The organism is Brevibacterium sp. H602, from assembly GCF_051172395.1.
Lineage (GTDB): Bacteria > Actinomycetota > Actinomycetes > Actinomycetales > Brevibacteriaceae > Brevibacterium.
This window is the reverse complement of the sequence record NZ_JBPIZD010000011.1, coordinates 1-113,928: the sequence shown is the minus strand read 5'-3', so window position 1 is coordinate 113,928 and position 113,928 is coordinate 1. Positions and strand designations below refer to the sequence as shown.

The window sequence follows — 113,928 nt, the reverse complement described above, 5'->3', positions numbered from 1 at the left end:
GACCGCGGAGATCCGCAACGATCCCTCCTGGCAGGTCGCACCCCCGGCTCCCGGTCTCGAAGACCGCCGCGTCGAGGTCACCGGCCCCACCTACAAGAAGATGACGATCAACGCGCTCAACTCCGGAGCGAAGGTGTGGCTGGCCGACCAGGAAGACGCGAACACCCCGCAGTGGGACTCGGTCATCCAGGGCCAGATCAACCTCCTCGACTCGCTCAACCGCGAAATCGACTTCACCTCGCCCGAGGGCAAGGAATACAAGCTCGCCCCCGACGAGGAGCTGCCGACCATCGTCGTGCGTCCTCGCGGCTGGCACATGCCGGAGAAGCACATCCTCATCGACGGTGAGGAGACCTCCGGTTCGCTCGTCGACTTCGCCCTCTACTTCTCGACCGCCGGTCAGATCCAGATCGAGAAGGGCCGCGGCCCCTACTTCTACCTCGCGAAGATGGAATCCCACCTCGAGGCCCGCCTGTGGAACCAGGTCTTCGAGCACGCCGAGGACGCCTTCGGCCTGGCCCGCGGCACCATCCGCGCCACCGTGCTCATCGAGACTTACACCGCGGCCTTCGAGATGGAGGAGATCCTCTACGAGCTGCGCGAGCACTCCGCCGGTCTCAACGCCGGTCGCTGGGACTACATCTTCTCCGTGATCAAGAACTTCCGCTCCCGCGGCTCCGACTATCTGCTGCCGGACCGTTCGGATGTGACGATGACGGTGCCGTTCATGCGCGCCTACACCGAACTGCTCGTGCGCACCTGCCACAAGCGCGGGGCACATGCCATCGGCGGAATGTCCGCCTTCGTCCCCTCGAAGGACGAAGCCGCGAACAAGGCCGCTTTCGACAAGGTCCGCGAGGACAAGTCGCGTGAGGCCTCCAACGGCTTCGACGGCTCCTGGGTCGCACACCCCGGAATGGTCGCACTCTGCAAGGAGGTCTTCACCGAGACCCTCGGCGAGAAGCCCAACCAGATCGACAACAAGCGCGAAGACGTCAACGTCACCGCTGCCGATCTGCTCGACGTGAAGTCGACTCCGGGTGCGATGACCGAGGCGGGCCTGCGCACCAACGTGTCCGTCGGCATCCAGTACCTGCGCGCCTGGCTCGAAGGCAACGGCGCTGTCGCCATCAACGGACTCATGGAGGACGCCGCGACCGCCGAGATCTCCCGTTCCCAGGTGTGGCAGTGGCTGGACGCCGGAATCACCCTCGACTCCGGTGAGACGGTGACGAAGGAGCTCGTCGAGCGCATCGTCGCCGAGGAGGTCGCCAAGCTGCCCGGTGACGACGCAGGCTGGAAGGACGCCACCGACACCTTCGTCTCGGTCGCACTCGACCCCGAGTACGTCGACTTCCTCACCCTGCCGGCTTACGCCCGCATGCCGTGATCGGCACTCGCTGACGACGCCGAACGCCCCCGAAATCTGTGCCATGAGCACCGATTTCGGGGGCGTTCTTCGCTAAGCTCGACATACACACTCCCACGTGACGGTCCCCGACCGACCTGCAGGTGGGAGGCGCCGACGACGGACGGATACACGGAGGTGGGGATGAGCCTGACCACAGACGAACTGCCCCGACTGGCCAGCCCCTCAAGCATTGCCGAACTCTCCGAACTCATGGCCCGTGCCCATGCCGAGCGCCGCACCGTGGCCGTGTTCGGCGGCGGCACCGCCTTTGACGATCATCCACCCGCGTCCACTCCGGGACTCCTCATCGACCTGACGTCCATCGCCGAGGCGGCCGATCCTCGCGACGGGACCATCCGTGCCGGAGCCGGCACCCGGATCAGCGCCCTGAACAGGTTTGCCGCACAGTCTGGTCTGGAGATCATCAGTGACCTTCCCGCCGACCGCATCGAAGCCGGCGCCACCCTGGGCGGAATGATCTCCACCGCGGCCACCGGTCCCCGCTGCCTGCGCCGCCCTCGCCTGGCCGAGACCGTGGAATCCGTGACCGTCGTCGGTGCCGACGGGACCATCGCCCGCACCTCTCACGGGCTCCACCGTGACCTGGGCGGCCGCGATCTGCCCGGACTCGTCACCGGATCCTGGGGAGGCCGAGCGATCATCGTCGAGGCCGAGATCCGTCTGACGAGGCGACCCGCAACGCAGGGATTCATATGGATCCCCGGCACCGAGGCGGCCGCCGACCTCCTCATCGCCCGCAGAGTCCCGGACGCGGTCGTCATCGAACGACCACCCGGTTCACCGGCGGCGACAGTGATCCTCGTGGAAGGGGAGGCCGACGAGGTGGAGGCCGAAGTGGGCCACCTCGTCGATCGGATCCCCGGTGCGACCCCGTGCGGGCAGCCGGAATGGTGGGGGCACAGAGCGCGGCTGGCTGCGACCATCGGAATGTCCGTGGCGCCGAGTTTCATTCCGACGCTCATCGACGCCGTCGCCCGACTGGAGACGACGATCGGCTATCCGCTGCAGCTGCGCGGCAGTGCCACGGGCACGTTCGAACTGGGCATCGGCGCACCGGAGTCCGAACCGGGAGTGGCCACCCGTGTGGTCCTCGAACATCTGCGCAGCTTCGGCCTGCATGTCATCGCCGCTCGACTCATCCACGCACCCGCACCGGTCTGGGACGAGGTCGACGCCTGGGGACCGCAGCCGGGACGGTCGGGTCTGCGCGAGATCAAGAAACTGGTCGACCCGCGAGGAATCCTGGCTCCGGGCCGCGGAATCGCCGGAATCTAGCCCTACTTGACCAACAGCACCGGGCACTCGGCCTCGAGGATGACCTGCTGTGCACTCGACCCGAGCAGCAGCTTCACCACGGGCGAGCGTCGCTTCGTGCTCATGACGATCAACGCGGCATCGTGATCGTCGGCGAGACCGAGGATCTGCTCGGCCGGGTCGGGACCGGAACGGTGGACGGCATACTCGAGTCCCGCCTCGGCGAGGGCGGCACCCAACTTGGTGCACTCGGCCAGGGGAGACGTGGACGGTGCCGTCGTCGTATCCGTGCCGAACACAACCGCCTGCACCGCTGCGTTCTCACGGCGGGCCGCGGCGATCGCCTGTTCGAGCACCTCGTCCGAGGAATCCGGACGCAGCGCCAGGACCACGGTCGCTGAGACCGAACCGATGCCCGATGAGGCGGTGACCTGCAGGGACGGGGCAGGGAATCGGGGGTGCGAGGTCGAATAGAGATCAGTCATCGCAGTCCTCCGCTCAGCCGATTCCGATGACGCCGACGGCGACACCCACGGCGAGCATGACGAGGGCGACGATGAGCGCACGCCACAGCACCTTCTTGTGGTGATCGCCGAGCTCGACGCCCGACAGGGATACGAGCAGCAGGATCGCGGGTACGAGCGGCGACTGCATGTGCACGGGCTGGCCGGTGATCGATGCGCGGGCCATATCTGCCGCGGAGATGCCGAAGTGGGAGGCGGTCTCGGCGAGGACGGGCAGGATGCCGAAGTAGAAGGCATCGTTGCTCATGAAGAACGTCATCGGGATCGACAGCAAGCCGGTGATGACGGCCATGTAGGGTCCCATCGAGTTCGGGATGACCTCGACGAGCCATTCGGCCATCGCATCGACCATTCCGGTGCCGGACATGATGCCGGTGAGCACGCCCGCAGCCATGACCATGGCCACGACGGAGATGATCGCCGTCGCATGGGAGGCGAGCTCCTCCTGCTGATCCTTCATCTTCGGGAAGTTGACCATGAGCGCGATGACGGTGCCGATCATGAACAGGTACGGCAGCGGCAGGATATCGATGATGAGCAGCACCATCACGGCCACGGTCAGGGCCAGGTTGAACCAGAACAGCTTCGGACGCAGGGTCGCGCGGTTGGGATCAAGCGCGGTGTTCGACAGGCCCGAACCAGTTCCGGCGGATCCGTCTGCGTCGCCCGCGGAGGCGGGGATCGCCTCGGTGGCGATGTCATCATTCGCCGAGGCGGCCGAGCCGGATCCGTGTCCGTGCCTGCCCGCGGTGGTGCCCGCGGACGAACCCACGGTCGTGCTGGCTCCGGCCACGGCGCCGACGAGGTCCATACGACGATTCGAACCGCGGTCCTCGACCCAGGCGACGCCGTTCTTGGCCAGGCGGCGGCGTTCGGAGATGCCGAGCACGTAAGCGAAGATGAGGCACACGAGCAGGCCGGCCACCAAGGACGGGACCATGGGGACGAAGATCTCGTTGGCGTCGATCTGCAGCGCCGAGGAGGCTCGTGCCGTCGGTCCGCCCCACGGGACGATGTTGAGGGTGCCGTTGATGAGACCGGCGACGCAGGTGAGAACCACCGGAGACATCTCGAGGCGCTGGTAGATCGGCAGCATGGCCGCGGTGACGACGATGAACGTCGTCGATCCGTCACCGTCGAGAGACACGGCGCCGGTGAGCAGTGCGGTGCCGAGGACGACCTTGACGGGGTCGTTGCCGGCGACCTTGAGGATGAACTCGACGAGCTTGTCGAAGAGACCGACGTCGATCATGATGCCGAAGTAGATGATGGCGAAGAGCAGCAGCGCTGCCGTCGACGACATCGAGGCGATCGCGTCCATGACCATGTCCCCGATGCCCAGTCCGGCCCCGGCGAAGAGGCCGAAGATCGTGGGCACGAGGATGAGCGCGAGGATCGGCGAGAGTCGTTTGGTCATAATCAGCGTCATGAAGACGAGGATCATGGCAAAACCGAGAATGACAAGCACGAGCTTCTCCTTCGAAGGCGAATGTGAGGCTCGAAACACCGTAGGGCCCAGATCACGGGCCGCGCGCGCTTGTGTGCACTGATGGCGTTTAGATCGTTGCGCGCCTTTTGCGCATTGCGCTCAAACGCGGCTACGCTGAGCGCGTGCCCCGGCCCCATCGTTCGTTCTCCCGACGTGTGCTGATCTCTCAGCTCGCGCTCGTCATCGTGATCCTCGCCCTGGTCACCGGAGTGTTCGCGTGGATGGGGGCGCGCACCGTCACCGAGGTGACCGAGACGAAGGCGCTGGCCACTGCCCGCACGCTGGCGATCGATCCGGACGTCCGCGCCGCCGCCACCCAGGCTTCGGCCGAGCACGCTGAGAAGCCCGATGAGCAGCTCGTGACTTCGATGCTGGGGATCACCGATGATCTGCGCGACCGGTCGGGCATCACCTTCGCCGTCATCACCGACGATCGCGGCATCCGACTCACCCACCCCGATCGGTCGAAGATCGGGCACAAGGTCTCGACGTCGCCGGATGAGGCACTCGCCGGACGCGAGAACGTCTCCCACGAATCCGGGACCCTGGGCGAGACGGTGCGGGCGAAGGTGCCGATCTATTCGAGTGAGGACGGCAAGACCGTCGTCGGCGAGGTCTCGGTGGGCATCTTCGCCTCCGTGCTCGATGCCGATGTGCGTCGGGAGATGCTGCTGCTCGGAACCGTGGCAGTGCTTGCGCTGGCACTCGGGGTCGGAGTCTCGTATTGGCTCGGACGCCGGCTGCGGCGGGAGACGCTCGGCGTCGGACCCGAAGAGCTCGCCGAAATGGCTCGCGACCAAGGTGCCGTGCTCCACGGCCTCGACGACGGAGTGCTCGGCTTCGACACGAACGGGAAGCTCACGCTGAGCAACTCGAACGCGAAGGAGCTGCTCCGTGCCGCCTCGGCGGGGGACGTCGACCATGCGAACGGCACGGCCGACGCGAACGGGGCAGCCGCCTCGGCGGGGGATTCCGACCGCGAACTTGTCGACCTCTCCGACGACGAACTCGTCAATGTGCCCGGGGAGGTCACCGCGCTCATGGCTGACGCCCCGGCGGACGGAGCCCTGCGGCGCCGGATCACGATCGGCGACCGGATTCTGCTGGCCACAGCCGTCCGGGTCCAACGCGACGGGGTGTCCGTCGGCGGGGTTGTGACACTGCGGGACGAGACCCAGATGCTCACGATGGCTCGCCAGCTCGAATCCGTCACCGCCATGGCCCGGGCCCTGCGCACTCAGCGGCACGAGTTCGCCAACCGGCTGCACACCGTGCTCGGTCTCGTCGACACGGGCGCGACGGACGAAGCCCACACCTATCTGTCCTCACTGCTGGGAACCGGGCCGATCACGACCCCCGTCGAGGACATCGACCTCGTGGCCGACCCGTACCTGCGCGCCGTTCTGGAAGCGAAGGGAACGACCGCCGCCGAGGCCGGAGTGGCCCTGGCCGTCACCCCCGATTCCCTGGCCGTCGGTGCGGTCCGTGACCCGGAGGCGGTCACGCTCATCCTCGGCAACCTCATCGACAATGCCGTCCGTGCGGCCGTCGCGGGTCGTCGGTATGCCGAGGACGGCGGTCGGGTCGAGGTGCAGGTCCTCAGCTCCGGACCGGAACTCCACGCGGTCGTCACGGACACCGGCGACGGGATCGACGACGAGGTGGCGGGGAAGATCTTCGACGAGGGATTCTCGACCTCGACGGCCGCCTCGGCGCCGGATTTCGGGATCGGACTCACCTCGGGAACCGGCACCGGAGACGGTCACGGACTCGGCATCGGACTCGCGCTCAGCCGCCGGGTCGCGGAGAAGGGCGGGGGAGCGGTGTGGCTCATCGACGGCCACGATCCGGACCTCGGCGGGGCGAGCTTCGGCATGCGCCTGCCCGATGCCCTCGACGATCCTGCCGACGTGGGCGACGCGGCCGACGCGGGCGACGTGGGTGACATGGGCGAAGACGGCGATGCTGATGCGATTGACGGCGACGGTGATGTCGACGCGATACCCGGCGACGACGAATTCCGAACAGATGAGGAGAGATGATGGTCAACGTTCTCGTGCTCGATGACGATTTTTTCGTCGGGCAGATCCATGCCCGGTACGTCGACGAGGTGCCCGGCTTCACGGCTCTCGAACCCGTCCGCGACCTGAAGACGGCCCGCGAGGTCATCGCCGAGAACGAGGTCGATCTGCTTCTCGTCGACTACGTCCTGCCCGAAGGCACTGGGGTCGAACTCATCCGCGAGACCGATATCGAGGCGATCGTGCTCTCGGCGGTCACGGATCCGCAGGTGGTCCGCTCGGCGCTGCGCGCGGGGGCGATGACGTACATCGTCAAGCCCTTCGCCGCCGAGGTGCTGCAGAACTTCCTGCGCCGCTACGCTCGATTCCTCCGCTATTGGGAGCGGGATAAGGTCGGGCAGACCGATCTCGAGCGGCAGCTGCGCAACCTCCACGATGCCGCGGCCGTCGGCGGGACCGGAGCGAGCCCGGCGGGATCGTCGACGACGACCCGGATTCTCGCAGCACTCGAGGAGGCGAGCGGCCCGATGACGGCTCTCGAGGTCGCCGAGGCGGTCGGCGCCTCCCGTGCGACCGCGCAGCGGCATCTGGCGAAACTCGCCGAGGCCCGCACGATCACGGTGTCCCTGCAGTACGGCAACACCGGCCGTCCCGAGCACCTCTACGCCACCCGTTGAGGCGGGGCGGGCTTGTCGTTCTCAATCGCGATCAGCCGTTTCCCCGCTGCCGAGCAGATCGAGTTCGCGGGGGAGTTCACGCATTCCCAGCAGGCGGGAGGCGAGCACCGGCAGTGAGCCGAACAGTGCGCAGGCTGCCAGGATCCACATCGTCGTTGTCAACCCGAGCCGGTCGCCGAGGATGCCGGCAAGGAAGGCACCCAAGGGCATCGGTCCCCACACGAGGAAGCGGATGGAGGCGTTCATCCGGCCCAGCAGCGGCTTCGGGCACAGGCGCTGGCGGAAGCTCACCTGCGCAATGTTGTAGACAACGACTGCCCAGGTCACAAAGAACCAGCTGATCAGCAGGGTCGGCAGCGCCGGCAGGACGGAAGCGAGCGGAACACCGAGGAAGCAGAGGCCGCCGATCAGCGCGGACACAGCGATGCTCGTTCCTTCGCCGAGGATCTTCTGCACCCATGCCGCCGTGAGTGCGCCGAGGATGCCGCCGGCCGAGGCGACGGACATGATGATTCCGAGTTCGACCTGGTGGAGACCGAGTGTGGTGAGGGCGTACAGCACGAGGAGCGCGAAGATGCCCGACGACGCGAAGTTCGTCAGACCTGTGCAGGCAGTGATCCGGCGCAGCAGCGGATGGCCGAGGACGAAGCCGAGTCCCTCGCGGATCTCGGCGACGAATCCGGCCCGGTCCTCGGCTGGTCGTGGGGTTTCGCGGTGTCGGATGAGTCCGACGAGGATGCTCGACAGTCCCATGCAGATGCTGGTCAGTCCGATGGTCAGCGGGGCACCGATCGCGGTGACCAGCCCGGAGGCGAGCGTGGGGCCGGCGACTCCGGCAGTCTGCTGGCTGGCTTGGAGCTTGCCGTTGCCGTCGGAGATCGCGTCGCCGTCGACGAGTTCGGGCAGGTAGGACTGGTTGGCGATGTCGAAGAAGACGCTGACGATTCCGACCCCGGCCGCTGCGAGATAGAGCTGGACCATGCTCAGTGCGTCGAACGCCCAGGTCAGCGGGATGGTCAGGAGGATGGCGGCGCGGATGATGTCGCCGGAGACGATGACGAGTATCTTCGGCAGTCGGTCGACCCAGGCCCCGGCGGGCAGGCTGATGAGCAGGAACGCCGCAGATTCCAGGGTTGCGAGCACTCCCATTTCGAAGGCGTCGGCGTGGAGGAGCTGCACGGCGATGAGGGGGAGGGCGAAGAGGACGAGCTGGGAGCCGAACACGGAGACCGTGTCGCCTGCCCATAACTTCATGAAATCGCGGTGTCTCCACAGAGAGACGTGTTTCGGCCGCTGCGATGAGGCGGAACCCTGCTGCGGCTGTGGTTTGCTCGACGGCGGTTGGTCGGCTGCTGCCATGGCTCTTCCTCGAGACGGCGGGCGGAGGATCAGTGGGTTGAGAGTCAGTGATTGAGGGTTGTCAATCAGTAATGCTCCACGAGTGATTGGGGAAAGTCAATCGCTTTGTGGGGATTGATTGACTTCTCCCGATCACTCGCTAGCGTTGAGGCATGAACGATGACACACCTGCCGCGGCCGCCCTCGCCCGAGCCGTCGAGCGCCGGGATGCCACCGACGCCGAGGCCAAAGCATTGGCGTCGAGCATTCGGATTCGGATCCTGCGGCTGTGTCTGGATGAGGCAATGAGCAATCGGGAGATCGCCGAGGCGACCGGCCTCAATCCCGCGACCTCGCTCCACCATGTGCGGATGCTCGCCGACACCGGATTCCTCGAACCTCAGGAGGCGCGGCGAGGCAAGCGCGGGTCCAGGGAGATCCCGTACCTCGCCACGGGCAAGAGCTGGTTCCTCAACACCGGCGATATGACGACCGAGATGATCGAGGCCTTCACCGCCGAGTTCACCGCCGCACCGTATGAGGAGCGGACGATGGGTCGGATGGCGGCGATGCTCACCGAGGATGAGGTCGAGGAGTTCCGGGCTCGCATCGATGAGCTGTTCGAAGAGTTCCGGAGCCGGCGCAACAAGGACGGTGCCACCCAATGGGGTCTGTTCATCGCCATGCACCCGAGCGACCCGCATGACCGTTGACAGCGCCGGGATTCCTGCTGACGACGCCGGGGACAGCTATGTCGGTATGGTCCAGCCGCACTGACTCAATAGTCTCTTGAAACGGAGCGCAGCCGAGCGACTTCGCTGAGAAACGGGCGCAGCGTCGAGAAACGCACGTGCACACCCGTTTCTCGACACGCAGCCCGTTTCTCGGCGATACGGGGTGCCTGACGTGCGAATCCGTGCTTCACAGCTGCCCCCGCGGGCCGCCGCACCACACGCCGAAACCTGCGGATTTGCTGGGCAGGAGCGCAATATCGTCCTAAGATGAGAGACATGGCGACCAGAACGACTTCCCCCGCTTCTGGTTCCGGGAAACGCACAGCGCGCAAAAACGCTGGTCGGTCCGGTCAAGCGGGGACCGAAGAACCCGGGACAAACGTTGTCACCGGTGCATGGAGGGGAGTGGCCCACATGGCCGGAAACCGTGCGCGAAAGACTCTCAGCGACGAACCGACCGATCAATCACCGACGAAGCGGGACGGCACAGCCTTCTTCCTCATCGGACTCTCGATCATCATCGCCGCCTTCGAATGGTGGAACATCCCCGGCGCGATCAGCGACGGCGTCCGCGGAGTCGTCGAAGGCACCTTCGGCCGGGTGGCACTCGCCCTGCCGGTGGTCTTCACCTGCTACGCGATCCGCCTGTTCCTGCGCGGCGACGACAACCGCGGCAACAACCGCATCCTCATCGGGATGATCTTCGGCCTGCTGGCTGCCTCGGGCCTGGCCCATATCGCCGCCGGCAACCCGACCTTCACGAACTCCCGTGAGGCCATGGCCAACGGAGGAGGCGCGCTCGGATTCGTCGTGTCCTCGCCGCTGGTCGTCGCGACCACCGTGTACGTGGCGGTGCCGCTTCTCGTCCTCCTCGGGCTGTTCTCCCTGCTCGTGGTCACCGCGACCCCGGTGCGCGCGATTCCCCGTCGCCTCACCGACCTGTACTACCGCCTGACCGGCGGAGCCCGCCCCGAAACCGACGCCGAGGCGGCCGAGACCAAACAGTCCGACCTCGTTGCCGAGAACGGTCGGACCTCCGACCTCAAACCCGTGATGGGCGCCAAGCGCCGCAGCCGGAAGAAGAAGACCGAGATCCCCGATCTCGACGCCGAATCCGCCGACGACGACACCGCGACGAAGGCCTACGACAAGGCCTACATCCACGAAGACGACGTCAGCGACGAAGAAGCCGATACCACGCGGATCGAAACCGATCCGGAGCCCAAGCTCAAGCCCGGCCAGCGCCGGCCCACCAAGGCCGAACGCGAGATGGCCGAGCTGAAGAAGACCATCGGGATGGACGACGACGCCGCGAACCAGGCGAAGAAGTCCGAGCCTGCTGCCGCCTCGGCGCCGGTGCCGACGACGAACGCACCCGCACCCCCGCCCACGGAGCAGCTTCCCGAACGCGTCGAACAGCTCACCCTGGCCGGGGACGTCACCTACACCCTGCCCGCCTCCGACAACCTCCAGCCCGGACCTCCCGCGAAGGAGCGCTCCGAGGCCAACGATCGTGTCGTCGAAGCCCTGCGCGATGTGCTCGAGCAGTTCAAGATCGACGCCGAGGTCACCGGATTCTCCCGTGGCCCCACAGTCACCCGCTACGAGGTGGAGCTCGGCGCCGGCACGAAGGTCGAGAAGGTCACGGCGCTGTCGAAGAACATCGCCTACGCTGTGGCCAGCGCCGATGTCCGCATCCTCTCGCCGATCCCCGGCAAGAAGGCCATCGGCATCGAGATCCCGAACACTGACCGCGAGAACGTGGCGCTCGGTGACGTGCTGCGCTCGAAGGCCGCCCGCAAGACCGACCACCCCATGGTCATGGGCGTGGGCAAGGACGTCGAAGGCGGATTCGTCGTCGCCGACCTCTCGAAGATGCCCCACCTCCTCGTCGCCGGTGCCACCGGTGCCGGTAAGTCGAGCTTCGTGAACTCCATGATCACCTCGATCATGATGCGCGCGACCCCCGATGAGGTCCGCATGATCCTCGTCGACCCCAAGCGCGTCGAGCTGACGATCTACGAAGGCATCCCGCACCTGATCACCCCGATCATCACGAACCCGAAGAAGGCCGCCGAGGCGCTCGAATGGGTCGTGCGCGAAATGGACGCCCGCTACGACGACCTCGCGAACTACGGGTTCAAGCACGTCAAGGAGTTCAACAAGGCCGTCCGCGAGGGCCGCATCCAGCCGCCCGCCGGATCCGAACGAGTCCTCCAGCCCTACCCGTACCTGCTGGTCGTCGTCGACGAGCTCGCCGACCTCATGATGGTCGCCCCGCGCGACGTCGAAGCCTCGATCCAGCGCATCACTCAGCTGGCCCGTGCCGCCGGCATCCACCTGGTGCTCGCCACCCAGCGACCCAGCGTCGACGTCGTCACCGGCCTCATCAAGGCCAACGTGCCCTCCCGGCTGGCATTCGCGACCTCGTCGCTGGCCGACTCCCGAGTCGTGCTCGACCAGCCCGGCGCAGAGAAGCTCATCGGTCAGGGCGACGCCCTGTTCCTGCCGATGGGCGCGGCCAAGCCGATGCGTGTCCAGGGCGCCTGGGTCAACGAGTCCGAGATCGAGAAGGTCGTCGAACACGTCAAGAGCCAGCTCACCCCGAACTACCGCGAAGACGTGGCCGTCGAAGCGCCGAAGAAGCAGATCGACGAGGACATCGGAGACGACCTCGAACTGCTGCTCCAGGCGATCGAGCAGGTCGTCACCACGCAGTTCGGCTCGACCTCGATGCTGCAGCGCAAACTGCGCGTCGGCTTCGCCAAGGCCGGTCGCCTCATGGACCTCATGGAGTCCCGCGGCATCGTCGGACCCTCCGAGGGATCGAAGGCCCGCGACGTGCTCGTGCGCCCCGACGACCTGCCGGGCACCCTGGCCATCATCAAGGGCGAGACCCCGCCCGAGGATTCCGGCGGCGCCGCTGCCGACGCCCCGACCGACGGAGTCCACGGCCAGTCCGAACAGACCGGATCCGGGCACGCCTCGGCAGCCGGGGACTATGACGAGGAGTTCGACGACGACTACGGCGAGACCTCCCACGGCTCGGCGTCGGCGTACAGATCGGCATCGCCCGACCGCTACGCGAACGGCGTCGGTCATGCCGGCGACCTCACCGTCGGCGACGTCGATCCGGAGACCGGACTCGAGGTCGTCGAGGCCAGCGGAGAGGACGCCTGGCAGCTCACCGGCCGCTGATCCGATAAGAACCCCACCCCTCGCCGAGGGCGGCGCACCGTACCGACGGTGCGCCGCCTCGGCGATTGTGGTTGAGATGGCCCTGGTTGGAATGATCTGCTCAGCTCACTCCGATAGGCTGGATGCGTGAACGATCGAGTCGAGGCCGGAGCCTCTCAGCAGCCCTCCGCAGAACCGAGTCCGTGGAATGTCCCGAACGCACTCACGGTGCTGCGCATCCTCATGGTGCCCCTGTTCCTCGTGCTTCTGCTGGCAGACGGCGGCAACGATGTGACACTGCGCTGGTGGGCACTCATCGTATTCCTGCTGGCCATGTTCACCGACTTCGTCGACGGCTACCTGGCCAGGCGAAACGACCTCATCACGAACTTCGGCAAGATCGCCGACCCGATCGCTGACAAGTCGCTCATGGCCGCGGCACTCATCGGTCTGGCGATCATCGTCGAGCTGCCGTGGTGGGTGCCCGTGATCATCCTCGTCCGCGAATTCGGGATCACCGTGCTGCGGTTCTTCATGATCCGCATCGCCGTCATGCCCGCCTCGCGCGGGGGCAAGGTCAAGACCGTTCTGCAGACCGCGGCGATCGGACTCTTCCTGTTGGTCTTCCCGCTCTCGGCCGTGCTGCCGTCCGTTGTCTACGTCATTCTGCTCATACTTGCCTGGGTCATCATGACCGCGGCCATCGTCTCCACCATCGTCACCGGCGTCGACTATTGCGTCCAGGCGGCCAAGCTGTACAAAGACGCGAAGAACGGCGGGAACGCGCAGTCCGATGGGGACGCGCAGCGTGGCTGAGTCCGAGCTGTTGGCGACCGCGCGTCGCATCATCTCCACCTGTTCTCAGCTGGGGATCTCGCTGGCGTCGGCGGAGTCGCTGACCGGGGGACGCTTCGTCGCCTCGCTCGTGGATGTGCCGGGCGCCTCAGTAGTGGTGCGCGGGGGACTGGTCACCTACGCCACCGACCTCAAAGCGAGCCTGGCCGGAGTCGATGCCGACCACCTCGAGGAGACCGGACCGATCGACCCGGTCGTCGCCGCGCAGATGGCCGTCGGCACGGCCGTGCAGTGCGTCGCCGACATCGGGATCTCCTGCACCGGAGTCGCCGGACCAGACCCGCAGGACGACAAGCCCGTCGGACTCGTCTACACGGCGATCGCCTTCGGCGGGAAAGCGAAGGTCTTCGAACACGAGTTCACCGGCGACCGTGATGCCATCCGCAGTCAGACGGTGCAGGCGATGGCCGTCAACCTCGACGAATTCGTCGGCGAACTCGCCTTCGGACCCGAGGCCGGGCAGGCGTCGAATGCTCGTGAGGACGCCACGGAATAAGTTCGTCTGCTGTGGGGTTGACCGGGTGATGACCATCGGACGAAAATTCTCCAAAATCTTCGAATGGACTGGCAATACCATCCGCTCGGGGCACCAGGTTGGTGCTGTGTCACGGCCAGGTTGTAAGGTTATTGGAACTACATTGACGGGACGCGCTGACAAAGGGAGGGCCGCGTTATGTTACTGAGAGTCGAAATCGGCGACGCACTTCGTTCCGCCCGCCGTCGTCAAGGACGCACCCTTCGCGATGTCTCGACCGGTGCCAGCGTGTCGCTCGGCTACCTCAGCGAAATCGAGCGCGGACAGAAGGAAGCCTCCTCGGAGCTGCTGTCGGCGATCTGTGAAGCACTCGACCTGCCGCTGTCGGCACTGCTGTCGTCTGTGTCCGATCGCTTCGCTCTCGAAGAAGGCGTGCAGATCCCCGACACCATTCCGCAGGAGCTCTCGGACAAGATCCTCGGTCATCCCGAGGGATACTCTGCTTCGCGGCTGGCCGCCAAACCCTGATGCGGCACACGCTCTACTGGATCCTCATGAACGAGGAGTTCGGTGAGGCCCGCGCCGCCTCCCTGCACACCGACCTCACTCTGAGCTCCTTGGGTTCGCGGACCGCAGCCCAGGCGTTCGAAGCCGGAGTCGAACCCCGCGACATCTGGACCGCCGTCTGCGATTCCATGGGCGTTCCCGAATCTCGGCGCCTCGGCAAGGAGAAGCCGCGCGCGACGCCGTTCTGACCGAGGCTCGATGCCGTTCTGCTGGATCGGAGCAGTTTTGATCGATCGGGGGCGCTCGGCATTGTCTGTGACTCTGTCTGGTCGGAGCAGTGATGGTCTTTACTGTCGGCGCCGTGCCGCCCGCGTGTAGACTGACCGCATGAATCAGGCCGTCCCGTTCATCACATTCCAGCCCAGTCGTGGACAGAACGCCGCCGAGGCCATGGAGACCTACCTCGAGGTCTTCGCCGACGGACGAGTGATCCTCGACAATCGCTACGGTCCCGACGGTCCGGGCGCCGAAGGCACGGTCATCATGTCCGAGATCGAGATCGCCGGCCAGAGACTGCGCTTCAGCGACAGCTTCGTCGCACACGAGTGGGACATCACTCCCGGTGTGTCACTTATGGTCGACTGCGAATCGGCTGAGGAGCTCGAACGCATCTTCACCGCACTGAGCACAGACGGAACTGTGTTCATGCCGCTCGACGACTACGGATTCGGCCCATTCGGGTGGCTGGGTGACCGCTTCGGCCTCACCTGGCAGCTGGGCCTGGCCCAGGGCTGAATCTCGCGGAGACACGCGACACACCCGAATATATAGAACACCTGTTCCCATGTGGGTTATCCTGGTGGGGAATCACGGGACCTGTGACCACGAGTGGCTGGTTATCCACGGGGGAATCGCTTCCTCTGTCGTTATGTCAGTGCCATCTTCTAGCCTTGGTCTCAACGGAAAAGCAACGAAGAGGAGACGTCATGGCACGTACACCCAAGAACCTTCAGGTTCCCACCGGCGGAGACAAGTCGAAGGCACTCGAAGCCGCAATGGGCCAGATCGATCGCAACTACGGCAAGGGCGCGATCATGCGCCTCGGCGACGGTGTGCGTGAGCCCATCGCCTCCATCCCGACCGGTTCGGTCGCACTCGACATCGCTCTGGGCATCGGCGGTCTGCCGCGCGGTCGCGTCGTCGAGATCTACGGTCCGGAATCCTCCGGTAAGACGACCGTGGCCCTCCATGCCGTGGCGAATGCTCAGAAGGCCGGCGGAATCGCCGGGTTCATCGATGCCGAGCACGCACTCGACCCCGAGTATGCGAAGAAGCTCGGCGTCGACACCGATCAGCTCCTCGTCTCCCAGCCGGACACCGGTGAGCAGGCTCTCGAGATCGCCGATATGCTCATCCGCTCCGGGGCCCTCGACGTCATCGTCATCGACTCCGTCGCGGCCCTTGTGCCCAAGGCCGAAATCGAAGGCGAGATGGGCGACAGCCACGTCGGTCTGCAGGCTCGCCTGATGTCGCAGGCTCTGCGTAAGATCACCGGCGCCCTGGCCCAGTCGAAGACCACCGCGATCTTCATCAACCAGCTGCGTGAGAAGGTCGGCGTCTTCTTCGGTTCCCCGGAGACCACCTCGGGCGGTAAGGCGCTGAAGTTCTACGCCTCCGTGCGCATCGACGTCCGTCGCATCGAGACCCTCAAGGAAGGTCAGGACGCGGTCGGCAACCGGACGCGTGCGAAGATCGTGAAGAACAAGGTCGCTCCGCCGTTCAAGCAGGCCGAGTTCGACATCCTCTACGGCCACGGCATCTCCCGCGAAGGCAGCCTCATCGATATGGGCGTCGACAACGGCATCGTGCGCAAGTCCGGATCCTGGTTCACCTACGACGGTGATCAGCTGGGGCAGGGCAAGGAGAACGTCCGCAACTTCCTCCGCGACAATCCGGGCCTCGCCGAAGAGATCGAGCTGAAGATCAAGCACAAGCTGGGTCTCATCCAGGTCGACGAACCCGAGGAAGGCGCCGAGTTGGCCGGAGAAGCACAGACGGATGACGTCGAAGTCTCCTGACGCTTCGTCGACTGACGACGAATTCGCCGGCCACGAGCCCGCCGCATCGACCGACACGGTCGGTGCGGGGGACTCGGGTCGGACCGATTCGCCTCAGACCGAGACACTCTCGCAGCTGCGCAGTGCGATCTCGGAGATCGACCAACGTCATGCCGAAGGGGAGGCCGGTTTCTTCGCCGGTCTCTCCGGACTCAATGACGATGATGTCACCGGTGGCAATGGTCGAACTGCCAAACGAAAGAGCTCGGGGTCGAAGCGCAAGAAGAACTCCAGCGGCTGGAAGCGACAGCAGCAGGAACCGGACAACGGGTGGGTCGAAGGCGGTACCGACTCGACTCCGGATTTCATCGACGTCCCTGATTTCCTTGCGGCCGAGAATGATGGTCCAGATTTCCTGGCGAGCGGTGGCGATGTCGCGCCTGACTTCGCTGCCGGTCCCGGGCTGAGCTTCGACGACGACGAAGACGACGCTCCCGACTTCGACGCGGATTACGCGCAGGCGAAGAAGACGGCGATGAACATGCTCGCGATGCGCGACCACTCCAGCGACGAACTGCGCAAGAAACTCCTCAAACGCGACCTCATGCCCGAAGCGATCGATGTCCTCATCGAGAAGCTGCAGAATTCGCGTCTGCTCAACGACGAAGAATTCGCCCACCGCTTCGCACGGGCACAGCGCGAGAACCGGAAACTCTCCCGGTCCGTGCTCAAACGCGAACTGAGCAAGAAGGGCATCAGCCCCGAACTCGCCTCCGACGCCGTGGCCGATATCGACGGCGAGGAAGAGCTCGCCCGCGAAGTCGCCGAGAAGAAAGCCGCCTCTACCAGGCGCCTCGACTATGCGGTGCGGGAGCGCCGAATCCTCGGCATGCTCGCCCGCCGCGGCTTCCCCTCGGCGATCTGCATCAAGGTCACACGGGAAGTGCTCGCAGAAGACTGAAACGCCTTCCGGGGAACGGCTAGAATGGGTGCGCCATGACTGAACTGATTGAATCCCCGACGACATCCGGAACCACCCCTCGCAGCTACGAGGTCAAGACCTACGGATGCCAGATGAACGTGCACGACTCCGAGCGTCTGTCCGGACTGCTCGACGATGCCGGCTACGTTCAGGCGAACACCGACGACCAGGCAGACGTCGTCGTCTTCAACACCTGCGCCGTCCGCGAGAACGCGGACAACCGCCTCTACGGCAACCTCGGCCAGCTCGCGAAGGTCAAAGAGAACCACCCCGGCCTCCAGATCGCCGTCGGCGGATGCATGGCACAGAAGGACCGCGACACCATCGTGAAGAAGGCGCCCTGGGTCGACGTGGTCTTCGGCACCCACAACATGGGATCCCTGCCGGCGCTGCTCGAACGCGCCCGCCACAACGAGGAAGCCCAGGTCGAGATCCTCGAAAGCCTCGACGTCTTCCCCTCCACCCTGCCCAGCCGCCGCGAATCCCAGCACTCCGGCTGGGTATCGATCTCGGTCGGCTGCAACAACACGTGCACCTTCTGCATCGTGCCCAGCCTGCGGGGCAAAGAGAAGGACCGCCGTCCCGGCGACATCCTCGCCGAAGTCGAAGCACTCGTCTCCGACGGAGTCGTCGAAGTCACCCTGCTCGGGCAGAACGTCAACTCCTACGGCGCCGAATTCCGTGACAAGGGCGCATTCGCAAAACTGCTGCGCGCCGTCGGCAACGTCGATGGAATCGAGCGGGTCCGCTTCACCAGCCCGCACCCGGCCGCATTCTCCGACGACGTCATCGACGCGATGGCAGAGACCCCGACCGTCATGCCGCAGCTGCACATGCCGCTGCAGTCCGGTTCGGACACGATCCTCAAATCCATGCGCCGCTCATACCGCACCAAGCGGTTCATGAACATCCTCGACTCCGTGCGCGAACGCATCCCGCACGCAGCCATCACCACCGACATCATCGTCGGCTTCCCCGGAGAGACCGAAGAGGACTTCCAAGGCACGATGGACATCGTCCGCCGTGCCCGCTTCTCACAGGCCTTCACCTTCCAGTACTCCATCCGCCCCGGCACACCGGCGGCCACGATGGACAACCAGGTGCCGAAGGACGTCGTGCAGGAGCGGTTCGAACGCCTCACCGCGCTCCAGGATGAGATCGCCTGGGACGAGAACAAAGCCCAGGTCGGTCGTGAGGTCGAAGTGCTCGTGACCAAGCTGCCCCACGACGAGTGCCCACGACTGAGCGGTCGCGCCGAAGACAACCGCCTCGTCCACGTCGGAATCCCCGAAGGCTCCCAGATGCCGCGACCCGGTGATTTCGTCACCGCCACCGTCACCGAGGCGAAGCCCTACTTCCTCCTCGCCGACTCCGGATTCTCCGTACGCCCGTCCCGAGCAGGTGACGCCTACGACCGGGCACAGGCCGACAGCTGCGGCGCACCGAGCCCCGGACAAGGTGCAGCCGGCGCGACGAATCTCGGTATGCCGACCATCCGCCCTCGCGGCTGAGATGGGCGCCTTCGCCATCACCCCGGCAGCCCCGGTGCTGCTCGAGAACATCGACCGCAGCGAGACGGCGCGAATGGTCGAACTGCGGACCGTTATCCGCGACACTCTGAGGACGCAGACCGATTGGGCCCTGCCCATCGAGACCCTGCCACCCGTGGCTGGGCTCGGCGGGTGGGGAATCGACCGCGGCGTCGATACTCGCACCGGTCAGTATCTGTCCGGGACCGAGTGGGTCGACACCGTTGAAGGTCTGACGACGGACGAACGCAGACTCGCCGAGGCGGCCGACCCCGCCATCGTCGTCGTGATCCTTCACGCTCACGCCGTCGGAATCGACATCGGCCCGCTCGGATCGAGCGAGAACCTCCTCCTCCCCATCGACCTGTCCGGAGCCGCAGCAGAGGATGCACCCTTGGCCCCGATCGACGGTGCCGCGGAATTTGATCGTGCTGTCGTCGAAGCAATCACCTCCGGGACGTCAATCGACAACGAAAGACTGCTCGACCTCTGCGACCAAGCAGGGGCCATGGCCGCCAACCTCAGTGTGCTGGCTGCCGGCATCCGCCACGCCGTCGACCAGGGTGCTCGTGTATCGACTCTGGAGCTGGTCGTCGACGAACGTGTCCACGAGGTGCGTTCTGTCTGCGGCACCGGACTCTGGGAGTGATCGTCGATGACTGAGGACACTGCGCCGATCATCACCGTCGTCGGAGCCACTGCCACCGGGAAATCCGACCTGGCGCTGGATCTGGCAGGCCGCCTCGGCGGGGAGATCATCAACACGGATTCGATGCAGTTCTACAGAGGGATGGACATCGGCACGGCGAAGCTGCCGGTCGATGAGCGCCGGGGGATTCCGCATCACCTCATCGATATCCTCGACGTCACCGAAGAGGCGAACGTTCAGGACTTCCAAGCGCGTGCACGCGCAGCGATTGCGGACATCCGGGAGCGCGGACTGCGTCCGATCCTCGTCGGCGGGTCCGGACTCTACGTGCGCGCCGCGGTCGACCATATGGAGTTCCCGGGCACGGATCCCGAGGTGCGAGCCCGCCTCGAGGCCGAGGTCGCAACAGACCGGTGGGCGCTGCACCAGAAACTGCGCAAGCTCGACCCGAAAGCGGCCGAGAAGATCACCGTCAACGACCAACGACGTATCGCCCGAGCCCTCGAAGTCATCGAACTCACAGGACGACCCTTCAGCGCCCAACTGCCGGACTACCAGGAGATCGAACCGACCATCCATCTGGGATTGAGCATGGACCGGGCGATTCTGCATGAGCGCATCGCCGCCCGAGTCGAACTCATGTGGGACCACGGGTGGGTCGACGAAGTGTTGCGACTCCTCGACGTCGGATTGGCCGAAGGCAAGACGGCATCGCGCGCCATCGGATACGCACAGATCCAACGCCACCTGGCCGGAGAACTCACCGTCGCCGAGGCGAAGGAAGAGACGACGATCCGCACAAGGCAGTTCGCACGCCGACAGGACACCTGGTTCCGCCGCGACCCGCGCATCCGCTGGATCGACGGCAGCGCCGCCGACGCCGAACAGAATCTGGCGGCGGCACTCGACGTCCTGAACGGGCACTGAAGACCTGACTGGACGCTCACCGATAAGATGGAGCCATGAGCACTCCGAATACCCCGTTCGCCGCCTGGACCGATGTCAGCTTCCTCAAGGGGCACGGCACCCAGAACGACTTCGTTCTGCTCTCCGACGACGACAGCACACTGGAGATGCATCCCGAAACCGTCGCCACGCTCGCCGACCGACGTGCAGGACTCGGCGCCGACGGCATCATCCGCATCGTCCGCTCCGCAGCCAGCGGCATCCCGGGAGCCGCCGAACAGGCCGACGCCGGTGCCGAATGGTTCATGGACTACTACAACAACGACGGCAGCCTCTCCGAGATGTGCGGCAACGGCGTTCGCGTATTCGCCCACGCACTCGTGACCAGCGGTCGCGTCCCCGCCGATGCCCGCGAGATCCTCGTCGGCACCCGTGACGGCATCAAAGCCGTGCGCACCACCCTCAATCCCGCCCTCGGCGTTCAGACCGGAGACGACGTCGTCGACACCGGCACAGCGGGACCCGGATCGGCCAGCGACGCCTGGTACACGATCGACATGGGCGAATGGTCACTCGACCCCGCGAGCAGCGTGCTCGTGACCACCGGCGGAATCGACGTCGCCCGTCCCGGACTGCGCGTGTCCACCGGCAACCCGCACACCGTCGTCGCCCTGGCCGAGAACTCCGAACTCGCAGCAGCCGAACTGCGCGATGCCCCCGTCCTCGACCCCGTCCCGGCACAGGGATCCAATGTCGAATACATCGTCATGGAACCCGCCCGATCCGATGTGGCCGGGGGAGAAGGCGCCCTGCGCATGCGCGTGTTCGAACGCGGCGTCGGTGAGACCCGCTCCTGCGGAACCGGCGCCTGCGCGGCAGCGATCGCAGCCCACCACTGGGCAGGCGAGAAGTCACCTCTGCAGTGGAGAGTCGACGTGCCCGGCGGTCAGCTGCGCATCGAAATCGAACCCAACGCCGAAGGCACGAGCGGACGCGTCAGCCTTGCCGGCCCCGCGGTCCTCGTCGCCAGCGGCACGATCGGCTGAGCTCAGTCGCGTTCGACCGTGAGCACGCGGAAGCCCTTCGACGATCCCGTGCGCACGACCTCGAATCCGTCGCCGAGCATCCCGGCGATCCACTTCTGCAGGGAATCGGCGCCGAGGTTCTTCGACACGACGAGATCGGCGCGGCCGCCCGGCGCCAGACGCGGCAGCCAGGTCTCCAAGAGTTCGTGCAGCGCTTCCTTGCCGATGCGGATCGGCGGATTCGACCGGATCGCGGCGAACTGCAGGTCGGCGGGAACATCAGCGGCGGTGACGGTGTTGATCGTATCGAGACCCAGCCTGCGCGCATTCGCCGCGGTGGTCTCCAGGGACCGGGAGTTGACGTCGAGTGCCCACACTCGAACATCCACCTCGGCGTCCTGGGCATCCAAGGCCGTGTGCAGGGCGATCGGCCCCCAACCGCAGCCGAGATCGAGGATATCGCCGGCCGGCGGCTCAGCCAGATGCCGCAGCAGCACAGCGGTGCCGAGGTCGAGGCGAGTGGGCGAGAACGTGCCGGATACGGTTTCGACGGTGACGGCGCGGCCGGCCAGATCGAGGTTGAGTACCCGCGACTTGGCCTCGCTGCTCGGCGATTCGGTGAAATAGTGCTCTGACACCGTTTCAGTCTAGACGGCTGTGGGAGAATTGATGGACACCACCGTCGGTGCGAATCGCCTGGACCGGTGGCAAGCATGACGACGTCCGCACGAGAAGTTCCGTGCGGGCGGCAGAGAACAAAGGAATGAATGACGTCTGAAGACAAGGAGCGTCGCAACGCGATGCTCGATCGTGTGCTCTCCCGAGGCGCCCAAGCCCTCGATGATCACGACACCACCCAGGGCGATGACCAGTTCGACCTCGCCGAGCGCGCCGCCCTCACCCGCGTCGCCGGACTCTCCACCGAGCTCGAAGACATCACCGAGGTCGAATACCGTCAGGTCCGCCTCGAACGCGTCGTCCTCGCCGGCATCTGGAACACCACCCAGGCCGAAGCCGAGAACTCGATCCGCGAACTCGCCGCACTCGCCGAAACCGCCGGTTCCGAGGTCCTCGACGCGCTCATCCAGCGTCGCGACAAGCCGGACCCGGGCACCTACCTCGGCAAAGGCAAGGCTGCCGAACTCGCCGAGGTCGTCGCCTCCGTCGGCGCCGACACCGTGATCATCGACTCCGAACTCGCCCCCAGCCAGAGGCGCGGACTCGAGGACGTCATCAAGGTCAAGGTCGTCGACCGCGTCGCGCTCATCCTCGACATCTTCGCCCAGCACGCGAAATCCCGCGAAGGCAAGGCCCAGGTCGAACTCGCCCAACTCGAATACCTCCTGCCGCGACTGCGCGGTTGGGGTGAGTCCCTGTCCCGTCAGGCCGGCGGCCGTGTCGCCGGCGGTGCCGGAATCGGCTCCCGCGGACCCGGTGAGACGAAGATCGAACTCGACCGTCGTCGTATCCGTACGCGCATGTCGAAGCTGCGCCGCGAGATCAACGCCATGGCGCCCTCCCGCGAGACCAAGCGGAAGAACCGCGCCCGCCACCACGTACCCTCCGTCGCGATCGTCGGCTACACGAACGCGGGCAAGTCCTCCCTGCTCAACCTGCTCACCGACGCCGAGGTGATGGTGCAGAACGCCCTGTTCGCCACCCTCGATCCGACCGTCCGGCAGGCGAAGACCGCCGACGGCCTCGTCTTCACCTACACCGACACCGTCGGGTTCGTCCGCAACCTGCCCCACCAGCTCGTCGAGGCCTTCCGCTCGACCCTGGAGGAAGCCGCCGGCTCGGATCTGCTCCTCCACGTCGTCGATGCCTCCCACCCGGATCCGCACGGACAGATCCAGGCCGTGCGCGACGTCCTCAAAGACGTCGAGACCGGGGATATCCCCGAACTCCTCGTGTTCAACAAGGCAGATATCGCCGAGGAGGCCGTGATCACCGGCCTGCGCGCGGAGTATCCCGACGCCCAGTTCGTCTCCGCAGTCTCGAAGGAAGGGATCGATGACCTCATCGAGGCCATCGAGAACCGCCTTCCCGTCCCGGACATCGACATGACCGTGCTCATTCCCTATGAACGCGGTGACCTCGTGTCGAAGATCTACGCCCTCGGCACGGTCGAACACGAGTCGCACGGCACGGAGGGCACCAGCCTGCAGGCCAAGGTGCCGACCGAGCTCGTCGACGAACTGCGCGAATTCCAACGTCCGGACCTGGTCATCGACGAGTGAAGGCAGTCGACACCCTCCTCGAATCCGCTGTCGGCGCCATCGGCGGATCGCCACGCGAGGGTCAGCAGGAGATGGCGCAGGCGGTCGCCTCGTCGCTGGACAAGGGAATCCATCTGCTCGTGCAGGCGGGAACCGGCACCGGCAAATCTTTGGCCTACCTGGTGCCGGCGGCCGAGTACGTCACCCGCACCGGCGGGAAGGTCGTCGTTTCAACGGCGACCCTGGCCCTGCAGACGCAGATCATCCACCGCGACCTGCCCCGGCTGTTCAAGGCCGTGAAGAAGGACCTCGATCCGCTGCCCCGGGCGGCACTGCTCAAGGGGCGCCGGAACTATGTGTGCAAGCACAAGCTCGCCGGCGGGTACCCCGACGAGGGCGAGGGCATGCTCTTCGACCTCGGTGCCGACGCCGAGGCGGGACGCAAACCCACCGAACGCTCCGGGCTGGGGGAGGAGATCCAGCGGATCCGCACCTGGGAGAAGACCACTGACACCGGCGACCGCGACGATCTCCTACCCGGCGTCAGCGATCGTGCCTGGTCACAGGTGTCCGTCAACGCCTTCGACTGCCTCGGTTCGAACTGTCCGCTGTTCACCGAATGCTTCGCCGAAATCGCCCGGAACAATGCCGCCGAAGCCGATATCGTCGTGACGAACCATGCCCTGCTGGCCATCGACGCCTTCGGGGAATCGAACGTGCTGCCCGAACACGATGTCATCATCATCGACGAGGCCCACGAGCTCAAGGACCGGGTCACCAGCGCCCTGTCCGGGCAGATCAACACGAGCATGCTCTCGGCCGCGACGAGTTCCGTACGCAAACACACCACCGTCCAGGACGGCGTCGTGTCTCTGCTCGACTCCGCCGCGGCGGCACTCGAACGTGCGCAGACCTCGGTGCCCGAGGGGCTCATCCTCCACATGAGCGAGACGCTCGGACTGGCTCTGGCGCAGATCCGCGATTCTGCCCGCCAGATCATCAACGACATCGGCGGCAAGACCGAGGAGGCCGACGCGGGCCGGCAGATGGCCAAGGCACGCTGCCAGGAGATCTTCGAACTCGCCGAACGCTTCTGCGACCCGGGAAAGAACGACGTCATCTGGCTGTCGCGTTCGACCTTCCGCGAGAAGGAGACGACGAATCTCGTCGTCGCACCCTTGAGCGTGGCCGGGACCATGCGCAACGGCATCTTCGAAGAATCCACGGTCGTGGCCACCTCGGCGACTCTGTCCCTGGGTGGCAACTTCGACGCAGTGGCAGCCTCGTTGGGACTCTTCGGACCCGACGCCCCGAAATGGGACAGCCTCGATGTCGGATCACCCTTCGACTACGGCAAACAGGGCATCCTCTATGTCGCCTCCCACCTGCCCAAGCCCGGACGCAGCGGACTGAGCGTAGAAGCACTGACCGAACTCGAACAACTCGTCGAATCCTCGAACGGCGGGGCACTGGGCCTGTTCTCCTCCCGGGCGGCGGCCCACGCGGCAGCCGAACACCTGCGGAAGAAGTTCGATTTCCCGATCCTGCTCCAAGGCGATGACGGCCTGCCGGCGCTGGTCTCTCAGTTCACAGCCGACGACCAGACCTGCCTGTTCGGAACCATGTCACTGTGGCAGGGAGTCGATGTGCCGGGACGGACGAACCGCCTGGTCATCATCGACCGTCTGCCGTTCCCCCGTCCCGACGACCCGCTCATGCAGGCGCGGGCACGCGATGCCGACCAGCGGGGAGTCAACGGATTCATGGCGGTGTCGGCCACGCATGCCGCCCTGCGCCTGGCTCAGGGAGCCGGACGCCTCATCCGGTCGACCAAGGACAGGGGAGTGGTGGCCGTGCTCGACTCGCGGCTGCGCTCGGCCCGGTATGCCGGGTTCCTCGTCAATTCGATGCCGCGGATGTGGCCGACGACGAATTCCGGCCTCGTCCGCAAGAGCCTGGCGAGGCTGGCCGAAACCGACGAAGGATGACACAAAGGCCCGCGACCGATTCGGTCGCGGGCCTTTGCGTTCAGACTGCGGAGAGCCGACGGAAGATCAGAGGCGGCGGATGACGGCGACGACGAGGCCCATGATCTGCGCGTAGGTGCCGTCGATGGGTTCGTAGTTCTCGTTCTGCGGCATCAGCCACTGCTGACCGGCCTTGCGTTTGAGGGTCTTCACCGTGGCCTCGCCGTCGAGGAGGGCGGCGACGATCTGACCGTTGTCAGCGGTGTGCTGCTTGCGCACCACCACCCAGTCGTCGTGGCAGATGGCGGCTTCGATCATCGAATCGCCGACGACCTTGAGCAGGAACATCTCACCGGAGCCGACGACCTGGGTCGGCAGGGAGAAGACATCGTCGACTTCCTGCTCGGCCAGGATCGGGCCACCGGCGGCGATGCGTCCGACGACGGGCACCTGCACGGTGTTGTTGGCGAGCTCCTCGTACTTCGCGCGCTCTGCCTCTTCCTCTTCGAACGGATTGACCACTTCGATCGCACGCGGGCGCTTCGGGTCGCGGCGGACATAGCCGAGGCGTTCGAGCTGGGAGAGCTGGTGGGCGACGCTGGAGAGGGAGGCCAGCCCGGCGGCCTTGCCGATCTCGCGCATGCTCGGCGGGTAGCCGTTGGTCACGACCGCGCGTTCGATGGTCTCAAGCACGAGACGCTGACGGGGAGTGAGGCGGAAGTCGCCCTCACCGGATGACCCCTCAGGGATCTGGACGACGTCGTCATCGGTGCGAGCGGCAGCGATCTCGCTGGCAACATCTTCGTTGCGAGGCCTGCCTCTGCCTCGTTTGTTCTGAACCATTGCTCGTTCCCCTTCGTTCTATTCCCTGCCGCTGAACGCCGTGATCTCCGCTTCGGAAATTCTCGTGTCAGTGCCGACTGAGATGGTTCTGACAGATCAATCAACAACGCTGGTTCCCTCTCATTGTCGCATAGATGTTCGAGTTGGACTGGACATTTGTTCGATTGGCATGTTGAATAGAACAGACGTTCTACCGATTACTGGTGGAATCGTACGAATGAAAGAGGTAATGCGATGTCTGCACAGAACACCGAGCTGCACCTGACCCCTCGTGGACGCCAGGCTGTGCGCCTTCTCCGGACCCTGCTCGTCGCTCTCGTCGTCATCGGCGGAGCGGTCCTCCTCGCCACCCAGTCGTTCTCGGCAGCTGCCGTCGCCGAATCGGAGACGGAGAGCATCGGCATCGACGCCGAGGCAGTCGTCGTCGGTGAGGGCGAATCGCTGTGGACCGTGGCTTCGAACCTCGGCATCGACCGCGACACCCGCGATGTCGTTGCCGATATCGTCGAGCTCAACCACCTGGACACACCGACGGTTCACCCCGGCCAGACCCTCGACGTCCCCGTCCGCTGAGGTCGGACCCTGCTCGACCGGCAGGGCGCCGGCCCGACCGGCACCGCGCTGACCCGTTCGATCGGGTGAGCCGACCGGCGTATCTCGATGCCCGACCCGCCGCCCGGGCGGCGGGGGCCTCTCGGTAGAATGATCGCCGTGGGAAACATCGACTCTCTGCCAGTGCGTTCAGACCTCGTCGGCCTCAAGCCCTACGGGGCTCCGCACCTCAATGTGCCGGTCCAACTCAACGTCAACGAGAACGCCTATCCGCTTCCGGACGTCGTCGCCGACAGTATGCGCGCCGCCGTCGACGATCACTTCGCCGGACTCAACCGATATCCCGATCGCGAATTCACCGCACTGCGCGAACACCTCGTCACCTATCTGGACGGTGTGAACGAACGCGCCAGAGACTCCGTCGACCTCGACCCCTCCATGATCTGGGCCGCCAACGGCTCGAACGAAGTGCTCAGCCATATCGTCCAAGCCTTTGGCGGACCGGGCCGCACCGTCGTCGGCTTCACCCCCTCCTATTCGATGCACCCGCTCATCACCACGGGCACGGGTGCCGAATGGCAGCACGTCGAACGCAAGGACGACTTCACCCTCGACGCCGAGACGGTCGCCGCCGAGGTGGCGCGTGCGAACCCGGACATCGTCTTCCTGTGCACCCCGAACAATCCGACCGGGACCTCGATCGGTCTCGACGTCATCGAAGCCGCCTACGACAACTGCGCAGGGATAGTCATCGTCGACGAGGCGTATGCGGAATTCTCCCGTCCCGCCAAGTCTTCGGCGATGACTCTGCTTGAGGGCCGGCCCCGCCTCGTCGTCTCCCGCACCATGAGCAAGGCCTTCGCCTGTGCCGGCCTGCGCCTGGGCTACGCCATCGCCGCACCCGAGCTCATCGACGTCCTCCGCCTCGTCCGCCTGCCTTACCACCTGTCCGAGGTCACCCAGGTGCTGGCCTGCACGGCACTCGAACATGCCGAACTGCTGCTGGGCAACGTCGACCGACTCATCGACGCGCGCAATCGGATGTCCAGCCACCTCGCCGAGGCGGGCTTCACCGTCCACGACAGCGATTCGAACTTCGTTCTCTTCGGCAACATCGCCTCACCGGCCGATCTGTGGCAGAAGCTCCTTGACCGCGGAGTCCTCATCCGCGATATCGGCATCACCGGCCACGCTCGCGTCAACGCCGGCACCGAGGAGGAGACCGAAGCGTTCCTCAACGCCATCGACGACATCCTCGCCGAATCCCCGGACATCCTCGCGGATCGTCCGCAGTCTCCGACCCCGTCATCAGCCGCCCCGACGAAAGGCACTCCATGAGGCAGGCCCAGAACTCACGCACCACGTCCGAGTCCACGGTGTCCGTGTCCGTCAACCTCGACGGCACCGGCACTTCGAACATCTCGACGAGCGTGCCGTTCTTCGACCATATGCTCACCGCCCTGTCGAAGCACTCGATGATCGACCTCGACATCACCGCCACCGGCGACACGCACATCGACGTCCACCACACCGTCGAAGACACCTCGATCGTGCTCGGCCAGACCCTGCGCGAAGCTCTCGGCGACAAGGTCGGCATCCGCCGCTACGGCTTCGCCGCCGTGCCACTGGACGAGGCCTTGGCCCAGTGCGTCGTCGACGTCTCCGGTCGCCCCTACTTCGTCCACGAAGGCGAGCCCGAAGGCCAGCAGTACCACCTCATCGGCGGTCACTTCACCGGTTCGATGACCTCACACTCGCTGGAATCGATCGCCTTCAACGGCGGACTGACCGTCCACCTCGACCTGGTGCGCGGTCGCGATCCGCACCACATCGTCGAAGCCGAGTTCAAGGCCTTCGCCCGCGCGCTGCGCGAAGCCGTCGAAACCGATCCGCGCAGCAACTCCGTTCCCAGCACCAAGGGAGTCCTGTGAGCACGACCGTCATCGTGACCCCGTTCGGGGTCGCCCAACAGCTGGCCGCCGCGTGCGTGCTGTCGAACATCTCAGGCACCATCGTGCCGATCGGCGAGTTCAGCGGAATCGTACTCGCCGACACGGATGTCAAAGCCGGCAACGAGGCGGCCGCAGCGATCTCGAAGCTCGCAGGCAAACATGAGGTCCTCCTCCTCGTGCGCAGCGAAGAGCAGATCGACGCCGGCCACTTCCGCCACGGCGCCCGAGAATCCGATGTGCCGGCCGGGCTGGCGCTGAAGAACCTGCCCGATGTGCTCGAAGGTCTCCTGCTCGAAACCGTTGCCGCAGAGGACGTCGAGGGCAATATTCCGACCTCGTCGATGACGAAGCTGCAGGCTAGTGCAGCCACGATGAGCCCTGGCCGGGCCGCCATGGCACGCACCGCTCTGCTGTGGATCATCGCCGCCGTCCTCGCCGGACTCGTCATGGCCTTCGGCATTGCTCTGGCCCTCGGCGGGAACACCACCGCCTGGGTCGTCGCCGCACTCGGTGCCATCGTCCTCGGGTTCTCCCTGTGGAGGATCTGGTCGGTGCTGAGCAAGGGGGCGAAGCGATGACGACTGTCGCCGTCCTCGACTACGGTGCCGGAAACGTCCGTTCCGCCGTTCGTGCGGTCGCCGCGGCCGGTGCCGAGGTCACGCTCACGGCCGATCACGATGTCATCAACGACTCCGACGGACTGCTGGTTCCGGGCGTCGGCGCGTTTTCGGCCGTGATGGCCGGACTGGAGGACGTCGGGGGAGTCGACCTCATCCGGGCACGCCACGAACAAGGGCGACCGCTGCTCGGCATCTGCGTCGGCCTTCAGGTGTTCTTCGCCCGCGGAGTCGAACACGGAGTCAAGACCGAGGGCATCGGTCTGTGGCCCGGAGCCGTCACCGGCCTCGAGGCACCGGTCATCCCGCATATGGGATGGTCGAAGGTCAACGCTCCCGCAGACTCGGCCATGTTCGACGGCATCGGTGACGAACGCTTCTACTTCGTCCACTCCTACGCTGCGACCGAGCCGCCGGCGAACGCGACGGTGACGACCGCCCGCCACGGCAATGACTTCATCGCTGCTGTCGAAGACGGAACCACCTGGGCAGCACAGTTCCATCCCGAGAAATCCGCCGAGGCGGGCGCCAAGCTCCTGCGCAACTGGCTCGCCTCGTTCGCCGCCGACAGCAGCCCGGGCAACGGTTCGGGCGGCACCGACAGCTCCGGCACCGACCCCACAGACTCACTCAGCTCCTGACCGAGCACACCGACTATGGTTGCCTCAAACCCCGTGGCACCCTGGCAGAAAGGTCACAATGACAGACAGTTCGAACAAGCTGGTCCTCCTCCCCGCCGTCGACGTCGCCGACGGCAAGGCCGTCCGCCTCGTCCAGGGCGAAGCCGGAACCGAAACCGACTACGGTTCACCCATCGACGCCGCTCAGGACTTCGAGAGCCGCGGCGCCGAATGGATCCACCTCGTCGACCTCGATGCCGCCTTCGGACGCGGATCGAACTCGGATCTGCTCAACCAGGTCGTCAAGGCAGTGGGGATCAAGGTCGAACTCTCCGGTGGCATCCGTGACACCGAAAGCCTCGAACGTGCACTCGACACGGGAGCCGAGCGCGTCAACATCGGCACCGCCGCCCTGGAGAACCCCGAGTGGACGGCCGAGATGATCTCGCGCTTCGGCGACCAGGTCGCCATCGGCCTCGACGTGCGCGGAACCACCCTGGCCGCCCGCGGCTGGACGGAGGACGGCGGCGACCTCTACGAAGTCCTCGCCACCCTCGAAGCCGCAGGCTGCTCCCGCTACGTCGTCACCGATGTGCGCAAGGACGGCACCCTGCAGGGCCCCAATGTCGACCTGCTCAAGGATCTCGCGCAGAAGACGGACTCTCCGATCGTCGCCTCCGGCGGAGTCTCGAGCCTCGACGATCTGCGTGCCCTCCGTGAGCTCGTGCCCTTCGGCGTCGACTCGGCGATCGTGGGCAAGGCACTCTACGCCGGCAAGTTCACTCTGGAAGAAGCCCTCGACGTCGCAGGACGGTGAGTCTGTGAGCACGCACTCGCACGATCCGGGCCACCCTCACGAGTCGGGCCAGCCGCATGGGCCGGACGAGCCCCGGTCCGCCGCGTCTGATGCCCAGGCGGGCGACGCCCATACCCCGACGGATTCCGCCGGACAGGCGTGGGAGGGCCGGGATCTCAAACCCAACCCGTTCTCCGGTGACACCGGGCTGGCGGATGCGGCCCTGTTGGAGGCCCTGACCCAGGTCGCTCATGCACCCCTGGATCCGGCCGCCCACCAGCAGGTCGTCGCGGCACTGTCCGGGGCCAGGCTCTATGCCCCGATCGTGCCGATGGTCGTCGATCAGGAGGTCGGAGAGAACGGGCTCATGGCCGACAACTCCTCGGAGATGGCGATGGTCCGCCTCCAAGCCGAGGACGGCCGCGAGTGCACTCCAGGGTTCTCCGGAATCCCACCGTTGACGGCGTGGCATTCCGGCGCCCGTCCCGTGCCGATCGAGTCCGAACGGCTCGTCCTCGGGGCGATCGAGGCCGAGTCCCAGCTCGTCGTCCTCGATCCGGGGGCCGAGTCCTCGTTCCTGCTGCGCCGCCCGGCCATGTTCGCGTTCGTGCAGTCCCAGCCCTGGACTCCGTCCTGGGCCGACGCCGAGGTGGCCGAGCGTCTGCGTGCCATCGCCGAGTCCTTCCCGTGGCTGGCTCGGATCGGTGTGAGCCCCGGCAGCAACAGTGTCCACCTCGGTGGTCCGGAGCTCGGCATCACACTCGGTGTCGACTCCGATGTGCCGCCGGAGGAAGTGCGCCGGTTCCAGGAAACTGTCGCCGGTGACGAGGACCTCGTCGCGAAGATCGACTCTCTGGCCATCCGCCTCGTCGAAGTCTGACCGTTCCGGGCGTGTCAGATCGGCAGGGCACCTATGCTTGTGACCCATGAGCGAAATCCGTGACCTCGGCCACTCGACCGCACCGGACGACAGCTACCTCGACGAGATGGCCAGACAGACCCGGGCTCGGGCCGAGCAGGCCGCCGAGTGGGTCTCTGACTTCACCGGTGCCCCGGTGACGAGCCGGTCCGGCATCGCTGCGGGACTGGACGCCGCGGAGGGCGACCTCACGAGTCTGCTCCACACCATCCATGATCTCGCCGAGACGGCCTTCGAAGAGTTCGATTCGGTCGCCGCGATCGCCTCGGTGTTGGAGAAGCACGGAGTCGATGTCGAGACCGGCCTCTACGGTGTGAAGACCACACTGCGGGCGACGACGGGATCCGGCCACGGTCGCACGATCGCGATCCTCGCCGAATACGATGCCCTGCCCGAGATCGGGCATGCGTGCGGGCACAACATCATCGCCACCGCCGGAGTCGGTGCGTTCCTGGCCCTCCATGCCTTGTACGAGAAGGACCCCGACGCCGTGCCGGGCACCGTCGTGCTGTTGGGTACCCCAGCGGAAGAAGGTCATTCGGGCAAAGAGGTCATGGCCCGGGCCGGTGCCTTCGACGGAATCGACGCAGCCATCATGGTCCACGGCTACGGCTACGACTGCGCCGACCAGGTGTGGCTGGGACGCCGCCTGCTCAAGGTCACGTATTCGGGGGTCGCCGCCCACGCCTCGGCGCAGCCGTTCATGGGGCGCAACGCCCTCGACGCGGCGAACCTCTTCTATCAGGGACTTGGCCTGATGCGGCAGCAGATGCCGCCGATCTCCCGTCTGCACGCGGTCATCACCGACGGCGGAACGAGACCGTCGATCATCACCGAAACCGCCACCGTGCAGTGCTACGTCCGTTCGAAGTTCCCTGAGACGCTCAAAGAGCTCTCCGACCGGGTCGAGGACGCGGCAAAGGGTGCCGCGCTCATGACCGGCACCGGCGTCACTGTCGACTGGGACGAACATCCGCCGTCGCTGCCCGTGCGCACGAATTCGACGCTGACCGCCCGTTGGGGCGAACACGAACAGGCGCGCGGTCGCCAACCGCTTCCCTCCGGAGTGCTCGACGAATCGATCGCTGCGTCCACGGACTTCGGCAATGTCTCCTACCGGATTCCCGGCATCCATCCGCTCATCAAGACCGCCGACGCCGAGGTGGCCTTGCACACTCGTGAATTCGCCGAGGCAGCGCAGACCCCGGCCGCCGAAATTGCGGCACTCGACGCAGCTTACGGTCTTGCGTGCACCGCACTGGACTTCCTCGTCGACGATGCTCTCGCCGCCGAGGTGACCGAAGAGTTCACCCGCGACGGGGGAGCCATCGACGTCGAGCACTTCTTCGACTGAGATCGTCCCGCCGCACCCAGACCTGATCCATCGAAGAGAAGGACCGCTCATGTCGACGACAGATGGGAAAGTCGGTTTCGGCCAGCGCACGCTGGACTGGATCGAACGCATCGGAAACAAGCTGCCCGAACCGTTCACACTGTTCCTCGGGCTCTTCATCATCACCGGCCTCGTCTCCACGGCGATGGCCATGGCCGATGTCACCGTGGCCATTCCCGGCGGCGACGAGACCGTTGCGATCAAGGGACTGTTCACCGGGGAGGGCCTGTCGTGGCTGACCACGACGATGGGCGACAACTACATCGGGTTCCCGCCCTTGGCGACGGTGCTGCCGATTCTCCTCGCCGTCGGTGTGGCCGAGAAGTCGGGAATGCTCGCCGCGGCCGTGCGCATCGCCTTCGGCAAGAGCCCGAAGTGGCTGCTGCCGTATGCCGTCGGCTTCGTCGGGGTGGTCGGGTCGATCATGGCCGACTCGGCGTTCGTTATCATCCCGCCTTTGGCCGCGCTCGTATTCAAAGCGGCAGGACGGCATCCGATGGCCGGGCTCATCGGCGGGTTCGCCGCCACCGGTGCCGGCTATTCGACCTCGATCGTCCCGACGAGCCTCGACGCTCTGTTCGCCGGGATCACCACCTCGGTGATGGAGACCCTGCCGAACACCGATTACACCGCGGTCAACCCGGTGTCGAACTACTACTTCAATATCGCCTCGTCGATCGTGCTGGCCGTCATCGCCGGATTCATCATCGACCGGCTGATCGAACCGAACATGGTGCGCAAGGGAGTGCCCCGCGAATACGCGAACGGCTCGGGAAGCGGTCTGGCGCGCGAATACCAGGCACCCGACAGCCCCTACGGTGATGCCTCGGTGAAAACAGATGGATCCTCTGAATCTTCGAACGATGAATCGTCCACCGAGATCAAGGCCGAACTCGAACCCGAGGAGAAGAAGGGGCTGATCTGGGCGGTCGTCTCGGGTCTCGTCCTCACCGCAGTCTTCCTCTTCGCGTTCCTACTTCCATCGTCTCCCTGGCGGAACGAGGACGGCGGATTCCTCCCGGAGTCCCCGCTGCTGTCGTCGATCGTGTTCATCGTCTTCGCCTACTTCATGCTCATGGGCGTCGTCTACGGCATCGTCGTGCACACCGTGAGGTCGATGAACGACCTCGTGAAGATGATGAGCCAATCGATCATCGACATGATGTCGTTCCTCATTCTCGCGTTCATCCTCGGCCAGTTCATCGCCCTGTTCAACTGGACGGGAATCGGTTCGTGGATCGCCGTCGCAGGTGCGTCGGGGCTCGAGGCGATCGGGCTGACCGGGTTCGCCGCGGTCATCGGCTTCATGCTCCTGGCCAGTGTGCTCAACCTGTTCATCGTCTCCGGATCGTCGATGTGGACCCTCATGGCTGCCGTGTTCGTCCCACTCTTCGCCCTGCTCGGCTACGAACCCGCGTTCATCCAAGCCGGTTTCCGCGTCGGAGACTCGGCCACTCAGGTCATCACCCCGCTCAACCCGTACATGATCGTCCTCCTCGGCCTCGTCCGCCGGTATGAGCCGAACGCCGGGTTGGGCACGGTCATCTCTCGGATGTTCCCGTTCGTCATCCCGTTCTGGCTGGCCTGGGCCGTGCTGCTGGGCATCTGGTTCGTCTTCGACCTGCCGTTGGGCCCGGGCAACGGGATCCGTCTGTGAGGTCCGATTGCCCATGGTGAGTCGAATCAGCGATCTTATCGTCAAAACCCCAGACCCAGCTCGGCTGAGCTCGAAAGACTTGTGGCTCTGGGTGCGCAGAAGACTGATGTCGTGCCGTCAGGAAGCTGGCATGTTCTCGCGGATCCGGACGGCAACAAGTTCTGTCTCATGGCGAAGCGCATCCCAGCCGAGCCGGAAGACTTCCATGACTGAGTCCCAACCCAATCGGTGACAGAAACAGCAAACGACCATGCAGTTCTGCGGACTACTGTCGAAATTCCGAGGTCAGAGGACTTCGTGACGTTTATGCCTCAGAGCATCTGTCGCACGCCCTCGCGCCAGTCGGTTGTGCCGACAGCTTCGGCCAAATCACTGGAGGCAATGACGCAGGGTTCGTACCAGATCGGTGCCAACTGGTTGAGCTCATAGAAGGAGCGTTCGAAAGCGCCGATGGCACGGGTCGCCCAACGCGGGACTGAGACCGGACGCTTGTGCTTCTTCCCCACGACGTCAGCGGTGAAGTCGGCGATGTCGGCCAATGTCGGATTTGATGCCGGTGCGATCCCCAGCTGATGCGTCCCCGCGGGGACGCTCTTGAGATCCTCAGCCGCCTGGATCATGGCAGCCGCGTGATCGGCGATGACGGTGATTCCGTGCGGGACGTCTGTCCGTGCCGGCACCATGGCCCGGCGCCCGTGAGAGATCGGTTCGGTGATGCACATCCGCACCACCGACGACCATTTCTCTGCGGTCCTGCCGAGCAGATCGCCCGCGATGACGCTCGCACTGGTCGCTGAGTGAGCGTCACGTGCTTCGATGAGTCGCTGCCGGATTCGTCCCTTATCCTCCACCGGAGCGAACGGGGAGGTTTCAGTGATCGGGGTGCGCAGTCCGGCGAAGGCGTAGACCGACTCCGGGAAGACGACAGGGATGCCGAGGTCCGCGGCGGTGTCCAGAATCGCCGCATCGAGGCGGGGGAGGACTTGCTCCCATTTCCGACTGTCATAGGGAGCGTGTGCGCAGGCGAAGATCGCATCGACTCCCGTAGCGGACTCGGCCAGCTGAGCGCGATCACTCGCGTCGGCCTTGATGTGGGTGGGAGCGCTGACAGTCGTCGTGCCAGCCGTGGACGAGGCTTCCGACGGGGCGGTGGTGTTGGTCGCTCCGGATGAGGTGCTGGATGAACCTCTGCCGGAGCGGGTGGCGATGCGGACGACTGTGCCTGATGCGATGAGCTGAGCCGCGATCTCCGAACCGATCTGACCATTGCCGATGACGAGTGCTGTTTTCATGACGGATCCCTTTCGATACCTCCGAGTGATAAACGAGAGCAGTGCTCTCTCGAATCAGCGTAGGCCTCACGCGTTGACAATTCAAGAGCATTGCTCACTGTTGTCATCATTGCTCTCGGATCGTAAGGTGAAGCCATGACTGAAACCCCGCGGCAGCGCGCCCGCATCGAGACGGAAGCGCAGATCACGGCCATCGGCAATCGCATGATCGATGACGAGGGCGTCGACGGGCTGTCGCTACGAGCGATCGCCCGTGAGCTCGGAGTCGTCTCCAGTGCGGTGTATCGGTACGTGAAGAGCCGGGACGAACTGCTGACGATCCTCATCCGCGACGCCTTCTCGCAGATCGCCGATGCTGTCGATGAGGCTCTGGCTGGGGAGCGGAGCGTGCAGGTGCTCGCGCTGGCGATGCTTGACTGGTCGCGCACGTATCCGAATCGGTGGGCGCTCATCTACGGCACTCCGATCGACGGGTATGAGGCTCCCCGTGAGGAGACTGTGGTGCCGGGAACACGCATCATGGTCGCCTTGGCGTCCTTGGTGGCGGAGTCAGCGACCGGCACCGAGGCGGCCAACGGAGCTGGCGCGGCCCGGGGCGCGCAGAGTGCCGAAGCTCAGGAGCTGAGCGCGACGCTCGAGCCGCTGCGGCAAGGTCTCGACGAACTCGGCCTCGACTACGAGGACTCCGTGATCTTGGAGACCATCACGGTCTGGGTCGCCATCGTCGGGCTGATCAACGGTCTGCGCTTCGGCCAATTCGGGCCGGGATTCGAGCGCCTGGAAGACGATCTCATGTCCGGGGTGGTCAGCCGCCTCGGCGCGTAAATCGGTGAACGTCTGCGGGCAAGGGCACGGCAGCCTCGGCGAATGAGGATATGACAACGGCCCCCGATCGATGATCGAGGGCCGTTGCGTGAGTGGTCAGCGGGGGAGTGTCAGCGGACGGGGCCGGTGAACTTCTCTCCGGGACCTTCGCCGGGGGCGTCGGGGTATTCCGAAGCCTCACGGAAGGCCAGCTGCAGGCTGCGCAGTCCATCGCGCAGCGGGCGGGCGTGGTGGTCGCCGATCACGGTAGCAGCACCGGTGACGAAGCCGGCCAGTGCGGTGATGAGCTTGCGGGCCTCATCGAGGTCCTGGAGGTCGGCGCCGCGACCTTCGGCGGTGTCCTCGGCCAGGCCGCACTTGACGGCGGCAGCGGACATGAGGTGGACGGCGCTGGAGGTGATGACCTCGACAGCGGGGACCTCGGCGATGTCGCGCGTAACGTCGGCGATCGCCTCGGCGGGAACAGATTCTTCAGAACTCATGCCTTAAGCTTGACATATAAATCAATGCGGCGATCACACCAGGGCTTCGATGTGCGAAGAGTCATGAAGCGTAGTACACTGGTAGCTGGTGCGAAGCGGAGTCTGTCTCCCACCTTGATCGCGAAGAGCGATCGGGTCCAAAGATCTGTCCTTCGGACGTAGTCCGAATGGGTGCAGATCGAGGTGTATTCACTGAACGTACGTCTACCGTACTGCTCGTGTGTGCAGGCTCCCTTGGCATGTGTCAACGGGAGCCTTTTTCGTTGTCACGACCACATTTGAGCAAAAGGAGTGAACACATCAGCGAGACGCGCATCAATGACCGGATTCGGGTTCCCGAGGTCCGGTTGGTCGGACCCAATGGTGAACAGGTCGGTATCGTTGCCATTCGCAAGGCACTCGATCTCGCCGGTGAAGCCGGCCTCGACCTCGTCGAGGTAGCCCCACAGGCGAAGCCACCCGTAGCCAAGCTCATGGACTACGGAAAATTCAAATATGAATCTGCCCAGAAAGCCAGAGAAGCCCGGAAGAACCAGGCGAACACTGCGCTGAAGGAGATCCGCTTCCGTCTCAAGATCGACGAACACGATTACGAGACGAAGAAGGGCCACGTCACCCGCTTCCTCGAAGGCGGCGACAAGGTCAAGGTCATGATCATGTTCCGCGGACGTGAGCAGTCCCGTCCCGAGATGGGCATCAAGCTGCTCAACCGCTTGGCCGAAGATGTGTCCGATCTTGGCTCCGTCGAATCCTCACCGCGAGTCGACGGACGCAACATGGTGATGGTCATCGCCCCGCACAAGTCAAAGTCTGACGCCAAGGCGGAGGCCCGGAAGGCATCGGCAGATGCCAAGGGCAAGTCCGCTGAGGTGAAGTCCCGTCGCGATCGGGTCGCTGCAGAGAAGAACGCAGCTCGCCCGGACGCGTGAGAAATTAAGTACGTCGCGTTCCAGGTCCGTCCTGGTCTGTGCGTGTGAAGTAGTTGCCCGCGGTTGACGCGGGCAACGAATTGCAAAGGAGAACGGCACTATGCCGAAGCAGAAGACGAACAGCAGCGCCAAGAAGCGCATGCGCGTGACTGGCAGTGGCAAGATCATGCGTGAAGGCGTGAACAACCAGCACAAGTTCGAGGGCAAGTCCTCGGCTCGTAAGCGCCGCGTGTCCACCGACCAGGAACTCACCGGCGGCGACCGCGCCATGGCCCGCAAGCTTCTGGGCAAGCTCAAGGGCAGGTGAGACCCCTTTCGGGTCTTTCCTTCCCGGACAGTCTCCGGGATCTCCCACGGGCAGTCGACATCGGCTGTCTCAGCTTGAACCAGAGTCCGGCACCGCCGGCAGATACGAACTTTTCAAAGGAGTAACACGTGGCACGTGTGAAGAGAGCGGTCAACGCTCACAAGAAGCGCCGGGTCATCCTCGACCGGGCAAGCGGCTACCGCGGACAGCGCTCGCGCCTGTACCGCAAGGCCAAAGAACAGGTCATCCACTCGCTGGTCTACAGCTACCGTGACCGTCGCAAGCGCAAGGGCGACTTCCGTCGTCTCTGGATCCAGCGCATCAACGCCGGCGCCCGCGCCAACGGTATGACCTACAACCGTTTCATCCAGGGCCTCAAGGCCGCTGGAGTCGAGGTCGACCGTCGCATGCTCGCCGAGCTCGCCGTGAACGACTCGGCCACCTTCGCGCACCTGGTCAAGGTCGCCAAGGAAGCTCTTCCTGCTGACGTCAACGCAGCGAAGACCGACGCCGCCTGAGCAGCGTCATCTCAAGACTCCGGTCACATAAGTGACTGACCGATCGCCTCGGTGATCGACGACGGCCCCGAACTGCAGGTTCGGGGCCGTCGGTCTTTCTGCCAGGACCTGCCTGGTCCTCATTTCAGCTTCTGCCTCTTCAGCACCCAGCTCTTCCACTTCAGCATTCAACGGATCGAGAACACGGTTTCATGAAACTCCCTGACGTCATCTCCTCACCTCAGTCGAAGCGGATCAAGAACGCCGCGAAGCTGCTCAAGCGTCGCGATCGCAAGTCCACGGGGCAATTCCTCGTCGAAGGTCCACAGGCCGTGCGGGAGGCACTGGCGCGCAAGGGCTCCATCGTTGAGCTCTTCATCACCGAGGAGGCTGCTGAAGAACATCCGTCGTTCGTCTCCACAGCCAAGCACGGGCGCATGCAGTGCAGCATCGTCACCCCCGAGGTTCTCACCGAGCTCGCATCGACCGTGAACTCACAAGGCGTCGTGGCCGTGTGCAGGGCGCTCGACGTGGAGCTGACCTCCGTGCTCGACAAGGAAGCGCAGCTCGTGGTCGTCCTGTCGCAAGTGCGCGATCCGGGCAATGCCGGCACGATCATTCGCCTGGCCGATGCCGCGGGCGCCGATGCCGTCGTGCTGACATCGTCGTCGGTGGACGTCTATAACGACAAGGTCGTGCGGTCGACCGCCGGTTCGCTCTTCCACATTCCCATCGTCACCGGAGTCGGACTCTCCGAGGTGACCGAACTGGCCCGTGCCCGCGGCCTGCAGGTGCTCGCCGCCGACGCGAACGACGAAGCCCACGATCTTCACCACCCCTGGGAGACGGGCCTCGACCTAACCGCACGTACCGCCTGGGTCTTCGGCAACGAAGCTTGGGGGATGAGCGCCGAGGATCTGGAGCTGTGCGACTCATCCGTGGCCGTCCCGATCTACGGCTCGGCCGAAAGCCTCAACCTCGGCACCGCCGCCGGAGTGTGCATCTACGAAAGTGCTCGCAACCAGCGGATGTGAGGGGCTGGGCAGCTTCTGTGCATTGGGGAAGGTGCTCCGGACTGGCTCGCTGAACTGCGGGCATGGTTCAATTCTGCGGCGATCTGCGCTACTGTGACGACAAGTAACCTAGTCGATTAACAGCAGTAGTCAGGGCGGTGAGACGAGCGTGGTTGATACTGCCGATGCGCCGAAGTCTCTGGCGACGCTGCGGAGTCATCATCTCAATGAAGCGATCGAGTCAGTGGTCGTCTTCTCGGCTGTTGCGTGTATTTTCTGGGTACTCGATTTCGGTACGGGGGCCTCTCCGTCGGTACCGCAACTGCTGATCACGGTGACGGTGCCTGTGGCACTCATCAAAGAGTATGTCGTCTACACCTCGGCGGTGAAGAGACTCGGTTTCGTCGATGTCCCGAAAACGGCGTTGGCAGGAGTCTCAGCTTCCCGTGGCCGCTGAGACGCGCACGACTGTGCGCTCATCGTGCGCGAAAGCCCTCCGTGACCGTCCGACAGGTGCGTAAAACTATTCAGCCGTTCGCAGCGGCCTTCGCGGTCTGCTCGTTGGCGGCGAGCTCCCAGATGTATCCGTCCGGGTCAGCGAAGTAGCCCATGTACGACCCATCGACATCTTGGCCCGGATCGGCTGATCCACCGGCGGCGATCGCACGATCGAGGGTCTCATCGATCTCGGCTTTAGTGGCGAAGGCGCACGAGATGATGCTGGCTCCTGGAACCGGATTCTTCGAACCGGGCTGGCCTGAGAGCTCGAGGTACTGGCCGTATTCGTCTGCGGTGATGAAGAAGATCGAGAGGTTCGGCAGTTCGAAGGCGACGATGCCGTCGTCCACACCGCCGGTTTCGAGACCGAGTCCATCGGCGTAGAAGTTCGCGGTGGCCTGAGGATCGGCAACGGGCAATGACAGGATCGTTGTCAGTGGCTTCATGCCTGCAGTCTAGCGGGGGAGACGTCGATCGCTCAGCCTTATTCCGAATACGTCACTATTCCGCTGTAGACCACCATGATCACAACGGTCACGGCTAAACAGAATCCAGTGGCGATGAGTCCGCGTCTCCACCATGACGTGTGCGGTCGGAGCTGATTCAGCACCGACGGTGCAATCACCGCCGTGGCCACCCAGCCAAGGACGATAAGAAATCCAAGAAACCAGCTTCCGTACCCGAAGAACAGGTCATTGATGGCCCCGCCACACTGGAAGCCGGCTTCACCGCAGCCGATGTACTGAGCGTGCAGGTAACGGACCACGAGGTAGACAACAGCGAGCACCCCGCCTGCTGCAAACGCAACCGCGTAGGGTGCATCGCGGTCATTGGGTGAGCGTGGCCGCGAGTCCATGCACCCGACGATAACAAGGCGTGTTTTCGTTCGGGTGAACTCGCAACGACGGGGTATGTCACCGGCAGCGATTAGGGTGGGCCCATGACCACGGAGACGCCGCGACCACCGAAGATTAACCTCGGCGAACTTGCCCAGGGTTACCTCGGGGATATCGATCCCGAGGAATTCCTCGAGGGCATGGAATTCACCGATCTCGACCTCGCCGAGGTGGATGCCACCCAAGCGACGTTCCTCGACGGTCGATGGTCGAACGTCAATTTCGGCGATGTCGACGTGCCGGTCGATCTCACCGGGGCCAGGATCTCCGGCACGGAGATTACGGACTGCCGCGCCGACACGTGGACTATGTCCCGTGGAAACCTACTGCACACAGCGATCTCTGGAACACGGATCGGTGCCGGCGTTGTCTATGACAGCGTGTGGGAGAAGGTGCGATTCACCAATTGCCGTATCTCCTACCTCAACCTGCGCGGGTCGAAGCTTACCGATGTCGAGTTCCGCGACTGCAAGATCGACGAGATCGACCTCGACCGAGCGAAGGTCAGCCGGGTCGCATTTCCGGGAAGCAGCGTCGGAGTCTTCCAGTGCGAAGGCGCCGCCCTCGGCAACGTCGATATCCGGGGACTGGAACCGCACAAGATCTCCGGCGTGCACTCGTTGCGCGGAGCGACCATCGACGACACCCAGCTCATGCTCTTCGCCGAACTCTTCGCCTCGGAACTCGGCATCACCGTGGAGTGAGCACGGGAGCCTCCAAACGGAGAAGCACGGTCCCTGACCAGGTGAGACACCTATTGCGCAGATCACTCTTCGGTGAAAGACTCACAGCATCGCGGCATTCGCCCGCAGCGAGTCCGCGTTCTCACTTTCGAATCGACGGAGGATGCGCAAAATGGCCAAAGAGATTTTCGTTTCACTCGGTATCGACATCGATGCAGTGTCGGGCTGGCTCGGTTCCTACGGCGGGCAAGACTCTCCCTCGGACATTCAGCGAGGAATCTTCGCCGGCGAAATCGGAGTTCCCCGGCTCCTGAAGATGCTCAAACGTCGCGACCTCAAGGCAAGCTGGTTCATCCCCGGCCATTCGCTCGAGACATTCCCCGACCAGTGCAAGATGGTGTACGACGACGGACATGAGATCGGCGCTCACGGCTACAGCCACGAGAATCCCGTCGCGATGACGAACCGTCAGGAAGACATCGTGATGGAGAAGTCCGTCGAGCTCATCACGAACCTCACCGGCATCCAGCCACGCGGCTATGTCGCCCCATGGTGGGAGCTGAGCGCATACACGCCTGAGCTGCTGAAGAAATTCGGGTTCGACTACGACCACAGCCAAAGCCACAAGGATTTCGTGCCGTACTACTCCATCGCCGGAGACGAATGGACGCCGATCGACTATTCGCAGTCGCCGGAAACCTGGATGAAGCCGCTCAAACACGGCAAGGAGATCGACCTCGTCGAGATTGCTGCGAACTGGTACGTCGATGACTTGCCGCCGATGCTGTTCGTGAAGAGCAGCCCGAACAGCCACGGCTTCGTCAATCCCCGCGATATCGAGACCTTGTGGCGCGACCAGTTCGACTGGGTCTACCGCGAACTCGACTATGCGATCTTCCCGATCACGATCCACCCGGATGTATCCGGCCGTCCGCAGGTGCTGCTCATGCTCGAACGTCTGCTGGACTACATCGGCGGGCACGACGGTGTGAAGATTGTGACCATGGGCGAGATCGCTGATGACTTCCGGGCACGCTATCCGTTCGAGTCCTCTGAACGTCCACCGGCGTACTGATAACACTGGTCAGCAAACGGCGTCCGTCGTCGGTACCTCCGTGGAGCGGGCCGATAGCCCCGTGAATACACATGGAAAGAAGGTCGGGATGAAGGTTGCCGGAGTCGACCTCGCAGCCGAGGCGGACCGCACTGGCCTCGCTATACTCAATTTTGGCGAGGGGGAATCGCTCAACGCGCAAATGACAATCGACGAACTTCTTCTTGGCGCCGATGATGACGCAATCCGGGACGCAATTGTTCAGGTGGGCCGGACCGGTATCGACGTGCCTCTTGGATGGCCACAGAGATTCGTCGAGTTCGTGTCCGACCACGCCAGTGGACATCTGCCCGCGCCGGTGGCCACCGACCGCGAATGGCGACGGGGGCTGGCGCTGAGGGAGACTGACCGGTCCGTCCAACGCTGCGCCGGTGTCTGGCCATTGAGCGTAGCCACCGAGCGGATTGCTTATGCGGCAATGCGCTGGGCCGGCATTGAGGCACACCTGAGGGCAGAGGGCGTCTCAGTCGCCCGAGACGGGTCAGGTGTCGTCTATGAGGTCTATCCTGCGGCAGCGCTGAAAGTGTGGGGCCTGCAACATCGTGGTTACAAAGGACAGAAGAATTCTGAAGTCCGGCACCAGTTGGTCGACGACCTAACCGCGAAATTTCCCAACTTGGAGTGGAATGGGCACAAAGACTTCTGCCTCGCCGATGACAATGCGCTGGACGCAGTGCTTGCCGCCATCATCGCACTGGAAGCCTATCTGGGCAGATGCGAGCCGGCTCCCACTGAATTGAAGTCGAGTACGCGAAGAGAAGGTTGGATCTGGGTTCCTCGAAATGACTGGCCTGGCTAGTCTTCGTTCGCTTACCCCTCGGGACTGTCCGGGGGAGTGAATTGATCGGCCAGTCCCGGAGGGCAGCCTTGATGATCCGGCCGAGGGATCCCCACGCGCACAGCGTGGAGATCCCCAGCAGAATCGTGAAGAGCCGTGACCGTATCAATCGACCAACTTGCGGGTCAGAGCCAGACGCGACGCTGAATCAGTACCTCACCGCTTGCCCAGCTCGTCGATCAGCACGCGCTTGTTCTCCGAGTAGTCGACGGGCACGACCACGACGTGCACTCCACCGACCTCGAACGCGTTCTCCAGGGCATCGCTGATGCTGTCGACATCCTCGACGCGGGTGCCTGTGGCCCCATACGACTCCGCGTACTTCACGAAGTCCGGGTTGCCGTAGGTCAGACCGTAGTCGGGGAATCCGTCCGCGGCCTGCTTCCACCGGATCATGCCGTAGGCGTTGTCCTCGAGGATGACGACAACGAGATCGAGACCCAAACGCACGGCGGTCTCCATCTCCTGGCTGTTCATCATGAACCCGCCGTCGCCGACCACGGCCATGACCCGACGCTCCGGGTAGGTCAGCTTTGCCCCGATCGCCGAGGGCAATCCGGCGCCCATCGTCGCCAGCGCATTGTCGAGCAGCAGAGTGTTCGCCCTGGTCGTGCGGTAGTTGCGGGCGAACCAGATCTTGTACATTCCGTTGTCCAGGGCCACGATTCCATCGGTCGGCACGACATCACGGACCTCCTGGACGATCCGCTGGGGGATGAACCGATCCTCATCGGCTCCCTCGTGGATCTTGATGAGGATCTCATCACGCATCGGCAGGAGCGCCTCGGCGGTGGGCACGGGACCGCCGAGCACCTCGGCGAGCTTGTCCAAGGACGGACCCAGGTCACCGATGACCTCGAACTGCGGGAAATACACCTGCTCAACGATGGCGGGACGGTATCCGATGTGCACGACGGTCGGTCCGTTCTCATCCATCGTGAACGGCGGCTTCTCCGTCGTATCGTGACCGATGGTGACAATGACATCGGCCGCATCGATCGCGTCGTGGACGTAGTCACCGGAGGTCAGGGCCGCCGTGCCCATGTACAGATCCGACGCTCCCGTCACCGAGCCCTTGCCCATCTGCGTGGTCACGTAGGGGATGCGCATCCCCGCAACGAAACGCGACAGCTCCTCACTGCAGGAAGCCCGGGAGGCATCCGCACCGAGCATGAGCAGCGGGTTCTTCGCCTCCCTGATGACGTTCGCGGCGTTCGCAATCGCCGTATCCCCGGCGACGGGCCGACTGTTCGTATGCGGTTCGATGAGCTCGAACCCGTCGACCGGCATCCCGGCGATGTCCTCGGGCAGCTCGAGGTGCACCGGTCCCGGACGCTCGGCCTGAGCGGCGCGGAACGCCTCCCTGACCATCGTCGGGATCATCGCCGCCGAGGTGATCTGCTTGCTCACCTTCGTCAGGGGATCCATCGTCGCCACCGTATTGACCATTTGGAACGCCGCCTGCTCAGCGGTGCGGATGCCCTTCTGACCGGTGATCATGATGACCGGCATCCCGCCGAGGTGGGCGTACGCAGCCCCGGTCGCCAGGTTGAGCGCGCCCGGCCCCAAGGTCGTGAGCACCACACCGGGCTTGCCCGTCAGCCGACCGTAGGTGGCGGCCATGAACGCGGCCGCCTGCTCGTGACGGGTGAGGATGAGCTCGATCGATGAATTCCGCAGGGAGTCGACGAAGTCGAGGTTCTCCTCACCGGGAATGCCGAAGATCCGCTCGACGCCCTCGTTCTCCAGGGCCCTGACCATGACATCTGATGCACGTTGTGTCGTCATGTGCCCGACCCTACGCCTCACGCGGCTCGATCCCTATGATCGACCCCACACAACCGTCACCGAGGCGGCCCACCCACCCAGCGGACCCGACCAGGGCCCTGCCTGGGGAGACGATAGACTGGCAGGCGAAGAGAAACGACGTCCCCTCAGCTGCGGGCAAGTACGGACAAAAGGACATTGATGACAGACCAACTCGACCCCTTGGACGAGTCGGCCGTGAAGCAGGCCGTCGACGCGGCACTCAAGGCTTTCACGGATGCGACGACTCTCGACGAGCTCAAGCAGGCGAAGATCGACCACACCGGTGACAAATCCCCGCTGGCGCTCGCCAACCGAGCCATCGGCTCACTCGACAAGGCCGATAAGGCCGCCGCCGGCAAGATCGTCGGCAAGTCCAGGGGACAGGTCAAGCAGGCCCACGACGCACGTCTGGCCGAACTCGAAGCCGAACGCGATGCGGCCGTGCTCATCGAAGAGGCCATCGACGTCACCCTGCCCACCGATCGGCGTCGCCTCGGCGCTCGCCACCCGCTGAGCCTCATCCAGGAACAGGCCGCGGACTACTTCGTCGGCCTCGGCTGGGAAGTCGCCGAAGGCCCCGAGATCGAATCCGAATGGCTGAACTTCGATGCGCTCAACTTCGGGCCCGATCATCCGGCCCGCCAGATGCAGGACACGTTCTTCGTCGACCCACCTGAGGCCGGCCTCGTCCTGCGCACCCACACCTCACCGGTTCAGTCACGCTCCCTGCTCGAACGCGGCGTGCCGCTCTACGTCGTGTGCCCGGGCAAGACCTTCCGCACCGATGAGCTCGATGCCACGCACACCCCGGTCTTCCACCAGATCGAAGGCGTCGCCATCGACAAGGGCCTGACCATGGCCAACCTGCAGGGCACCCTTGACGGCTTCGCCCGCGAGATGTTCGGCCCCGAGTCGAAGACCCGCCTGCGCCCGAGCTTCTTCCCGTTCACCGAACCCAGCGCGGAGATGGACTTCTGGTTCCCCAACAAGGTCGGCGGACCCGGCTGGATCGAATGGGGCGGCTGCGGAATGGTCCACCCCAACGTGCTGCGCGCCGCCGGCATCGACCCCGACGTCTACCAGGGCTTCGCCTTCGGCATGGGCATCGAACGCACCCTGATGCTGCGCGAAGGAATCAACGATATGCATGACATGGTCGAAGGCGATGTGCGCTTCTCGGCCCGTTTCGGAATGAAGGCTTGATATGCGCGTCCCACTGAACTGGCTGGCCGACTATGTCGATCTCCCAGCCGAGACCGATCCCCATGCCCTCGCCGCCGAATTCGCCTCCATCGGACTCGAAGAAGAGGACTTCTTCGGACCCGAGATCACCGGGCCCCTCGTCGTCGGTCGCGTGCTCGAACTCGTCAAGGAAGAGCACTCGAACGGCAAGACCGTCAACTGGTGCCGCGTCGACGTCGGCCCCGAACACAACGAGGCCCAGGACGATCCGAAGGACCCACAGCCCGGCGAGGAGCGCCCGAGCCGCGGCATCATCTGCGGTGCGCACAACTTCGTGCCCGGCGACCTCATCGTCGCCTGCCTGCCCGGAGCCGTCCTGCCCGGTGACTTCAAGATCGCTGCTCGCAAGACCTACGGTCACAAGTCCGACGGCATGATCTGCTCGGCCAAGGAGCTCGGCCTCGGCGAGGATCACTCCGGAATCATCGTTTTGTCGGATCTTGGTCTGACAGGTGAGCCCGGCGATGACGCGATCGCGCTGCTCGGCCTCGACCAGGTCACCCTCGACGTCAACGTCACCCCCGACCGCGGCTACCAGCTGTCGATGCGCGGCATCGGACGCGAATACGCGCAGATGAAGGGTCAGACCTTCACGGACATCGGATCCGCCGAGGTGGCTCCCACCAATGCGGCCACCGACGATGGCTACCCGGTGTCGGTTGAGGACAACAACCCCATCAACGAGGTGGCCGGCTGTGACCAGTTCACTGCCCTGCAGGTCACCGGGCTTGATCCTCAGGCGAAGACCCCGTTCTGGATGCAGCGTCGCCTGCAGCAGGCCGGCATGCGCCCGATCAGCCTGACCGTGGACGTGACGAACTACGTCATGCTCGAACTCGGTCAGCCGCTGCACGCCTACGACACCGCGCTGCTCGGCGACGAGATCGTCGTCCGCCGCGCCACCGCCGGCGAGAAGCTCACGACGCTCGACGATGTCGAGCGCACGCTCGATGCCGAGGATCTGCTCATCACCGACCGCAGCGCCGGTGAGACTGGCAAGGGCGGGAAGATCATCGGCCTGGCCGGAGTCATGGGCGGCGCCGACGTCGAGGTCAACGACCAGACCACCGACGTCGTCATCGAGGCCGCTCACTTCGACCCGATCTCTATTGCCCGCACCTCACGCCGCCACAAGCTGTCTTCGGAGGCCTCGCGTCGCTTCGAACGCGGCGTCGACCCGAAGCTCGGTCCCGTGGCCGCACGTCGCTGCGCGGACCTACTCGTCGAACTCGGCGGCGGAACGCTCAGCCCAGCGACCACACAGATCGGGCAGGCTCCCGAACCGACGGTGCTCGACCTCAAGGTCGCCCGTGTCGCCTCCTTGGTCGGTGTCGATTACACCGTCGCCGAGGTGACCTCACTGCTCGAGGGCATCGGCGCAACTGTGTCGACTAAGGACGAGGAGACGGTGTCGGTGACCGTACCCAGCTGGCGCACGGACATCACCGACGACGTCGACCTCATCGAGGAAGTCGCCCGCACCGGCGGCTATGACCGGATTCCGTCCGTTCAGCCCGCCGCTCGGGCCGGCAACGGACTGACGGTAGCGCAGAAGACGCGTCGCCGGATCTCGAACCTGCTGGCCGCCGACGGGTTTACCGAGGTGCTGTCGTACCCGTTCACGAACGATAAACGGGATGACCAGCTGCGGCTCGAGGCCGATGACGTGCGCCGCAAGCACGTGCGCCTGGCCAACCCGATGTCCGAAGACCTGCCGCTCATGCGCACCAACCTGCTCTCGACGCTCGTCGACCTCGTGGTCCGCAACCAGGGCCGCGGGGCGAAGGACGTCGCGCTGTTCGAAGCGGGACTGGTGTCCACCTCGGCGGGTCTGCCTGAAGGTCCCGGACCGCGTCACCTGCCCGGATACCACCCGAGCGACGACGAGCTCGAAAAGATCTACGCATCGGTGCCGCACCAGCCCTACCACTACGCGGGCATCTTCTCCGGCAATGCGGAGCTTCCCGGAGTCTGGGGCAAGGGCCGCAAGGCCGAGGCCACCGACGTCATCGACACCGTGCGCCGGATCGCTGCGGTCAATGGCCTCGAGGCCACCGTCGAGGCCGACCAGATCGCCCCGTGGCATCCGGGCCGTGCGGCGAAGTTTGTCCTCGCCGACGGTCAGGTGCTCGGCCATGCCGGTGAGCTGCACCCGAAGGTGTGCGAGAACCTCGGCCTACCGGCACGCACGGTCGGATTCGAGATCGACCTCGACGCCCTGCTGGCTCAGGATGACCTGCGTGCTTGGGACGGTGCACTGTCGACCTATCCGGTGTCGCGTCAGGACGTCGCTCTTATCGTCGATGCCGAGCTGCCGACGCAGACTCTGGCCGCGACGCTGCGTGAAGGTGCCGGGGAGGAGCTCGAACTGCTCGAGACCTTCGACCTCTACACCGGAGACCAGCTGCCCGAGGGCAAGAAGTCGCTGGCGTTCCGCCTGACCTTCCGCGCCCCGGATCGCACGCTCAAGGCCGATGAGGCCTCGGCGATGCGTGAGGCGGCGACCGCGTTGGCCGCCGAGCGTCACGGTGCCGAAGTCCGCAGCTGAGAACAGTGCGTAGCAGAGCCCGGTCGACCGTTAGAGTGGTTCGACCGGGCCTTGCCCTATCCGAATCGATGACTATCCACGAGGAGCACAGAGCATGACCGAGAATCTCACCCCCACAGCCACTGCAGTTCCGTCGGAGACGATCGCCCTCATCACCGGCGGTGCCCGCGGAATCGGACGCCACCTCTCGGAGGCGTTCGCAAAGGCCGGCTACGACGTGATCGTCACGGCGACGTCGGCAGAGAAGGCGGAAGCTGCGGCTGAAGAGATCGCTGAGGCGACCGGGGGAACGGTGACCGGTGTCGGTCTGCGCACTGATGACATCACTGTGGTGAACCAGCTGCGTGACTCAGTGGCCGAGCTCGAGAAATCGACGGGGAAGCGTCTGCAGGTGCTCATCAATAATGCCGGGCGCATCGAGTCGACCGAGGGGCCACTGTGGGATGCCGATCCGGAGAGCCTCAAGGGCGTCGTCGACGCGAACGTCACCGGGGTTGCGCTCATGATTAATGTCTTTGCACCGGTGCTGATGGCCGGCGCCGAGGCGACCGGCCGTCCCAGTCGGATCATTGACCTCAACTCGGGATCGGGAGCGAAGGGCACGCCGGCGTATGCAGTGTACTCGGCGTCGAAGGCAGCACTGTTCCGCATCGCCGACTCGGTCGTTCACTTCGGGCATGACAAGGGACTGCGTATCTTCGAGATGGCGCCGGGCGTCGTCGAGACAGCCATGACGAAGTCGATGCCCGTCCACGATTTCCGCCAGGGTGATGATTGGACCTCACCCGAGCAGGTCACCGATCTGGCTGTGGCTTTGGCCTCGGGGACATTGGATGCGTTCACCGGACGGTATGTTCGCGCCGGTGCGGATTCAGAAGAGTCGTTGCTCGCCGAGGCGTCTGGCGGACTGTCGGCTCAGACCCGCGGGCTCGTGCTCGGCTGAATCAAGTCTGTACTTCGGGGATCTCCAGGGCTCTCTGTGATAGTTATTTGATTATGAGTGAAGTAGGTACACCAGCTGAACTGGCAGCCCGACTCTCTGCTGAATTGCCCAAACAACGCGGCTTTGAGTGGAATCGAGAGAAATGGGCCAAAGTCGTCCACGATGTCTCTGACGCCCGGGAGACAGTGGACTCATTGCCCACAGTCCTTAGCCGGGGAGTTATTCGCGAAGTGGTCCAAGAGAATCTCGTCAGGGATAGAGTCCTTGGCGCTTTTGTGCCGGTAATGATTTGGGGCGGCCCCGGAGGATACGGTCCCTTTCGGACACGCAGCATTTTGACTGGTGAGCGTACGCGGTCGAACTCCGACTCTCCAATCATCGAGTCGATTCGAGACCATCTGATCGAAGGCGCGCAACTAGCTCGTTCCGAGAAACCCGTCGATGCCTTCTACTACTTGAACAACCAGGGCCATATTAAGTATCTCGGCGGTGCATTCTTTACCAAATGGATGTCGTTCACCTCGATGGCAGAGTCGATCGATGACGAACGCGTTGCACCGATCCTCGATAAGCGCGTACGAGACTGGATTGTCGCGAACGTGCCCGCCGATGAGCTGGTCGGATTCCGAGTTGATCGGACTAAGGGTTACGAGATTTACTTGTCTCTGCTAGACCGTTGGGGAGCTCCTTTCGGTCGAACTCGTAGCCAAGTCGAGCTTGCGATCTTCGAACTTACTCGTGACCGTCCATTCTCTGCGAATGGTTAGAGAACTGGTGCGTGGCAGTTTGGATTGTTTGAACAGCGCATCTCAGCTGATTAGTCAGGCTTGTGCCTCGATTCGCGCCGCTGTCGAATGAGGTTGCACTCTCTATACGGTGGCCGGCACACCAGTCGCTTTCGGTGAGGAGACCACTGTGATTCGCACTCTGCTCATCGACAATGCCGATTCGTTCACGTTCAATCTCTTCCATCTCCTTGCCGAGGTCAACGGGTGCGCTCCGACACTTGTGACCAATGATTGGGCCGAGTTCGAGCTGAGCGTGCTCGACGAGTTCGACAATGTCCTCATCTCCCCAGGACCGGGAACTCCGGAGCGACCGGCCGACTTCGGCATCTGCTCCGAAGTGATCGAGCATTCGCCGATACCCGTGCTCGGCGTGTGCCTCGGTCATCAAGGAATCGCTCATGTGCACGGGGGAACCGTGGCCCACGCGCCAGAGCCCCGGCATGGTCGGGTCTCCCAGATCAGCCATACAGGTACCGAGCTGTTCGCTGGGATTCCCTCGCCGTTCTCGGCGGTGCGTTATCACTCGCTTGCAGTTGCCGACGTGGCCTCTTGCTTAGAATCGACCGCATGGTCCGACGACGGAGTCATCCAGGCGCTGCGGCATCGAACTAAACCTCAGTGGGGAGTCCAGTTCCACCCGGAATCGATCGCCTCCGACGAGTCACGAACTCTGCTTCGGAACTTCGCCTACTTGACTGAGGCGTGGAACCTGCGGGATCACAAGAATGACCTACCGGCTGGCGAGGATTGGGTTGGCAAGGATTCGGCCTTCGAAACCGACTTCCCCGCGGGGACGTGCGTAGTACCCGATCCACACCAGGTGACTACCGGTCCACCTGCCCCTCGGCACCACTACGTTCTCGACTTCGATCTGCTCCCACAAAAGGTCTCCGACGCACAGCTCTTCATCGAACTCTTCGGAGACGAACCTGAGGCCGTTTGGCTCGACGGGAATTTACCAGGCAATGACTCGTCCCGGTTCTCGATCATGGGTGCGCCGTCCGGTCCGCTGAGCAGAGTAGCGACTGGCTCTGTGCCGGAAGGGGTAGTCGAAGTGCGTTCGGCCGGTGACGAGTCAGAGAGTGTGACTGAGTCGTCCGGATTCTTTGACTGGCTCGAAGCCGAACTCGCAAACGCGACCGTTGCGGTGACCGGCGAAAGAACAGAAGCGCAAGGCATCAAATCCACTTTTCCCGGCTTGAGCGCCTTAAGCCACGATCTGCCATTCGATTTCCGCCTTGGGTGGGTCGGTTACCTCGGCTACGAGCTCAAGATCGAGGTCGGCTCGCCGAACCAGCACGAATCCGACCTGCCTGACGCCGTCATGATGTTCCTTGATCGCGCACTTGTCATCGACCATGACACCAATAGCATTCACCTTCTGGCACTGCGTCGTGACGACGACCCAACTGGCCACGCAACAAACCAGGACTGGTTTGACCAGACACGCGCACGGATCGCATCGGTCCCCGCCGAGGAAATCAGTGGTACTGACCAACGGCGGGCCACCTCGTCGAAGGCAGACACCTCAACCCCGGCGAAACGCCGCGATCCAAACCTCGTGGCACGGCACAATCGGCGTGAGTACCTCGACCTCATCGATCAAGTGCAAGAGAAGATCACCGATGGCGAGACCTACGAAGTCTGCCTGACGAACATGCTCGAATGCGCCGTCGATCCGCATGCGTCACCACTGGAGATGTATCTGCGGCTGCGTGAGGACAATCCGACGCCGTTCGGGGCGTTCATCCGCACGCGAGAGGCGGTGATTCTCAGCACCTCACCTGAGCGGTTTCTGCGGATTGGCGCAGACGGCCGGGTGGAGTCGAAGCCGATCAAGGGTACTCGGCCCAGGGGAGCGAACCAGGCAGAAGACGAGGCGATCAAGGCTGAGCTGGCCGCCTCGGTGAAGGATCGGTCGGAAAATCTCATGATCGTCGATCTCGTCCGGCACGACCTCGGGCGCACGGCCGAGCTGGGATCGGTGCAGGTGGACAAGTTGTTCGGGATCGAGTCGTATGCGACGGTGCATCAGATGGTCTCGACGGTCAGTTCACGCTTGGCCGAGGATGCTAGCCCGGTGGCGTGTGTGCGGGCGGCGTTCCCACCAGGGTCGATGACTGGGGCGCCGAAGCTGCGGACGATGACGACCATCGAAGAGCTCGAGGCCGGCCCGCGTGGGGTGTACAGCGGAGCAGTCGGGTATTTCTCGCTCGGCGGTGCCGTCGATCTCAGCGTCGTCATCCGCACGCTCGTCGTTCAGGGTGAGACTCTGAGTTACGGGGTCGGCGGAGCGATCGTTGCGCTCTCGGATTCCGAGGAGGAGTACGAGGAGACAGTGGTGAAGGCGGCTCCGGTGCTGAGGCTGCTCGGTGGAGTGGAGCTCCCCGGCGAGGTTGTCGTTCATGTGAACGACCCGTCCGAACTGAGGACACATATCCATTCGACTGAGCAGATAGGCGATGTTGACGCCCACACCATGATCCCCGCCGAGGAGGCCGGACCGACCGATACCGCTGTGGCCGAATACTCGGGTGGAGTTGAGCGGTGAACGTGTGGCTGTGGAATCAACAGGATCACCGTTTCGAGGAGCCTACGACGGACTTCAGCTCATCGAAGCTGATGGCCGCCGATTCGTGGCTTGTTGAAGACGGGCGGGTACGAGCGTTCGACCTCCATCGGACACGGTTCGGTGATGCTGCTGCGCAGGTGGGGATGGGTGATGCGATCACCGACGATTTTTGGGCGGCAGTGGTCGAGAAGATCCCGGCGAAGGGGGAGTGGTTCCCGCGCGTAGATGTCCTCGACGTTTCTCCTGACGCCGAACGTGAGTTGGCATTCCGGTTGCGACCAGCACCTACTCGGACGCAGCAGTTGAAGGTTCTCATCCCGCCATATTCCGACCCGCGAATCACTCCGAATCGGAAAGGCCCGGACATCGTATTGCTTGAGCGTGTGCGGGAGGACGCCGGTGAGCAGTACAGCTGTGACGAGGTATTGCTCATCAATGGGGACGGGTACGTCATCGAGGGAGCAACGACGAGCCTGCTGTGGTGGGACGAAGAGACCCTCTGCGCACCGGATCCGGAGTTGGGAGCGCTGCCGGGAGTCACCTCGGCGGTGATCCTCGAGGAGGCTCGCGCTCGCTCGGTTCCGATCGAGTTGCGGCGAGTGCGCCCCGAGGAGCTTATCGAGCACGAAGCATGGCTCGTCAACGCGCTCCACGGGATTCGGCGAGTGAGCGAACTCGTTGACGGGCGTGACCTTCACGACAGCGTGCAGCGCGGGGAAGAGACGAATCAGATTTGGGCTGGGCATAGAGTCGGGCCCCATGCGGATGCGGTCCGGCTCGGCCGTTGGCGTGAATGGTTGGAAACGATTAGGGTCGCTCCGGGCATGTGAAGGCTCCGGGCGATGTAGTTAGTCAGGTTTCGGAACCCGAGTGCGGAGCCGCGCAGGTGTTCGGCGCCACACGTGTCCGCAGTCGGCACAGCGGTAGCGGCGCACTACAACTGCCAGCACGGTCGGTCGCCAGACCAGCGGCTCGTGGGCCAACCGCCGGATCACGGTGTCACGAGCAGCGCTTTCGCTGCCGCACCCTCGGCACCACTGATCTGGTTCCACCACGCGGCACGCGAGGACCGCACGATCCGGTTCAAGTCGTTGTCCAGTCACGCTCAGACAGAGGCCGTCGAGTCGAGCGAAGGCGGTCAGGTCAAGGCGGCCGAAGCCGGCCGGCGGGGTAGCGTCGGACACGTCGAGGTCTTTCGGATGGATGGCGTAGGAACCTCCGTTGTCGGGAGACCTCGACGTCTATCTGCGGACCGACGCGCCCGGCCGACCTACACCGTCATCTGAGAAGACCCCTGAAACGTCTTCGACGACGGGACCGGCGAGGAGGAGGGCTCGGTGAGCTAAAGGAATGGAGCTTGCTCGGCTTCGACGCCGCCGCAAGCTCCGGTGAAACGGTCGGTACTGGTCGGTCGTCGTCGGTCACCACCGGATGGCGGCGTCCCCACGCTCGGCGTTTGCGCAGGTCAGCGGCTCGTTCGCCCAGTGGACGCATCAAGCGATAGACGCAAAGCCGACGTGATTAGGTCGTCGGTTCGATTCCGACAGGCGGCTCCGGCGAAAAGCCCCTGACCTGCGGAAACGCAGGGCAGGGGCTGTTCTGTTCTGGTGGTCGAGCGATGCGCTGGCCTCACGGCTCTGCCCGACACCGACGTCGCTCTCCTCTGCGATGCCCCCCCTCGCCGGCTGAGCGCTCGCGGCCGCCATCCTGTCCGTGTGCCGATAGGCCTCGCACCGCTCGGCAACGCAGCATGGCGTTGCGTCGCGACCTGGCGACGGCTCGGCGGGGCGCGATCGTCTCGTGCGTTGGCGGCCTACGGGAGCTTGGACGCGAGGACGTCGGCCGCCAGGATCTCGGGTGCTGCGCTGAGGAGGTGCTCGTTGGCCGTCAGGGCTGCGACGATGGCGCCGTTGGCGTGGGCGTCGCGAGCGGCCTCGTCGGGGAATGCATCGAAGATCCAGAAGGTGTCGGCGTCGGTCCTGACCGCGAACCAGACAATCGTTCCTACTTCTTCGTTGGCGAGTTCGACAGCGCCGGCGAGCAGATCGGCGAGCGCGTCGTGCTGTCCATCGGCCGCGACGATCTTGGCGACGAAGGCGTACGGAAGTGATGCGGGTGTTGACATGAGGGACTCTCCTTGAAGTCGTGATTCTTCGCGTGACGAGTTCAGCTTATGACGAGCAAGGGCCGGTGGGGAGTGGCGTATACGGCAGTATTGCTATTGTTTACGTCATGCGTATTGGACTGATCGCGATTGACGGCTGCTTCGGTTCGGCTATCGCGTCGATCATCGACATCGTGCGGGTGGCCGAGGGAGCCCGCGGCGATGTCGACCCGCGGATCGACCCGATCGAACTCGCCATCCTCGGACCGAAACGGCGAGTGACCACGACGGCATCGATGACCCTGTCGGTGGACCACCCGCTGTCGGAGTCCGCAGAATTCGACGTGGTCGTCGTCCCTGCGCTTGGAACCCTTACGGCCGCCGCTACCAACGACGCCCTCCAGAGCCGAGATACTCGGTCGGTCATCGCCTCTCTCGGACGCCTCGACGAGGCGACCACCCGGATCGCCGCGGCGTGCACCGGCGTGTTCGCTGTCGCCGAGACCGGACGGATGCATCATCGGCGGGCGACGACCAGCTGGTTCCTGGGGCCGGAGTTCCTGAAGCGCTATCCGACCGTCGCCCTCGATCTCGACACCATGGTCGTGGTCGACGGGAACCTCGTCACCGCCGGCGCCGCGTTCGCTCACATCGACCTCGCGCTCTCACTCGTGCGATCGATCAGCCCCGACCTGGCCCAACACGTCGCCAAGCTCCTCATCATCGACGAGCGCCCGTCGCAGGCGGCCTTCGTCGCCTACGAACATCTCCGGCACGAGGACCCGATCGTCGTCGAGTTCGAACGCTTCGTGCGCGCCCGCCTGGACGAACCGTTCAACGTCGCCTTCGTCGCGCAGTCGCTCGGCACCAGCCGGCGCACCCTCGAACGACGAGTCCGTGCGGCGCTCAACCTCACTCCGCTCGGCTTCGTCCAACGGCTTCGCATCGAACGAGCTCGGCACCTCTCAGCAACCACGGACCTCACCTCCGCCGCGATCGCGCTACGGGTCGGCTACGCGAACGCCGAGACTCTGCGCTCCCTCCTGCGTAGGGAGCGACGCCGTTCCTGACCTATCGCCATGCCTGTAGCCGGTGTGCTAGTGCTCGACTGGAACCAGCTCTCAGCACGTCGCGTCGACGCTCCTGCGTCGCCCCTGGACGACCCACTCGACACGCCCGCAGCACAAGCCATGTGACGTGTCCCGGCTTCCCGGACGGTCGGGGTTGGGTGGCTGTGATGTCGCTGCGTTCTCGTCGAGAGGATCAGCAGACCCGATCAGAGTCGATTGGGATAAGACGCGAAGGCGGTCAGGTCAGGGCGGCCGAAGCCAGCCGGCGGGGTAGCGTCGGACACTCCATTTGAAGGCGCACCGTTGTTGACCGATGCGTTTTGGCTCGTGGCGATCACCGTTCCGATCGTCGCAGTCTCCGATGTTCAATGCCGGATGGTTACAGGCTCGTCCGCCATTATCCACTCGACGATTGCGGCAACATGAGCATCGACCGAGTCGAGGGCCGGTAGGGGAGCGGTCTCCGGTGGGACTAGCAGGCCGATCTCGGTGCACGACAGGGCCACAGCGTCAGCGCCACGAGTCTTGAGGTCGTTCATGATTTCGACGTAGCGGGCTCGGGAGGCATCGGTGAACTTCCCTTGGGTGAGTTCATCCCAGATGATCTGATCGACCTCGACGCACGTCTCCTCATCGGGAACCAATGTCTTGATGCCCTGTGCTTCGAGCTGGCCGGTGTAGAAGTCTTCGAGCATCGTCCACCGCGTGCCCAGAACAGCCACTGTCGAATAGCCCTGGCGCTTCGCCATAGTCGCGATCGAATCGACCATGTGAATGAGAGGTGCATCGACCTGCGCCTCGATCGCCGGGGCGCACTTGTGCATGAGATTGGTGGCAATCGCGACAGCTTCGGCGCCGCCATCGACTAAACGCTGCGCCGTCGCCGTCAGGGATGCATCATTACCTGCCCAATCGTTGGCCTCCTGCAGCTCCCGGATGTCCGCGAAGTCGCACGAGTCGAGGAGGATCTGCGCGGAATGATGACCGCCGAGCTTTTTGGCCACGGCATCATTGATCTTCGTGTAGTACTCGATGCTCGAATGCCAGCTCATTCCGCCCAACAGACCGATCCTGCGCATACTCCGACTCCTCAACTCAGCAGTGATTTCACGACGTTCACTTCCAGTGTGGTGCGTCTCATCTGCCTCCGGTAGACCCAGTTCGCTCTGCTCTGGCATAAGCTGGGCTTATGGGCAATCTCTTCGAACAGGCGCTCGACGTCGGCGAGCCCAAACGCCTCCTCATCTTCGGCGCCATCGCCGTGGCCGGCAGCATCGGCGCCGCCGCTCGCGAGCTCGGCTGGTCCCAACCTGCCCTGTCCCAACACATGACCGCACTCGAAAAAGATCTCGGCGTCACTCTCTTCGACCGCACGCCCCGCGGCATCAAACTCACCACCGCCGGCCAACTTGCGCGGATCCGCGCGAACGAAGTGGCCGCCTCTGTGACGGGACTGCGTGGTGACCTCGCGAAGGCCTTCGGACTCGGCGGACGCAATGTCCGGCTGGCAGGATTCCCCTCCTTCGTCATCGGACCACTGGCCGCAGCACTCGGCCGCCTCGAAGCCGACGCCGGATCCGAGACACCGCAGCACCACTCCTATGAAGTCGCCGAGGCGGAACCGCCCGAAGCCATGGCCATGCTCGACGACGGCGCCGTCGACATCGCCTTCCTCTTCCACCACGAAGAAGAAGCGCCACCAGAGATGACCGGTCACGTCACCGTCGACCTCGGCACCGACCACCTCGACCTGCTCGTCCCCGAACGCTGGAACCGTGCGGGACAGGTTCGCCGCCTCACCGATGTCGCCGACCTTCCCTGGATCATGGGCTGCGTGCGTTGCCGATCCACTGCCGAACGCCTGTGCCGGCGAGCCGGCTTCGAACCCCGCACCCGCCACATCACCGACAACCCCGGCGCCATCCAGTCCTTGGTCTCCAATGGCCTCGGCGTCGCCCTGCTGCCGCGCAGCGCCCGTCGCTACTCACGCGTGGCTGGGATCGACTCGATCACCGTCGTCGAAGCCGGCGCCCGCCGCGTCACCGCCATGATCCCCGACGGGCTCGCAGCCTCGGCCGAAGTCGAAGACCTGCTCACCGCCCTTCGCACCGCCGACGACATGACAGTGACAACGACGGGAGGCGAGAACTGATGCTCACGTTCAGCCGAATCCTCGACAAATGGCTGACCATCACCACGGCCACGGCGATCATCGTCATGATGCTCCACATCGTCACCCATGCCCTGGCTCGGTCTCTCTTCGACGCCCCGATCTACGGCACGAACGAGATCGTCGAATATTGGTATTTGCCGATCGTGGCGCTGCTCGGCATTCCGGCTGCGCAGCTGCAAAAGGAACACATCACCGTGACGATCGCCGTCGACCGGGCCAAGCCCGCGACCGCCGCGGTGTTCAAGGTCTTCGCCGCCATCCTCGGCGCACTCGTGTCACTGGCCTTCGCCTGGTTCGGGCTGATGAAAGCTCTGGATAACACGGCGATCGGATCGACCGCCGATGTCTCGGACATCATCACCTGGCCCGTGTACTACCTCGTGCCCATCGTCTTCGTGCTGCTCGCCGTGCTCTTCATCCTCGACGCCGTCGTCATCATCCGCACAGGCCAGCCCGACCTCGACCTCGTCACCGGCGAACCGGCCGAGCCCGACCTGGAGAACCGCACCTACTGATGAGCCAGCCGAAGCCACCGACACACACCACCACCGACACCACGGGTGCCGCCATGCCTGATGCCGGGCCCGACGCTAGTACCCCAAGCGGGCACTCGCTCTTCCCCGCAGGGTCTCGTCGCCAACGCCCCGGCGCACTCGCGCTGACGATCGGGTTCGGCCTTGTCGCCGTCTGCCTCGTCGGTCTCTTCACCAGCCCGTCCGCAGCCATCGGGGGAGCCTGGTGCATCGGAATGATGCTCGTCCTCCTCTTCCTCTCCGTGCCCGTGGCGATCGCGCTGTCCGTGCCGTCGATCATCGGCGTCTACGCCGTATCCGGCATTCCGGCGACGATGAACATCCTCTCCACCGCCCCATTCAGCGCCGTCTCTGACTGGTCGATGAGCGTGCTCCCCATGTTCATCTTCATGGGCATGCTGCTCACCCAATCCGGACTCTCCGGCAAGGTCTACCGCGTCGCCGACCACTGGTTCAGCTGGCTGCCCGGAGGGATCGGCATAGGCACCACCTTCGCCGGTGCAGGACTGTCGGCTGTGACCGGCTCGACCATCGGTATGACCTACGCCCTCGGCCGTGCCGGCATTCCCGAAATGCTCAAAGCCGGCTACGACCGCCGTATGGCCGTCGGCACGATCATGGTCTCCGGCATGACCGGCAATCTCATCCCACCTTCGATCCTCATGGTCGTCTACGCCGGCATCGCCTCTGTCCCCGTCGGTCCCGCGCTCATGGCCGGAGCCGTCCCCGGAATCCTGCTCGCGTTGTGCTTCGGCGCCTTCATCTTCGCCATCGGCGTCGCCTCACCGAAACTCGTCGGCCGCGGCCAGAACGCCCAGAACACAACAGACACAGCAGATACACCAAGCTCCACCCGCCCCACGACCACCTGGCGCGACCGCCTCACCTCCCTGACCGGCGTCTGGGGCTTCGCGATCATCCTCGTCGTGCTCTTCGGCGGCATGTTCTCCGGCATCTTCACCCCCACCGAGGCAGGAGCCGCCGCCGCGCTCTGCTCACTCCTGCTGTGCGTGTGGGAGAAACGGGGCGAACAACCGTGGCGGAAGGTCGCGGATTCGGCCATGGATACGGTGGCGGCCACCTCGGCGATCTTCTTCATCATGATCGGCGCGACCATGCTCACGAGCCTGCTCGCCATCACCGGACTCGCCCCCATCCTCACCAGCTTCATCACGGACCTCGGACTGTCGCGGATCGGATTCCTGCTCGTCCTCATCGTCCTCTACATCGTCATGGGCATGTTCTTCGACACCCTGTCGATGATGCTGCTGACCATCCCGATCCTCCTGCCCACCCTCGAAACGATGGGCGTGAGCCCGCTGTGGTTCGGAGTCTTCGTCGTCCTCCTCGGCGAGTTCGCCATGGTCACCCCGCCGGTCGGCATCATCCCCTATATCGTCCACTCGATCGCGAAGAACCCCGAGGTCAACCTCGGCGCCACGGTCACACTGCGCGACATCTTCATCTCCCTGCTGTGGTTCCTGCCCGTCGGTGTCATCTTCCTCATCCTCATGGTCGCCGTGCCCGGAATGACCGAATGGCTGCCCGACCTCATCAGCCGCACGAGCGGAGGAATGTCCGGATAATTCTCGCCGAGGCGGCCCACCCACCCGTGCCCCGTGTCGTTCGGGTGGCTGCCGCAGGGTGTGAGCGGACTCATGATGAGGGTGACCTTATTCAGGCATAGAATTTAAGGTAATTCTCAGCCTTCGCTCAAAGGAGTCCCATGAAGCGCATCCGCACGGCAGCCCGCCCCACTCAGGTCATCGCGGCGGTCGCATCGCTGGCACTGTTGGCCGGGTGCGCCGGTTCCGTCGGCGGCGACGGATCAGGTTCGGGCGACTCCGCGGGGGAGGGCTTCGCCTATGACGCTTCCCAGGATGAAATCGATGAGGCTCTGGCCGACCTTGACCCGGTGACGATCAAGTTCCAGCCTTCGGCGATGTCGGAGAAGTCGATCCTCGCGCCGAACGGCCTTGACGTGAAGAAGGCCATCGAGGAACGCTCTGGAGGGAAGATCACCGTCGACATCGTATGGGGCCAGGCGATCGCCAGCTACGAAGACGTCGATGACGCCCTGGCCGATGGCCGAGTCGATCTCGCGTTCACTCTGCCTTCCTACACCCCTGCCGAGTACCCGGCCTTCGATGCGATCGGCACGGCCATGTCGACGTTGCCGTCGTCGCCGGTGGCCAGTGACCTGGCGGCGAATGCCGCTGGTGTGCAAGCTGCGTGGGAGACACCCGAAGTGCTCGAGGAGTTCGAGGAGAAGAACCTCGTCCCGCTGATCCCGATGCTCGCCGCGGGTGGGTATTCGACGATGTGCTCGAAGCCGATGACCTCGCTGGATGACTGGAAGGGCAAGCAGGTGCGCGTCGGTTCAGCTGCGGCCGGCAAGCAGGTGACCGACCTGGGTGCGACTCCGGTGTCGCTGTCGTTCCCCGAGACCTATGAGGCCCTGCAGCGCGGAACCGTCGACTGCGACCTCGGCCAGTTGGCACCGAACGTCGAAGCCGGCACCTTCGAGGTGGCCCCGAACATCGGTGTGGCTTCGGACGCGGGCATTGCTCGCTCGGCCGGTGCTATCACGGCGGGAAAGAAGTATTCGGACCTGCCGGTGGCTTACCAGCAGGTCATCTTCGACTCGATGTCGACGACGTTTAGCACGATGATGGAGGTCGTCATCGGTGCGAAGGCTCAGGCCGTCGAGCAGGCGAAGGACAACGACGGTTCGGTGCAGCCGTTCGATGATGACGTGCAGAAACAGATGGCGAAGTACGCGAAGACCCTGTCGGACAAGACTGCGGAGAAGGCTTCGGTTCCGGATGCGCCGAAGACGCTGAAAGATGCTGGAACCGAGTGGGCAAAGTCCGTGTCCGAGCTCGGCTACGACGACAAGGGCGGCTTCCCCTCACTCGATGAGTGGTACCCGGAGGACGCTAACTACGACAAGCTCGGCGACGAGCTGTTCGAGAAGGTCATGGCCGAGCACCGGCCGGAGTAGTACCGTAGCGGGCTAGGCCCGAACTTAAAAAGGCCCTGTTGAACGGATGGCGAATAGTCCACCGTTCAACAGGGCTTTTGTGTTGTGCGAACAAGGCTGGGATCAGCTGGAATAGCCCGACCACGGATTTACTAATTGCACTCCGTCCAGCGCTTCGAAATGCTTAGTATTGCGGGTAGCGACAGTCATGTGGTGGGCAATGGCGATCGAAGCAATGAGTGCGTCGTCGAGCGGGGCATACTCGGGCACGCGGAACGAGCCCAGCGCACGGGCGGCAGGCAGGTCGAAGGGGAGAATGCGTCCCGCGAAGCCAGGAAGCAACATGTCCTCGAACCACATTCGCAAAATCTTGCCTTGCTGTGAGTCCGTGCGTTCCTTCGCCGCTACACCACGCTCGATCTCGGAAATGGTCAAGGCAGAAACATACTGGGCTTGTGCGGGTATCGAACTGGACCACTCTTCGACTTCCGGATTTCGACCCCGGACTCGCAGAGCTGAGACGACGTTCGTGTCAAGAAGGAAGTTCATAGCTCTGCGCTACGTGCCTTCAGGCCAAGGCGCTTCGGCTCGAACTCGACCTGAGTATCGGTGCTCATCGAGATGAGGTCGACGAGTGTCGGTTCCTCGGCCGCAATGCCAACGGCAAGAGCTTCCCTGGCTTCTGCCTCGATGCTCGAGTTATGAGCAGCTGCTCGTCTGCGCAATATGGCTTTGGTGCCCTCCGGCAGATTACGAATAAGAATCTGTTCCACGGCTCCTCCTTTGATATCACTATTATGATATCGCTGTCGGTGCGTGATCTGAAGAGAGCTATTCCGATCCACCGCAAACTCTCAATCGAACCTACTCCCTAATCAACTAGGCTGGTGAACGCGTAGGACAAAGTCGACGGAAGGGCTGACGGGTGACGATCCTCTACACCATCGGACTGGGCGTCCTCAGCGCGCTCATCGTCGGATTCCTCGTCCGTCGGATGATGCTCACCGGCACCGGAGCCGCCCGCAACACCATCGTCTCCCTCATCATGGGCCTCTCCATCTGGCCCATCACCCTCCAGGCGTACAAACTCCTCGGCATCTCCGAATCCGATCAATACCCGAACCTGTCGATGAGCTTCCCCGCCATCATGGTCTTCCTGCTGCTCTTCGCCTGGTTCATCGTCATCCAGATGTTCGTCCTCCTGGCGATCGAACTCATCATGCCCTCGGGCACGCTGAGCTCACTCATCCGCAACGCACCGAAGATCCCCACCTGGTACCGCCGCGTCAACCGCCTTGCTCAGATCCAGAAGATCCTCATCAAATTTGGCCTCTCCCGCTACCTCCGTCCCCGAATCCCGACCCTGCGCGTCTCCCTCCGAGAGATCGCCGCCACCACCCGTGACGCGCTGGCCGCCTCGGGGGTCACGTTCATCAAGCTCGGCCAGTTCATCGCCACCCGCGGTGACATGATCCCGCACGAGTTCGTCGAGGAGTTCTCCACCCTCCAGGCCGGGGTGAAGCCCGTTCCCTTCGCCGAGGTGAAGGACCAACTCGAGACCGCATGGGGCCGTCCCGTCGCCGAGATGTTCGCCGAGTTCGATGAGAAACCCTTCGCAGGTGCCTCCGTCGCCCAGGTCCATCGCGCCGTCACCTGGGAAGGACGCGTGGTCGCGGTCAAGGTGCAGCGGCCGAAGATCCGCAAACAGGTCCGCGCGGACTGCGATATCGTCCTCACCCTGGCCGACCGCCTCGATCGCACCACCGACTGGGCGAAGAAGATCGGCATCGCCAAGCTCGCCCGCAGCTTCGTCGACTCCCTCCAAGGCGAACTCGACTATCGCGGCGAGCTCGCCCACATCGAAGCCCTCCGCCTCGCCGACGAGACCGGGCGTTCGACGACGAAAACCGACTCGGTCGTCCATATCCCTCACGTGTACAAGGAACTCTCCGGCCAGTTCGTCATCGTCATGGACCTTGTCGAGGGTTCGCCTCTGTCCCACGGCGCCGAGGTGGTCGACCACCTTTCCGAAATCGCGCGCAGAGAGATCGCCCAGGACCTCTTCCTGATGGTCGTCCGCCAGGTGCTCGGAAAGGGCATCTTCCATGCCGACCTTCACCCTGGAAACATCGTCGTTTCGGGCGCGGGCCGCGCCGGCCTCGTTGACTTCGGTGCCGTCGGACGCATCGACAAACGCGACCGCCGAGCGATCGCCTTGCTGCTCATGGCCTTCGATTCGCAGAACTCACAAGCGGCAACCGCCGCAATCCTCGAGCTCCTCGGAACGCCGAGCGAGGTGAATCTCCGGGAGCTGCAGCGTGAGATCGGGCAGATCATGCTGAAGTACGGAGACGGTGCTCCGGGCTCCACCTCCGCGGCATTGTTCGGGGAGCTCATCGACTTCGTCGTCGACTTCGGGTTCCCGATGCCGGCTTCGGTAGCGACAGCTTTCCGTGCTATCAGCACGCTCGAAGGGTCAATCACTCGCCTCGTGCCGGAGCTCAACCTGTTGGCATTGGTCACGGACAACGGGAAGACATTGCTTCGGGAAGTCGGGGGACTGGGAGTCGACCGACACGAGATGACGCTCTACGCGGCAGCGACTGCACCGCAGATCGCCGAACTGCCCGGGCAGATCTCTCGCATCGCCGGTCATCTGCAGGACGGTACGCTCGACGTCGGCACGAGCGGGCTGAACATCTCCACGATCAAGAATCTGCTGGTCTCGACCGTCGAGCAATTCATTCAGGTGATCGTCTCGACTGCACTCATCCTCGGCGGGGTGATTCTCATGGCCGCCAACTTCGGGCCGGCGTTGGCGCCAGAACTCAAACTGTTCACGTACTTCGGCGCCTGGATGCTGTTGGCCGGCAGCGTCATCGCGGCGCTGGTCCTCGCACCGGCACTCAGGCAGCGCATGACGTGGGAAGGGCTGGGTTAACACCTGCCGCTGAACGCACAGGGGCCTGGATTCGGCCGAGGCACCAGTACTCGCTACTGACAACACGACGCATGGTCTTAGGATCGCCCAGCTGAATCGCGATCGAATCCGACTCGTGAACCTTTGGAGAGGCCAGGGCGCACTGCCTGCCTGAGAGATTGCCCGCGTTGACCTTTTCGGCCCTCACGCGAAGTTCGGGCGGATTCCTTTGCTGACACTGCATAAAGACCTCATTCTTACGGGTTTCCAGGCTCGTATTACGAAACGATACGTTGTGTTGCGTAAGTGATGTGACCTGTGCCATGCTCTGGATATGACTGATATCACGCAAAAGGGGAGGCCCCTCGACACCGATCTGACGAAGCGGGTCCTCGCCACAGTGCGTTCGCATGTCGAAGAGCATGGATTCGTGAATCTGAGCATCGAGAAGGTCGCGGCGGAAGTCGGATGCGGAAAGACCACCATCTACCGTCGATGGCCGAGCAAACCTGAACTCGTTGCCGCAGCCATCCTCGACAACACCGAAGTCGGGGAGCTGCCGGACACCGGTGACGTTGTCGACGACCTCGTCGAACACGCGTGGCAGAACCGCGAGAACTTCCGTCGTTCGGAGAACCCATCAGGCAACAACGGCCTGTTGCTCGCGATGTTCAACATGGACGTCATCCCGATCATCTCGGAATCGTTCATGAAGGCGCGCCACGCTATGGGGCGCGAGATCCTCGCCCGCGGGGTGGCACGGGGACAGGTGAGCGGCGAACTCGATCATGACCTCATCATCGATACCCTCGCCGGTCTCACTCTCTTCCGCATCACCCTCAAACCCGAAGCCCGCGCGCGCACCGATGACGACATCAAAGATACCTACCGCAGCCTCGTGCGCTCGCTCATCGGCCGTCAGAGCTGACAGTCACCGATGACCATTCCGTGTGCGACGGCGCAGTCGGCACGCGGTTCTGGCTCAACAGGAAAGGAAACACTATGACCACCCCCGACCCCGCGCTCGGCACGAAGTCGAGCAAACGGCTCCTCGCTGTCGTCGGATTCCTCGTCTTCGTCGAATTCTCCAGCGGATTCCTTCAGGGTTACTACCTCCCGCTGCTCGACGGGATCCGCGACAGCCTCGGCGTCTCTGACGCCTCCATTGCGTGGTTCATCACCGTTCAGACTCTCACCGCCGGAGTCTGCGTTCCGATCCTGTCGAAACTCGGCGACATCTTCGGCCACCGGCGCATGCTGCGCATCGGGATCGTCGCCGTCCTCATCGGAACCGTGCTGGTCGCGCTCGCTCCCAGTTACCCGCTCGTCCTGCTCGGCAGGGTTCTCAGCGGCCCCCTCGCAGTATGGCTGCCGCTCGAACTCGCGATCGTGCACAATCAGATCAAAGGCGAGACGGCACGGCGCGCGATCGGCATGCTCATCTCCGCACTGACGATCGGCGCGCTCATCGGTTCCTTGGCTGCCGGCCTGTTCTCGTCGGTCCTGCCATCCACTGTCGCGCAGCTCCTGGTACCCGTGGTCATCGTCGCGATCTCCGCGATCTTCGTCTTTACTCTCGTCCCGGAATCGACCGTCCGCACCTCGCCCACGATCGACTGGCTCGGTTTCATCCTGCTCGCGCTCTTCATGCTCGCACTGCTCGCAGGCATCAACATCGTCACCGCGCAGCCCGTCGCCGGCGCAGTCCTCCTCGTCGTCGCCGTCGTCCTCATCGGCATCTTCGTATGGTGGGAGCTGAGAGCCAAGGTACCCGCACTAAATATGCGCCTGCTCACCTCGAATCGGCTCTGGCCTGTTTACGTGACATCGTTCCTCTTCGGAATGGTGCTCTTCGGAACGCAGAGCATCACGACCACGTTCCTCGCCGGCAAACCCGAACTCGTTGGGTACGGGTTCGGCCTCAGCGCCGGAGTCATCTCGCTGACCACCGGAGCGAACATGCTGCTGGCAGCGGTCGGTGCCTCAATTTACTCCTTTGTCGCCCGCGCCACTTCGCTCAAGGGTGTGCTTATGATCGGTTCGGCCGTGATCGCGCTCGCCCAGCTGCTCCTCATCTTCGGCCATGCCTCACTCGTCTTCGTAGTCATCGGAATCGCGGTCGCCGGCCTCGGGTCGGGGCTCCTCCTCGGTGGGTTGCCGGCCGCGACAACGGAGTCATCGCCTGCTGACGAGACCGGAATCGCCACGGGCGTCTACAACTCCGTGAAGACACTCGGCGGGGCACTCGCTGGAGCCGTGTTCGCCGTCGTCCTGGGAATCTTCGTCATCCCCGAGGCCGGAGCCTCGGGACTCGGCGGCTACATCACCATTTGGGCGATCTGCGCCGGGGCCACCGGAATCTGCCCCATCCTGCTCTCCGTCATCCGGACGCCGGACAAGGGCGAATCCCATGACCGGACCGCACATCAGGGTGAGAACGACAACCTCGCCGAGGCAGCGCTCCCAGTCGAGGAGGCTCGCCCGGGTCAGGACACCCGTCCGGGCGAGGACACACGTCCGACCTCGGCCGTGTGAGCCGTCTCCGACCGAATCCGCACACTCGACGCGAAAGGAACACCATGTCCATAGCCCACCTTCCCTCCACCATCGCCGGTGACGACCACCTGCTGCTGCGCGGTGTGACCCTCATCGACGGCACCGGCGGCACCCCGATCACCGAGGCCGAACTCGAAGTCCGGGACGGACGCGTGGTCTACGCGGGTCCCGCCCGTACCGCCGCTCCCGAGGGCACCGTCATCGTCGAGCTAGGGGGCAAGACCATCCTCCCGGGTTTCATCGACTCCCATGTGCACTTCGGCATGTCGATCGAGGACCAGACGGCCGACGCCGCACGATTCGAATCCGAACGGACCTTCCGCACCGCACTCAACGCCCGAAAGGCACTCATGGCGGGCGTGACCACGGCCCGTGACCTGGGCGGTCTGGACCGCGGTTACCGAGATGCGATCGCAGCCGGCCTCGTCCAGGGTCCGCGCACCCACCTGGCGATCGCTCCACTGTCACCGACCGGCGGGCATACGGACTTCACCATGCCCAACGGCCGCTCGGTACCGATGCACATGCCGATCAGTCCGATCATCGACACCGACGACGATGTGCGGCGGACGGTGCGGACGCTCATTCGCAGCGGCGCTGATGTCATCAAGGTCTGCACCACCGGCGGCGTCTCCAGCCCCTCCGACACCCCCGACGACATCGGGGTGCCGGAAGAGCATGTGCGACTCATCGTCGCCGAGACCGCCAAACGCGCCGGACAGCCGGTCGCCGCTCACGCGCAGGGCGCCGAGGGCATCAAAGCCGCCATCCGGGGCGGAGTGCGCTCGGTCGAGCACGGATACGGAATCGACGACGAAGGCATCGAACTCATGCTCGAACACGGGACCTTCCTCGTCCCGACCTTGAGCAGCGCACTGCGCGTCCCCGACCCCGCAGCGGTCCCCGCCTACCTCTACGAGAAGAAGGTGAAATGGTCAGCCATTGCGCGCGAACGCGTAGCCGCAGCTCTGCAAGCGGGCGTGAAGGTGGCGCTGGGTACCGACTCCGGAGTCTGCCCACACGGGGAGAACCTGCGCGAACCGGTCCACGCCGTGGAACTCGGACTCTCCGAGATGGACGCGATCGTCGCCGGAACGAAGAACGCCGCCGAACTGCTCCGCCTCGACGCCGACCTCGGCACGCTCGAGCCCGGGAAGCTCGCCGACTTCATCGTCATCGACTTCGATCCCCTGACCGACATCACCCCCTTGGCGACGCCTGACAACATCAAGGCCGTCGTCCAGGGCGGTGCCCTCGTTAAAGACACGGACTCCTGGTTCGGCGCGGAACCGGTCCGCCCGCTACTGGCCCAGTGAGCACAGAGGCGACCGACCCGAGCACCGACAAGGCGGTCACAGACACGGCCAAAATGAGCTCTGTCCACGACCTCACCGCGCAGATTGTGCAGATCAGGTCCGGTGCGACGACGGCCGAGGAACTGGTCTCCGCGTCACTCGACCTCGCTGACCGTGTCAACGACCGAGTCGGCGCGATCCTCGAACGCTTCGACGAATCCGCTCTGGCCGCCGGCCGAAGTGCTGAACACAGTGCCGGTCCGCTGGCAGGGCTGCCGTTGGGAATCAAGGCGAACATCGCCGTCAGCGAAGCTGTCCCGACCTCACAGAGCCGTGTGTTCGATCCGGAGTTCCACTGCGGCCGCGACGCCGAGGCGGTCGCTCGGCTGCGCGCCGCCGACGGAGTCATCATGGGCGCGACGACGATGGTCGAACACGCTGCCGGCAGGCCCGACCCGGCACTCGACTTCCCGATTCCACGCAACCCGTGGGACCTGAGTCGCTGGCCGGGCGGGTCGAGCTGCGGAACCGCGATCGCCGTGAGCCTCGGGATCATCTCCGCAGGGTTGGGCACCGACACTTCGGGCAGCTGCCGAATACCGGCGGCCTTCTGCGGAGTCACGGGGATGCGCCCGGCGATGGGTTCACTGCCCATGGACGGAATCATGCCGGCCGCTCCGAGCCTTGACATCGTCGGGCCCATCGCCAGAAGCGCCCGAGATTGCCGGTTGCTCCTCGAGGTCATGCGCGGACAGACCGTCGGCTCGTCACGTCGGGGCCGAACGGTCCGTGTGGTCGTGCCTGAGCAGGCGCTGGGTTCGACGAGGATCACGCACGATACGGCCGCAGCCTTCGACGAGGTGCTGAGTACCCTCGAAGCACTCGGCGTCGAGACGTCGACCGTCGACGTGCCCTACCTCGATGAACTCATTGCGGCCACACTGACGATCATGGTCCGCGAGATGTACGAGGTGCACAGCGATCGGCTCGCACCCCGGTGGAATGACTACGGTCGTTCTTTCCGTCGGCTCGCCCTCGCAGGTGCCCTCGTCACCGACGACACCTACCAGGCGGCGCTGAACTCCGCCGGGGTGCTGCGCGGACGCTTGAGCGAACTGCTGCCCAACGGCACGGCGCTCGCCCTGCCGACGTGGCCGTCGGCGGCCCCGCCCTATGTGTTCCGGGGAGGAACACCGCAAGACGACTGGAACCTCACGGCCGCGTTCTCCGCCACCGGGAATCCTGCCCTGGCGATCCCGATGGGCTTCGACGAGGCGGGACTGCCGTTGTCTCTGCAGCTGATCGGGTCCGGCCCCGAGGCGAGCGGGTCCGAAAACATCGCAGCTGGCGCGACCGGCCCCGAGGCGAACGGAACCGCCGGCGAGGACTCGATCCTCAGCCTCGGCGAGCTCTATCAGACGCACACGGATCACCATCTGCAGGTGCCCGACTTCGATCTCATCACCGCGCTTGCGCTGATTCCCGATTCGGACGAGGGCGTGGATGCTGTCGGGGAGGAACCGCAGTTGCCTCCCCAGATCACCGACCTGGGGATACCGTTGACACGAGCGGACTCAGTGATGCTCGGCCACCTCATCGCCCTGTTGGGAGCACCATGACCACACCGAACCTGCCCACTGCCCAACCGAAGGACACCATGACACAGTCAATCGATTTCACCGCCGAAGCTACAGCCCTCGCCGACGACCTCAGCGCGCTGCGCCGCGACCTCCACCGCAACCCAGAACTCGGGCTCTCGCTGCCCTACACGCAGAAGAGGGTCGTCGAGGCCCTCGACGGACTGCCCCTCGACATCACCCTCGGCACGGACCTGTCGTCCGTGGTGGCAGTGCTGCGCGGGGCCCAGCCGGGACCGACCATTCTTCTGCGCGGTGATATGGACGCCCTACCCGTCGTCGAGTCCACCGGACTGGACTATGCGTCGACGAACGGGAACATGCACGCGTGTGGACACGACCTCCACGTTTCCGGGCTCGTCGGAGCCGCCCGACTTCTCAGCGCTCATCAGGCGGAGCTGCGCGGGACGGTCGCGTTCATGTTCCAGCCCGGTGAGGAGGGCCTCGGCGGGGCGAAGATCATGCTCGATGAGGGCATGTTCGAGACCATCGGGGCGAAACCCGACGCCGCCTACGCTATCCACGTCGCCCCCGGTGTGGCGGGTACCTTCGTCACCCGCCCGGGCACGGTCATGGCCGGTGCCAATACGCTGCACGTGACGATGGTCGGCAAGGGCGGTCACAGTTCACGTCCGCAGGACTCGGTGGACCCGGTGCGGCCCGTCCTCGAATTCGGGCAGGCCCTGTATTCGATGATCACCGGCTCGTTCAGCGTCTTCGACCCGATCGTCGCCGAGGTGACGCAGCTCAGTGCCGGTGAGGCCGTGAACGTCATCCCGTCGACCGCATCGCTCGGTGCATCGGTGCGGACCCTGTCGGCCGAGTCGACGAAGAGGTTCCCCGAACTCGCGACCCGGCTGGCCGATTCCGTGGCAGCTGCGCACGGATGCACCGCCGAGGTGGTGTGGAATGAGCAGTACCCCGTGACGGTCAACGACGCCGCCGAGGCGCAGTTCGCCCTCGAGACGCTCATCTCGGCGTTCGGTCCCGTCCGTGTGGTTGAGTCGCCGGATCCCGTGATGGGATCCGAGGACTTCTCCTATGTCCTTGAAGAGGTGCCGGGAGCGTTCGTCTTCTTCTTTGTCAGCCCGGAAGGAGCCGACCCGGAGACCGCGGCGACGAATCATTCCGCGGAGGTGCTCTTCGATGATGCCTGCCTGCCCGATCAGGCGGCGGCTCTGGCCACCCTGGCTTGGGAACGTTCACATCGATGAAGGGGCAGGCGGCGGCATCGGTGTCGGTTACCAGTCGTTAAGATGATCGATATGACGAACGGGGAGCAGTCGGCGGGAACGACGCGAATCAGCGATACCGCACTCATCTTCGAAGGCGGTGGGATGCGGGCTTCGCTCACCAGCGCCATAGCAGTCGTCTTGCTCAACGAAGGCCTGTCGTTTGACTGGGTCGCTGGAATCAGTGCCGGAGCGTCCACTGCAGTGAACTACCTCTCCGAGGACAAATGGCGAGTGCGTCGATCGTTCGTCGAGTTCGCCAAGGAAGAGGAATTCGGCGGGTGGCGCTACTTCGCTCGGGGCAAAGGGATGTTCCATGGCGAGTACATCTACCAACGAGCGGGTGCCCCCGACGAGGCACTACCTTTCGATTGGGACACCTACGAGGCAAGCACCGGTGACATGCGGGTCATCGCGTTCGATGCTGAAACCGGCGAGGAGGCGGTGTGGTCGAAGAAAGACACCCCGAATATCGACGAGCTGATGATCCGCGTGCAGGCGTCATCGACGATGCCGATCGTCATGCCGCCGGTGCGTCTTGACGGCCATGTCTTCTTCGACGGTGCAATGGGGGAGGACGGCGGGATCGCGTTAAGCCAAGCGCAGCGAGAGGGCTTCGAGAAGTTCGTCATCGTTCTCACGCAGGAGCGTGGGTACAAGAAGGCACCGCAGCGATTCCCTGCCGTCTACAGAGGCATCTTCCGAAAGTACCCCGCACTGGCTGATGCGCTGCTGACACGGTGGAAGCGCTACAACGAAACTCGAGAACGCATCTTCGCCCTCGAAGAAGAGGGCAAGGCGCATGTCTTCGTCCCCGACCGCATGCCGGTCGACAACAGCACTCGCGATCTCTCGCGGCTTGCTGCCGCCCATCGGATGGGACTGTCGCAGGCCCGGCGAGAGCTGCCGGTGCTGCGAGAGTTCCTCGGGGTACAGAAATTAGCGTAGAGGGCCGAACATCACCACCGCCTATGGACCTCCTCGGCCCATCCGAAGATGTTCTCCACCCGATACTCGCGTCCCGCCAGGGACCAGACAGTGCCGGAGAAATGGCCGAATACCTGTTCTTCGCGACTGCTGACGACCTTCTTGTCGAATTCGGAGTGCCGATGGTATTCAGGGGTGAAGGTGAGGTCGACTCGTTCGCCCCTGATCGTCCACGGGGCCATCCAGTCACCGGAGTCGTAGGCCCACTCGAGCTCTTCGCTGATCTTTTCGATCTGGCCGCCCAGCCGCAGCGCATTTTCGGTCGACGGAGTTCCGGCAGTCCATTTGGCACCGAACTGCAGCCCGATCTCTTCCCCGTCTGTCGTACCGCTGCCGGAAGCCCAATTCCACAAGGTGTCGTACGGCCATTTGCCGCGGCCATGGTCCATGGTGGTGGCTGTTGTCGTGGACTCATCGAGACGGTAGGTGACTCCGTTGGCCCGAACTCGCCCGCTCGCGCTCAGGCAGTTGTCCTTGCGAGTGTATTGGAAGCGTCGGCTGTTCCACGGAACAAGGACTCCCATCGACTGATGGTCGTCTGGAACGCTGACCTCCACCTCAGCATTCACGTTCGCAGTGACGACATTGAGCGCGATGATCTGATCGCCGAAGGTGATCGAGATATCGACGTCTTTGTCACCGGACCGAATCTGCTGTGAGCCCCACGGTGCACGCGAGGACGGATTGGTCCTGAACCAGTCCATCGAGCTCGCGGTCGTCTCAGTCTGGGTCTTTCTATCGAAGAAGAACAGAGAGGTAGCGGCCTTGTAGTCCGTGTCTGAGACGGAGAATGCGAGAATCATCTCCGGTGACACGACGCACCAGTAATCGAACCGCTTCCTGCGACCCCAGCCCTTGAGATTGGCATTGTGCACCGGGAACCGACTCCACCCGACTGCAGCTTCATTGAGAGTCCCGTTCTTGAGGCACATGTCGACGGGCTGGCGAAGTTCTTTCTCCATTTGGTTCCTTTGATTTCGTGGGTTGGTCTGCTGAGTCGATGGGGTCGTCAACGTGGTCCGCCGTGGTCTAGGTGGTCAGACCTGTCGTTCTTTCATGGCCCGCAGCTCCTCGAGGATCTGCGGATACTGTTTGTCGAGTTTGAAGAAGTACAGGAGGACTGCCATGAGGACACTGACGAGCGTCGGGACCCAGATGAAGAGGTTCGAGATCATGGAGACGGCTTCTGCGGACTGTGTCTCCTGACCACCGAGATACCCGCTGGCCGCCAAGCCCCAACCGATGAGTGCGCTGCCGAGTCCGGTGCCGATTTTGATCCCCATGCTGGCGCCGCTGTAGATGAGACCTTCGATGCGGATGCCCGTTTTCCATTCCCCGTATTCCATGGTGTCGGCGAGCATGGCGAAGACGACTCCCATGATTGCGGCCTTGCCGATCCCGCGGACGATCTGTCCGATGACCACGACTGCGGTGCTGTCGGGAGCAGCGAAGATGATGAGTGAACCGACGACCGCGATCAGGCAGCCGACGATCGCTGTGTTGCGCTTTCCGAAGCGTCGAGTGATGGGCACGACGAGGAGCATCCCGCCCAAGGTCGCGAGTGTGAGAGCCGTCGCGACCACGCCGACCAGGGCTGGTGAGCCGAGCACGTACTCGGAGTAGTAGATTGCGACGCCGGCGGTGATGGCGTTGTAGATGTACATGAGGAGCAGGACCAGGGTTGCGATGAACCAGTACTTGTTGCGCGCGAGCGAGATCAGACTGGCCTTGACGCTCGGACGGTCCTTGTCCTGCTTTGTCCCGACAGGGTCAGTACGCTCTTTCGTTGACCAGAAGGTGAAGAAGTAAATGGCAGCAGCGACGAGGCCGAAGATTACGAAAGTGTAGATCCAGCCGGACTGGCCGCCGCCGAAGAAGTCGACGATCGGCAGGGTGATGTTCGTGATGGCGATGATGGCGACATAAGCCCCGATCATCTTCGCCACGTTGAGCACTGAACGTTGGTGCTGGTCGTAGGTCATGAGCGCGCCGAGGGTGCCGTGCGGGATCTCGACCGCGGTATAGACAAGCAGTGCGATGTTGTAGGTGACGATGATGTAAATGACCTGAGTGGTGCTGTTGGCATCGGGGACCGCGAAGAGCGCGGTGGCAACCACTGCGAACGGCAGCGCCAACCAGAGCAGCCACGGCCGAGCCTTGCCGAATCGAGTCCGAGTCTTGTCGAGGACGACACCCATGACCACGTCGCTGGCACCGTCGACGATGCGGGAGAAGAGGAAGATCGTGCCGATCAGGCCGGCCGCGATGCCGACGACGTCGGTGTAGAAGTAGACGAGGAAGGTCGATATCCCGGTCCAGACGACGTTATTGGCGCCGCCTGCCATTCCATAGCCGAGCTTTTCGATGCGACCCGGCTTCTCAGGGTCCCGGTGGGTGACCGGATTTGCGGTGGTGTTCAAAGGCATGAGCTTCCTTGATCATTCCAGGCGTCTCAGTTCTCACTGTTTACGGCCTATTTGGCGGTGGTGCTGCTTGCCGGTCCCTCTGAGGGCGTAATCAGTTGAGACGACAAGTAGGCAAGTCTGAGCAGATTCGACGATATTGCGGACTTTCGAAGGTGCTCTGTTATAGAGATCAAAGCAGATCGTCGCGCGTATTGCAACGTTGCAATACTGAAGCCACGAAGACTGGAGACAATGAGCAGAAGCTCGGTCGGGGTGGTTAGGGCCGGTCGCCCACTGTTGACTCGCGGATCATCAAGCGGTGTGGAGCTACGCGCCCTGCAGGAGCTTCGGTCGAGCCCAGGATGCGTTGATGTACCGCCTCGACAGCGAACTGTGCGATCGCATTCATATCGGGGGCAATTGTTGTGAGTCTCGGTGCCGAGTATCCGCCTTCCGGGGTGTTGTCCCATCCCGTGACAGCAATGTCGTTTGGCACCTGCACGCCGGCTTCCCTGAACGCTCGGAGCAGGCCGATAGCCAGTAGATCGTTGGCGCAGACCACAGCATCGATCGGCGTCGTCTTTCGCAGTAGAAGGATCTGCTGTGCGCGGGCGAATCCCTCTTCACGCGAGTAGTCGCGCTCCGCGCTGACCATTTGGGTGGAATCGGACTGTGGGGCAGCGCCGATGATGAGATCCGGGTCTTCGTCGATCTCGGCTGCTGCGAGGGCTCGACGGTAGCCTTCGAGGCGGAGATCGCCGGTGCCGAGGGTGCCTTCAGTGAGGTATCCGAGGAATGCGATTCGGCGATGACCGAGTGAGATGAGGTGTTCGGTGGCTTCACGGGTCGATTCGACGTTGTCCGCGGTGACATGGTCGATTCGAGGGTCGAGTGTGTGCTCTCCGAGCAAGACGAGCGGTGTTTTGTCACGGGCGGTCAGAATCGATTCGACCGGCAGGGTCAGGGGGCTGAAGATGATGCCGTCCGCGTGGCTGTTCTTATACCCTTGCGCTACCTGTTCTTCCTTCTCCGGCAGTCCGCGAGTTTCGTCTATCAGCACGGTGTAGTCATACGACTTGGCCGCTTCGACAACGGCGTGTGCCAGGCTGGCGAAGTAAGGGTGATCGATGTATGGAATTGCGAGCGTGATGAGGTTGCTGCGCCCTGTCCGCAACTGCCGCGCCGCAGTCTGAGGTTTATACCCCAGCTCGGCTATCGCGGCTTCAACTTTGGCTTTGGTCTCAGGCCTCAGATAGCGATGCCCATTGATGACGTTAGAAACTGTTCGCCAGGACACTCCGGCCAGCGCAGCAACGTCTTTGATGCTGGGGCGGGCTTTGGACTTTTTAGTCCCAGGTCCGTCTGTCATACAACCACTACTCCGTGTCCGCTTTCCAGATCTTCATAGTTTCACAGAGCCAGACTTTCGGAAAACCACGTGTCAGAGTCAATGCGGTGTGAACGTCTGGCCCGCGGGAATGTGCTCTGACTGGGCTGATGTGATGTCGCCAGAACAAAAGATCTCAGAGGAGTCTTGTTTCGCTAAGAATGCTCCATGTATACTCGACGTATTCGCAGTGCAACGACGCATACGACGGAGTCTCAATGACCAGAGAATTCCTTACAAGAAGAAGCGTGCTCACCGCAGCGGGAACAGCGGGTATGGGATTTGCCCTTGCCGGTTGCGGCGCAGTCGCCAACTATCCAGACTCGTGGAACGACATCTCCACCGGAAACGGTGAGCCAAATCGAGGCGGAGTCCTCCACTACGGCCTATCAACGGAACCGGTGAACTTCGAGCCGCACGTAAGCTCGGGCGCGGCTTCCGATGTGATTCGGCAGATGCTCTATAACGGACTGCTCCAATACGACCCTGATGGAGAGATCGTTCCGGATCTCGCTCTTGAACATGGCTGGGCAGGGGACACCGCATATCGAGTGAAGATCCGGACGGATGTCCGATTTCACGATGGATCGAAGATGACGGCGAGCGACGTGGTCTTCTCCATGCGTAGAATCATCGATCCTGATACCTCGTCAACTGCCGCACCGTTGTTTCGCTCCGTTGAACGAGTAGATGCATCGAGCTCGGACACGATCGTCTTCACTCTCAGAGAACCTGACAGGGCGTTCCCGTTCGCATTAGCTGACCCCTGCGCCAACGTGATCTCCAAACAATGGATCGAATCGGGCGCAGATCCACTCCTGGAGGTGATGGGGACAGGTCCCTTTACCTTTGTCGAGAGGGTTCCTGGCGTGAGCATCGTCATTGAACGATTCGACGACTACTTCGTCCCCGAGTTGCCTTATCTCAACGCTATCGAGTTCACGCCGATGGAAGACGACTACGCGCGAGTGACTGCACTGCGCACCGCGACTGTAGACATGATCGACTACATCCCCTCGACTCACGTCGATGTGATAGAGAACAATTCACAGCTCGAGGTCTATTCGGATAGCGTCTTCGGCTTTGGAGTTCTCGGGTTCGTCACGTCAAGGCCACCGTTCGACGACAAACGAGTGCGGCAGGCAGTCGCATGCAGTATTGATCGTGACGCTGCGCTAGAAACCGCTTTCTTAGGGCACGGTCGACCGATCACCGGTGGCCTTGTTCCTGACGAAGTTGCACCATATGCCTCACAGCTCGAAGGCGCGGTCGAATACGACCCTGAACGTGCTTCACACCTCCTTCGAAAGGCTGGTCGAGATGACCTCGATCTGAGCATCATCACTACAAGCAGCTACTCAGTCATTTCGAGGCCGGCTGAAGCGATGCTGCCATCTCTCCAAGAATCTGTGGTCAACCCTCGGCTGACTCGCCAAGAATGGCTCTCCTTCCAAGAGACGGTGGAAGCGAAGAAGTATCCGAGTTTCGCCTGGGGAACCTCGCTGAAATTCGGGCATCCCGCTGCATTGAGCGAGGTTGTAGCTTCAGGCAGCCGGTGGGCGAAGTTCATGGACTTCAATGACAAGCGCACCGACGACCTACTTGCTGAAGCAAGGCGTTCCAAGAACACGAGCCTCTCCAATGAACTCTTCATGGAGGTCGAGAAACGAGTGCTCGATGAGATGCCTCTGACGTATACGCTCCGTCGGATCCAGGGCGAAGCTTCCCACAAATACGTGCGTGGCTTCTCTCATCCGCCCAAGGGGGCATGGACACAGGTCAGCTTGCGTGGAGTTTGGCTGGAGGAAGAGCGATGACCAATTTCGTAGTCAGAAGAATCGGGCTCGCCGTAATCCAGCTCGTGATCGTCGCGACGATCGTGTTCCTGCTCATTCGACTGATTCCGGGTGACGCGGCTCGGGCTGTGCTCGGTGAGAACGCCACAGATGATCAAGTAGCGGCCATGCGGTCGACCATGGGCCTGGACGAAGCGTTCCCTATTCAGTTCCTCAACTACTGGAAGAATCTTCTGACAGGTGATTTAGGAGTGTCGCTGATCAGCGGTCGGCCCGTTGCCCCAGACCTGATCGTTCGATTCGGCAACTCACTTGAAATCATTGTCCTCGCGATTCTTGTTTCCATCATTGTCGGAGTGGTTCTCGGCCGGATTGCGGCCATTCGCAATGACCGTGCACTAGATCACATCATCACCGGCGGATCGGTTCTCGGCATATCGCTGCCGGTATTCGTCACCGGTACGTTGTTGCTGCTTGTGTTCTCGGTGTGGCTGCCGATTCTGCCCCCTCAGAGATATGTGGGCTTTTTCGCGGACCCAGTTGGTCACCTCCAGCTCATCATCCTTCCTGTCGTTGCGCTCGCAGCGACGTCGACGGCGGTGATTATGCGCATGACTCGATCGGCGATGCTGGAGACCCTCAGCGCGGACTTTGTACGCACAGTCAGAGCGAAAGGCGTGATCGAACGAAAAGTCATCACCAATCACGCCTTGAGAAATGCGCTGGTGCCTGTCGTGTCGATCACCAGCGTCGAGTTGGCAACGCTTATCGGGTCGACGGTTCTCATCGAAACCATATTTGGTTGGCCAGGGATGAGCTCCATGCTCATGCAGGCGGTGACCGACCGCGACTATCCGGTCATACAAGCTGTCGTACTCAGCGCATCGGTCTTCGTCATCGTGGTCAACCTGGTCGCTGACATTGTCATTCGTCTTCTCGATCCGAGAACGGAGAGCTTCTGAAATGGCCGATAATCTCGCCCTCGCCTCAACAGAGTTTGTGGAGAAGACCGGCCCGGTCTCCCGCGGAATCGTCCGCCGGCTCATTAAGAACCCCCGCACATGCATCAGCGGAGTCTTCTTCATCCTCGTCGTGCTCGTCGTTCTCCTCGGGCCTTTGATCTATCCGATCACCTATCGGGAGCAGGTCGGCATTCCTCTGTCTCAGGACGGCCTGCTCGGCACTGACGACTTCGGACGAGACGTTCTCGCGCGGTTGATTATCGCAACGCGCACATCAATGCTTGTCGCCGTCGGAGCGGTCGTCATCGCCCTGGTGGCGGGGGTCGGACTGGGTCTGTTGGCAGGATTCCTCGGTGGATGGACGTCGACGATCATTATGAGAGGGTCGGACATTCTTCTCAGCTTTCCGGCCGTCATCTTGGCGATCGCAGCTGTCGCCATCCTCGGTCCGGATCTCATCAACGTTGTCATCGTCATCGGCGTTCTCTATGTTCCCCGATTCACTCGGGTCGTCTATGCGCAATCCGTAGCGATCAGATCCGCGCAGTACGTCGACGCGGAACGCGTCAACGGCACGACGACTGCAAGCATCATCACCCGGACGGTCCTGCCGAACGTGATGTCAACCGTGATTGTCCAAGCGAGTTTGAGCCTCAGCTTCGCAATTCAGGTCGAAGCGGGACTGAGCTTCCTTGGATTGGGGGCTCAACCGCCTCTCGCTTCCTTGGGCACGATGATTGCTTCCGGCCGAGACTTCCTCGAAGTACAGCCCACGATGCTGATCTATCCATCATTGCTGCTCATCGCAATCGTCCTCGCAGTCAATGTTCTTGGTGACGGGCTCAGGGACGTTCTCGATCCTCGGCGCGCTTTCGCTCGCTGACCTTCAAGACTCACTCACGATAACCAATTGAAAGGAACTCATATGATTGACAACTCCAAGAGCTTGGGCCGCTTGAGCTGGACCGAGGTCGCAGAAGCTGCAGATCGCAATCCAGTCGTACTAGTACCGATTGGAGCCATCGAACAGCATGGGCCGCATCTTCCGGTACACGAAGACTCCATAGTTGCAGAATGGGCCGCCTACAAGATTGCGGAGCTCACTGATGGTCAAGTCGACACCTTAGTGGCGCCGGCCTTGCATTACGGCCATTCACCGACGTTTCGCGGGTTCGCGGGAAATCTTTCCCTTAGCGCCGAGACGCTGAAAGCGGTAGTCCGAGACATCATCGAATCGCTTGTGCAGTCGGGTTTCAAACGAATCGTTCTCGTCGATAACAACGGTGGAAACGTCGGCCCAGTTTCGGGGGCGGCAGTTGATTGTCGGAGGGACCTTGGTGTACTCATCGGTCACGTCTACCCATGGCAATTGGGCTACGGCTTGATGCGAGACGTCTACGACGATGCAGCTGCGGTCTATGGGCACGGTGCTGAGCCTGAGCTGTCCGCGATGCTTGCGATATTCCCCGAGCAGGTCGACATGTCGAAGGCGGAATCCGGCGGTTTGAACAGCGAGTCGGGTTGGACACCGTTGAGCTATGCCGACGCGAAGATCGGAGACTATACCGTACCGGGCACTGTCTACTGGGACTTCTCTGAAGTCAGTAAGAACGGAGTCACCGGAGATGTCAGCGTTGCCGACAAGGCTACCGGAGCTGAATGGATTCGCAGAGTGATGGGCTTCTGTGCCGAGTACGTCCGGGAATATGACCGTAATACGGCGACGAACTGAAGGAGATATGACATGAAGGTCGCAATTTCACAATTTGCAGCCAGTCCCACGATTGCTGAGAACACCGCGCATATTGTCGCCGATGCTCACCGCGCAGCGGCCGAAGGAGCGACGCTCCTGGTCTGCCCCGAGGCGGCGATGATCCGGCTTCCAGACAAACACGAATCATTGGTTGGACGAGTCGAAGATCCAGACGGAAGTTTCGGAAGCGCGCTGGCGAAAGCGTCATCGGAGACCGGAGTGACAATCGTCGCTGGTGCGTTTACTCCAGGAGATGAGACGAAGGTGAAGAACACACTCTTCGTAGCGTCCGGGGGTGAAATCGTCGCCACTTACGACAAGATCCATCTTTATGACGCCTTCTCCGACAGGGAGTCGGACAAGGTGATCGCCGGCCCTGCCGAACCGGTCACTATCGATGTCGACGGTGTGCGGATCGGATTGGCAACCTGCTATGACCTGCGTTTTCCTGAGATTTTCCGAGTTCTGGCAGATAAGGGAAGTCTACTGGTGACGGTTCCCACTGCATGGGTGAAAGGTGCTCTCAAAGAAGAACATTGGCTGACCCTGCTGAGAGCGAGAGCCATTGAGAACAGCTTCTTCATCGTCGGAAGTGGGGAATCCGGAGAACGATCGATTGGTCGTTCCGCCGCTTTCGACCCCATGGGCCTGCAATTGACGGACCTGGGTACGGGGAACTCGTTCGGGACGGTGGACATCGATATTGATCTCGTCTCCCGTACTCGGTCGCTCAATCCTGGGTTGCACAATCGCAGGTTCGAAGTGATTCCACGGAGACAACATGCCTGAGGAAAACGATCGTCTGGAACGTGAAACTCTGCTGAAGGTGGACGACCTCTCGGTCAGCTTCGAAATGTCGGGTAAGGGTGCGGCTGCAGTCGATAACGTGTCTTATACCGTTAATCGCGGTGAGGTACTCGCAATTGTCGGCGAATCCGGTTCCGGCAAGTCCGTGTCGTCGATGGCTATTCTCGGTCTGCTTCCTCCCAATGCTCGGGTGCACGGCAGGATAGAATTCAACGGGCTGAACCTTCTCGAACTCAGTTCCGACCAACTGCGACAATTGCGGGGCCAGAAGATCGCGATGATCTTTCAGGAACCGATGACCGCGCTGGACCCGGTGTACACGATCGGCGAACAGATCGTCGAGGCTATTCGCGCTCACAGTCGAATGAGCAAGAACGACGCGCAACGCCGAGCGCTCGAACTTCTTCATCTGGTGCAGCTTCCCGAACCCGAACGTCGGATCCACCACTATCCTCACCAATTATCCGGTGGTCAGTTGCAACGAATAGTCATTGCTATGGCAGTCAGTTGCGATCCGGATCTACTCATCGCGGACGAGCCGACAACTGCGCTTGATGTCACTGTGCAGGCCGAAATCCTTGAACTGCTCCGAGATCTCGGCGCAAGGTTGAACGCATCGGTTCTGTTCATTACCCACGATATGGGTGTGGTCGCCGACCTCGCGGATCGCGTCATTGTCATGCGCGAGGGACGAATTGTGGAGGAGGCGTTGGTGGGGGATCTCTTTGGTGCTCCGAAAGCGGAATACACTCAGAACCTCCTCAACTCAGTACCTCACCTAGGAAAGACTCAACACAAGGCATCTGCAGACGTAAGCAGCTCCGCAGAAGCGTCCCCAGAATCGAGTGTGTTGCGTTTCGACAAAGTCGAGATCACCTACCCTGGCAGAGCGGGAGCCGAAGACTTCAAAGCTGTCGAGGATGTCTCGATCGATGTGATGCAAGGTGAAGTCGTCGGATTGGTCGGTGAATCAGGCTCCGGAAAGTCCACACTCGGCCGTTGTGCCATGGGGTTGCTGAAGCCAAGTTCCGGGAGCGTGTCGGTGTGCGGAACTGATATCACCTCATTGTCCTCACGGAAGCTCAGGCCAAAACGACGTGAGTTCAGCATGGTCTTCCAAGATCCTGCTTCGTCGCTGAACCCGAGACAGACTCTTGGAGAAATCGTCGCGAAACCGTTGAAGCTACACATGCAAATGAGCTCAGTGGAGGTTCGTCGACGGGTGGAGGAAATGCTTGAAAGAGTCCGGGTTCCCAGCTCATGGGTGGAACGGTACCCACACGAGCTGTCGGGCGGGCAACGCCAACGCATCGGCATCGCCCGGGCTCTCATCCTCTCGCCACGTCTGCTCATTGCGGACGAGCCGACTTCAGCACTCGATGTTTCGGTACAGGCGACGGTTCTCGATCTCTTCAAAGAACTGCAGAATGAACTCGGGTTCTCGTGTCTGTTCATCACTCATGATCTTGGCGTGGTGGAAGAACTCGCCGACCGCATCGCGGTACTCAGAGCCGGTCGTCTGGTTGAATTCGGAAGGGCGTCAGATGTCCTTAACCGTTCCGAGCACGAGTACACCCGTCGACTCGTGCTGTCTGCGCCGGTACCGGACCCTGCAGCGCAGAAGAAGAGGAGGCAAGCGTTTGCTGAGGTGAACTCGCGATAACAGCGAGTTCAATCTAGGGCTTAGAATCTATCAAGACTAGCTGCGAGATGATGGGAATGAAGGGAGAACCAGGTGGAGGCAAAGAGGCCGCTGGCGCGTTCGCTTGCATTCGACTGGGTTCGAAATGCCATTGTTTCGGGTGTGTACCACGGTCATGATTACATCGAGGAATCGACAGTATGCGAAGCTGTCGGTGTTTCTCGGACTCCGGTGCGAGAGGCTTTCAATCAACTCGCGGCAGAGAAGTACATCACTCTTACCCCTCGCCATGGAGCACAGGTCAGAGGCATCGGGGCCCAAGAGCTTCTCGAGGTCTATGAAGTGCGCCGACTGATCGAGGGGCGAAGTATTGAATTACTTTGCGAGACTAAGATTTCGGTGACTGACGAGGCCCTATCCGCGTTGGAAGACCGGTTGCGAACTACTGCTGCCCAACATGAGTCGCCTCTCGACCCAGAACTGCGAGTAGCTGCTTCTCAGACAGATTGGATGTTCCACTATTCAATCGTCAGCGCTGCAGGAAACTCGGTTCTGTCTGAGACTTATGAGTTTCTCAGATCGAGGCAGCAACGAGTGAGTATCGAGACCGGGATGCGATTTCCAGACCTCATAAGGAAGTACGACGAGCACCACGTCGCAATGATAGATGCGTGGCGCAGTTTCGACGAAGGTGAGTTCAAACGGATTCTCTCTGAACATCTTCGACCGGCTGAGCGTATCCTCGCCTCGTTGGATGAAGGCTGATCGACCGAGTTCGAGAGCCGGGTGTGTAACGCGCATTACAGCTGGGACTCTGTTTAACGATCATCTAGCCCTGCCGATACCCCAACTTCACCGAAATCTCCCGCGCCGAAGCCTTCATCACCGGTACCAACGCCTGCATCCGGTCCTTCGGCATGAACGGACGAGTCGCTGACAGCGAAATGCCGGCGACGATTTCCCCGCTGCCGTCCCTGATTGGTGCAGCCACGCACCGGATGCCTGGTTCATTCTCCTCCAGGTCGAATGTAGCCCCATCGCGCGTGTAGCCGTTCATCCGTTTGACGAATGACTCCACAGCCGACGAATCTGCCTCAGGGTTCTCCGCAGTAAACAGCCTCTCCCACCGATCCTCCTGTCCCAGCAGCAATGCCTTCCCGACGCCGGTCCGAGTCAAGGGCATCCGGTGGCCGATGCGCGATCGCATCTCCGCCCCACGCGTGCCCGGAATCTTGTGCAGGTAGAGCACCGACTCCCCATCTTCGACCGAGAGATGAATGGTGTCCTGCGTCCGTTCGGCCAGAGCCTCGAGATTCTCCCTGGCGACCACCGGCAGTGGGTCCTGGTTGAGCGCGGTGAAGCCAAACTCGATGAGAGTTGGCCCGAGCCGAAACTCCCCAGGCGACCCATGGCGCAGATAACCCATCTGCACCAACAGCTGAATCATGCGGTGCGCACTCGACCTGCCGAGATTCGTAGTGTCGACCACGGCCTTCAACGTCGTCGAGCCATGCGCCACCGCGCTGATGATCTGCAGTCCTCTTGCCAGGGTCTGTGTGCCCTGGGGGATGGGTTCACTCGAACGTCTGTCAAGGTTCTCGGTCATTCCACCAGTATGTCATCGATCCCACATATAGGGACACGGGTGGCACATGATGAACACAGTGACCATAGTGACTTCTATGGCAAAACTGGCACCACCCGAGGCCCCGCAGATGATCGGCCTCGACTGGGGTACTAGCTCATTGCGAGCGTTCCTCATGGGCAACGGCGGACAGATCCTCGCCGAACGCAACGGACCGGACGGAATCATGGCTGTAGGCGCGGACTCCGCCGACCCGCGCGCCGACTTCTCCCGCATCGCGCAATCCACTATCGGTGACTGGCTCACAGAATTCGGCCAACCTCCGGTCCTGGCCAGCGGCATGATCGGTTCAACCCAAGGAATCGCCGAGGCGGGCTATCTCGATCTGCCGACCGATCTGGGAGATCTCGGCAAGCACCTCACGACAGTTGAACTCGACACCTTCGACCTCCGCATCGTTCCCGGCCTGCAGAAGACCGCGAGCGAGACTAACGCCCCCGACGTCATCCGCGGTGAAGAGACCCAGCTGCTCGGACTGCTCACTCCCGAACTCACAGAACAGCGCACGGTGGTCCTTCCCGGTACCCACACGAAATGGGTGACCTGTGAAGGAACTCGCGTCACCGACTTCTCCACCTCGATGAGCGGCGAAATCTTCGGCCTGCTGAGCACCTCGTCGATCCTCGCCCGATTGGCCGAACCCACCGAAGACTTCCACCTCGAAGCCTTCAACTGGGGAGTAAGCATCGGAGCCGATGACCCCGCTGTCCTCACCTCGTCGCTCTTCTCCGCCCGCACCTGGGCCCTCGACGGTCGCCTGCTCGGCGATGAGGTCAACGACTACCTGTCAGGAATGCTCATCGGGGCCGAGGTGGCCAGCCAGCTGACACTGAACACCGAATCTTCCGCACCGGTCATCATCTGCGGATCGACAAGCCTCACCCAACGCTACTCACGCGCACTCAACCGACTGGGTCGGGAAACTGTCGTCGCGGATCCACGCGCGGCCGCCACCGGACTCTTCCGCATCGCTGAACACTCCGGCATCGTGCCGACTAAGGAGAACGCCCATGCCTGACTCTGTTCCCGCCGGCCTCATCGCCATCCTCCGCGGGGTTCATTCTGAAGAAATCCTCGATATCGCCGAAGGCATCGTCGACGCCGGCTTCTCCGCCATTGAGGTGCCACTCAACTCGCCCGACCCGCTGGTCTCGATCGAAAAACTGGTCGAGAGATTCGGACACGAGGTGGAAGTCGGCGCCGGCACGGTGCTCACCGCCGACCAGGTCAACGAGTGCCAACAGGCCGGGGCCCGCATCATCGTCGCCCCCGACACCGACCGCGACGTCATCACAACCGCACTCGAGCTTGGGCTCACCCCATACCCAGGTGCAGCGACCCCGACCGAAGCTTTCGCCGCAGTCAAAGCCGGCGCCACCAACGTCAAGCTCTTCCCATCCTCGGCGGTGGGGATCAGCGGAATGAAAGCCTGGCGCGAAGTTCTTCCCAGCGGCACCGAACTCTTCCCTGTCGGGGGAGTCGGAGCCGACAACGCGGCCGAATGGCGAAAGGCAGGTGCTGCCGGCCTCGGCCTCGGCTCCTCCCTTTATCGCCGAGGCGACCGCCCCGACGACGTGCGCACCCGGGCCCAGGCGATCGCCTCGGCGTGGGCTCAATCCTTCTGACATCAACGACGACCACCGAACGAAAGGCAAGAACAATGAAGATCACGTCGATGACGACGTACACCGTGCCGCCGAGGTGGCTCTTCCTCAAGATCGAAACCGACGAGGGGATCGTCGGTTGGGGTGAGCCGATCATCGAGGGCAAGGCCGCCACCGTCGCTGCCGCCGTCGATGAGCTCTCCGACCTGCTCATCGGCAAGGATCCTGCGAACATCGAGGACCTGTGGACGATCATGTACCGCGGTGGCTTCTACCGTGGCGGGCCGATTCTCATGAGCGCGATCTCCGGCATCGATCAGGCGCTGTGGGACATCAAAGGCAAGGCGCTCAATCAGCCGGTTCATCAGCTGCTCGGTGGGAAAGTTCGCGACCGCATCCGCACGTACTCCTGGATCGGCGGTGACCGTCCCAGCGATACGGCGGCAGCTGCCCTGGAGACGAAGAACCGCGGCTTCACAGCGGTGAAGATGAACGCCACCGAGGAGCTGCAGTTCATCGACTCCTACACCAAGGTCGATCAGGTCCTCGAGAACGTGCAAGCGGTCCGAGACGCCACGGGTGCTGACTTCGGCATCGGCATCGACTTCCATGGACGAGTCCATAAGCCGATGGCCAAGGTTCTCATCAAAGAGCTCGAAGCGTACCGGCTTCTCTTCATTGAAGAGCCTGTGTTGTCCGAGCACTTCGGTTCACTGCGTGAAGTCATGGCGAACACGCCAACGCCGATCGCTCTGGGGGAGCGGCTGTTCTCTCGGTGGGACTTCCGTGAAGTCATCGCTTCCGGTGCCGTGGACATCATCCAGCCTGATGTCTCCCACGCTGGTGGCATCACCGAGACGCGGAAGATCGCCATGATGGCCGAAGCCTACGACGTGGCACTCGCATTGCATTGCCCTCTGGGTCCTATCGCGCTTGCCGCATGCCTCCAGGTCGACGCCGGCAGCTACAACGCTTTCATCCAGGAGCAGAGCCTGGGTATCCACTACAACACGAGCAACGATCTGCTCGACTACGTCACCGATGCGTCGGTCTTCGACTACGACGACGGCATGATCACGATACCGACCGGGCCCGGTCTGGGCGTCGAGGTCAACGAGGAGTACGTCATCGAGCGCTCGGCTGAGGGCCACCGGTGGCGCAACCCGATCTGGCGTCATGCCGACGGCTCCTTCGCGGAATGGTGAGGAGAGACCAATGACGAAGCTCGATAGCCTCACAGTCACCAAGCCGACCCGAATCCGCTACATCATCGCGGTTCTCCTTTTCATCACCGTCGTCATCAACTACATGGACCGGGCAAACCTGTCCATCGCGATGCCGGCGCTCTCTCAGGAATTCGATCTCACCACGGGGCAACAGGGGCTGCTGCTCTCGGCGTTCGGTTGGACCTACGCTGCGATCCAGCTGCCTGGTGGATGGCTCGTCGATCGAGTCCGACCGCGAGTGCTCTATGCGTCGTGCCTCGTGCTGTGGTCGCTCGCAACTCTATTCATGGGAATGTCTGGCGGCTTCATCGCGCTCATCATCCTCCGGCTCATGGTCGGCGGCTTTGAAGCACCCGCGTACCCGATCAACAACAAAGTCGCGACCGCATGGTTCCCGGAGCGTGAGCGTGGTCGAGTCATCGCCTTCTACACGTCCGGTCAGTTCATTGGCTTAGCGCTGCTCACTCCGATGCTCTCCTGGCTGCAGACGGTGCTCACCTGGCACTGGGTGTTCATCCTCACCGGTGTCGTCGGCATCATCTGGGCCGCGATCTGGTGGTTCGTCTACCGGGAGCCGCGTGACAAGGCCGGCGTCAATCAGGCCGAGATCGACCTCATCGCCTCAGGCGGGGGACTCGTCGATGTCGAGAGCGGGGTGAAGAAGGAGGCAAAGCCGAAGCTCAAATGGTCCGACGTCAAGGTCGTACTGACTCGTCGGAGACTGTGGGGCATCTACCTCGGCCAGTTCTGTCTGACCTCGACCTTGTGGTTCTTCCTTACTTGGTTCCCGACCTACCTCGTCGACTACCGAGGAATGGACTACATCGAGTCGGGCTTCATGGCCTCGTTGCCATTTATCGCCGCCCTAGTTGGGGTGCTTCTTTCCGGAACGGTTTCGGACCTCATGGTTAAGAAGGGCCTGTCTCTGGGTATGGCACGGAAGTTGCCGATCATCATCGGGATGGCAATGACCGTGTTCATGCTCGGTGCGAACTACACGGATTCGTCAGCTTGGGTCATCATGTTCATGTCGATTGCGTTCTTCGGCAACGGTTTCGCGTCGATCACTTGGTCACTGGTGTCTGCGTTGGCACCAGAACGACTGCTGGGCCTGACCGGAGGAATGTTCAACTTCATCGGCAACCTCTCGTCAATCGCGACACCGATCGTCATCGGCTTCCTCGTCACCGACATCGACTTCGCTCGTGCGTTCGTCTACATGGCTGCAGTCACGATCGTCGGCGTGCTGTCGTACGTGTTCCTCGTCGGCACGGTAAAGCGGGTGTCGGAATAGGACCAGCTCATGTCTACGTGGAGGGACACAGCTTCAAGACGCTTTTGGAGCAGTTTCGAGGACGCCCAACGAGGCCAACTATCCTACTTTATAAAGGGGCGATACGGGCGTCTCATGACTAGTAATGTGCACCTAGTCTGCTTGCTCGGTCACGAGACAAAACTTCGAGAATCAACTTATCCGCCGACGAGCAGAATCCTCAACAGGACGGGCTGAGGCTCTCATTTCGCAGACGAGACGACTCATATGCCTACAGATACGAGGCACCCGGGGAGGGTCCGAGTGTACCCATTCCAACCGATCACGAGATCGCAAGGTGGAAATAACTGTGGGCAGAGAAGTCGGGCTTCAACGCCATCACAAAGTGAGTTAAGGCGAAACCGTAAGATCACACGAAGGCATCTTGCCAGCTAACCAAGCCACTAAGCGAGAAACTCCTACGATACGCGCATCGACCAGGCAAAAGCCTGGTCGACACTTGGAGCTTCGAGACGCCCGGCTCCCTGCGCCAGTGTGTGAGTCTTAAAGACTATTGCGTCGTGGCTGCATCGACTAGTATACCATTTGGGCAATTTTGAGTTGCAGGCGCTGATGGTAGTCATCGCTAGCGTTCCAAGCGAACAGCGATGGCTGCAGTTTGCTCTTCATCAGAGCCTTCACCTTTCCCCCCGAAAGACCAGTGGCTTCCTTCACTTCCGTCTCAGACAGCCCTGGCATTGCAGCCAGGCTCATTCGCAGAATGACCCTGGCTGCATTGAACTTACGGTCTGATGCTCCTAGATCAACAAGTGCTCTTGCTCGTTTAAGCAAGCTTGTCTTGAGTGGGCTACGTTCAGTCCTCTCGCCATACCTCCGCAAGAATGTGAGTACTCCGAACGCGTCTAGCTCATCAGGTTCAACGCCCCTTCGGCTCAGAATCTCTAAGAGTTGGCTTTCGGCGACGTTCGGGTTCAGGTAGATCAAACAGTCAGCAAGCAGTAAAGTATGCACACCAAACTCAGCTTCATCTCGGACAGCAGTCAACTGGGCCTCTATTTCCCGCAACGCCTTGTCCTTAAATGATTGAATCTGAAGGGGACCGAGGTGATTGTCTTCCAATTCCTTCAAGGCACCGACTATGAGTCGAGTGACCTTAATGCTATGAGAGACTGACTGCGCTCCCGCGTATATAAACATAGCTGTGTCCAGGTTTGAAACGAGGTAGCTGACCAACGCAGTTTGAGCGGAAGCGAGCTTCTTCGCGTCGCCTTCTGCGCGGACTAAGTCCATGTACTTCCGATACTTCTTGGTTGTCGCAGACACTCTCCTTCCAACCTCGTATAAGTACGAGTTAGCAATGTCTCCGGGCTCGAGCTCTGTGTTAATCAACGTGGCTTTATAGTCGAGAATCGCCTTACTGCTCGAGAAATAAAGATTTGCATTCGGATTTTCGGCTTCAAGATTGATGGTGCAATCTGTGCGACGCTCGAGGCTCTCTCGAATTCTGAGTTTTGCGACGGAGACATGCGAGTGGAGAGGAGTGTCAAATTCTCGCTGTTTGTGATCATTGAGGTGCAACCGAAACTCGCTCAACTGGCTCGCCAGCAGTTCCTCGACTCGCTGGCTATTCTTAGCATCCGAGAGGAAAATGAAATAGTCGTCAACGTAACGCATTATCTCGTAATCACGGCCAGCCCTCATGCCTTCTTTAGCCAGCAGCAGCCGCTCGACCCGTACGTCAACTTCCTGCAGGATGATCTCTGCAAAAATACGCGAGAACTCCGGACCAATGATGATCCCACTGGTTTCCGCGTAATTCAAATACTGCATGTATCGGTCAAACTTGGCGCCAAAAGTTGCATCGACTCTGCCCTCGCTGTGGAATTCTTTGCTCGCCCGAACGCCATTCGTGACCCACGAAACAGTATGTGTATAGATGCTGTCGAAGCATTTAGACACGTCAGCTCGCACCAGTCTTGGATATTTTCGTTCACACGCCCGAAACTCAGGAGATGAGTAAAAACGGTTAATGTTGTTGTAGCGTCGGTACGAGAAGAACGAGGTGACATGCTCGTATTCCAGGTCGTATTGTTCAAATCCGTATGCCTCATTGTCCCTACGATGAGCGAACTCAGTGTCTCTCTTGGTGTAGAGGCGAGCGACTCTCTGCGGGTAACGAATCGAGAAGCTACTTCTATTTGTGTAATAAAGGATTGAGTCGCGGTACTTGCTAATGAAATACGCCATCGCAAGCATCGACTGCGGGTGGGGCAAAGCTAAATTGCGGTTCTTTCCGTTATTTCGCTTGGCACGATATTTGTATGGATGACGTAGGTCATACGCGGCTCCCTTTTGTGATTTTAAGTCGAAGAAAATATAGCCACCCTGGCATGCTCCTCCTCCGAATGACATGCCGTCGAACACGAGCTCAAGCCAGTACTTTTCGGCCTTCCCGAATCGGTTCTTGGAAACTCTGAACTTATGCTCGTCGAGCCAGGCGAATTTGATCTTGCGTAAAAATGCATACAACATAGACGTGTTGAAAGGGAGTGGCACTTCATAGGGTAGCATTTCTGAGGTTAGAGCCCTAAGTGGATCGCGCCTTACCGTTTCATGCTTCATAAGAACCCTTTCCAAATCTGAATAACTCGTTGTGCTTTTCGCTGACTGAATCTATAGAAAGGTTTCTGAGTGAACATCTCCTGAAACGAAATGGCTTTAATTTTCTTTCTCAGATGCTCAGACATCTTGTTCGAATGATCCCTCCTGAATTTCTCCAGCGCGGCGTCAAGTTCTGTTAACTCCGTCGCATCAGTGTCCAAGGCGCTGTTCGAGAAGAAGAGTCCAATTGCCACATTATCTTTCGAGTTCAACAGTTTGGTATTGCCAGCCAGATAGCGCAACCGATCCATCAACAGGCCATCGTGGCCGTGATTGGGACGTGCTGCGTCGGGCGAGGAACTCAGCCACGACTGAAAGGTCAATTCCAAGCGCTTCATTCTGCGCTGATGGCGGCTTTCAGTAAGGCCAGTCGTCAGCTTCCCACGGGTTCGGGTGAACCTGTATCCCAGATACTGCAACGCGCTACCCGCCGGATAGTCGCCGTTCTCGTCAGTAACGATTGCAACAGTCTTCGCAAGATTCTGTGTCAAGGAGAGTTTGCGAAATTGCATCTCGATTTCGGCCTTTACAATATCCAGCGCTGCCTCATCCGTTAAGACGAGGACCATGTCGTCGACGTATCGTGCGTAGAACAGCACGCCGGGGATGGCCTTCATGACGCGGTCAAACTCATGAAGATAGAAATCAGCGAGATGGGAACTCATGCCTACACCTTGTGGAATTCCCGTACGTGTGCCGTTGATTTTTGCAAATTCATCGAGTAGCTGAGATACAAGAGCCAAGCTCACTGTGTCGAGTCGCTTCAAAGAGCCAAGTCGTGCTAGCAGCTTATCGTGCGGAATTGATCCGAAAAACGACGTGATGTCAATCCGATAGATGGCATGCGAGTACTTCTTTCCAAGGGCCTCCTTGAGCGAACGCACTATTCCATTGCGGCTCTGCATCTCGGCGGCACGGAGACCTCGAATGACGGCAGCTGCTTGCTTTGCAGGGAAGGCAACTTCCAACGTGTCTCTGATTCGATAGGTCTGCCGATCTCCGAGCTTTACTGCTTGAGTGAGACCAAAGGTGAAACTGCCGTCCCATAAGGCCTGTTCGAACTGGATTAACGCTTCATGTAGCGCGTCTTCAAGAGCTTCGTCGCGGTATTGGCGCAACTTTTTGCGATCCGAATGGAATCGGTCGCGGGCAAGAAGCCTGGCGGGGCTGTCTAGGCTGAGGGAGGTCACCTCATTTTTGTATTGGTCTCGTCTGAGCCGAAGGGCAACAACAGCGTCTTTTACTGCCGGTACGGAACGTGTTAGGTTCTCACCACGGCGTGACTCTCGTTCCGCAAGGGCCTTGAAACTCCGAACTGAATAAGGTGTAATTGCCATTGGACTGCACAGCCTCCCTCTAAAGCATGCGAGAGAGCACGCTCCACTAATTGTACTTTCGCAATTTCCGAATTTTCCGGTGGCACTTCTCCTACAGCTCCATGTAGCAGTTGCATGTTGTGTCAATACATCGAAGAGAGTCGTCACCAAACATAGTCGATTTGCTCAACTGTATATTGCGCACTAGTTGAGTGTTTCACGACTCTCATCGGTCACAAGCCGTCCATCGCCTTGTCATGCCACGAGTCCTTGACGCTTGTAGCTCGTTAGAACCTCATCGGCGAAACGGAATGCCCGGCACTGCCCGAGTCGTCCTTCCGAGGCAAGCATCAGATGGAGTTTTACTTTCACTGCCGCGTAAGCACAGCCGGAGCGGGCTAGACAACTATTCCTAAGCTCTTGAGCATTGAAGAGCCAGAAGCGAAAGTGTTTCGTAACCAACGTGTCTCAGATCCTATAGGTTGCGGGACTCGGACACTCAGTTGAGTTGATCGGTGCCCTCAAAACAATTCTTGGAGTCGGTCTCGTAGAGCGGTGTCGCAGACGTACAGATATGTGCCCCGAATTCCTCGCGTGAGTAACACGCTATAAATATTCTTCACGTACTCGAGTAGATCTTCGTCAGTGTATTTGATTCCGAGCTTGGGGTTGTTCTCGCGTCCCTTCTTGTCGTGATAGTTAGAGCGGTCGAAGAAGAGTTTGCCTGCGACGGGATCGTATCGGAGGTCGTTGCCGATTATGACCCCGACATAATTGAGGTCGTACCCCTGAACGGTGTGGATCGAACCGACCTCGTTCACCGATTTTGGAGATTTGATCCAATCAGTAGTGGTTGTGTTCCAGCGCATATGTTGGCCATCAAGTTCGATGTCGTACGCGGTTTTGTCATTCTTGCTCTTCCACGGCCATGCATAGCCAGCTACCAGACGAGACAGCCCGTGCTCCGCTTCGCGTTTCTGAAGTTCCCGTCGCATTTCGCCTAGATCGGTGAACATCCGCAGGTCGTAGTCTCCGAAGTCTTCGCGTGATGCCGGTGGGGTGTCGCTGAGTATGTCACGGATGTATCTGACATAGTCTTTGTCGGCAGAGATCCGCATCTGCGTTTGTAGGCGGTAGAAGCGGCTGGCTGCTCTGGCTCGGGAGGCGAGCTCCCGAGTCATGGTCGCTGGCAGATCAGCAGGTCGAACGGTTTGACCGACATCGAGCATGAGGATCGAGTGGTGGCTCTGCTTCTGAATCCAATCTAGCTGCGTCTTCTGCGGATCGTCCCAGCCGAACAGTTTCTCGTTGATCTCAATGAACTTCTTGTTGAGTGGTCCCGAGGCCTGATTCGCTCGCTGGTTGAGCCTGTGTGCCTCGTCTACAACAAGGAGATCGAATCGGTCTGAGCTCTCGCCGACTTGGAACGGCGTTAACACCATGCCTCTACTCAAACCGGGCGTCTGTTTGAACACCTTAGCGATCGAGTCGCGCAACGACTGTTGAGGGACGACGATGGCGAATCGCAGAGATTCGAGCAACTCTGCATGTCCAGGGGTGAAGTAGTCGCTGAAGATGGAATCTATGTCGAGAGGCTCCTCCGAATCATGCCGCCGGATGTCCTCGAGCAGTTTGAGCAGATAGATGGCCACCACCGTTTTGCCCGTACCGGGGTTGCCCTCGACCACTACAGTATTGTCGACGCCGCTTTCGAGGTCATCGAAGAAGCCTTCGAGTATGTCATTCACCGCGGCAGCCTGGTCATGTTTCAGCGCTTTGAATGGCGAAAGCTTGAAGAGGTCGCTGTTGACGATCTGCGGAATGGTGCGTTTGAAGAGTTCTTCTTGAGTTCGCAACTCTTCGAAGATCTGTCGGAACGTCTTGTTGTAGTTGTCCCGGTCGTAGTAGTCGGCATCGGTGATTCCGGCGTTGAGGTTGAGGACTTGTCGACTCGCGTCGCCGTGGAACATTCGAATGAGAAACGACTCTAGATCTAAACAGGCAGACTTATTAAACGTGTCGTCGAGAACAACTCTGACCGATTTAAGGTTCCGCTTAGAGTCAGACTCGAGGTGCTGCTTCATCCGGCCCTCTACGTTGAGGGACTCGCCGACATAGACCTCTTCTGTATTGTTCATGACATACACGACGGGCCAATTACTGTGACGAGGGTCGACGGATCCCCACGCTTTGACCTTGTCGGCGTCGAAGGGGAAGCGTTCGACTTTAAAGCTGGTCATATTTCACGCTCGTGCCTCGAGCCTTTTCCACCGGATACTTCTCGCGAGTCTTGGCCAGCTTGTCCAAAATGATGGTGTCGGGATCCAGGTCCAGCTTGTCCGCGAGCAACATGCAATAGGTCAGCACATCAGCCAACTCGTCCTTTGCGGACTCGAGGTCGGCATCTCCCCATTGGAAACATTCGAGTAGTTCTCCCGCTTCGATGGAAACGCTCTTCGCGAGATTCTCGGGGGAGTGGAACTGCTGCCAATCGCGTTCTGCCATGAACTGTCGGATTGTGTCGCGAACAGAATCTTCGTACATGACTTCAAGGTATCAGCGACGTGCGACAAGTGGGCGAAGCCAAACGCAAATTGGATCTCATGTATCAACCAAGCGGGATTGGTGTGTGTTCAGCCATACGCCGTTATTCCGACAAATGGGGCCCGGAGTTCCTGTTCATTTTCAGCAACTCCGGGCCCAACCTCATGTAGCTGAGTCAGGCGGTCAGGACAACCTTGCCGGTAGTTTTACGGCCCTCGAGCGCTCGATGCGCATCAGCAGCTTCCGCCAACCCGAACGTCGCGCCGACGCGGAAGTTGAGCCAGCCGTGCTCGATGCCGTAGAAGAGCATCGCCGAACGCTTCGCCAGCTCCTCCGAGCTGCGGACGAACCATGCCAGCGACGGGCGGGACAGGAAGATTCCGCCCGAAGAATTCAAACGCTGAATGTCGAACGGCGGCACCTGACCTGACGCCCCGCCGAAGAGCACCATCGATCCCAATGGCTTGATCGACGCTAGCGACGCATCGAAGGTGTCCTTGCCGACACCGTCATAAGCGACATCAACGCCTTCGCCATCAGTGAGCTCCTTGACCTTCGCCGTAATGTCGACTCCCTCACCGTAGAGGAACACATCATCGGCGCCGGCTTTGCGTGAGAGCTCAGCCTTCTCCTCGGTGCTCACTGTCGAGATGACATTGCCACCCAAGTGCTTGATGATCTGGGTGAGGAGCAGGCCGACACCGCCGGCACCCGCGTGCACGAGTGCTGTCTGACCGGGCTTGATCTCATGCGAACTCGTCGCCAGGTACTGCGCGGTGAGGCCCTGCAGCGGCATCGCCGCAGCCACCTCGGCGGACACTACCTCCGGCACCCGCAGGAGGAAGTCGGCCTTCACGACGACCTGCGTTGCATACGACCCCGGGCCTTCGTGCCAAGCGACACGGTCACCAACCTGCCAGCTCTCAATGCCTTCGCCCACCTCGGCGATGTACCCCGTGCCCTCGACGCCGACGATATGCGGGTACTCCATCGGATACACGCCCGAACGACGATACGTATCGATGAAGTTCACGCCCGCCGCCTCGACATCGACGAGCACCTCACCGGCACCCGGCTTCGGGGTCGGAACCTCACCGAACTCGAGCACCTCGGGTCCACCAGCCTGCATCGCACGCACTGCCTGGGTCATCACGCCTCCTGCATATAAATTAATTGCCTGGTATGGTTATACATATGAACGATCTTACGGTTGCCGTCTCCGGTGCTACCGGATACGCCGGGGGAGAGGTCCTCCGGCTGCTGAGCACTCACCCTCACCTGAACGTCACGACGGTGTGCGGACATTCCACCGCGGGTGAGAAGCTCGGCCGACATCAACCCCATCTTGCCCGATATTCCGACTTCGTGGTCCAAGAGTCCACCGCCGAGGTGCTCGCCGGCCACGATGTCGTCGTCCTCGCGCTCCCGCACGGACAGTCCGGGCAGATCGCCGCCGAACTCGAACAGACGAGCCCGGACACTCTCATCGTCGACCTCGCCGCCGACCACCGCCTCATCAGCGCGGCCGCCTGGGAGAAGTTCTACGGCTCCGAGCACCAAGGCACCTGGACCTACGGACTGCCCGAACTCCTCACCGCCGACGGCACCAAGCAACGCGAGGCACTGAAGACCACGAAACGCATTGCCGTGCCCGGCTGCAACGTCACCGCCGTGACGCTCGGACTCGCACCGCTTATTCAGGCGGGGCTCGCCGCACCGACCGGGCTCAACGCCGTGCTCGCCAATGGCGTTTCCGGTGCAGGCAAGGCTCTCAAACCGCACCTCACCGCTGCTGAGATCCTCGGCAATGCCTCCCCATACGGCACCGGCGGCACGCACCGGCATGTGCCCGAGATCGAACAGAACCTCAACGGAGTCCTCGGCGCCGACGCCGCCGACGGACCCACTCGCATCTCCTTCACCCCCACGCTCGTGCCCATGGCCCGCGGTATCCTCGCCACCATCACCGCCGATGCCGGTGAAGCCGCACCGCGCACCGCTGAAGGACTCCTCGACGCCGCCGTGCTCAAGGACCAGCTGGCCGCGGCCTTCGCTCAGGCCTACGCTGACGAGCCCTTCGTCCGTGTTCTGCCCGAGGGCCAGTGGCCGCAGACCGCGGCGACCACCGGATCGAACATGGCCCATATCCAGTTCACCGTCGATGAACGCGCCGGCACAATCCTCGTCGTCGTGGCACTGGACAACCTGGTCCGCGGCACGGCTGGACAAGCCATCCAATCCATCCACCTGGCCCTCGGTCTCGACGAGACCACCGCCCTTCCCCTCGAAGGAGTCGCCCCATGAGCGTCACCGCACCACTCGGCTTCACCGCAGCCGGACTCACCGCCGGACTCAAACCCTCCGGCACCAAAGACCTCTCCCTGGTCATTAATAACGGCCCCGACACCGCCGTCGCCGCCGTCTACACCTCCAACCGCTGCAAGGCCAACCCCGTCCTGTGGTCCCAGAAAGCCTCGGCCGATGGGCAGGCCCGCGCCGTCGTGCTCAACTCCGGGGGAGCGAACTGCTACACCGGCGACTTCGGCTACGAAACAACCACACTGACCGCACAGACCACCGCCGAACTCCTTAGCGAGGCCGGAACAGACACCCCGGCCGAAGACGTCCTCGTCTGCTCGACCGGACTCATCGGCGTCGGCGGCCAGGACTTCCGTGACTCCATCGTGAACAACCTCGCCCCACTCGTCGCCGCCGCCGACACGAGTGTTGAAGCCGGACAGTCTGCTGCCGAAGCGATCATGACCACCGACACCGTCGCGAAGACCACCAGTCGTACCGGTTCCACCGGGTTCACCATCGGCGGCATGGCCAAAGGCGCGGGCATGCTCGCACCCGGTTTGGCGACCATGCTCGTCGTCATCACCACCGACGCGAAACTCGACCAGACCGTGCTCGACGACGCACTGCGCGCTTCGACGAGCCAGTCCTTCGATCGCCTCGACACCGACGGCTGCATGTCGACCAACGACACCGTCATCCTCATGTCCTCCGGCGCCCACGACGCCGCCGTCGACGCCGACGAGTTCACCACCCTGCTGCGCGAACTCTGCCTCGACCTCATGCACCAACTCCACGTTGACGCCGAGGGCGCCCACCACGACATCGCCATCACCACCCGCAGCGCCGCCAGCGAAGCTGACGCCGTCGAAGTCTCCCGCTCCGTGGCCAGGTCGGCCCTGTTCAAGGCTGCGATCTTCGGGGAGGACCCGAACTGGGGTCGCGTCGTCGCCCAGGTGGGAACCACCTCGGCGGATTTCGATCCCACCCAGATCGACGTCGCCATCAACGGCGTTCAGGTGTGCACGGCCTCCGGCCCCGACGAAGACCCTGCGAACGTGACATTCGACCGCACAGTTGATGTGTCTATCGACCTCCACGCCGGTGGCGACACTGCCACCGTGTGGACCTCGGACCTCACCCACGACTACGTCGAAGAGAACAGCGCCTACTCATCATGAACACCCCCGTCGACATGTCCACGAAATCCACGGCCGCCCGGCTCGCCGCCGCCCAGGTCAAGGCCGAAGCCCTGACCGAGGCGCTGCCCTGGATCAAGACCTTCGCCGGCGCCACGATCGTCATCAAATACGGCGGAAACGCCATGGTCTCCCCGGAGCTGCAGCAGTCCTTCGCCGATGACATCGCGTTCCTCCGCTTCGCCGGCATCCGCCCCGTCGTCGTCCACGGCGGCGGCCCCCAGATCTCCGCCATGCTGAAACGCTTGGGCATCGAATCCGAATTCAAAGCCGGACAGCGCGTGACCACCGAGGAAGCCGCCGAGGTCATCCGCATGGTGCTGTCCGGCCAGGTCAACCGCGACATCGTGTCCCGGATCAACCAGAACGGTGACGCCGCGATCGGCCTGTCCGGTGAAGACGCGGACCTCCTCCTCGCGCACAAAACCACCGCCGAGGTGGACGACGAGGTCATCGACCTCGGCCGAGTGGGCGAGATCGCCCAGGTCAACACCACCGTGCTCACCGAACTCCTCGACGCCGGACGGGTGCCCGTCATCTGCTCCATCGCCTCCGAGATCGGGGGAGAAGCTGGGAAGCCGCTCAACATCAATGCGGACCTGGCCGCCTCGGCGGTGGCGAAGGCGCTCAAGGCACACAAACTCATCATGCTCACCGATGTGCCGGGCCTCTACGCGAACTGGCCGGACACGTCCTCGCTCATCTCCCGCATCGACCCGGACAAGCTGCGCGAACTGCTGCCGAGCCTCGACTCGGGAATGATCCCAAAGATGACCGCGGCGCTCGAGGCGATCGAGCACGGGGTCAAGCAGGCCCACATCATTGACGGCCGGATGGCGCATTCCCTCCTCCTCGAGGTCTTCACCTCGGAGGGCATCGGCACCATGGTCGAGGACACCATCGTCGAACCCGCACCGCTGGGCGACGGGCACCAGGGGAATCTCGCCGAGGCGGCCCCGACGGATGGTTTGAACGCTAGCAACGACAGCTACGGAGGACGTTCATGAGTGATCAGACGGGTACGCAGGATTCGGCTGTGCAGGCTTGTGACCAGGCCCAGACGTGGCGGGACGATTTCTCCCGTGTCCTGTCCCCGGTGTTCGGGTCCCCGCAGCTCGACATCGTCCGCGGTGAAGGCTCCTACGTGTGGGATGCGGCGGGCAAGAAGTACCTCGACCTGCTCGCCGGCATCGCCGTGAACGCCCTCGGCCACTGTCACCCCGCATGGGTCAACGCCATCACCGAGCAGGCCTCGACACTCGGCCACATCTCGAACTTCTTCACCTCCCCGGCCCAGATCGGCTTGGCCGAGAAGCTCCACGAGGTCCTCGACCTGCCTGCCGGGTCGGCCGTGTTCTTCTCGAACTCGGGAGCCGAAGCCAACGAGGCGGCCTTCAAGATGGCCCGCCGCGCCGCCGGTGGGGGACGGCCCTTCATCATCGCCATCGACGGCGCATTCCACGGCCGGACCATGGGAGCGCTCGCCCTGACCGCGAAGGAAGCGTACCGCGCCCCCTTCGCACCCGGAGTCCCCGGAGTCGTCCACGTTCCTTACGGCGACGTCGAAGCACTCGAAGCGGCGATCAATGAGAACACCGCGGCTGTGTTCATCGAACCCGTCCAAGGAGAGGTCGGCGTGCGAACGCATCCGGCCGGCTACCTCACCGCGGTGCGAGAACTGACGGAGAAGGTCGGGGCGCTCATGGTCCTCGACGAGGTGCAGTCGGGCATCGGCCGCACCGGCTCGTGGTTCGCTCACCAGGATCCCGAGATCGGTGAGGGCGTCACTCCAGACATCATCACCTCGGCGAAGGGACTCGGCGGCGGAATGCCGATCGGTGCGACCATCACCGTCGGGGATGCGAACACGAAGCTGCTCGAAGCCGGTCAGCACGGCACGACCTTCGGCGGCAACCCTCTGTCGTGTGCTGCCGGACTCGCCGTGCTCGAGACCATCGAGAAGGACAACCTCCTCGACCACGTGTTCGAGGCCAGCGACTGGCTCAAGGGGCAGCTGGCAAAGGTCGACGGCATCGGAGAGATCACCGGCAAGGGACTGCTGCTCGGGCTCGAACTGACAGCCGGTGCCTCGGGTGACGGCGCGGCCGGGCAGTCCGACGGCCAGGTCCCGGACTCGAAGGCCGTGGCTGCTCGAGCGCTCGAGGCCGGGTTCATCATCAACCCCGTCGCCCCCGGACGCCTCCGCCTCGCCCCGCCGCTGACCATCACCACCGACGAGCTCACTCCGTTCATCGACGCCCTGCCCGGCCTCATCACCGGCTGAGCCCCACTCACGCTTTCCAAAGGACCCACCATGACACGCCACTTCCTCAAGGACACGGACCTCAGCCCGGCCGAGCAGACGCAAATCCTCGACCTCGCCGTCGAACTCAAGGCCGCCCCCTACTCGCGGACCCCGCTGGCCGGCCCACAGACCGCCGCCGTCATCTTCGACAAGACCTCGACTCGCACCCGGGTCTCGTTCGCCGCCGGCATCGCCGCGCTCGGCGGGCAGCCGCTCATCATCAACCCCGGTGAGGCGCAGCTCGGGCACAAGGAATCCATCGCCGACACCGCCCAGGTGATGTCCCGGATGGTCTCGACGATCATCTGGCGCACCTACGCCCAGGCTGGGCTCGAAGAGATGGCCGAATTCTCCTCGGTGCCCGTCATCAACTCCCTGTCCGATGACTTCCACCCCTGCCAGATCCTGGCCGACCTGCTCACCATCCGCGAACACCGCGGCAACGTGGCCGGCCAGACCATGACGTACTTCGGCGACGGCGCGAACAATATGGCGAACTCCTACGCCCTCGGCGGAGTCAACGCCGGAATGCACGTGCGCATCGCAGCCCCAGCCGACTTTCAGCCCGCCGCCGCGATCGTCGCCGAAGCCGACGCCCTGGCGCAGACGACGGGCGGGTCCCTCACCGTCACCGACGACCCCGTGGCCGCCGCGACCGGCGCCGACGTCCTCGTCACCGATACCTGGGTGTCCATGGGTCAGGACTCCGCCGGACGCGACGACGAGGCCTCACCGTTCACGAAGTTCCAGGTCAACCAGGAACTCATGAGCTTAAGCAACGACGCGGTCTTTCTCCACTGCCTGCCCGCGTATCGCGGCAAAGAGGTCACGGCCGAGGTCATCGACGGCCCCGCCTCGGTGGTCTTCGACGAAGCCGAGAACCGCCTCCACGCGCAGAAGGCTCTCATGACCTTCCTCCTGGAGCGATGATGGCCGAGCCGAACAACAGCGCCCCGCTGACGAAGACCGCCCGACAGCAGAAGATCATCGATCTCATCACCCGCCAATCCGTGCGGTCCCAGATCGAACTCGCCGAGGCGCTCGCGACGCAGGGCATCACCGTCACCCAGGCAACCCTGTCGCGCGACCTCGCCGAGGTGGGGGCCGTGAAGATCCGGTCCACCGCAGGATCCGTGTACGCCGTTCCCGGTGAGGGCGGGGACCGGTCACTGCAGCAGTCGACGGGGGAGACCCTCGACGCGAAGCTGCCGCGCATTCTCGAAGAGCTGCTCGTCTCCGCAGTCTCCCAGGACAATACTGTCGTGCTGCGTACCCCGCCGGGTGCGGCACAGTATCTGGCCTCGGCGATCGACCGATCCTCGATGGTCGGGATCTTCGGGACTTTAGCCGGCGATGACACGGTGCTCGTCATCGCTGATGCGGCAGTCGGGGGCGCGGCCGTGGCCGAGACATTCCTCGAGTACGCGGCAGGCGGCCTCGGCGAGGGGTGAGCCTGGAACAATGACAACTGAGTTTCATCATTTCAATGAATGGGCCGGCGCATCCGTGCTGGTGGGAAAGGACGATCTGTGAGCGAACGACTGAGCCTGTGGGGCGGACGATTCTCCGACGGTCCGGCTGATGCGCTGGCTGAGCTGAGCAAGTCCACGGACTTCGATTGGCGTCTGGCGAAGTATGACATCGCGGGATCCAAGGCCCACGCGAAGGTCCTCCACCACGCGGGACTGCTCACAGATGACGAGCTGTCCGGGATGCATTCGGCGCTCGACGAGCTGCTGCGTCGGGTGGAGACCGGCGAATACGTCGCCGCCGAGTCCGACGAGGATGTGCACTCGTCGCTCGAGCGCGGGCTCATTGAGATCGCCGGTCCCGAGCTCGGTGGGAAGCTGCGTGCCGGACGGTCCCGCAATGATCAGATCGCGACGATGGGTCGGATGTACCTGCGTGACCATGCTCGTGAGGTCGCCGGTCTTGTGCTTGACACCGTCGAGGTGCTCATCGCTCAGGCGGAAGAGCATCCCGAGGCGCCGATGCCCGGACGCACGCACCTTCAGCACGCTCAGCCGGTGCTGCTCGCTCATCATCTGCTCGCGCACGCGTGGCCGCTGTTGCGCGATGTCGCCCGCTTCGTCGATTTCGATGCGCGCGCCGGTGTCTCGGCGTATGGTTCGGGTGCTTTGGCCGGGTCATCGTTGGGGCTCGATCCGCAGGCTGTGGCCGCGGACCTCGGGTTCAACGATTCGGTGGAGAATTCCATCGATGGCACCGCGTCGCGCGATGTCTTCGCCGAGTATCTGTTCATCACGACGATGATCGGCATCGACCTCTCGCGCTTGTCCGAGGAGGTCATCGCGTGGGCAACGAAGGAGTTCTCGTTCGTCACCCTCCACGATGCGTACTCGACGGGATCGTCGATCATGCCGCAGAAGAAGAACCCCGACGTCGCCGAGCTCACTCGCGGTAAGTCCGGTCGGCTCATCGGTGATCTCACCGGTCTGCTGTCGACGCTCAAGGCGCTTCCGTTGGCGTACAACCGGGATCTGCAGGAGGACAAGGAGCCGGTCTTCGACGCAACGGATACCCTCGAGCTGCTGCTGCCGGCATTCACCGGGATGGTGGCGACGCTGAAGTTCGATACTGAGCGGATGGCGTACCTGGCTCCGCGCGGATTTGCTCTGGCAACGGACATCGCCGAGTGGCTCGTGCGTGAAGGTGTGCCGTTCCGCGTGGCTCACGAGCTCTCCGGCGCATGCGTGCAGCTTGCCGAGTCGCGCGACGTCGAGCTGTGGGATCTGAGCGATGAGGACTTCGCAGGAATCTCCGAGCACCTGACTCCCGCGGTTCGTGAAGTGCTGACGACCCTCGGATCGATCGATTCGCGCAACGCCAAGGGTGGCACGGCTCGCTCTGCCGTTGATCAGCAGATCGCCAATGCGAAGACCGAGGTCACCCGCTTGCGTGAGTTCGCGGGGTCGGCTCGCAGCGTGTGAATGGTTCGGTTGAGGAAATACTCTTCAGCACGCCGGTGAGTGGGGATGCGGCCTCAGCTGAGAGGCGAGACCACAGTGACGCCGAGATCCTCGAGCAGCTCGTCCAATACGATGCGTCCGGCTCCTTCGCCGATCGAACCGACCGCTGTCAGTGAATGTGTGGGAGCCAGAGAATTGCGACCTTTGGCCAACCGAGCGGCGAAAAGGCTCAGGGCTTCGGAGTCGGTATGGTGGCTGAGCTCAGTCTGGCGAGAGTGCCAGACGATTCCCGCTAGATTTTGTTTGGGCGCATGAATGGCCTTGGCCACGGAGCGGGTGCAGGGATAGTGCTCCTGCGCCGAGGACGGGATGGCGAACCGTGGGTTGTTCAGTCCGTCGCTGTTGCTCAGATGGCAGGCAAGGGAAGTGCCGCCTCGGCGACCACGTAGAATTGACTCCGTCGGCTCCGCGCCGGCACAGACCACAGATTCGAAAGGACCGAAGTGACCGACATCTTCAGCGAACTCAAGGCCCGCGGGCTCGTCGCAGTTTCCACCGACGAGACCGCCCTGCAGAAAGCCCTGGCCGAGGAGTCGCTGACCTATTACGTCGGTTTCGATCCGACGGCCCCGAGCCTGCACATGGGCAACCTCGTCCAGCTGCTCACCGCCGCCCGCCTCCAGCAGGCCGGACACAACCCGCTGGCCCTCGTCGGCGGCGCCACCGGCCTCATCGGCGACCCGCGCATGTCGGGGGAGCGGACGCTCAACCCGCGAGAGGTCGTCGAAGAATGGGTCGCGAAGATCCGCACCCAGGTCGAGAAGTTCCTCGACTTCGACGGCCCCAACGCCGCGCAGATCGTCAACAACCTCGACTGGACCTCGCAGCTGTCGGCCATCGACTTCCTCCGCGACATCGGCAAGCACTTCCCGGTCAACCGGATGCTCGCGAAGGAATCCGTCTCCGCACGCCTCAACAGCGAAGCGGGCATCTCCTTCACCGAGTTCTCGTACCAGATCCTCCAGGGCAACGACTACCTCGAACTCAACCGCCGCTACGGCTGCTCCCTGCAGACCGGCGGCTCCGACCAGTGGGGCAACCTCACCTCGGGCGTCGACCTCATCCGCCGCGTCGAGCAGAAGTCCGTCCATGCTCTGGCCACCCCGCTGATCACGAAGGCCGACGGCACGAAGTTCGGCAAGACCGAATCCGGCACCGTGTGGCTCGATTCGTCTCTGACCAGCCCGTACGCGTTCAGCCAGTTCTGGCTCAACGCCGACGACCGCGACGTGGTGAAGTACCTCAAGGTGTTCTCGCTCCGCCCGCTCGACGAGATCGAAGCCATCGAAGCCGAGTTCACCGCTGCCCCGCACACCCGTGTGGCGCAGAAGGCCCTCGCCGAGGATGTCACCACTTTGGTCCACGGGCGCCAGGCTTACGAGCAGGCGATTGCTGCGGCTTCCGCGCTCTTCGGCGGGGGCGAGCTCGCCGGCCTTGATACGTCGACGCTGGGTGCGGCAACTTCCGAGCTGCCGCGGGGTGAGGTGTCGACGACCCAGCTGGCCGAGGGCCTGCCGGTTGCTGATGCGTTCGTCGCTGCCGGCATCGTCAAGTCCAAGGGTGAGGCTCGCCGTGCCATCAAGGACGGGGGAGCGTACGTCAACAACGTCAAGGTCGCCGACCAGGAGCAGACCCTGACTTCCGATGATGTGCTCTCGACAGAAGCTGGAGGGGTCGTCCTCCTGCGCCGAGGCAAGAAGACCCTCGGTGCTGTCGACATCGTCGGCTGAGCAGCCTGCGTCACTGATCATGCCGTGTCCTCCGCTCCCGGAGGGCGCGGCATTGTCGTATTCACGACGGTTGGATCCGTTCGACAACGGGGAACCTTGTCATCGAGGAATACAAGAGGTCGCATTGTAGAAGCGGCCTCGGCGGCAGCATTGCAGTGAAGGGAATGCGGTCAATCAGCGTGCGCTCCGGCAGCCTGCGGGCAACCGGACGGGCGATGTGGGGCCATCACCATGGAAAAGCATGCGGTCTTCGAGCAGACTGGCAGATGACGGACTACCGAACGAACGAATACCGACTGACGAACGCACGAGGAGATCATGCGCACCCTGCTCAACATCATCTGGTTCATCTTCTCCGGCCTCTGGCTGGCACTCGGATACTGGGCCGCCGGAATCATCGCCTGCATCTTCATCGTCACCATCCCGTGGGGCATCGCCTCCTTCCGCATCGGAAACTACGCACTCTGGCCCTTCGGCCGCGAGGTCATTGAAACCCGCCCGGCAGGAGTGGCGACGACCCTGGGTAACATCATCTGGCTCATCGTCGCTGGTGTCTGGCTCGCCATCGGACACGTCGTCACCTCGATCCCGCTGTTCATCTCGATCATCGGCATCCCGCTCGGCTGGGCGAACATCAAGCTCATCCCCGTCTCGCTCATGCCGCTGGGCAAGCAGATCGTCGACAGCGACCGAATCATGCCCGGCTACCGCGGAGCCTGACCAGCGGTCGGTCGGCACGATGGTGCTGGGTGCGACAATGGCACCGCGGTTCCTGGACTGCGAGAATCTGGTTGTCGAATCCGGCTAGGGTGTTGACCGACGCACTTGTGATTGATCCGTCTGCCGGCCCAATGCGATTCCTACAAGCCAAGCCCCGACAATGCCGAATCGAGCCGAGCAAGTGTCGAGGCGGAGAGCTTACGTGCAGGGAATCGAACAGTGTCGTGGTCGATGAGACCTCTCCGCACGAGTACCTGCTTGTGAATCGCCCACGCTTCGCCAGGGGTGACTCCGACGTCGAGGAGGGGCTGAATGCGGCGGACTTCTTCGTCCACATCGACGGTGGTATCAGCGCCGAGCAAGGCCGATACGATCGGCCTGAACATGTCAGTGATTTCGCAGGCTGGCATGGTTCCGCAGGCACCGTTTCGGAATTCTGCGATGAGCTCTCTTGCGTTGAGCCCACCGAGCACAGGGAAGTCCTGAGGGACTTTGGAGACGACAGCCTTGACCTTCTCCGCCGTCGGCGGGGCCTCAACCTTTACCGCGGATATCCCGGAGCATTCGGACATTTCCGCGATTCGGTCGGTGGGAGTCGTCACCGAAGATGGTCCCGGCGCGTCCTGCACCATGATCGGGGTGTCAGTGTTCTGCGCAACGTCGACAAAGAAGTCGACAAGCTGATCCTCGGCGGGTTTTGCGAGATACGGGGGGAGTACCATCAGCGCGTCTGCTCCCCACTCGCGTGCTTGGAGCCCAGCTTCGGTGGCGGTTGTCGTGCTTGTCGCGTTGATGCCAGCGATGATGGTGAAGCCATCGCCGACCTCTTTGCGAGCGGTGCGGAGAATGCTCTCGCGCTCTTGGGTCGTCAATGCGAAGCCCTCGCTGGCCATCCCGAAGACGGCGAAACCATCAGCCCCCGATGTGACTTGGAAGTCGATAAGGCGACGGAGCGAATTCAGATCCACCTCTTGGTTGGGAGAGAAGGGGGTGGCAAGAATTGGGAGCAGACCGTGAAGCTTCATGTTTATGCCTCCTCGGCTAGATGGCGAACAGTGTCAATATCGATGTCGATTCCCAGACCGGGGCCCGTCGGCACTTGGAACCCGGCGGGTCCGATTGCCATGGGTGTGCGTAAGAGAGACTGCGCGACGCCGACGGTGTCTGGTTGATACTCAAAGAATGGGCTGTGAGGCAGTGCGGCGCTGACATGGATTCCGGCAGCCAACGCGACTCCAAGTCCAACCGAATGGTGGCACGCTGTCGGAATATGAAAAGCGCTCAATACTGTGGCGATGTCGATGGCTTCTGTGATTCCAGTTCGTGCGACATCCGGCTGTGCGAGACCCAGCGAACGTCGCACTGCCCATTCGGAGAACTCGTATCGATTGCGCATGGCTTCGCCGATTGCGATCGGAGTTCTTACGCGACGCCCCAATTCGGCGTGGCCATCTATATCTTCCGGCGCCAATGGCGCTTCCAGGAAGAGCGCGCCGCGAGCATCTAGCTCTGCGCCTAGTCGTAGGGCATCTTGGAGCGAATAGGCCCAATGTGCATCGATGGCCAGTCCGACCTTTGGTGCGGCCTCGGCTACGGCATCGAAGGTGGCAAGGTCAGCATCTACGCCTTTTCCCAGAGCAAGCTTGATCCGTGTCGCACCGCGATCGACCCACTGCTTTGCCAGCACCGCCCGCTCTTTATCGGTTGGAACCGGTAACCCGGAGACATAGGCAGGGACTGTGTCGCGGTGCCGGCCCCCGAGCAAATCGCTGACTGGACTTCCGAGGGCCTGACCCGCGATATCCCACAGCGCAGTGTCGAGTGCGGCCAGTGCATCCGCTTGATGCCCAACGAGGTGTCCACGTTCACGCATCAGGCCACGCAACTTCTCCCATAGGGGCCGCACGGCAGTGGGATCTTGGCCGATAAGCTGCGGCGCGAGAAGCCTGTCGATGATGGTGGCTGGGACCTCTGGCGCAACAGGGGCTAATGCCTCGCCCCAACCAACGATGCCATCGTTCGTATGAACCGAAACCAGCATGGTTTCAAATCTGCCGGAGTAGAGGCTACGCCAAGGCGGTCTCACCGTGTACTCCGCCGAGCCGCGTGGATCCCATCCGTCATCGTGGACGCCAAGATAAGCCCGCGGTGAAGGAAGTTTGAGGACGTAGGTCTCTATGTGCTCAATACGCATGATCGATGCTTTCTGTGGAAGTCATGGCTCAATACTGCAGTGGACTTGCATAATATGCAAATAGATTCCACAATTGGTACATGACTGCCGAACGATCAACCAACCAGAGCGTCGATAGAGCGCTCTCGGTCCTCACTTTGTTCACCAGCAATAGCCCGTCACTTCGTGTTTCGGATGTCGCATCAGGTCTCGGCCTCGGAGTGTCGACTGCCTCGCGTTTGCTGGCCACCCTGGAAGAATCGGGGTTCCTACGTAAGAATTCGAAATCTCAGCGTTACGAACTTGGTCAGCAGATCATCTCATTGGGCGGGGTGGCGTTGAACAATGAGCCGATCTATCGCAATTCGCGAGCGGTGACTCAGCGTCTGGCGTGGGAACTCGGCTTGGGCGCGAACGTTGCCGTGCGGCAGGGCAAAGTTCTTCGCTATTTGCAGAATGTCGAAGGGCCAATGGCCCCTAAGTCATACACTCTCCTCGGTCAGACAAATCCTTTGCACGCGACAGGTATGGGCAAGGCGCTGATGCTTGATCTGTCCGCCAGCGATCGTGAGGCACTTCTTGGACCTGATGATCTGCCTGCCTATACGACCAATACAATCGTCAGCCACTCCGATCTCGAGGTCGAGCTTCAGCGGTCTTCCGAGCGAGGCTACTGTACCGAGATCAATGAACTTGCGCTTGGCAGGGCGTGCATTGCAGCGCCGATTCGGGACTTCACCGGAAAGGTCGTGGCAGCCATCTCCCTTTCGGGAGCGTTGTCGGCAATCAACCTCACTGAGAAAGAGACTGAACTGGCGCGAATCATCATCGAAGCTGCAGACACGATCAGCGTTGCCTCGGGGTATCTCAGCCCGCAACCGCAACATCGTTGAATATCGTAAGTCCCCCCCCATCACAATGGAGTGAAACGAGCATGCAGAACATTGCTACATCAAATAGTTCCGAGCAGACACCGACCCGCCGCGTAGTTATGGCAGCCACGGTTGGAAACTTTGTCGAGTGGTTCGATATCGGCGTATACGGCACGATGTCGGCGAGTCTGTCGAAACACCTCTTCGATTCAACAGACCCTGTGTCCGCACTGCTATCGACCTTCGCAGTCTTTGCCGTCGGCTTCGTCATTCGGCCCGTCGGTGGTCTTGTTTTCGGGCCCATGGCGGATCGGATCGGACGCAACCGTGTGCTTGTCATTACAGTTGCGCTGACCTCATTGTCAACGGCTGCGATCGGTATCCTCCCCAGCTACGAGACAATCGGTGTGCTTGCACCTCTCCTGCTTGTTGTCATTCGGTTGTTGCAGGGATTTGGTGCTGGTGGTGAGACATCGAGTGCCGTTGGTCTTCTCTATGAGTATGCGCCTCGTGATAGGCGTGGTTTCTACACAAGTCTCAGCGCTGCCACGGGGTTTGTGGCATTCGTTGCTTCTGCGGGTCTCGCGCTGGGCCTGACTTTGGGCCTAGGCGATGAAGCAGTCAATGAATGGGCTTGGCGAATTCCATTCTTAATAGCGCTTCCGCTTGGTTTGATTGCGCTCTATCTTCGTTCCCAGCTGGATGACAGCCCGGTGTTCCGCCAGATGCAGTCAGCTGAGGAACTCTCGGTCTCCCCGCTCCGTGAGACCTTCCAGAAGGCGCGTGTAGCGATGCTGGTGCTGGCAGGACTCGTGGTGCTCAAAGGAGTAGCGCATTGGACGCTTCAGACGTTCATGGTCTCCTATATGGAAGACACCCTTGGGTTTACTATGACGGAGTCGTTTCTCGCTTCAACTATCGCAATGGCTGTCGTCATGGTGCTCATACCGATCGCTGGAATCATTTCTGACAGGATCGGCAGAAAGCCTGTCCTCGGGGCTGGAGCATTAGGACTGTTTGTGCTTGCTTGGCCTGCGATCACGCTGATGACTATGGAAAATGCACCGCTCGCGATTGCAGCGATGGTACTTCTCGCGTTACCAGTGGCTGCCTACGATGGTGCGATCAATGCCATCATGGCAGAGATGTTTCCGGCTCGAATCCGGACGGGTGCGATGGCGATTCCCTACAATGTTGCGGTCAGTCTTCTCGGCGGGACCGCACCATACATCGCTGCATGGCTCACAGTCGCCACAGGTTACAAACAGGCCCCGAGCTTCTATCTCATGCTGGCCGCGGCCGTCACGTTGGTTACACTCATCCGATTTGTCAGGGAGACGGCGGGCCCGAGAGTAACTGTCTCACCCGAGAACTAGAGTCGGATGGAGAGGTGGTGTCCTTGGGCTGTGGTCGCGTTGGTCTGCGCCTTATCAATAGGGTGGTGACCTCGGTCAACCGCGCCAGCCCGAGCATGACGTTGAGCAAACAGCCGTTGCCCGTCCACTGCGGGGCCTGGATGGCTGTCGGCGCGGCGATGACGCGGAGCGCTACGAAGCGTGGTCTTGGAGATCCTCGAGCGAGAACTCTCCCCGCCTCACAGCAGACAGCACGCGGTGCGTGCGAATGACCCGGGGCAGCGTGATGATGATGAGACCGCCGAGCATGTTGAAGACGATGACGATGCAGAACCACTGCAGAAACTCGGGGATCGAGATGTCGGCGCCCGAGAGCATGGCAGCGAAGATGACGATCGCATTGATCGCGCCGTGAAGCATCCCGAACCCGATGACCAGTAGGCCGGTGATCATGCACACGATGGCCTTGACGACGTCGTTCGTGGTTCCCTGCTGCATCCGGGTCGCCAAGGTGATGGTGGCACCGGCCAACATCGCAAGAGCGATCATGACGATCGGCGACGACTGATCGGTGTAGCCGATGGCCATATCGGCCAGAGTCGAATGGTAGTCGGGAAGGCCGCGCACGATCAGCCAGGCGAAGGCCGCCCCTCCCAAGAGATTGGTGACAAGAGTGGCCAGCCAGAGACGCAGCACCTGAAGCCAGCTGGCCTGCCCCGCGATGACTGCGTTGATGGGCAGGAGAAACTCTTCGGTGAAGAGCTCCGAATGTGCGAGCTTGAGCGCGAGCAGTCCGATGCCGAAAGCCATGCCGGCGAGGATGTCGGAATCGGTGGCCTGTTTGACGAGGATCATCGCGAGAATGCCCAACCCGATGTCTACGCCGCCGAAGAACCCGGTGATGATGAGTTCCGGCCACTTGCGATTGAGCCGTTTGGCACCCTCGGTCACCGTTGTGGCGGCCTCATCGACGAGGGCATCCTCCAGATCCAGGTCGTTGGCGCCCAGTCGTCTGCGTTGCTCTCTCTGAGTCATTGCCCCAGTGTAAGAGCTGTGTGTGACCACGACGTTCAGAGCACGCCGAGCGCGAGTGACCGTTGTCACAGGCGAGAGTCCGGTTTCGAGTTGCACGGTGCCTCTGGGGTGGTCTAGAGTTATATCTCGTTGCCCCGCCGGAAACACGGTCTTCGAGACACTGTTTCTACCGGGTCTGACCAGGACAAACACGGTTTGTTCCACGGGTTCAGGCGATCGGGTGGGTAACCGAAAAATGAAACTGATACCTCCAGTGAACATGCTGCATTTTTGTGTGGTGTGGTGATGGGTGTGTGTT

The 113,928-nt window shown here is 62.5% G+C and carries 104 protein-coding genes and 1 pseudogene (1 of these 105 only partly in view); 78 read left to right on the top strand and 27 right to left on the bottom strand.

The annotated features are described in order from the left end of the window. Positions 1–1,390: the 3' portion of a malate synthase A gene (gene aceB, locus ACSBQT_RS10240; protein WP_435001679.1), read on the top strand. The gene continues 215 nt to the left of window position 1, outside the view; only the last 1,390 of its 1,605 coding nucleotides appear in the window; its start codon lies off the left edge, out of view; its stop codon occupies positions 1,388–1,390. A gap of 162 nt (positions 1,391–1,552) precedes the next feature. Next, the gene (locus ACSBQT_RS10235) at positions 1,553–2,707 is read left to right on the top strand and encodes an FAD-binding oxidoreductase (RefSeq protein WP_435001678.1); all 1,155 of its coding nucleotides are present in this window, start codon (positions 1,553–1,555) and stop codon (positions 2,705–2,707) included. Between the two features lie 2 nt (positions 2,708–2,709). Here the strand turns inward: ACSBQT_RS10235 and ACSBQT_RS10230 are convergent, their stop codons facing one another. Together ACSBQT_RS10230 and ACSBQT_RS10225 are read right to left on the bottom strand one after the other, a co-directional pair. Continuing rightward, positions 2,710–3,171, bottom strand: coding sequence for a universal stress protein (locus ACSBQT_RS10230; RefSeq protein WP_435001677.1), 462 nt, complete (start codon positions 3,169–3,171; stop codon positions 2,710–2,712). A gap of 13 nt (positions 3,172–3,184) precedes the next feature. Then, entirely contained in the window at positions 3,185–4,678 is a 1,494-nt protein-coding gene (locus ACSBQT_RS10225; RefSeq protein ID WP_435001676.1) for a CitMHS family transporter, read from the bottom strand. Between the two features lie 143 nt (positions 4,679–4,821). Here ACSBQT_RS10225 and ACSBQT_RS10220 point away from each other — a divergent pair, with 143 nt between their 5' ends. Then, the gene (locus ACSBQT_RS10220) at positions 4,822–6,741 is read left to right on the top strand and encodes an ATP-binding protein (RefSeq protein WP_410711258.1); all 1,920 of its coding nucleotides are present in this window, start codon (positions 4,822–4,824) and stop codon (positions 6,739–6,741) included. Then, positions 6,738–7,397: a response regulator gene (locus ACSBQT_RS10215; protein WP_435001675.1), complete on the top strand. Its 660-nt coding sequence runs from the start codon at positions 6,738–6,740 to the stop codon at positions 7,395–7,397. The genes ACSBQT_RS10220 and ACSBQT_RS10215 overlap by 4 nt, the downstream gene beginning before the upstream one ends. Positions 7,398–7,418: 21 nt before the next feature. Here the strand turns inward: ACSBQT_RS10215 and ACSBQT_RS10210 are convergent, their stop codons facing one another. Then, positions 7,419–8,756: an MFS transporter gene (locus tag ACSBQT_RS10210; protein WP_435001674.1), complete on the bottom strand. Its 1,338-nt coding sequence runs from the start codon at positions 8,754–8,756 to the stop codon at positions 7,419–7,421. 152 nt (positions 8,757–8,908) lie between these two features. Between ACSBQT_RS10210 and ACSBQT_RS10205 the strand changes: the two genes are divergently transcribed. The 13 genes from ACSBQT_RS10205 to dapF all read left to right on the top strand — a co-directional run bounded on the left by ACSBQT_RS10205 (position 8,909) and on the right by dapF (position 21,652). Then, complete coding sequence (locus ACSBQT_RS10205) at positions 8,909–9,448, top strand: ArsR/SmtB family transcription factor (protein ID WP_435001673.1); 540 nt, start codon at positions 8,909–8,911, stop codon at positions 9,446–9,448. A 435-nt stretch (positions 9,449–9,883) separates the two neighbouring features. Further along, positions 9,884–12,667: a DNA translocase FtsK 4TM domain-containing protein gene (locus tag ACSBQT_RS10200; protein ID WP_435001692.1), complete on the top strand. Its 2,784-nt coding sequence runs from the start codon at positions 9,884–9,886 to the stop codon at positions 12,665–12,667. Between the two features lie 126 nt (positions 12,668–12,793). Then, entirely contained in the window at positions 12,794–13,462 is a 669-nt protein-coding gene (gene pgsA / locus ACSBQT_RS10195) for a CDP-diacylglycerol--glycerol-3-phosphate 3-phosphatidyltransferase (protein WP_435001672.1), read from the top strand. Continuing rightward, complete coding sequence (locus tag ACSBQT_RS10190) at positions 13,455–13,997, top strand: CinA family protein (RefSeq protein WP_435001671.1); 543 nt, start codon at positions 13,455–13,457, stop codon at positions 13,995–13,997. The genes pgsA and ACSBQT_RS10190 overlap by 8 nt, the downstream gene beginning before the upstream one ends. A 177-nt stretch (positions 13,998–14,174) precedes the next feature. Next, positions 14,175–14,504: a helix-turn-helix domain-containing protein gene (locus tag ACSBQT_RS10185; RefSeq protein WP_435001670.1), complete on the top strand. Its 330-nt coding sequence runs from the start codon at positions 14,175–14,177 to the stop codon at positions 14,502–14,504. Then, positions 14,504–14,731 carry a DUF3046 domain-containing protein gene (locus ACSBQT_RS10180; RefSeq protein ID WP_410711264.1) on the top strand — a complete coding sequence of 76 codons (228 nt, stop codon included), beginning with the start codon at positions 14,504–14,506 and terminating at the stop codon, positions 14,729–14,731. The genes ACSBQT_RS10185 and ACSBQT_RS10180 overlap by 1 nt, the downstream gene beginning before the upstream one ends. Before the next feature lie 139 nt (positions 14,732–14,870). Beyond that, the gene (locus ACSBQT_RS10175; RefSeq protein WP_435001669.1) at positions 14,871–15,278 is read left to right on the top strand and encodes a VOC family protein; all 408 of its coding nucleotides are present in this window, start codon (positions 14,871–14,873) and stop codon (positions 15,276–15,278) included. Between the two features lie 191 nt (positions 15,279–15,469). Then, complete coding sequence (gene recA, locus ACSBQT_RS10170; protein WP_435001668.1) at positions 15,470–16,561, top strand: recombinase RecA; 1,092 nt, start codon at positions 15,470–15,472, stop codon at positions 16,559–16,561. Next, positions 16,542–17,501, top strand: coding sequence for a regulatory protein RecX (locus tag ACSBQT_RS10165; protein WP_435001667.1), 960 nt, complete (start codon positions 16,542–16,544; stop codon positions 17,499–17,501). Before recA ends, ACSBQT_RS10165 begins: the two co-directional genes overlap by 20 nt. A 35-nt stretch (positions 17,502–17,536) precedes the next feature. Further along, positions 17,537–19,033, top strand: a complete 1,497-nt coding sequence (gene miaB, locus ACSBQT_RS10160; protein WP_435001666.1) for a tRNA (N6-isopentenyl adenosine(37)-C2)-methylthiotransferase MiaB — start codon at positions 17,537–17,539, stop codon at positions 19,031–19,033. 1 nt (position 19,034) lies between these two features. Beyond that, positions 19,035–19,700: a hypothetical protein gene (locus ACSBQT_RS10155; protein WP_435001665.1), complete on the top strand. Its 666-nt coding sequence runs from the start codon at positions 19,035–19,037 to the stop codon at positions 19,698–19,700. A gap of 6 nt (positions 19,701–19,706) precedes the next feature. Then, positions 19,707–20,627, top strand: a complete 921-nt coding sequence (miaA, locus tag ACSBQT_RS10150) for a tRNA (adenosine(37)-N6)-dimethylallyltransferase MiaA (RefSeq protein ID WP_435001664.1) — start codon at positions 19,707–19,709, stop codon at positions 20,625–20,627. Between the two features lie 35 nt (positions 20,628–20,662). Continuing rightward, positions 20,663–21,652: a diaminopimelate epimerase gene (dapF, locus tag ACSBQT_RS10145; RefSeq protein WP_410711271.1), complete on the top strand. Its 990-nt coding sequence runs from the start codon at positions 20,663–20,665 to the stop codon at positions 21,650–21,652. 2 nt (positions 21,653–21,654) lie between these two features. On the opposite strand, the gene ACSBQT_RS10140 is transcribed toward dapF, so the two are convergent. Then, positions 21,655–22,269, bottom strand: coding sequence for a class I SAM-dependent methyltransferase (locus tag ACSBQT_RS10140; RefSeq protein ID WP_410711272.1), 615 nt, complete (start codon positions 22,267–22,269; stop codon positions 21,655–21,657). 129 nt (positions 22,270–22,398) lie between these two features. Between ACSBQT_RS10140 and hflX the strand changes: the two genes are divergently transcribed. Further along, the gene (gene hflX / locus ACSBQT_RS10135; RefSeq protein ID WP_435001663.1) at positions 22,399–23,871 is read left to right on the top strand and encodes a GTPase HflX; all 1,473 of its coding nucleotides are present in this window, start codon (positions 22,399–22,401) and stop codon (positions 23,869–23,871) included. Continuing rightward, entirely contained in the window at positions 23,868–25,838 is a 1,971-nt protein-coding gene (locus ACSBQT_RS10130) for an ATP-dependent DNA helicase (RefSeq protein WP_435001662.1), read from the top strand. The genes hflX and ACSBQT_RS10130 overlap by 4 nt, the downstream gene beginning before the upstream one ends. A 66-nt stretch (positions 25,839–25,904) precedes the next feature. Here the strand turns inward: ACSBQT_RS10130 and lexA are convergent, their stop codons facing one another. Further along, positions 25,905–26,660, bottom strand: coding sequence for a transcriptional repressor LexA (gene lexA, locus ACSBQT_RS10125; RefSeq protein WP_092012603.1), 756 nt, complete (start codon positions 26,658–26,660; stop codon positions 25,905–25,907). A gap of 234 nt (positions 26,661–26,894) precedes the next feature. Between lexA and ACSBQT_RS10120 the strand changes: the two genes are divergently transcribed. The 10 genes from ACSBQT_RS10120 (at position 26,895) to ACSBQT_RS10075 (ending at position 35,379) form a co-directional block, all read left to right on the top strand. Further along, positions 26,895–27,233 carry a LysM peptidoglycan-binding domain-containing protein gene (locus tag ACSBQT_RS10120; protein WP_181272074.1) on the top strand — a complete coding sequence of 113 codons (339 nt, stop codon included), beginning with the start codon at positions 26,895–26,897 and terminating at the stop codon, positions 27,231–27,233. A 138-nt stretch (positions 27,234–27,371) separates the two neighbouring features. Further along, positions 27,372–28,550: a histidinol-phosphate transaminase gene (locus tag ACSBQT_RS10115; RefSeq protein ID WP_435001661.1), complete on the top strand. Its 1,179-nt coding sequence runs from the start codon at positions 27,372–27,374 to the stop codon at positions 28,548–28,550. Then, a complete protein-coding gene (gene hisB, locus ACSBQT_RS10110) occupies positions 28,547–29,143 on the top strand; it encodes an imidazoleglycerol-phosphate dehydratase HisB (RefSeq protein WP_062244078.1) in 597 nt (198 codons plus the stop codon). Before ACSBQT_RS10115 ends, hisB begins: the two co-directional genes overlap by 4 nt. Next, a complete protein-coding gene (locus ACSBQT_RS10105; RefSeq protein ID WP_435001660.1) occupies positions 29,140–29,742 on the top strand; it encodes a hypothetical protein in 603 nt (200 codons plus the stop codon). The genes hisB and ACSBQT_RS10105 overlap by 4 nt, the downstream gene beginning before the upstream one ends. Beyond that, positions 29,739–30,422, top strand: coding sequence for an imidazole glycerol phosphate synthase subunit HisH (gene hisH / locus ACSBQT_RS10100; RefSeq protein WP_435001659.1), 684 nt, complete (start codon positions 29,739–29,741; stop codon positions 30,420–30,422). Before ACSBQT_RS10105 ends, hisH begins: the two co-directional genes overlap by 4 nt. A 58-nt stretch (positions 30,423–30,480) precedes the next feature. Continuing rightward, the gene (gene priA, locus ACSBQT_RS10095) at positions 30,481–31,218 is read left to right on the top strand and encodes a bifunctional 1-(5-phosphoribosyl)-5-((5-phosphoribosylamino)methylideneamino)imidazole-4-carboxamide isomerase/phosphoribosylanthranilate isomerase PriA (RefSeq protein ID WP_435001658.1); all 738 of its coding nucleotides are present in this window, start codon (positions 30,481–30,483) and stop codon (positions 31,216–31,218) included. Between the two features lie 4 nt (positions 31,219–31,222). Further along, the gene (locus ACSBQT_RS10090; RefSeq protein ID WP_435001657.1) at positions 31,223–32,077 is read left to right on the top strand and encodes an SseB family protein; all 855 of its coding nucleotides are present in this window, start codon (positions 31,223–31,225) and stop codon (positions 32,075–32,077) included. Positions 32,078–32,123: 46 nt separating this feature from the next. Further along, positions 32,124–33,470, top strand: coding sequence for a M20 family metallopeptidase (locus ACSBQT_RS10085; protein ID WP_435001656.1), 1,347 nt, complete (start codon positions 32,124–32,126; stop codon positions 33,468–33,470). Positions 33,471–33,519: 49 nt separating this feature from the next. Continuing rightward, the gene (locus ACSBQT_RS10080; protein WP_435001655.1) at positions 33,520–35,166 is read left to right on the top strand and encodes an AbgT family transporter; all 1,647 of its coding nucleotides are present in this window, start codon (positions 33,520–33,522) and stop codon (positions 35,164–35,166) included. A gap of 6 nt (positions 35,167–35,172) precedes the next feature. Next, entirely contained in the window at positions 35,173–35,379 is a 207-nt protein-coding gene (locus tag ACSBQT_RS10075; protein WP_435001691.1) for a VOC family protein, read from the top strand. Positions 35,380–35,477: 98 nt separating this feature from the next. On the opposite strand, the gene ACSBQT_RS10070 is transcribed toward ACSBQT_RS10075, so the two are convergent. After that, positions 35,478–36,458 (bottom strand): NAD-dependent epimerase/dehydratase family protein, encoded by a 981-nt coding sequence (locus tag ACSBQT_RS10070; RefSeq protein ID WP_435001654.1) that lies wholly within the window; start codon positions 36,456–36,458, stop codon positions 35,478–35,480. 135 nt (positions 36,459–36,593) lie between these two features. Here ACSBQT_RS10070 and ACSBQT_RS10065 point away from each other — a divergent pair, with 135 nt between their 5' ends. Further along, entirely contained in the window at positions 36,594–37,283 is a 690-nt protein-coding gene (locus ACSBQT_RS10065) for a TetR/AcrR family transcriptional regulator (protein ID WP_410711282.1), read from the top strand. A gap of 110 nt (positions 37,284–37,393) precedes the next feature. Here the strand turns inward: ACSBQT_RS10065 and ACSBQT_RS10060 are convergent, their stop codons facing one another. After that, positions 37,394–37,765 carry a DUF1844 domain-containing protein gene (locus tag ACSBQT_RS10060; protein WP_039206663.1) on the bottom strand — a complete coding sequence of 124 codons (372 nt, stop codon included), beginning with the start codon at positions 37,763–37,765 and terminating at the stop codon, positions 37,394–37,396. A 278-nt stretch (positions 37,766–38,043) separates the two neighbouring features. Here ACSBQT_RS10060 and infC point away from each other — a divergent pair, with 278 nt between their 5' ends. From infC to ACSBQT_RS10035, 5 genes are all read left to right on the top strand, one after another. Next, complete coding sequence (infC, locus tag ACSBQT_RS10055; protein WP_229664191.1) at positions 38,044–38,694, top strand: translation initiation factor IF-3; 651 nt, start codon at positions 38,044–38,046, stop codon at positions 38,692–38,694. A 100-nt stretch (positions 38,695–38,794) separates the two neighbouring features. Then, positions 38,795–39,001, top strand: a complete 207-nt coding sequence (rpmI, locus tag ACSBQT_RS10050) for a 50S ribosomal protein L35 (protein ID WP_039206667.1) — start codon at positions 38,795–38,797, stop codon at positions 38,999–39,001. Positions 39,002–39,129: 128 nt separating this feature from the next. Continuing rightward, positions 39,130–39,519: a 50S ribosomal protein L20 gene (rplT, locus tag ACSBQT_RS10045; RefSeq protein ID WP_039206669.1), complete on the top strand. Its 390-nt coding sequence runs from the start codon at positions 39,130–39,132 to the stop codon at positions 39,517–39,519. A 191-nt stretch (positions 39,520–39,710) separates the two neighbouring features. Next, on the top strand, positions 39,711–40,532 hold the full coding sequence (locus tag ACSBQT_RS10040; protein WP_410711283.1) for a TrmH family RNA methyltransferase: 822 nt from the start codon (positions 39,711–39,713) through the stop codon (positions 40,530–40,532). Between the two features lie 148 nt (positions 40,533–40,680). Beyond that, the gene (locus ACSBQT_RS10035; protein WP_410711284.1) at positions 40,681–40,968 is read left to right on the top strand and encodes a hypothetical protein; all 288 of its coding nucleotides are present in this window, start codon (positions 40,681–40,683) and stop codon (positions 40,966–40,968) included. A 70-nt stretch (positions 40,969–41,038) separates the two neighbouring features. On the opposite strand, the gene ACSBQT_RS10030 is transcribed toward ACSBQT_RS10035, so the two are convergent. Both ACSBQT_RS10030 and ACSBQT_RS10025 read right to left on the bottom strand, forming a co-directional pair. Then, entirely contained in the window at positions 41,039–41,455 is a 417-nt protein-coding gene (locus ACSBQT_RS10030) for a VOC family protein (protein ID WP_410711285.1), read from the bottom strand. Positions 41,456–41,493: 38 nt separating this feature from the next. Beyond that, positions 41,494–41,865, bottom strand: coding sequence for a hypothetical protein (locus tag ACSBQT_RS10025; RefSeq protein ID WP_410711286.1), 372 nt, complete (start codon positions 41,863–41,865; stop codon positions 41,494–41,496). Between the two features lie 84 nt (positions 41,866–41,949). Here ACSBQT_RS10025 and ACSBQT_RS10020 point away from each other — a divergent pair, with 84 nt between their 5' ends. The 3 genes from ACSBQT_RS10020 to ACSBQT_RS10010 all read left to right on the top strand — a co-directional run bounded on the left by ACSBQT_RS10020 (position 41,950) and on the right by ACSBQT_RS10010 (position 44,501). After that, the gene (locus tag ACSBQT_RS10020; protein WP_410711287.1) at positions 41,950–42,609 is read left to right on the top strand and encodes a pentapeptide repeat-containing protein; all 660 of its coding nucleotides are present in this window, start codon (positions 41,950–41,952) and stop codon (positions 42,607–42,609) included. A gap of 151 nt (positions 42,610–42,760) precedes the next feature. Next, complete coding sequence (locus ACSBQT_RS10015; protein WP_410711288.1) at positions 42,761–43,663, top strand: polysaccharide deacetylase family protein; 903 nt, start codon at positions 42,761–42,763, stop codon at positions 43,661–43,663. Positions 43,664–43,751: 88 nt separating this feature from the next. Continuing rightward, positions 43,752–44,501 (top strand): DUF429 domain-containing protein, encoded by a 750-nt coding sequence (locus ACSBQT_RS10010; protein ID WP_410711289.1) that lies wholly within the window; start codon positions 43,752–43,754, stop codon positions 44,499–44,501. 195 nt (positions 44,502–44,696) lie between these two features. Here the strand turns inward: ACSBQT_RS10010 and ACSBQT_RS10005 are convergent, their stop codons facing one another. After that, entirely contained in the window at positions 44,697–46,328 is a 1,632-nt protein-coding gene (locus tag ACSBQT_RS10005) for an acetolactate synthase large subunit (protein WP_410711290.1), read from the bottom strand. A 180-nt stretch (positions 46,329–46,508) separates the two neighbouring features. Here ACSBQT_RS10005 and pheS point away from each other — a divergent pair, with 180 nt between their 5' ends. The 6 genes from pheS to ACSBQT_RS09975 all read left to right on the top strand — a co-directional run bounded on the left by pheS (position 46,509) and on the right by ACSBQT_RS09975 (position 55,272). Beyond that, positions 46,509–47,552, top strand: coding sequence for a phenylalanine--tRNA ligase subunit alpha (pheS, locus tag ACSBQT_RS10000; protein ID WP_410711291.1), 1,044 nt, complete (start codon positions 46,509–46,511; stop codon positions 47,550–47,552). Position 47,553: 1 nt separating this feature from the next. Next, positions 47,554–50,139: a phenylalanine--tRNA ligase subunit beta gene (gene pheT / locus ACSBQT_RS09995; RefSeq protein ID WP_410711292.1), complete on the top strand. Its 2,586-nt coding sequence runs from the start codon at positions 47,554–47,556 to the stop codon at positions 50,137–50,139. Positions 50,140–50,233: 94 nt separating this feature from the next. Further along, a complete protein-coding gene (locus ACSBQT_RS09990; protein ID WP_410711293.1) occupies positions 50,234–51,082 on the top strand; it encodes an SDR family NAD(P)-dependent oxidoreductase in 849 nt (282 codons plus the stop codon). A 53-nt stretch (positions 51,083–51,135) separates the two neighbouring features. Beyond that, positions 51,136–51,849: a hypothetical protein gene (locus tag ACSBQT_RS09985; RefSeq protein WP_410711294.1), complete on the top strand. Its 714-nt coding sequence runs from the start codon at positions 51,136–51,138 to the stop codon at positions 51,847–51,849. Between the two features lie 148 nt (positions 51,850–51,997). Further along, positions 51,998–54,421: an aminodeoxychorismate synthase component I gene (pabB, locus tag ACSBQT_RS09980; RefSeq protein ID WP_435001653.1), complete on the top strand. Its 2,424-nt coding sequence runs from the start codon at positions 51,998–52,000 to the stop codon at positions 54,419–54,421. 71 nt (positions 54,422–54,492) lie between these two features. Then, the gene (locus tag ACSBQT_RS09975; RefSeq protein ID WP_410711357.1) at positions 54,493–55,272 is read left to right on the top strand and encodes an aminotransferase class IV; all 780 of its coding nucleotides are present in this window, start codon (positions 54,493–54,495) and stop codon (positions 55,270–55,272) included. Between the two features lie 60 nt (positions 55,273–55,332). Here the strand turns inward: ACSBQT_RS09975 and ACSBQT_RS09970 are convergent. Together ACSBQT_RS09970 and ACSBQT_RS09965 are read right to left on the bottom strand one after the other, a co-directional pair. Further along, a pseudogene (locus ACSBQT_RS09970) lies at positions 55,333–55,626 on the bottom strand (ISL3 family transposase); the annotation flags it as partial. A gap of 629 nt (positions 55,627–56,255) precedes the next feature. After that, a complete protein-coding gene (locus ACSBQT_RS09965; protein ID WP_410711296.1) occupies positions 56,256–56,567 on the bottom strand; it encodes a putative quinol monooxygenase in 312 nt (103 codons plus the stop codon). 107 nt (positions 56,568–56,674) lie between these two features. On the opposite strand from ACSBQT_RS09965, the gene ACSBQT_RS09960 reads away from it, so the two are divergent. After that, on the top strand, positions 56,675–57,616 hold the full coding sequence (locus ACSBQT_RS09960; protein WP_410711297.1) for a GlxA family transcriptional regulator: 942 nt from the start codon (positions 56,675–56,677) through the stop codon (positions 57,614–57,616). 365 nt (positions 57,617–57,981) lie between these two features. On the opposite strand, the gene ACSBQT_RS09955 is transcribed toward ACSBQT_RS09960, so the two are convergent. Beyond that, positions 57,982–58,695, bottom strand: coding sequence for an aspartate/glutamate racemase family protein (locus tag ACSBQT_RS09955; RefSeq protein WP_410711298.1), 714 nt, complete (start codon positions 58,693–58,695; stop codon positions 57,982–57,984). Positions 58,696–58,805: 110 nt separating this feature from the next. Here ACSBQT_RS09955 and ACSBQT_RS09950 point away from each other — a divergent pair, with 110 nt between their 5' ends. The 4 genes from ACSBQT_RS09950 to dctP all read left to right on the top strand — a co-directional run bounded on the left by ACSBQT_RS09950 (position 58,806) and on the right by dctP (position 63,326). Next, entirely contained in the window at positions 58,806–59,768 is a 963-nt protein-coding gene (locus tag ACSBQT_RS09950; protein ID WP_410711299.1) for a LysR family transcriptional regulator, read from the top strand. Continuing rightward, positions 59,768–60,304: a TRAP transporter small permease gene (locus ACSBQT_RS09945; RefSeq protein WP_410711300.1), complete on the top strand. Its 537-nt coding sequence runs from the start codon at positions 59,768–59,770 to the stop codon at positions 60,302–60,304. The genes ACSBQT_RS09950 and ACSBQT_RS09945 overlap by 1 nt, the downstream gene beginning before the upstream one ends. Further along, the gene (locus ACSBQT_RS09940) at positions 60,304–61,908 is read left to right on the top strand and encodes a TRAP transporter large permease (protein ID WP_410711301.1); all 1,605 of its coding nucleotides are present in this window, start codon (positions 60,304–60,306) and stop codon (positions 61,906–61,908) included. The genes ACSBQT_RS09945 and ACSBQT_RS09940 overlap by 1 nt, the downstream gene beginning before the upstream one ends. 140 nt (positions 61,909–62,048) lie before the next feature. Beyond that, on the top strand, positions 62,049–63,326 hold the full coding sequence (dctP, locus tag ACSBQT_RS09935) for a TRAP transporter substrate-binding protein DctP (protein ID WP_410711302.1): 1,278 nt from the start codon (positions 62,049–62,051) through the stop codon (positions 63,324–63,326). 102 nt (positions 63,327–63,428) lie between these two features. Here the strand turns inward: dctP and ACSBQT_RS09930 are convergent, their stop codons facing one another. Both ACSBQT_RS09930 and ACSBQT_RS09925 read right to left on the bottom strand, forming a co-directional pair. After that, positions 63,429–63,854 carry a type II toxin-antitoxin system VapC family toxin gene (locus ACSBQT_RS09930; protein ID WP_410711303.1) on the bottom strand — a complete coding sequence of 142 codons (426 nt, stop codon included), beginning with the start codon at positions 63,852–63,854 and terminating at the stop codon, positions 63,429–63,431. Beyond that, positions 63,851–64,078, bottom strand: a complete 228-nt coding sequence (locus ACSBQT_RS09925) for a FitA-like ribbon-helix-helix domain-containing protein (RefSeq protein ID WP_062244193.1) — start codon at positions 64,076–64,078, stop codon at positions 63,851–63,853. Before ACSBQT_RS09925 ends, ACSBQT_RS09930 begins: the two co-directional genes overlap by 4 nt. A 152-nt stretch (positions 64,079–64,230) precedes the next feature. Here ACSBQT_RS09925 and ACSBQT_RS09920 point away from each other — a divergent pair, with 152 nt between their 5' ends. The 7 genes from ACSBQT_RS09920 (at position 64,231) to ACSBQT_RS09890 (ending at position 73,893) form a co-directional block, all read left to right on the top strand. Then, a complete protein-coding gene (locus ACSBQT_RS09920; protein ID WP_410711304.1) occupies positions 64,231–66,246 on the top strand; it encodes an ABC1 kinase family protein in 2,016 nt (671 codons plus the stop codon). 313 nt (positions 66,247–66,559) lie between these two features. Further along, entirely contained in the window at positions 66,560–67,153 is a 594-nt protein-coding gene (locus ACSBQT_RS09915; RefSeq protein ID WP_410711305.1) for a TetR/AcrR family transcriptional regulator, read from the top strand. Between the two features lie 74 nt (positions 67,154–67,227). After that, a complete protein-coding gene (locus tag ACSBQT_RS09910; RefSeq protein WP_410711306.1) occupies positions 67,228–68,760 on the top strand; it encodes an MFS transporter in 1,533 nt (510 codons plus the stop codon). 44 nt (positions 68,761–68,804) lie between these two features. Continuing rightward, a complete protein-coding gene (locus tag ACSBQT_RS09905) occupies positions 68,805–70,097 on the top strand; it encodes a metal-dependent hydrolase family protein (RefSeq protein WP_410711307.1) in 1,293 nt (430 codons plus the stop codon). A 53-nt stretch (positions 70,098–70,150) separates the two neighbouring features. Further along, positions 70,151–71,695, top strand: coding sequence for an amidase (locus ACSBQT_RS09900; protein ID WP_435001652.1), 1,545 nt, complete (start codon positions 70,151–70,153; stop codon positions 71,693–71,695). Between the two features lie 38 nt (positions 71,696–71,733). After that, the gene (locus tag ACSBQT_RS09895) at positions 71,734–72,927 is read left to right on the top strand and encodes a M20 metallopeptidase family protein (protein WP_435001651.1); all 1,194 of its coding nucleotides are present in this window, start codon (positions 71,734–71,736) and stop codon (positions 72,925–72,927) included. A gap of 51 nt (positions 72,928–72,978) precedes the next feature. Beyond that, on the top strand, positions 72,979–73,893 hold the full coding sequence (locus tag ACSBQT_RS09890) for a patatin-like phospholipase family protein (RefSeq protein ID WP_410711310.1): 915 nt from the start codon (positions 72,979–72,981) through the stop codon (positions 73,891–73,893). Between the two features lie 11 nt (positions 73,894–73,904). On the opposite strand, the gene ACSBQT_RS09885 is transcribed toward ACSBQT_RS09890, so the two are convergent. From ACSBQT_RS09885 to ACSBQT_RS09875, 3 genes are all read right to left on the bottom strand, one after another. Next, complete coding sequence (locus tag ACSBQT_RS09885) at positions 73,905–74,894, bottom strand: DUF2804 domain-containing protein (protein ID WP_435001650.1); 990 nt, start codon at positions 74,892–74,894, stop codon at positions 73,905–73,907. A gap of 75 nt (positions 74,895–74,969) precedes the next feature. Beyond that, positions 74,970–76,358: an MFS transporter gene (locus tag ACSBQT_RS09880; protein WP_410711312.1), complete on the bottom strand. Its 1,389-nt coding sequence runs from the start codon at positions 76,356–76,358 to the stop codon at positions 74,970–74,972. A 256-nt stretch (positions 76,359–76,614) separates the two neighbouring features. Beyond that, positions 76,615–77,706 carry a LacI family DNA-binding transcriptional regulator gene (locus ACSBQT_RS09875; RefSeq protein WP_410711313.1) on the bottom strand — a complete coding sequence of 364 codons (1,092 nt, stop codon included), beginning with the start codon at positions 77,704–77,706 and terminating at the stop codon, positions 76,615–76,617. A gap of 236 nt (positions 77,707–77,942) precedes the next feature. Here ACSBQT_RS09875 and ACSBQT_RS09870 point away from each other — a divergent pair, with 236 nt between their 5' ends. From ACSBQT_RS09870 to ACSBQT_RS09840, 7 genes are all read left to right on the top strand, one after another. Further along, on the top strand, positions 77,943–79,541 hold the full coding sequence (locus ACSBQT_RS09870) for an ABC transporter substrate-binding protein (RefSeq protein ID WP_410711314.1): 1,599 nt from the start codon (positions 77,943–77,945) through the stop codon (positions 79,539–79,541). Next, positions 79,538–80,482 (top strand): ABC transporter permease, encoded by a 945-nt coding sequence (locus ACSBQT_RS09865; RefSeq protein ID WP_410711315.1) that lies wholly within the window; start codon positions 79,538–79,540, stop codon positions 80,480–80,482. Before ACSBQT_RS09870 ends, ACSBQT_RS09865 begins: the two co-directional genes overlap by 4 nt. A gap of 1 nt (position 80,483) precedes the next feature. Then, entirely contained in the window at positions 80,484–81,365 is an 882-nt protein-coding gene (locus ACSBQT_RS09860) for an ABC transporter permease (protein ID WP_410711316.1), read from the top strand. Between the two features lie 42 nt (positions 81,366–81,407). Further along, positions 81,408–82,214: a creatininase family protein gene (locus ACSBQT_RS09855; protein ID WP_410711317.1), complete on the top strand. Its 807-nt coding sequence runs from the start codon at positions 81,408–81,410 to the stop codon at positions 82,212–82,214. A 12-nt stretch (positions 82,215–82,226) separates the two neighbouring features. Continuing rightward, positions 82,227–83,024 (top strand): carbon-nitrogen hydrolase family protein, encoded by a 798-nt coding sequence (locus ACSBQT_RS09850; protein WP_410711318.1) that lies wholly within the window; start codon positions 82,227–82,229, stop codon positions 83,022–83,024. Continuing rightward, positions 83,017–84,705: an ABC transporter ATP-binding protein gene (locus ACSBQT_RS09845; RefSeq protein ID WP_410711319.1), complete on the top strand. Its 1,689-nt coding sequence runs from the start codon at positions 83,017–83,019 to the stop codon at positions 84,703–84,705. The genes ACSBQT_RS09850 and ACSBQT_RS09845 overlap by 8 nt, the downstream gene beginning before the upstream one ends. Before the next feature lie 72 nt (positions 84,706–84,777). Further along, positions 84,778–85,449 carry a GntR family transcriptional regulator gene (locus ACSBQT_RS09840; RefSeq protein WP_410711320.1) on the top strand — a complete coding sequence of 224 codons (672 nt, stop codon included), beginning with the start codon at positions 84,778–84,780 and terminating at the stop codon, positions 85,447–85,449. Positions 85,450–85,513: 64 nt separating this feature from the next. On the opposite strand, the gene ACSBQT_RS09835 is transcribed toward ACSBQT_RS09840, so the two are convergent. After that, positions 85,514–86,290, bottom strand: coding sequence for an IclR family transcriptional regulator (locus ACSBQT_RS09835; protein ID WP_410711321.1), 777 nt, complete (start codon positions 86,288–86,290; stop codon positions 85,514–85,516). Positions 86,291–86,366: 76 nt separating this feature from the next. Between ACSBQT_RS09835 and ACSBQT_RS09830 the strand changes: the two genes are divergently transcribed. From ACSBQT_RS09830 to ACSBQT_RS09815, 4 genes are read left to right on the top strand one after another with little or no spacing between them, the layout of a single operon-like run. Beyond that, positions 86,367–87,347, top strand: a complete 981-nt coding sequence (locus ACSBQT_RS09830) for a 2-dehydro-3-deoxygalactonokinase (RefSeq protein ID WP_410711322.1) — start codon at positions 86,367–86,369, stop codon at positions 87,345–87,347. Continuing rightward, on the top strand, positions 87,340–87,954 hold the full coding sequence (locus ACSBQT_RS09825) for a 2-dehydro-3-deoxy-6-phosphogalactonate aldolase (protein WP_410711323.1): 615 nt from the start codon (positions 87,340–87,342) through the stop codon (positions 87,952–87,954). The genes ACSBQT_RS09830 and ACSBQT_RS09825 overlap by 8 nt, the downstream gene beginning before the upstream one ends. A gap of 35 nt (positions 87,955–87,989) precedes the next feature. After that, positions 87,990–89,138, top strand: coding sequence for a galactonate dehydratase (gene dgoD, locus ACSBQT_RS09820; RefSeq protein WP_410711324.1), 1,149 nt, complete (start codon positions 87,990–87,992; stop codon positions 89,136–89,138). A gap of 10 nt (positions 89,139–89,148) precedes the next feature. Continuing rightward, complete coding sequence (locus tag ACSBQT_RS09815; RefSeq protein ID WP_435001649.1) at positions 89,149–90,453, top strand: MFS transporter; 1,305 nt, start codon at positions 89,149–89,151, stop codon at positions 90,451–90,453. Between the two features lie 552 nt (positions 90,454–91,005). Here the strand turns inward: ACSBQT_RS09815 and drt3b are convergent. The 5 genes from drt3b to ACSBQT_RS09790 form a co-directional block, all read right to left on the bottom strand. Beyond that, the gene (drt3b, locus tag ACSBQT_RS09810; protein WP_410711326.1) at positions 91,006–93,054 is read right to left on the bottom strand and encodes an antiviral reverse transcriptase Drt3b; all 2,049 of its coding nucleotides are present in this window, start codon (positions 93,052–93,054) and stop codon (positions 91,006–91,008) included. After that, positions 93,051–94,430 carry an antiviral reverse transcriptase Drt3a gene (gene drt3a, locus ACSBQT_RS09805; RefSeq protein WP_410711327.1) on the bottom strand — a complete coding sequence of 460 codons (1,380 nt, stop codon included), beginning with the start codon at positions 94,428–94,430 and terminating at the stop codon, positions 93,051–93,053. The genes drt3b and drt3a overlap by 4 nt, the downstream gene beginning before the upstream one ends. Before the next feature lie 500 nt (positions 94,431–94,930). Continuing rightward, positions 94,931–96,649: a DNA/RNA helicase domain-containing protein gene (locus tag ACSBQT_RS09800; RefSeq protein ID WP_410711328.1), complete on the bottom strand. Its 1,719-nt coding sequence runs from the start codon at positions 96,647–96,649 to the stop codon at positions 94,931–94,933. Then, on the bottom strand, positions 96,636–96,953 hold the full coding sequence (locus ACSBQT_RS09795; RefSeq protein WP_410711329.1) for a nucleotide pyrophosphohydrolase: 318 nt from the start codon (positions 96,951–96,953) through the stop codon (positions 96,636–96,638). The genes ACSBQT_RS09800 and ACSBQT_RS09795 overlap by 14 nt, the downstream gene beginning before the upstream one ends. Positions 96,954–97,128: 175 nt before the next feature. After that, on the bottom strand, positions 97,129–98,103 hold the full coding sequence (locus ACSBQT_RS09790) for a quinone oxidoreductase family protein (RefSeq protein WP_410711330.1): 975 nt from the start codon (positions 98,101–98,103) through the stop codon (positions 97,129–97,131). A 44-nt stretch (positions 98,104–98,147) separates the two neighbouring features. Here ACSBQT_RS09790 and argC point away from each other — a divergent pair, with 44 nt between their 5' ends. The 9 genes from argC to ACSBQT_RS09745 all read left to right on the top strand — a co-directional run bounded on the left by argC (position 98,148) and on the right by ACSBQT_RS09745 (position 108,195). After that, a complete protein-coding gene (gene argC, locus ACSBQT_RS09785) occupies positions 98,148–99,257 on the top strand; it encodes an N-acetyl-gamma-glutamyl-phosphate reductase (RefSeq protein WP_410711331.1) in 1,110 nt (369 codons plus the stop codon). Beyond that, entirely contained in the window at positions 99,254–100,432 is a 1,179-nt protein-coding gene (argJ, locus tag ACSBQT_RS09780) for a bifunctional glutamate N-acetyltransferase/amino-acid acetyltransferase ArgJ (protein ID WP_410711332.1), read from the top strand. Before argC ends, argJ begins: the two co-directional genes overlap by 4 nt. Further along, entirely contained in the window at positions 100,429–101,457 is a 1,029-nt protein-coding gene (gene argB, locus ACSBQT_RS09775) for an acetylglutamate kinase (protein WP_410711333.1), read from the top strand. Before argJ ends, argB begins: the two co-directional genes overlap by 4 nt. Continuing rightward, on the top strand, positions 101,454–102,734 hold the full coding sequence (locus ACSBQT_RS09770; RefSeq protein ID WP_410711334.1) for an acetylornithine transaminase: 1,281 nt from the start codon (positions 101,454–101,456) through the stop codon (positions 102,732–102,734). The genes argB and ACSBQT_RS09770 overlap by 4 nt, the downstream gene beginning before the upstream one ends. A 30-nt stretch (positions 102,735–102,764) precedes the next feature. Next, positions 102,765–103,685, top strand: a complete 921-nt coding sequence (gene argF / locus ACSBQT_RS09765; RefSeq protein WP_410711335.1) for an ornithine carbamoyltransferase — start codon at positions 102,765–102,767, stop codon at positions 103,683–103,685. Continuing rightward, positions 103,682–104,206 carry an arginine repressor gene (locus ACSBQT_RS09760; protein WP_410711336.1) on the top strand — a complete coding sequence of 175 codons (525 nt, stop codon included), beginning with the start codon at positions 103,682–103,684 and terminating at the stop codon, positions 104,204–104,206. The genes argF and ACSBQT_RS09760 overlap by 4 nt, the downstream gene beginning before the upstream one ends. A 39-nt stretch (positions 104,207–104,245) precedes the next feature. After that, complete coding sequence (gene argH, locus ACSBQT_RS09755; protein WP_435001648.1) at positions 104,246–105,706, top strand: argininosuccinate lyase; 1,461 nt, start codon at positions 104,246–104,248, stop codon at positions 105,704–105,706. Between the two features lie 482 nt (positions 105,707–106,188). Beyond that, positions 106,189–107,475, top strand: coding sequence for a tyrosine--tRNA ligase (gene tyrS / locus ACSBQT_RS09750; RefSeq protein WP_410711339.1), 1,287 nt, complete (start codon positions 106,189–106,191; stop codon positions 107,473–107,475). A gap of 318 nt (positions 107,476–107,793) precedes the next feature. Next, a complete protein-coding gene (locus ACSBQT_RS09745; protein WP_410711340.1) occupies positions 107,794–108,195 on the top strand; it encodes a YccF domain-containing protein in 402 nt (133 codons plus the stop codon). 140 nt (positions 108,196–108,335) lie between these two features. Here the strand turns inward: ACSBQT_RS09745 and ACSBQT_RS09740 are convergent, their stop codons facing one another. Further along, on the bottom strand, positions 108,336–109,220 hold the full coding sequence (locus ACSBQT_RS09740; protein WP_410711341.1) for a dihydrodipicolinate synthase family protein: 885 nt from the start codon (positions 109,218–109,220) through the stop codon (positions 108,336–108,338). A gap of 2 nt (positions 109,221–109,222) precedes the next feature. Then, positions 109,223–110,389: a mandelate racemase/muconate lactonizing enzyme family protein gene (locus tag ACSBQT_RS09735; RefSeq protein WP_410711342.1), complete on the bottom strand. Its 1,167-nt coding sequence runs from the start codon at positions 110,387–110,389 to the stop codon at positions 109,223–109,225. Between the two features lie 80 nt (positions 110,390–110,469). Here ACSBQT_RS09735 and ACSBQT_RS09730 point away from each other — a divergent pair, with 80 nt between their 5' ends. Together ACSBQT_RS09730 and ACSBQT_RS09725 are read left to right on the top strand one after the other, a co-directional pair. Then, positions 110,470–111,261, top strand: coding sequence for an IclR family transcriptional regulator (locus ACSBQT_RS09730; protein ID WP_410711343.1), 792 nt, complete (start codon positions 110,470–110,472; stop codon positions 111,259–111,261). A 41-nt stretch (positions 111,262–111,302) separates the two neighbouring features. Further along, a complete protein-coding gene (locus tag ACSBQT_RS09725) occupies positions 111,303–112,616 on the top strand; it encodes an MFS transporter (RefSeq protein ID WP_410711344.1) in 1,314 nt (437 codons plus the stop codon). A 171-nt stretch (positions 112,617–112,787) separates the two neighbouring features. Here ACSBQT_RS09725 and ACSBQT_RS09720 read toward each other — a convergent pair whose 3' ends face one another. Continuing rightward, positions 112,788–113,630, bottom strand: a complete 843-nt coding sequence (locus ACSBQT_RS09720; RefSeq protein WP_410711345.1) for a formate/nitrite transporter family protein — start codon at positions 113,628–113,630, stop codon at positions 112,788–112,790. Positions 113,631–113,928 lie beyond the last annotated feature (298 nt).

What these genes read in the sequence shown, in the direction of transcription:
- miaB (WP_435001666.1), top strand. Translation starts at nt 17,537, where the DNA reads ATGACTGAACTGATTGAATCCCCGACGACATCCGGAACCACCCCTCGC.
- ACSBQT_RS09720 (WP_410711345.1), bottom strand. Translation starts at nt 113,630, where the DNA reads ATGACTCAGAGAGAGCAACGCAGACGACTGGGCGCCAACGACCTGGAT.
- ACSBQT_RS09815 (WP_435001649.1), top strand. Translation starts at nt 89,149, where the DNA reads ATGACGAAGCTCGATAGCCTCACAGTCACCAAGCCGACCCGAATCCGC.
- ACSBQT_RS10010 (WP_410711289.1), top strand. Translation starts at nt 43,752, where the DNA reads ATGAAGGTTGCCGGAGTCGACCTCGCAGCCGAGGCGGACCGCACTGGC.
- ACSBQT_RS09890 (WP_410711310.1), top strand. Translation starts at nt 72,979, where the DNA reads ATGACGAACGGGGAGCAGTCGGCGGGAACGACGCGAATCAGCGATACC.
- hisB (WP_062244078.1), top strand. Translation starts at nt 28,547, where the DNA reads ATGAGGCAGGCCCAGAACTCACGCACCACGTCCGAGTCCACGGTGTCC.
- ACSBQT_RS09975 (WP_410711357.1), top strand. Translation starts at nt 54,493, where the DNA reads ATGGCCGCCGATTCGTGGCTTGTTGAAGACGGGCGGGTACGAGCGTTC.
- hisH (WP_435001659.1), top strand. Translation starts at nt 29,739, where the DNA reads ATGACGACTGTCGCCGTCCTCGACTACGGTGCCGGAAACGTCCGTTCC.
- ACSBQT_RS10155 (WP_435001665.1), top strand. Translation starts at nt 19,035, where the DNA reads ATGGGCGCCTTCGCCATCACCCCGGCAGCCCCGGTGCTGCTCGAGAAC.
- dapF (WP_410711271.1), top strand. Translation starts at nt 20,663, where the DNA reads ATGAGCACTCCGAATACCCCGTTCGCCGCCTGGACCGATGTCAGCTTC.
- ACSBQT_RS10085 (WP_435001656.1), top strand. Translation starts at nt 32,124, where the DNA reads ATGAGCGAAATCCGTGACCTCGGCCACTCGACCGCACCGGACGACAGC.
- ACSBQT_RS10175 (WP_435001669.1), top strand. Translation starts at nt 14,871, where the DNA reads ATGAATCAGGCCGTCCCGTTCATCACATTCCAGCCCAGTCGTGGACAG.
- argH (WP_435001648.1), top strand. Translation starts at nt 104,246, where the DNA reads ATGGGCCGGCGCATCCGTGCTGGTGGGAAAGGACGATCTGTGAGCGAA.
- ACSBQT_RS09850 (WP_410711318.1), top strand. Translation starts at nt 82,227, where the DNA reads ATGAAGGTCGCAATTTCACAATTTGCAGCCAGTCCCACGATTGCTGAG.
- ACSBQT_RS09770 (WP_410711334.1), top strand. Translation starts at nt 101,454, where the DNA reads ATGAGTGATCAGACGGGTACGCAGGATTCGGCTGTGCAGGCTTGTGAC.
- argF (WP_410711335.1), top strand. Translation starts at nt 102,765, where the DNA reads ATGACACGCCACTTCCTCAAGGACACGGACCTCAGCCCGGCCGAGCAG.
- ACSBQT_RS09860 (WP_410711316.1), top strand. Translation starts at nt 80,484, where the DNA reads ATGGCCGATAATCTCGCCCTCGCCTCAACAGAGTTTGTGGAGAAGACC.
- ACSBQT_RS09855 (WP_410711317.1), top strand. Translation starts at nt 81,408, where the DNA reads ATGATTGACAACTCCAAGAGCTTGGGCCGCTTGAGCTGGACCGAGGTC.
- ACSBQT_RS10200 (WP_435001692.1), top strand. Translation starts at nt 9,884, where the DNA reads ATGGCCGGAAACCGTGCGCGAAAGACTCTCAGCGACGAACCGACCGAT.
- ACSBQT_RS10180 (WP_410711264.1), top strand. Translation starts at nt 14,504, where the DNA reads ATGCGGCACACGCTCTACTGGATCCTCATGAACGAGGAGTTCGGTGAG.
- ACSBQT_RS10040 (WP_410711283.1), top strand. Translation starts at nt 39,711, where the DNA reads ATGAAACTCCCTGACGTCATCTCCTCACCTCAGTCGAAGCGGATCAAG.
- ACSBQT_RS09955 (WP_410711298.1), bottom strand. Translation starts at nt 58,695, where the DNA reads ATGCGCAGGATCGGTCTGTTGGGCGGAATGAGCTGGCATTCGAGCATC.
- ACSBQT_RS09895 (WP_435001651.1), top strand. Translation starts at nt 71,734, where the DNA reads ATGACACAGTCAATCGATTTCACCGCCGAAGCTACAGCCCTCGCCGAC.
- ACSBQT_RS09875 (WP_410711313.1), bottom strand. Translation starts at nt 77,706, where the DNA reads ATGACAGACGGACCTGGGACTAAAAAGTCCAAAGCCCGCCCCAGCATC.
- ACSBQT_RS09835 (WP_410711321.1), bottom strand. Translation starts at nt 86,290, where the DNA reads ATGACCGAGAACCTTGACAGACGTTCGAGTGAACCCATCCCCCAGGGC.
- ACSBQT_RS10015 (WP_410711288.1), top strand. Translation starts at nt 42,761, where the DNA reads ATGGCCAAAGAGATTTTCGTTTCACTCGGTATCGACATCGATGCAGTG.
- ACSBQT_RS10185 (WP_435001670.1), top strand. Translation starts at nt 14,175, where the DNA reads ATGTTACTGAGAGTCGAAATCGGCGACGCACTTCGTTCCGCCCGCCGT.
- argC (WP_410711331.1), top strand. Translation starts at nt 98,148, where the DNA reads ATGAACGATCTTACGGTTGCCGTCTCCGGTGCTACCGGATACGCCGGG.
- ACSBQT_RS09900 (WP_435001652.1), top strand. Translation starts at nt 70,151, where the DNA reads ATGAGCTCTGTCCACGACCTCACCGCGCAGATTGTGCAGATCAGGTCC.
- ACSBQT_RS10165 (WP_435001667.1), top strand. Translation starts at nt 16,542, where the DNA reads ATGACGTCGAAGTCTCCTGACGCTTCGTCGACTGACGACGAATTCGCC.
- ACSBQT_RS09915 (WP_410711305.1), top strand. Translation starts at nt 66,560, where the DNA reads ATGACTGATATCACGCAAAAGGGGAGGCCCCTCGACACCGATCTGACG.
- argJ (WP_410711332.1), top strand. Translation starts at nt 99,254, where the DNA reads ATGAGCGTCACCGCACCACTCGGCTTCACCGCAGCCGGACTCACCGCC.
- ACSBQT_RS09885 (WP_435001650.1), bottom strand. Translation starts at nt 74,894, where the DNA reads ATGGAGAAAGAACTTCGCCAGCCCGTCGACATGTGCCTCAAGAACGGG.
- ACSBQT_RS10120 (WP_181272074.1), top strand. Translation starts at nt 26,895, where the DNA reads ATGTCTGCACAGAACACCGAGCTGCACCTGACCCCTCGTGGACGCCAG.
- ACSBQT_RS10215 (WP_435001675.1), top strand. Translation starts at nt 6,738, where the DNA reads ATGATGGTCAACGTTCTCGTGCTCGATGACGATTTTTTCGTCGGGCAG.
- recA (WP_435001668.1), top strand. Translation starts at nt 15,470, where the DNA reads ATGGCACGTACACCCAAGAACCTTCAGGTTCCCACCGGCGGAGACAAG.
- ACSBQT_RS09740 (WP_410711341.1), bottom strand. Translation starts at nt 109,220, where the DNA reads ATGAAGCTTCACGGTCTGCTCCCAATTCTTGCCACCCCCTTCTCTCCC.
- ACSBQT_RS10060 (WP_039206663.1), bottom strand. Translation starts at nt 37,765, where the DNA reads ATGAGTTCTGAAGAATCTGTTCCCGCCGAGGCGATCGCCGACGTTACG.
- ACSBQT_RS09930 (WP_410711303.1), bottom strand. Translation starts at nt 63,854, where the DNA reads ATGAACTTCCTTCTTGACACGAACGTCGTCTCAGCTCTGCGAGTCCGG.
- ACSBQT_RS10020 (WP_410711287.1), top strand. Translation starts at nt 41,950, where the DNA reads ATGACCACGGAGACGCCGCGACCACCGAAGATTAACCTCGGCGAACTT.
- ACSBQT_RS09735 (WP_410711342.1), bottom strand. Translation starts at nt 110,389, where the DNA reads ATGCGTATTGAGCACATAGAGACCTACGTCCTCAAACTTCCTTCACCG.
- ACSBQT_RS09830 (WP_410711322.1), top strand. Translation starts at nt 86,367, where the DNA reads ATGGCAAAACTGGCACCACCCGAGGCCCCGCAGATGATCGGCCTCGAC.
- ACSBQT_RS10235 (WP_435001678.1), top strand. Translation starts at nt 1,553, where the DNA reads ATGAGCCTGACCACAGACGAACTGCCCCGACTGGCCAGCCCCTCAAGC.
- lexA (WP_092012603.1), bottom strand. Translation starts at nt 26,660, where the DNA reads ATGGTTCAGAACAAACGAGGCAGAGGCAGGCCTCGCAACGAAGATGTT.
- ACSBQT_RS09865 (WP_410711315.1), top strand. Translation starts at nt 79,538, where the DNA reads ATGACCAATTTCGTAGTCAGAAGAATCGGGCTCGCCGTAATCCAGCTC.
- pheS (WP_410711291.1), top strand. Translation starts at nt 46,509, where the DNA reads ATGACAGACCAACTCGACCCCTTGGACGAGTCGGCCGTGAAGCAGGCC.
- ACSBQT_RS10210 (WP_435001674.1), bottom strand. Translation starts at nt 8,756, where the DNA reads ATGGCAGCAGCCGACCAACCGCCGTCGAGCAAACCACAGCCGCAGCAG.
- ACSBQT_RS10230 (WP_435001677.1), bottom strand. Translation starts at nt 3,171, where the DNA reads ATGACTGATCTCTATTCGACCTCGCACCCCCGATTCCCTGCCCCGTCC.
- ACSBQT_RS09940 (WP_410711301.1), top strand. Translation starts at nt 60,304, where the DNA reads ATGAGCCAGCCGAAGCCACCGACACACACCACCACCGACACCACGGGT.
- ACSBQT_RS09990 (WP_410711293.1), top strand. Translation starts at nt 50,234, where the DNA reads ATGACCGAGAATCTCACCCCCACAGCCACTGCAGTTCCGTCGGAGACG.
- hflX (WP_435001663.1), top strand. Translation starts at nt 22,399, where the DNA reads ATGACGTCTGAAGACAAGGAGCGTCGCAACGCGATGCTCGATCGTGTG.
- ACSBQT_RS09730 (WP_410711343.1), top strand. Translation starts at nt 110,470, where the DNA reads ATGACTGCCGAACGATCAACCAACCAGAGCGTCGATAGAGCGCTCTCG.
- ACSBQT_RS09950 (WP_410711299.1), top strand. Translation starts at nt 58,806, where the DNA reads ATGGGCAATCTCTTCGAACAGGCGCTCGACGTCGGCGAGCCCAAACGC.
- ACSBQT_RS09905 (WP_410711307.1), top strand. Translation starts at nt 68,805, where the DNA reads ATGTCCATAGCCCACCTTCCCTCCACCATCGCCGGTGACGACCACCTG.
- ACSBQT_RS10025 (WP_410711286.1), bottom strand. Translation starts at nt 41,865, where the DNA reads ATGGACTCGCGGCCACGCTCACCCAATGACCGCGATGCACCCTACGCG.
- ACSBQT_RS09760 (WP_410711336.1), top strand. Translation starts at nt 103,682, where the DNA reads ATGATGGCCGAGCCGAACAACAGCGCCCCGCTGACGAAGACCGCCCGA.
- drt3a (WP_410711327.1), bottom strand. Translation starts at nt 94,430, where the DNA reads ATGGCAATTACACCTTATTCAGTTCGGAGTTTCAAGGCCCTTGCGGAA.
- ACSBQT_RS09745 (WP_410711340.1), top strand. Translation starts at nt 107,794, where the DNA reads ATGCGCACCCTGCTCAACATCATCTGGTTCATCTTCTCCGGCCTCTGG.
- priA (WP_435001658.1), top strand. Translation starts at nt 30,481, where the DNA reads ATGACAGACAGTTCGAACAAGCTGGTCCTCCTCCCCGCCGTCGACGTC.
- drt3b (WP_410711326.1), bottom strand. Translation starts at nt 93,054, where the DNA reads ATGAAGCATGAAACGGTAAGGCGCGATCCACTTAGGGCTCTAACCTCA.
- dctP (WP_410711302.1), top strand. Translation starts at nt 62,049, where the DNA reads ATGAAGCGCATCCGCACGGCAGCCCGCCCCACTCAGGTCATCGCGGCG.
- ACSBQT_RS10080 (WP_435001655.1), top strand. Translation starts at nt 33,520, where the DNA reads ATGTCGACGACAGATGGGAAAGTCGGTTTCGGCCAGCGCACGCTGGAC.
- ACSBQT_RS10005 (WP_410711290.1), bottom strand. Translation starts at nt 46,328, where the DNA reads ATGACGACACAACGTGCATCAGATGTCATGGTCAGGGCCCTGGAGAAC.
- miaA (WP_435001664.1), top strand. Translation starts at nt 19,707, where the DNA reads ATGACTGAGGACACTGCGCCGATCATCACCGTCGTCGGAGCCACTGCC.
- ACSBQT_RS09870 (WP_410711314.1), top strand. Translation starts at nt 77,943, where the DNA reads ATGACCAGAGAATTCCTTACAAGAAGAAGCGTGCTCACCGCAGCGGGA.
- ACSBQT_RS09960 (WP_410711297.1), top strand. Translation starts at nt 56,675, where the DNA reads ATGCGTATTGGACTGATCGCGATTGACGGCTGCTTCGGTTCGGCTATC.
- rpmI (WP_039206667.1), top strand. Translation starts at nt 38,795, where the DNA reads ATGCCGAAGCAGAAGACGAACAGCAGCGCCAAGAAGCGCATGCGCGTG.
- ACSBQT_RS10065 (WP_410711282.1), top strand. Translation starts at nt 36,594, where the DNA reads ATGACTGAAACCCCGCGGCAGCGCGCCCGCATCGAGACGGAAGCGCAG.
- ACSBQT_RS09965 (WP_410711296.1), bottom strand. Translation starts at nt 56,567, where the DNA reads ATGTCAACACCCGCATCACTTCCGTACGCCTTCGTCGCCAAGATCGTC.
- argB (WP_410711333.1), top strand. Translation starts at nt 100,429, where the DNA reads ATGAACACCCCCGTCGACATGTCCACGAAATCCACGGCCGCCCGGCTC.
- ACSBQT_RS09790 (WP_410711330.1), bottom strand. Translation starts at nt 98,103, where the DNA reads ATGACCCAGGCAGTGCGTGCGATGCAGGCTGGTGGACCCGAGGTGCTC.
- ACSBQT_RS09800 (WP_410711328.1), bottom strand. Translation starts at nt 96,649, where the DNA reads ATGACCAGCTTTAAAGTCGAACGCTTCCCCTTCGACGCCGACAAGGTC.
- ACSBQT_RS09795 (WP_410711329.1), bottom strand. Translation starts at nt 96,953, where the DNA reads ATGTACGAAGATTCTGTTCGCGACACAATCCGACAGTTCATGGCAGAA.
- dgoD (WP_410711324.1), top strand. Translation starts at nt 87,990, where the DNA reads ATGAAGATCACGTCGATGACGACGTACACCGTGCCGCCGAGGTGGCTC.
- ACSBQT_RS10205 (WP_435001673.1), top strand. Translation starts at nt 8,909, where the DNA reads ATGAACGATGACACACCTGCCGCGGCCGCCCTCGCCCGAGCCGTCGAG.
- pheT (WP_410711292.1), top strand. Translation starts at nt 47,554, where the DNA reads ATGCGCGTCCCACTGAACTGGCTGGCCGACTATGTCGATCTCCCAGCC.
- ACSBQT_RS09985 (WP_410711294.1), top strand. Translation starts at nt 51,136, where the DNA reads ATGAGTGAAGTAGGTACACCAGCTGAACTGGCAGCCCGACTCTCTGCT.
- ACSBQT_RS09845 (WP_410711319.1), top strand. Translation starts at nt 83,017, where the DNA reads ATGCCTGAGGAAAACGATCGTCTGGAACGTGAAACTCTGCTGAAGGTG.
- ACSBQT_RS09910 (WP_410711306.1), top strand. Translation starts at nt 67,228, where the DNA reads ATGACCACCCCCGACCCCGCGCTCGGCACGAAGTCGAGCAAACGGCTC.
- ACSBQT_RS09945 (WP_410711300.1), top strand. Translation starts at nt 59,768, where the DNA reads ATGCTCACGTTCAGCCGAATCCTCGACAAATGGCTGACCATCACCACG.
- ACSBQT_RS10030 (WP_410711285.1), bottom strand. Translation starts at nt 41,455, where the DNA reads ATGAAGCCACTGACAACGATCCTGTCATTGCCCGTTGCCGATCCTCAG.
- ACSBQT_RS09725 (WP_410711344.1), top strand. Translation starts at nt 111,303, where the DNA reads ATGCAGAACATTGCTACATCAAATAGTTCCGAGCAGACACCGACCCGC.
- ACSBQT_RS09880 (WP_410711312.1), bottom strand. Translation starts at nt 76,358, where the DNA reads ATGCCTTTGAACACCACCGCAAATCCGGTCACCCACCGGGACCCTGAG.
- ACSBQT_RS10070 (WP_435001654.1), bottom strand. Translation starts at nt 36,458, where the DNA reads ATGAAAACAGCACTCGTCATCGGCAATGGTCAGATCGGTTCGGAGATC.
- ACSBQT_RS09825 (WP_410711323.1), top strand. Translation starts at nt 87,340, where the DNA reads ATGCCTGACTCTGTTCCCGCCGGCCTCATCGCCATCCTCCGCGGGGTT.